Annotated in this window: 88 protein-coding genes, 1 tRNA gene and 1 other RNA gene (2 of these 90 running past the window's edge); 5 read left to right on the forward strand and 85 right to left on the reverse strand. The window is 44.1% G+C overall.

Annotated features, from left to right (window positions below):
• The 51 genes from G589_RS20780 to G589_RS20805 all read right to left on the reverse strand — a co-directional run.
• A protein-coding gene (locus G589_RS20780) for a flagellar hook-basal body complex protein (RefSeq protein WP_051192095.1) crosses the window boundary here: on the reverse strand, positions 1–1,735 show its 5' portion. The gene continues 1,337 nt to the left of window position 1, outside the view; only the first 1,735 of its 3,072 coding nucleotides appear in the window; its start codon is at positions 1,733–1,735; its stop codon lies beyond the left edge, outside the window.
• A gap of 141 nt (positions 1,736–1,876) precedes the next feature.
• Positions 1,877–2,302 (reverse strand): TIGR02530 family flagellar biosynthesis protein, encoded by a 426-nt coding sequence (locus tag G589_RS0100825; protein ID WP_022767248.1) that lies wholly within the window; start codon positions 2,300–2,302, stop codon positions 1,877–1,879.
• Between the two features lie 27 nt (positions 2,303–2,329).
• Complete coding sequence (locus G589_RS18415) at positions 2,330–3,007, reverse strand: flagellar hook capping FlgD N-terminal domain-containing protein (RefSeq protein ID WP_051192096.1); 678 nt, start codon at positions 3,005–3,007, stop codon at positions 2,330–2,332.
• 26 nt (positions 3,008–3,033) lie between these two features.
• Positions 3,034–4,518 carry a flagellar hook-length control protein FliK gene (locus G589_RS0100835; protein ID WP_026520733.1) on the reverse strand — a complete coding sequence of 495 codons (1,485 nt, stop codon included), beginning with the start codon at positions 4,516–4,518 and terminating at the stop codon, positions 3,034–3,036.
• Positions 4,519–4,673: 155 nt separating this feature from the next.
• Positions 4,674–5,633, reverse strand: a complete 960-nt coding sequence (locus G589_RS0100840) for a methyl-accepting chemotaxis protein (RefSeq protein ID WP_081668885.1) — start codon at positions 5,631–5,633, stop codon at positions 4,674–4,676.
• Positions 5,634–5,650: 17 nt separating this feature from the next.
• Complete coding sequence (locus G589_RS0100845; protein ID WP_026520735.1) at positions 5,651–6,709, reverse strand: FIST signal transduction protein; 1,059 nt, start codon at positions 6,707–6,709, stop codon at positions 5,651–5,653.
• 166 nt (positions 6,710–6,875) lie between these two features.
• Positions 6,876–7,829 (reverse strand): hypothetical protein, encoded by a 954-nt coding sequence (locus tag G589_RS18420; RefSeq protein ID WP_051192097.1) that lies wholly within the window; start codon positions 7,827–7,829, stop codon positions 6,876–6,878.
• Entirely contained in the window at positions 7,830–8,288 is a 459-nt protein-coding gene (locus G589_RS0100855) for a flagellar export protein FliJ (protein WP_026512313.1), read from the reverse strand. It lies immediately after the preceding gene.
• An 11-nt stretch (positions 8,289–8,299) separates the two neighbouring features.
• Entirely contained in the window at positions 8,300–9,658 is a 1,359-nt protein-coding gene (gene fliI / locus G589_RS0100860; protein ID WP_026520736.1) for a flagellar protein export ATPase FliI, read from the reverse strand.
• Between the two features lie 12 nt (positions 9,659–9,670).
• Positions 9,671–10,546 (reverse strand): FliH/SctL family protein, encoded by an 876-nt coding sequence (locus tag G589_RS0100865; RefSeq protein ID WP_026520737.1) that lies wholly within the window; start codon positions 10,544–10,546, stop codon positions 9,671–9,673.
• Complete coding sequence (fliG, locus tag G589_RS0100870) at positions 10,539–11,570, reverse strand: flagellar motor switch protein FliG (RefSeq protein ID WP_022767255.1); 1,032 nt, start codon at positions 11,568–11,570, stop codon at positions 10,539–10,541. The genes G589_RS0100865 and fliG overlap by 8 nt, the downstream gene beginning before the upstream one ends.
• A gap of 27 nt (positions 11,571–11,597) precedes the next feature.
• Positions 11,598–13,217 carry a flagellar basal-body MS-ring/collar protein FliF gene (fliF, locus tag G589_RS0100875; protein WP_026520738.1) on the reverse strand — a complete coding sequence of 540 codons (1,620 nt, stop codon included), beginning with the start codon at positions 13,215–13,217 and terminating at the stop codon, positions 11,598–11,600.
• A 33-nt stretch (positions 13,218–13,250) separates the two neighbouring features.
• Entirely contained in the window at positions 13,251–13,595 is a 345-nt protein-coding gene (gene fliE / locus G589_RS0100880; RefSeq protein ID WP_022767257.1) for a flagellar hook-basal body complex protein FliE, read from the reverse strand.
• Between the two features lie 14 nt (positions 13,596–13,609).
• A complete protein-coding gene (flgC, locus tag G589_RS0100885) occupies positions 13,610–14,056 on the reverse strand; it encodes a flagellar basal body rod protein FlgC (protein ID WP_026518887.1) in 447 nt (148 codons plus the stop codon).
• 15 nt (positions 14,057–14,071) lie between these two features.
• A complete protein-coding gene (gene flgB / locus G589_RS0100890; RefSeq protein ID WP_026520739.1) occupies positions 14,072–14,467 on the reverse strand; it encodes a flagellar basal body rod protein FlgB in 396 nt (131 codons plus the stop codon).
• A gap of 207 nt (positions 14,468–14,674) precedes the next feature.
• Complete coding sequence (gene codY / locus G589_RS0100895) at positions 14,675–15,454, reverse strand: GTP-sensing pleiotropic transcriptional regulator CodY (protein WP_026520740.1); 780 nt, start codon at positions 15,452–15,454, stop codon at positions 14,675–14,677.
• A gap of 183 nt (positions 15,455–15,637) precedes the next feature.
• Positions 15,638–17,335, reverse strand: a complete 1,698-nt coding sequence (locus G589_RS20785) for an HAD family hydrolase (protein WP_051192098.1) — start codon at positions 17,333–17,335, stop codon at positions 15,638–15,640.
• A 96-nt stretch (positions 17,336–17,431) separates the two neighbouring features.
• On the reverse strand, positions 17,432–19,543 hold the full coding sequence (gene topA / locus G589_RS0100905; protein WP_051192099.1) for a type I DNA topoisomerase: 2,112 nt from the start codon (positions 19,541–19,543) through the stop codon (positions 17,432–17,434).
• A gap of 127 nt (positions 19,544–19,670) precedes the next feature.
• Positions 19,671–22,430 carry an FAD-dependent oxidoreductase gene (locus tag G589_RS0100910; protein WP_051192136.1) on the reverse strand — a complete coding sequence of 920 codons (2,760 nt, stop codon included), beginning with the start codon at positions 22,428–22,430 and terminating at the stop codon, positions 19,671–19,673.
• A 142-nt stretch (positions 22,431–22,572) separates the two neighbouring features.
• Positions 22,573–22,917: a hydrogenase maturation nickel metallochaperone HypA gene (locus G589_RS0100915; protein ID WP_022767264.1), complete on the reverse strand. Its 345-nt coding sequence runs from the start codon at positions 22,915–22,917 to the stop codon at positions 22,573–22,575.
• A 114-nt stretch (positions 22,918–23,031) separates the two neighbouring features.
• Positions 23,032–23,700 carry a hydrogenase nickel incorporation protein HypB gene (hypB, locus tag G589_RS0100920; RefSeq protein ID WP_026520743.1) on the reverse strand — a complete coding sequence of 223 codons (669 nt, stop codon included), beginning with the start codon at positions 23,698–23,700 and terminating at the stop codon, positions 23,032–23,034.
• Positions 23,700–24,821, reverse strand: coding sequence for a DUF5692 family protein (locus tag G589_RS0100925; protein ID WP_026520744.1), 1,122 nt, complete (start codon positions 24,819–24,821; stop codon positions 23,700–23,702). Before G589_RS0100925 ends, hypB begins: the two co-directional genes overlap by 1 nt.
• Positions 24,822–24,984: 163 nt before the next feature.
• The gene (locus G589_RS0100930) at positions 24,985–27,675 is read right to left on the reverse strand and encodes a 6-pyruvoyl-tetrahydropterin synthase-related protein (RefSeq protein WP_026520745.1); all 2,691 of its coding nucleotides are present in this window, start codon (positions 27,673–27,675) and stop codon (positions 24,985–24,987) included.
• Positions 27,665–28,132 carry a 6-carboxytetrahydropterin synthase gene (locus tag G589_RS0100935; RefSeq protein ID WP_026520746.1) on the reverse strand — a complete coding sequence of 156 codons (468 nt, stop codon included), beginning with the start codon at positions 28,130–28,132 and terminating at the stop codon, positions 27,665–27,667. The genes G589_RS0100930 and G589_RS0100935 overlap by 11 nt, the downstream gene beginning before the upstream one ends.
• A complete protein-coding gene (locus tag G589_RS0100940) occupies positions 28,125–29,303 on the reverse strand; it encodes a hypothetical protein (protein WP_026520747.1) in 1,179 nt (392 codons plus the stop codon). Before G589_RS0100940 ends, G589_RS0100935 begins: the two co-directional genes overlap by 8 nt.
• Entirely contained in the window at positions 29,300–30,661 is a 1,362-nt protein-coding gene (locus G589_RS18430) for a TIGR03111 family XrtG-associated glycosyltransferase (protein ID WP_051192100.1), read from the reverse strand. The genes G589_RS0100940 and G589_RS18430 overlap by 4 nt, the downstream gene beginning before the upstream one ends.
• Positions 30,648–31,352 (reverse strand): exosortase family protein XrtG, encoded by a 705-nt coding sequence (gene xrtG / locus G589_RS18435; RefSeq protein ID WP_081668886.1) that lies wholly within the window; start codon positions 31,350–31,352, stop codon positions 30,648–30,650. Before xrtG ends, G589_RS18430 begins: the two co-directional genes overlap by 14 nt.
• Positions 31,353–31,462: 110 nt before the next feature.
• Complete coding sequence (locus G589_RS0100955) at positions 31,463–33,409, reverse strand: Firmicu-CTERM sorting domain-containing protein (protein WP_026520748.1); 1,947 nt, start codon at positions 33,407–33,409, stop codon at positions 31,463–31,465.
• Between the two features lie 20 nt (positions 33,410–33,429).
• Positions 33,430–33,801 (reverse strand): 6-carboxytetrahydropterin synthase, encoded by a 372-nt coding sequence (locus tag G589_RS20790; RefSeq protein ID WP_051192101.1) that lies wholly within the window; start codon positions 33,799–33,801, stop codon positions 33,430–33,432.
• A gap of 166 nt (positions 33,802–33,967) precedes the next feature.
• Positions 33,968–34,978 carry a hypothetical protein gene (locus G589_RS0100965; RefSeq protein ID WP_026520749.1) on the reverse strand — a complete coding sequence of 337 codons (1,011 nt, stop codon included), beginning with the start codon at positions 34,976–34,978 and terminating at the stop codon, positions 33,968–33,970.
• Complete coding sequence (gene hemZ, locus G589_RS0100970) at positions 34,965–36,392, reverse strand: coproporphyrinogen dehydrogenase HemZ (protein WP_242826396.1); 1,428 nt, start codon at positions 36,390–36,392, stop codon at positions 34,965–34,967. Before hemZ ends, G589_RS0100965 begins: the two co-directional genes overlap by 14 nt.
• Positions 36,361–37,017, reverse strand: coding sequence for an MBL fold metallo-hydrolase (locus G589_RS0100975; protein ID WP_026520751.1), 657 nt, complete (start codon positions 37,015–37,017; stop codon positions 36,361–36,363). Before G589_RS0100975 ends, hemZ begins: the two co-directional genes overlap by 32 nt.
• Positions 37,017–39,299: a RelA/SpoT family protein gene (locus G589_RS0100980; RefSeq protein WP_026520752.1), complete on the reverse strand. Its 2,283-nt coding sequence runs from the start codon at positions 39,297–39,299 to the stop codon at positions 37,017–37,019. Before G589_RS0100980 ends, G589_RS0100975 begins: the two co-directional genes overlap by 1 nt.
• 5 nt (positions 39,300–39,304) lie before the next feature.
• Entirely contained in the window at positions 39,305–39,829 is a 525-nt protein-coding gene (locus tag G589_RS0100985; protein ID WP_022767271.1) for an adenine phosphoribosyltransferase, read from the reverse strand.
• Positions 39,830–39,962: 133 nt separating this feature from the next.
• Positions 39,963–40,035: transfer RNA gene (locus G589_RS0100990), tRNA-Thr, on the reverse strand.
• Between the two features lie 68 nt (positions 40,036–40,103).
• The gene (glgB, locus tag G589_RS0100995; protein ID WP_026520753.1) at positions 40,104–42,581 is read right to left on the reverse strand and encodes a 1,4-alpha-glucan branching protein GlgB; all 2,478 of its coding nucleotides are present in this window, start codon (positions 42,579–42,581) and stop codon (positions 40,104–40,106) included.
• 27 nt (positions 42,582–42,608) lie between these two features.
• Positions 42,609–43,859 carry a DUF1015 domain-containing protein gene (locus G589_RS0101000; protein ID WP_026520754.1) on the reverse strand — a complete coding sequence of 417 codons (1,251 nt, stop codon included), beginning with the start codon at positions 43,857–43,859 and terminating at the stop codon, positions 42,609–42,611.
• An 81-nt stretch (positions 43,860–43,940) separates the two neighbouring features.
• The gene (locus G589_RS0101005) at positions 43,941–45,110 is read right to left on the reverse strand and encodes a phosphoglycerate dehydrogenase (RefSeq protein WP_026520755.1); all 1,170 of its coding nucleotides are present in this window, start codon (positions 45,108–45,110) and stop codon (positions 43,941–43,943) included.
• A gap of 10 nt (positions 45,111–45,120) precedes the next feature.
• Positions 45,121–46,203 (reverse strand): 3-phosphoserine/phosphohydroxythreonine transaminase, encoded by a 1,083-nt coding sequence (serC, locus tag G589_RS0101010; protein WP_022763793.1) that lies wholly within the window; start codon positions 46,201–46,203, stop codon positions 45,121–45,123.
• Positions 46,204–46,320: 117 nt separating this feature from the next.
• Positions 46,321–47,733 (reverse strand): HD domain-containing phosphohydrolase, encoded by a 1,413-nt coding sequence (locus G589_RS0101015; protein ID WP_026520756.1) that lies wholly within the window; start codon positions 47,731–47,733, stop codon positions 46,321–46,323.
• An 11-nt stretch (positions 47,734–47,744) separates the two neighbouring features.
• Positions 47,745–48,104 (reverse strand): response regulator, encoded by a 360-nt coding sequence (locus G589_RS0101020; protein WP_026520757.1) that lies wholly within the window; start codon positions 48,102–48,104, stop codon positions 47,745–47,747.
• Between the two features lie 26 nt (positions 48,105–48,130).
• Positions 48,131–51,829 carry a response regulator gene (locus G589_RS20795; RefSeq protein ID WP_051192102.1) on the reverse strand — a complete coding sequence of 1,233 codons (3,699 nt, stop codon included), beginning with the start codon at positions 51,827–51,829 and terminating at the stop codon, positions 48,131–48,133.
• 16 nt (positions 51,830–51,845) lie between these two features.
• Positions 51,846–55,010 (reverse strand): ATP-binding protein, encoded by a 3,165-nt coding sequence (locus tag G589_RS20800; protein ID WP_081668887.1) that lies wholly within the window; start codon positions 55,008–55,010, stop codon positions 51,846–51,848.
• Positions 55,011–55,128: 118 nt separating this feature from the next.
• A complete protein-coding gene (locus tag G589_RS0101035) occupies positions 55,129–56,649 on the reverse strand; it encodes a L,D-transpeptidase (protein WP_026520759.1) in 1,521 nt (506 codons plus the stop codon).
• Positions 56,650–56,666: 17 nt separating this feature from the next.
• Positions 56,667–58,346: a biosynthetic-type acetolactate synthase large subunit gene (ilvB, locus tag G589_RS0101040; protein WP_026520760.1), complete on the reverse strand. Its 1,680-nt coding sequence runs from the start codon at positions 58,344–58,346 to the stop codon at positions 56,667–56,669.
• A gap of 42 nt (positions 58,347–58,388) precedes the next feature.
• Positions 58,389–60,059 (reverse strand): dihydroxy-acid dehydratase, encoded by a 1,671-nt coding sequence (ilvD, locus tag G589_RS0101045; protein ID WP_026520761.1) that lies wholly within the window; start codon positions 60,057–60,059, stop codon positions 58,389–58,391.
• Between the two features lie 20 nt (positions 60,060–60,079).
• Positions 60,080–61,780 (reverse strand): glycosyltransferase family 39 protein, encoded by a 1,701-nt coding sequence (locus tag G589_RS0101050; RefSeq protein ID WP_026520762.1) that lies wholly within the window; start codon positions 61,778–61,780, stop codon positions 60,080–60,082.
• Positions 61,758–62,861, reverse strand: a complete 1,104-nt coding sequence (gene leuB / locus G589_RS0101055; protein WP_026520763.1) for a 3-isopropylmalate dehydrogenase — start codon at positions 62,859–62,861, stop codon at positions 61,758–61,760. Before leuB ends, G589_RS0101050 begins: the two co-directional genes overlap by 23 nt.
• Positions 62,862–62,934: 73 nt before the next feature.
• On the reverse strand, positions 62,935–63,288 hold the full coding sequence (yajC, locus tag G589_RS0101060; protein ID WP_022767284.1) for a preprotein translocase subunit YajC: 354 nt from the start codon (positions 63,286–63,288) through the stop codon (positions 62,935–62,937).
• 74 nt (positions 63,289–63,362) lie between these two features.
• On the reverse strand, positions 63,363–64,544 hold the full coding sequence (gene tgt / locus G589_RS0101065; protein WP_026520764.1) for a tRNA guanosine(34) transglycosylase Tgt: 1,182 nt from the start codon (positions 64,542–64,544) through the stop codon (positions 63,363–63,365).
• A gap of 13 nt (positions 64,545–64,557) precedes the next feature.
• A complete protein-coding gene (locus tag G589_RS20805; protein ID WP_051192103.1) occupies positions 64,558–65,655 on the reverse strand; it encodes a M15 family metallopeptidase in 1,098 nt (365 codons plus the stop codon).
• Positions 65,656–65,807: 152 nt separating this feature from the next.
• Between G589_RS20805 and aroC the strand changes: the two genes are divergently transcribed.
• Positions 65,808–66,911, forward strand: a complete 1,104-nt coding sequence (gene aroC / locus G589_RS0101075; protein WP_026520765.1) for a chorismate synthase — start codon at positions 65,808–65,810, stop codon at positions 66,909–66,911.
• Positions 66,912–66,964: 53 nt separating this feature from the next.
• Here the strand turns inward: aroC and G589_RS0101080 are convergent, their stop codons facing one another.
• The 24 genes from G589_RS0101080 to G589_RS18475 form a co-directional block, all read right to left on the reverse strand.
• Positions 66,965–68,032, reverse strand: a complete 1,068-nt coding sequence (locus tag G589_RS0101080; protein WP_026520766.1) for a lactonase family protein — start codon at positions 68,030–68,032, stop codon at positions 66,965–66,967.
• 114 nt (positions 68,033–68,146) lie between these two features.
• A complete protein-coding gene (locus G589_RS0101085; protein WP_026520767.1) occupies positions 68,147–68,833 on the reverse strand; it encodes a hypothetical protein in 687 nt (228 codons plus the stop codon).
• Between the two features lie 114 nt (positions 68,834–68,947).
• Positions 68,948–70,009 carry a S66 family peptidase gene (locus G589_RS0101090; protein ID WP_051192104.1) on the reverse strand — a complete coding sequence of 354 codons (1,062 nt, stop codon included), beginning with the start codon at positions 70,007–70,009 and terminating at the stop codon, positions 68,948–68,950.
• 12 nt (positions 70,010–70,021) lie between these two features.
• Complete coding sequence (locus G589_RS20810) at positions 70,022–71,104, reverse strand: class II aldolase/adducin family protein (RefSeq protein ID WP_051192105.1); 1,083 nt, start codon at positions 71,102–71,104, stop codon at positions 70,022–70,024.
• 2 nt (positions 71,105–71,106) lie between these two features.
• On the reverse strand, positions 71,107–72,351 hold the full coding sequence (locus G589_RS0101100; RefSeq protein WP_026520769.1) for a glutamate-5-semialdehyde dehydrogenase: 1,245 nt from the start codon (positions 72,349–72,351) through the stop codon (positions 71,107–71,109).
• 566 nt (positions 72,352–72,917) lie between these two features.
• Positions 72,918–75,665 (reverse strand): type I pullulanase, encoded by a 2,748-nt coding sequence (gene pulA, locus G589_RS0101105; protein WP_026520770.1) that lies wholly within the window; start codon positions 75,663–75,665, stop codon positions 72,918–72,920.
• 232 nt (positions 75,666–75,897) lie between these two features.
• Positions 75,898–76,695, reverse strand: coding sequence for a response regulator (locus G589_RS0101110; RefSeq protein WP_026520771.1), 798 nt, complete (start codon positions 76,693–76,695; stop codon positions 75,898–75,900).
• Positions 76,696–76,697: 2 nt separating this feature from the next.
• Positions 76,698–77,990, reverse strand: coding sequence for a sensor histidine kinase (locus G589_RS20815; protein ID WP_026520772.1), 1,293 nt, complete (start codon positions 77,988–77,990; stop codon positions 76,698–76,700).
• Positions 77,991–77,992: 2 nt separating this feature from the next.
• A complete protein-coding gene (locus G589_RS0101120) occupies positions 77,993–81,067 on the reverse strand; it encodes a glycoside hydrolase family 2 TIM barrel-domain containing protein (RefSeq protein WP_026520773.1) in 3,075 nt (1,024 codons plus the stop codon).
• Between the two features lie 8 nt (positions 81,068–81,075).
• The gene (locus G589_RS0101125) at positions 81,076–81,711 is read right to left on the reverse strand and encodes a 5-formyltetrahydrofolate cyclo-ligase (protein WP_081668888.1); all 636 of its coding nucleotides are present in this window, start codon (positions 81,709–81,711) and stop codon (positions 81,076–81,078) included.
• Complete coding sequence (locus G589_RS0101130; protein WP_026520775.1) at positions 81,665–83,347, reverse strand: NAD(P)/FAD-dependent oxidoreductase; 1,683 nt, start codon at positions 83,345–83,347, stop codon at positions 81,665–81,667. The genes G589_RS0101125 and G589_RS0101130 overlap by 47 nt, the downstream gene beginning before the upstream one ends.
• 263 nt (positions 83,348–83,610) lie before the next feature.
• A complete protein-coding gene (locus G589_RS0101135) occupies positions 83,611–84,834 on the reverse strand; it encodes an aminoacetone oxidase family FAD-binding enzyme (protein WP_026520776.1) in 1,224 nt (407 codons plus the stop codon).
• Positions 84,835–84,836: 2 nt separating this feature from the next.
• Complete coding sequence (locus tag G589_RS0101140; protein ID WP_026520777.1) at positions 84,837–86,477, reverse strand: polysaccharide biosynthesis C-terminal domain-containing protein; 1,641 nt, start codon at positions 86,475–86,477, stop codon at positions 84,837–84,839.
• Between the two features lie 22 nt (positions 86,478–86,499).
• Positions 86,500–87,003: an rRNA maturation RNase YbeY gene (ybeY, locus tag G589_RS0101145; RefSeq protein ID WP_026520778.1), complete on the reverse strand. Its 504-nt coding sequence runs from the start codon at positions 87,001–87,003 to the stop codon at positions 86,500–86,502.
• Complete coding sequence (locus G589_RS0101150; protein WP_026520779.1) at positions 86,987–88,198, reverse strand: hypothetical protein; 1,212 nt, start codon at positions 88,196–88,198, stop codon at positions 86,987–86,989. The genes ybeY and G589_RS0101150 overlap by 17 nt, the downstream gene beginning before the upstream one ends.
• The gene (locus G589_RS0101155) at positions 88,188–89,234 is read right to left on the reverse strand and encodes a PhoH family protein (protein ID WP_026520780.1); all 1,047 of its coding nucleotides are present in this window, start codon (positions 89,232–89,234) and stop codon (positions 88,188–88,190) included. Before G589_RS0101155 ends, G589_RS0101150 begins: the two co-directional genes overlap by 11 nt.
• A 17-nt stretch (positions 89,235–89,251) precedes the next feature.
• Complete coding sequence (gene rlmH / locus G589_RS0101160) at positions 89,252–89,731, reverse strand: 23S rRNA (pseudouridine(1915)-N(3))-methyltransferase RlmH (RefSeq protein WP_026520781.1); 480 nt, start codon at positions 89,729–89,731, stop codon at positions 89,252–89,254.
• Positions 89,732–89,743: 12 nt separating this feature from the next.
• Positions 89,744–90,778, reverse strand: a complete 1,035-nt coding sequence (locus G589_RS0101165; protein ID WP_026520782.1) for a hypothetical protein — start codon at positions 90,776–90,778, stop codon at positions 89,744–89,746.
• A 156-nt stretch (positions 90,779–90,934) separates the two neighbouring features.
• Positions 90,935–92,317: an NADPH-dependent glutamate synthase gene (gene gltA, locus G589_RS0101170; RefSeq protein WP_022767305.1), complete on the reverse strand. Its 1,383-nt coding sequence runs from the start codon at positions 92,315–92,317 to the stop codon at positions 90,935–90,937.
• 23 nt (positions 92,318–92,340) lie between these two features.
• On the reverse strand, positions 92,341–93,216 hold the full coding sequence (locus G589_RS0101175) for a sulfide/dihydroorotate dehydrogenase-like FAD/NAD-binding protein (RefSeq protein ID WP_022767306.1): 876 nt from the start codon (positions 93,214–93,216) through the stop codon (positions 92,341–92,343).
• A 13-nt stretch (positions 93,217–93,229) separates the two neighbouring features.
• A complete protein-coding gene (locus G589_RS0101180) occupies positions 93,230–94,675 on the reverse strand; it encodes an FN3 associated domain-containing protein (RefSeq protein ID WP_081668889.1) in 1,446 nt (481 codons plus the stop codon).
• A gap of 11 nt (positions 94,676–94,686) precedes the next feature.
• Entirely contained in the window at positions 94,687–95,547 is an 861-nt protein-coding gene (gene folD / locus G589_RS0101185; RefSeq protein WP_026520784.1) for a bifunctional methylenetetrahydrofolate dehydrogenase/methenyltetrahydrofolate cyclohydrolase FolD, read from the reverse strand.
• A gap of 12 nt (positions 95,548–95,559) precedes the next feature.
• Positions 95,560–97,236, reverse strand: a complete 1,677-nt coding sequence (locus tag G589_RS0101190) for a formate--tetrahydrofolate ligase (RefSeq protein ID WP_022767309.1) — start codon at positions 97,234–97,236, stop codon at positions 95,560–95,562.
• A gap of 4 nt (positions 97,237–97,240) precedes the next feature.
• Complete coding sequence (locus G589_RS18475; RefSeq protein WP_035775054.1) at positions 97,241–100,054, reverse strand: DNA translocase FtsK; 2,814 nt, start codon at positions 100,052–100,054, stop codon at positions 97,241–97,243.
• A 147-nt stretch (positions 100,055–100,201) separates the two neighbouring features.
• Here G589_RS18475 and G589_RS0101200 point away from each other — a divergent pair, with 147 nt between their 5' ends.
• Positions 100,202–100,771, forward strand: coding sequence for a hypothetical protein (locus G589_RS0101200; RefSeq protein ID WP_026520785.1), 570 nt, complete (start codon positions 100,202–100,204; stop codon positions 100,769–100,771).
• Between the two features lie 62 nt (positions 100,772–100,833).
• Here the strand turns inward: G589_RS0101200 and proB are convergent, their stop codons facing one another.
• A complete protein-coding gene (gene proB / locus G589_RS0101205; protein WP_022767312.1) occupies positions 100,834–101,634 on the reverse strand; it encodes a glutamate 5-kinase in 801 nt (266 codons plus the stop codon).
• 171 nt (positions 101,635–101,805) lie between these two features.
• Here proB and ssrA point away from each other — a divergent pair.
• Together ssrA and G589_RS0101210 are read left to right on the forward strand one after the other, a co-directional pair.
• Positions 101,806–102,161, forward strand: a transfer-messenger RNA (tmRNA) gene (ssrA, locus tag G589_RS21560).
• A 158-nt stretch (positions 102,162–102,319) separates the two neighbouring features.
• Positions 102,320–103,216, forward strand: a complete 897-nt coding sequence (locus G589_RS0101210; RefSeq protein WP_026520786.1) for a hypothetical protein — start codon at positions 102,320–102,322, stop codon at positions 103,214–103,216.
• A gap of 102 nt (positions 103,217–103,318) precedes the next feature.
• Here G589_RS0101210 and smpB read toward each other — a convergent pair whose 3' ends face one another.
• The 7 genes from smpB to G589_RS0101245 form a co-directional block, all read right to left on the reverse strand.
• On the reverse strand, positions 103,319–103,789 hold the full coding sequence (gene smpB / locus G589_RS0101215; RefSeq protein WP_026518858.1) for an SsrA-binding protein SmpB: 471 nt from the start codon (positions 103,787–103,789) through the stop codon (positions 103,319–103,321).
• A gap of 20 nt (positions 103,790–103,809) precedes the next feature.
• Positions 103,810–106,176, reverse strand: coding sequence for a ribonuclease R (gene rnr, locus G589_RS0101220; protein WP_026520787.1), 2,367 nt, complete (start codon positions 106,174–106,176; stop codon positions 103,810–103,812).
• A gap of 77 nt (positions 106,177–106,253) precedes the next feature.
• The gene (gene secG / locus G589_RS0101225; protein WP_026520788.1) at positions 106,254–106,496 is read right to left on the reverse strand and encodes a preprotein translocase subunit SecG; all 243 of its coding nucleotides are present in this window, start codon (positions 106,494–106,496) and stop codon (positions 106,254–106,256) included.
• An 88-nt stretch (positions 106,497–106,584) separates the two neighbouring features.
• On the reverse strand, positions 106,585–108,132 hold the full coding sequence (gpmI, locus tag G589_RS0101230) for a 2,3-bisphosphoglycerate-independent phosphoglycerate mutase (protein ID WP_026520789.1): 1,548 nt from the start codon (positions 108,130–108,132) through the stop codon (positions 106,585–106,587).
• 102 nt (positions 108,133–108,234) lie between these two features.
• Positions 108,235–109,986 carry a DUF4153 domain-containing protein gene (locus G589_RS0101235; RefSeq protein WP_026520790.1) on the reverse strand — a complete coding sequence of 584 codons (1,752 nt, stop codon included), beginning with the start codon at positions 109,984–109,986 and terminating at the stop codon, positions 108,235–108,237.
• A gap of 30 nt (positions 109,987–110,016) precedes the next feature.
• The gene (locus G589_RS0101240; RefSeq protein WP_026520791.1) at positions 110,017–110,694 is read right to left on the reverse strand and encodes a thiamine diphosphokinase; all 678 of its coding nucleotides are present in this window, start codon (positions 110,692–110,694) and stop codon (positions 110,017–110,019) included.
• Between the two features lies 1 nt (position 110,695).
• Entirely contained in the window at positions 110,696–112,114 is a 1,419-nt protein-coding gene (locus G589_RS0101245; protein ID WP_155832480.1) for a tetratricopeptide repeat protein, read from the reverse strand.
• A gap of 293 nt (positions 112,115–112,407) precedes the next feature.
• Between G589_RS0101245 and G589_RS0101250 the strand changes: the two genes are divergently transcribed.
• Positions 112,408–113,052 carry an RpiB/LacA/LacB family sugar-phosphate isomerase gene (locus tag G589_RS0101250; RefSeq protein ID WP_022763748.1) on the forward strand — a complete coding sequence of 215 codons (645 nt, stop codon included), beginning with the start codon at positions 112,408–112,410 and terminating at the stop codon, positions 113,050–113,052.
• 44 nt (positions 113,053–113,096) lie between these two features.
• Here G589_RS0101250 and G589_RS18480 read toward each other — a convergent pair whose 3' ends face one another.
• Both G589_RS18480 and G589_RS18485 read right to left on the reverse strand, forming a co-directional pair.
• Positions 113,097–114,290 (reverse strand): BMP family ABC transporter substrate-binding protein, encoded by a 1,194-nt coding sequence (locus G589_RS18480; protein ID WP_051192106.1) that lies wholly within the window; start codon positions 114,288–114,290, stop codon positions 113,097–113,099.
• A gap of 3 nt (positions 114,291–114,293) precedes the next feature.
• Positions 114,294–115,343, reverse strand: partial view of an HD domain-containing phosphohydrolase gene (locus G589_RS18485; RefSeq protein WP_051192107.1) — the final stretch only. It continues 2,592 nt past the right edge of the window; the window shows 1,050 of its 3,642 coding nt (coding positions 2,593–3,642); the start codon falls outside the window, past its right edge; it ends in the stop codon at positions 114,294–114,296.

Here is a 115,343-nt window from a genome sequence, read left to right on the forward strand (position 1 = left end):
TATCATCCAGACTTCCGTCGCCATTTGTATCATAATCAGTTGTAGCGCCGTCAATTGTTATGGTAGTAGTTGTAGTAGCGATCTTAGTCGCAATTCTTCCATCGCCTGTGCCTACAAGCATATCATGAAGAGCTACCTTCTGAGGATTATCGAGCATTGTGTATGTATATACTTCATCTTCATTGAAAGCTGTAACATCTGCGATCTGAGTAGATGTAGTAACTGATGTAGTTCCTGTATCATCAGTCTTTGAGCCGTAAACCTTAAGAGTTCCATCTGCATATGTATAGAAAGGAGTTCCGTCATAGCTGTCTACTGCTGTCTCAAGTCCTTCGAAGTCCTCGTAGAACTTTGAGAGATATCCAACAGATGTTGCAGTCTCTGTTGTTGCCTTTGTAACTGCAGGATCTCTGTAAATCTGAAATGCGTCGTTGTTGCTTCCATCAGCTGTAAATCTATACTGAAACTTTGATGTAAGGTAGCTCTCAAGCTCAGTAGCATCAACACCGAAAACATTTGTAAGTGTTGTTTTGATTCCTGTTCCGACCTTATCCATTGTACCTTCATTTGCGTTAGGTACTACATATGCTTTACCTGAGTTGTCTTTATTTACGTAGTATGAGCTTGCGTTAGTTGATGAGTATGTATATCCTTCAGGCTTACCTGAACCAAGCTCTCTGTCATATGTAATTGTAAGTACGCCGTTCTCTGTGATTGTGTAATCTGATGTCTTTGAATATCCTTGTGTTCCACCTGCGATAGTTGCATCATCAATGCCGTATACAGTCTTAAGGATTCCTGCGTAAGAAGCCTTGCTGCTCTCCATAAGATCTGAAAGTGTTCCGGCTGTAGGAACTCCTTCATATGCTGTTGCGCCTGCAAGAAGCTTAACTGTTGAAGTTGTTGCGCCAACCTCTACTTCGTAAGCTTCATTTACGCCGTAGTCAAAGTTCTCTGTCTTACCGAATGAAACACCCTTAAGAAGATCTGATCCGATGCTGTTTCCGTCAGAATCGATGATATCTGTGAGCTGAAGTGAGAAGATATTGTTGTTCTCAGCATCCTCAAGATCTGTATCCTTAAGTGTGAACTTACCTGTGTAGAGATATCCTCTGTTATCATAGAACTCAAGTGTGATGGTTTTACCATCATCAGATGTTACGTTAGTATCCCTGTTATCAATATTTCCGGAGTAAAGACCTGCTGTTGTTGATGCAGGTGAATATGTGGTGTTGTCAGCGCTCATGATCTGAAGGCTTGAAAGTCCACCGTTTCTGTTGATTGTGATTGCTCCGGTCTCTTTATCTTCCTGAGCCACCCATCCCTGTACCAGGTATCCGTTTGACTGCATAGCAAGGTTTCCTGCGCCGTCAACGTAGAAAGAACCGTCTCTTGTGTAGAGGTTCTCTTTTCCGTTGTTAACAACGAAGAAGCTCTTACCTGTGATCATGATATCAAAAGGATTGTTTGTTGTCTGAGTTGCACCCTGAGACTCGATTGCGGTTGCAATAGCACCACTCTTGGCACCAAGACCGATCTGACGAGCGTTAACACCACCCTTGGTTGCTGTTGCACCGGATGCTGTCTGGGTTGTCTGATACATAAGATCTGAGAATGTAATTGACTGTGACTTGAAAGAAGTTGTATTTACGTTAGCAATGTTGTTACCAAGAACGTCCATCTTGGTCTGATGTGTGCGAAGTCCTGCTACACCAGAATAAAGTGATCTCATCATAAGGCATTGTCCTCCATCAAATTAAAATAGTGATTTCGGACGAAGCTTTAGTTTTGCGGATAAACCCGGCAGTCTGTCCGGATTTAAAAGATTTCCTGGCAGGTCGGGTACGTCCACCCCTATTGACCTGCTTCGGTCCAATCATGCAATAACTGCTCCGTCGATATTTGTGAATACGTTGTTCTTGTTTTCTGTCTGATCCATTGCTGTCACTACTGTGCTGCTGGGTACATTAACGATAAATGCCAGCTGATCAACTAGGATAAGTGAATCCTTGATGCCCTTCTCCATGGCTTCTTCTCTTCCATGTGAAAGTCTCTGCATCTGGTCCTGTGTAAGCTCGATGTTTCTCATGTTTAGTCTGTTCATGGCATGCTTCGAAAACTTAACAGCTCCTTCACTGTTAATATTATCGGCACCTTCTTTAATTTTATTTAGAACAGATGCAAAAGAATTTTCTCCAGTAGGCAAAGAATTATTTTCTTTGCCTACTTTAGGAGTTTTAGGATTTAAAAACTGATCCTGGACCTGTCCTATGGACATATACTGACGATCATCCATTATCATTTTTCTTTCCTCCGATAGTTTTTAGTATCAATCCTTCTCAGTGAAGGTTCTGTGTGTATCTCCTCTGATGTCATCGATACGGTTTACATACTGAAGAAGTGCTGTAACGTAGTTCTTGTCCATCATGTTCTTAGCTCTCTCGTCCATGTTCTCAGTGTAGTACTGATACATAGTGTCAATTGTAAGACCGTGATCTTCTTCCGTAACCATATCAAGGCTTGTAGGAAGCTTGTCGATAGCCTTCTGGAAATCTTTAACAGCTTCCACAGCTGATGTGTAGTTGGGATCAAGAACCTGTGATACATCATCGATACTGTAGTTTGTTCCATTGATGTTAAGGTATGCTTTGTTTCCACTGTAGGTTACGAAATCTACAGTGCCCTCAACTTCAGTTGTCTTTCCTGTATCGGGATTGGTCTGGCTGACAACAACCGTCTTGCCAACCATCTCGGATGCTCTTGAAAGCGACATGGCGTTGGCCATGTTGGAGAGCTGCTCAACCTGTGTAAATGTTGCGTACTGGTTGATGTATTCGGTATTTGAAGTTGGCTCCATAGGATCCTGATATTTCATCTGAGCAACCAGGATCTGCATGAATGCATCCTTGTCATATCCGGTTGGTGCTGTTTTGTTTGTGGTCTCGTTCTTTGCGTTAACCACTTCACCGTTCTTTATAATTGCATTTACTGAACTTACATCTGCCATAATGACCTCTTTTTCTTTGCCTTTAGTTATGCACTAAAGTCAACCATATTGCCATTTGCCGCCATCATCTGAAGCGCTATCTTTTCTGCATCACTCTGTGCTTCTGCTTCTTCGTCAGCTTCGAGCTCCGAAAGGTTTATCCTTCTTAAGGATTTAACCTTTTTCTCAGCTTCTGCTTCACCGGAATGTCTATCATTTCCCTGCTCAAGATTCTGTTCGAATCCGTGGCTTGCAATTGTTACTTCGATTGATGTAACCTTAATGCCCTGCTCATCGAATTTCTGCTGGAGCTGAACCATCTGTGCTTCAACAGCCTCTTTTACAATCTGGTTCTGAGCTGTAAACTTAGCAACGATTCCGTCTTTACCGCTTGTTAAAAGAATATTTACATTGCCAAGGCTTGCCGGATGGAGCGAAAGTTCCATGGAAGTCTCTTCATTCTTTGCTGAAATAGTTATCTTTTCCGTGATCTGTCTGATAATGTTTTCCATCTGCTCTCTGTCTGCGTAAGAAACCATTTCTGAACCTTCTACGCCTGCAGCAGCATCTGCGATATTATTCATTACCTGATTGAAAAGATTTGATGACTCTGCGCCGCTTTGGAGAGAATTTTTGTTGCCACCTTCATTGGAACTGTTTGTGGTGATCTCAACCTTTTTCTCTTCTACCATCGGCTGGTCTGTGAACGCCTCCGACTGTGGTGCATCAGTCTTTGTGTCCTTAACTGCGTTTGCGTTTGGATCAAAAGCTGGTACTGCCTGATCTACTTCGCTTTCGGTTCCTTCAAGTCCCTCCTCAAGCATCTGCCTGAAGTTATCTTTTGCATTTGAAATGCCGGCCTGAAGTTCTTCCTCTGACAGATCGAACTCATTCATAAGTCCGTCCTTCATACTTTCTGCACCCTCCATGAGGTCCTGCAATGAAGTATATATGTCAGTGTCTGTTATGAGATCTATTGTCTCCTCCTGTCCGCTAAGCTGTGTTATCATCTGAGCTATGTTTGCGGGATTCAAAAGATCTACTGCCATGAGGCCAAGTACCTGCATCGCATTTACTACATCATCTTCTGTGATGCCAAGTTCATCTGCGAGCTGAGTCATAAGTTCTTTTCCTGCCTCATTTAAGGATTCCTGCAGCTTTGTATCAGCTTCCGTGCCCTGTGTTTCGTTTGTCACTACTGTATCTTTGCTATCTACCGTGCTCTTAACTTCCTGTGTCTGAGTGTTATCTGTCTGTGCCTTGTCGGCTGAAACAGATGAGGTATCAGCTTTTTCTGTCAGATCAGTACTCTTTGTCTGCTTTGAGTTATCAAGTGATTGATTAACCTGCTTGGAGACATCAGCGGTCTTGTTCTGGATAAGACTTCCCGATACTTTGTTAAGTACCATGTCGAAACTTGCGCCTGCTGCTGTCTTCGTGTCTTTATTTGTGACAGTTGAAACGTTTGTGGCTGCAGTGCCCTGTACAAAGTAAGCTGCCATAGCGCCTACTGCGTTATTTGCACTGCTCATCTAAACCCTCCTTCCATATTTTTTCTTTCGGGCATACATACTCTGCCCATAATCTTTCGTTAAATATATCGGAACATGTATAAATAACTTTAGCTTTATTTGGAAATTTCTTTTAATAAAAAAGGGCGCTGATAAAAGCGCCCTCCGTGGTCTTTTTATTTATCTTTAACTATAGGTGGTATCTGTGAAACCAGATTCTCAATGTGCTCAAACACGCTGCTCTTTGTTGTTCCCAGTGCATTTACCCTGTCAAGCTGCTCAACCAGAGCATCATACTTGTTATTTATTTCAGTGAAGCTGTTTCCGATTCTTCCCAGCTCATCGGAAGCTGTATCTGCAGTATCTGCAATCTCCTTCTGAACAGCATTTGCTCCATTCGCACTTTCAATAATGTCCTTAAAGGTATCCTTTGTCTCGTCAACTTCCTTAAGGCTTCTGTCCATGGCATTTATTGAATTCTCCATGCTGACCGAAAGCTTTTCACTCTCCTGTCCGGCAGCATCGATCGAGGCATTAACCTGGCTGATCATAACCTTGATCTCATCAGCAAGTTCCCTTACCTCAGTTGCAACAACCGCAAAGCCTTTTCCTGCAGCACCTGCTCTTGCTGCTTCGATAGATGCATTAAGGGCAAGAAGATTTGTCTGTGTGGCGATGCCGATGATTTTCTTCATATAATCAGATATCTGATCAACCGCGCTCTTGAAGTTCTCGAATCCCTGAGCCATCTCATCAAAGCTTTCTCTTACTTCATTTGAACTGCTCTTTAATTCTTCAACCTTGTTCTGGGCGGTCTCAACACTGTTTAAGATATTGACCTTAACATCTTCAAATTTGGATGCGCTGTTATTAACAGCATCGAACATCTCATTGAAGGCATCCATCTGTTCGCGCAGCTGGGCGTTACTCTCAATGACAGACTCTACTGCCTCACCCATATCATGGATCTCCGTCAGGGAATTAAGCTCGTTTTGAACAAGCTCCTTCTGGAAGCTCTCGATGGAGTCTGCAATGTAGATCAGGGATTTTAATCTGTCACTGTCATCTCTTGCTGTCTCTTTGACCTGGCTTGCTGCTACCTCTTCGTTCTTTTTCTTGAAAATATCTGTAAGCATACTATCGTCTCTCCTTATTATTCAAATACAACACATGTCATTGTCTGATTAACAAATTGCGAATTGTAATGCTCACCAAATCCAATGAGCCCACAGGAAGTACCAAGAGTAGCAATCTTGCCAAGATATTGGTTAAGCTCTCCTCTTTCCTTTAAAACCAGATATCTGAAAATGCAGTTTACAGAGTATATTCCGGAAATCTTTTTAAAGTCATTTTTGATCTTATTTACAGTTGTCTCAGCGACCTCCATCGGATCTCTCATCTCAAGAAGTGTTAAGATATCTGAGTCATTTATCTGTCTGTAACAGATAAGTCCTGAACCTGCTACATCCTTGATGGAAACGATGCAAACATCATTACCAACCATCTTTCCAAGAGGATTCTTGAAGGTCTGGTTTACAATTTCTTTATCCGTTGAAGTATTGGTAAGCTCCATATAAACCTGTTTTGCGGAGCGTCCGTTAAGTTCACCGAGATAGTATTTTGCTCTGTCCGTCTTTGAAGCAATAAGCTGAGTCTTATCCTTGGGTACGTAGATGTTCTCTTTATAGGTCTTAACCTTACCGCCTTCATTTCTTACAACAGCATAGGTCATTCCGTCAGTATAGATTTTTCCATTGCAGGAAACCTTGCCTGCATCTCCGGTCGCGCCCATAACATGGAGTCCGTATCTGTCGATAAGTCCTCTTATTGTCGTAAGAACCGCAGCATCATTTCCGGTACAGAAATCAATGATCGCAGTGTTATCGCTTCCGGGCCTTACCTTCTTTATATCTTCCTCAAGTCTTGCAATGTCTCTTGCAGGCATGGTGGATACTTTTTCCAAAATGCCTGTGGATACAGAAACTCCCTCCGAAAATGCCATGACAGAAACACCACTCTCAAGGATGGAAGAATCATATCCCATACCGACACAGCCAATACTCGGAACACCGGGGAAAAGAGCTTCCACATCAGCTACAGCTTTTTCAAACCCATCTGCACTACTGGTGAAAACAATAAGCTGTGGGGAGCGAAGTCCGTTCACAGCTTCCTTAACATTACCTGATGCATTCTTACCGTAAAACATTTTCATGAGGCTTATCTCCTTATTATAAAATTTGACCCTAATAACAGTATAACGACTAAAAACCAATATTTTGCAAACGTAATTCTGAAATTTTTCTAAACCATATTCCGTGTATAATTATGCAAAAAAGAGTCCGCTGTTTTCCTACAGCGGACTCTAAAACGACTTATAATTATCCGGTAACTTTTGTAGATTTTTGCTCAAGTGCATTGGGTTCAAGAAGCTGTGTGAGCTTGGCTGCATTTGCCTCTTCCATGGCAGCAAGTATATCGCCTCTGTTCTCAACAGACATCTGAGCCAGTATCTTTGCAACAAGCTGGATCTGATTCTCAGTTACCATCTCATCAAATATCTTGGCAGCGCTCTTTGCCTTCATGCCGGAATAGGTTGTGGCAAAAGCCTTTATTGCTGCGTCATCAACACCGCCCTGAACAACCTTCTTGTAAATTTCGGCAGCAGATTCAGGATCTATCTCTTCATAATACTGCTTATAGGTTTCTGCATCCGGAGCATTTTCTCCGTAAACCACTTCATTGTAGAACTTCTCTCGCTCTTCATAGAACTCTTTTTGCTGAAGTTCAAATGGTTCGAGCCTTGTTACTTCTGCCTTGAGTTTCTCGTTCTCAGCTGCAAGTGCACTGTTTTGCTCCATCTCGGACTGAAGTGCCTGCTCAAGTCTCTTTATATAAGCCTGGGCATCCTCAATAGTTGTAATTGACCCGGTCTGAGCAGCATCACCTGTCACTTCAACGGATGTCTGTGTATCTGTTGTGCCTACTGTGCTCTTCTCATAGGACCCTTCCGGAAGAATCCAGTTCACATACGGAACATCCTTGAGTATTGGGGCAAGCACATCCGATCCAAAGCCTCCGACATCAAGCTTGACCAAAAGAACCATGATAGCAAGCCAGATAAGGATGATCAGAAAGGTTATGACCAAAGTAGCCAGTCCTCCGGCATTGTCGCCGTTTATTTCGGCAGCTCTGTCGGCAAATTCTCTCTCCTGTTCCCTCTGAGCTTTTGCCTGTTCCTTCAGCTTTTTCTTATATTCTTTTTTATCAGCTTTTAGCTTGGCCTTGGCCGCTTTAGGGTCTTCCGGCGCGCGTAATAAATTATTATCAGCCATTTATTCCTCTTCCTTTTGTCGTTGTCCATAAGTAAAGCTGGTTCGCTGATCGTTCTCTTTTGCTTCTTCCTGCTTCTGTTCCTCAAGATATTCTGCAAATGCTCTATCTCTCAAGGTTTCCTGCATTTTCCTCTCCTGAATGTTTCTGGTCAGCTTGACCCTGACCTTTTCAACCCTGTCCTCGTACTGCTTGATGACTCCGGCCTGGTGTTTTATCATTACATCCATTTGAGCAGTTGCATACTGGTTGTCCAAAATTTCCTGAAGCTTTAAGCTGTCTGCATTCCTTAGCTCCTCAGCTTCTTTTATGTAATTCTCTTTTCTCGTAACATATTCCTCAAGTATATCAATCTGCTTGTTAAGTTCAGCCTGAGCCATGGCAAATTCCATCTTGGTCTGGTTCTCAGTCTGCTGCTTGATATTGAGGACGCTCTGCATTTTGTAGACAAATCTTGCCATAGCATAGCCTTTTAATCTCTGAATATACTAAGTAACTGCTCTCTGATATCTTCAAAAGAGAATTTCTCATCCGTTTCCTGAGTGAGGAATGCATTTACCTGTTCTATCTTAGATACTGCGTAGTCAATGTTCTTGTTGGCTCCGCTTCTGTAAGCACCGATATTGATAAGGTCCTCTGCATCGTTGTAGGTGGCAAGAACAGTCTTAAGCTTACCTGCAGCCTTTTTGTGCTCGGGATCTGCAATAGCTGACATACATCTTGAGATGCTGGCCAAAACATCGATTGCCGGGTAATGGTTCTTTTGCGCCAGCTTTCTGTTTAGAACGATATGTCCATCCAGGATACCACGGGCGGTATCGGTAATAGGCTCATTCATGTCGTCGCCGTCTACAAGAACGGTATAAAGACCTGTTATCGAACCTTTTCTTGATCTTCCTGCCCTCTCAAGGAGCTTGGGCATCTCAGCATATACTGACGGCGGGTATCCTCTTGAAACAGGAGGCTCTCCGCTGGCAAGACCGATTTCTCTCTGAGCCATGGAAAAACGGGTAAGTGAGTCCATCATAAGAAGTACGTCTTTACCTTTGTCTCTGAAGTACTCTGCAATTGATGTCGCAGTCTTAGCGGCCTTTAATCTCTCAAGAGCCGGCTTGTCAGAGGTTGCACAGACGACAATGGATCTCTTCATACCTTCTTCACCCATGTCTCGTTCTATGAACTCGCGGACCTCTCTTCCACGCTCTCCGATAAGAGCTATGACATTGATATCCGCCTGAGTATTTCTTGCAAACATACCAAGAAGTGTGGATTTACCAACACCGGAACCTGCGAATATACCGATACGCTGTCCCTTACCTACGGTAAGAAGTCCATCAACAGCTTTAACTCCAAGCGGAAGAACTTCTGATATCGGATCTCTGGTCATTGGATCCGGTGGCTGGTTCTCAACGGAATAGGCTACTCCCCCCTCGAGCTGTACGCCCTGTCCATAGTTGGTTCCATCGATCCTGCCAAGGCCGTCAAGGGTTTTTCCAAGGAGTCCCTCTCCAACGTTAACTCTAAGAGGCGAATCCGTATTTTCCACAATACTGCCATTTCCGATTCCACTGGTGTTCTCATAGGGCATCAGCTGTACATGTCCGTCCTTAAAGCCGACAACCTCAGCCATTGAGGGCTTGACCACGTGATCTGTCATTGCGTCATCAGTCTTTTTCTTGGGATAGATAAGGCATATATCTCCAAGCTTGGCATCTGGCCCTGCCGATTCTATGGTAAGTCCAATGACATTGACCACTTTCCCTCTTGTTCGGTAAAATGGCGCATTCTGCATTTTTTTGTATTTTGACAAATCAACCGAACTTACAAGCATAATCTTCCGCCTTTATCTTCGCTTTCTGTCAAAAGAAAGGAGCTTGAGCTTTCTTGTTATCTCTGACAGCTCAACACCGAGACTGCAGTCGAACACTCCGCTGTCTGATTCGATCATGCACTCATTCTCCTTAAGGAGCGGATCCTCTATTATCTCCATAGAAGTATTGGGAGATGTTATGCAGGCATCCAGTTCCTCTTTCTGTTCCATGATATCGTCATAATCATCCGACGAAATATGGACGATCAGGTCATTTCCGGGCTCAATCCTCGAAAGTGTAGTTTTTAAAAGATGAAGGATTATTCCCTTATCTTCTCTAAGTTCAATGTTAAATACATGCTCATAGATCTGGGTAAGAATATCAACCATTTCAGGCTCAAGCTCATCAACTATCTGCTGATACTGCTTCTCCAAATCTTCTTTTTGCTGCTCATAGTCAGCCTGAAGAGCCTGGGCTGCTGCTACGCCTTCCTGGTAGCCCGCATCATACCCTTCCTTATGGCCTTGCTGCTGGGCCATCTGCATGATCTCCTGAGCCTGGGCATGGGCATTATTAACTATCATATCCGCCTGTTCCTGGGCCTGTTGGAGTTTAAGATCGATCTCAGCCTGCATCGCCTCCATATCAAATTGAGGATCAGGAACTGATTCTAACATGCTCTGATCCTCTGTAAGTTGCGATAGCTGTTCCATATCTATGCCGGGGATAAAATCATCTCCCTCAGCAGTGTCATAGGAGGGCTCTTCCTGAAGCATCTGAGCCCTTTGCCTCTTCATTTCCTGTTCCTGAAAAGCTTCTATTTTGCGGTTTGCAAGCTCGTTGCTGTCGATGATCCTTGCTTCGGATTGATCGTAGCTAACATAGCCGGCTTTAAAAAGATTAGACAACTAACTCATCACCTCCACCTCTGGAGATTACGATCTCGCCTGAATCCTCAAGCTTCCTGATAACGTTGACGATCTTCTGCTGAGCCTCCTCAACATCCTTCATACGCACAGGTCCCATGAAATCCATATCTTCCTTGATCATAGCAGCAAGACGCTTTGAGAGGTTGTTGAAGATTGCGTTCTGAACCTGCTCAGTAGCACTCTTGCAGGCAAGAGCAAGGTCAGAGTTCTCAACCTCACGCAGCACTCTCTGAATAGATCTGTCGTCCAAAAGAAGTACGTCTTCGAATACGAACATCTTCTTTCTGATCTCGTCTGCCAGCTCCGGCTCTTCGATTTCCAGAGTCTCCATAATATGCTTCTCTGTTGTACGATCGACAGTGTTGAGGATCTCTACTACCGCATCTACACCACCGATGATCGTGTAATCCTGGTTTACAAGTGATGACAGCTTTGATTCCAATACCTTCTCTACCTCTTTGATCGTATCCGGACTTGTTCTGTCCATAGCAGCTATACGTTTTGCAACATCAGCCTGTCTGTCAGGTGCAAGTGCAGACAGGATCATGGCACTCTGAGCGGGCGACATATATGACAGGATAAGAGCAATTGTCTGAGGATGCTCGTCCTGGATGAATGTAAGTATCTGCGAAGGCTCGGTCTTTCTGATAAATTCGAAAGGCTTAACCTGAAGAGATGCAGTGAGCTTACTGATGACGTCAAGAGCCTTGTCTTCACCAAGAGCTTTCTCAAGAAGCTCTTTTGCATAAGAGATACCACCTTCTGCGATATACTGCTGTGCAAGACATACTCCGTAGAATTCCTCTAAAACTGCCTCTTTTATCTGAGAGGTGACACTTCTCGTGTTGGCAATCTCCAGAGTAAGCTCCTCAATTTCTTCTTCCTTGAGATGCTTAAATATGGCGGAGGATTTTTCCGGTCCGAGTGCAATCAGTAAAATCGCCGCTTTTTGTGTCCCCGTAAAGTCCGCGGTTAAGGGATTGCCGCCTTCCATGTCCATCATAGTTTCATTACTCCCCTGTAAAAATAATTAAATAAAGTCCTCGTTGAGCCAGTTCCTAAGAAGCGTAGCTGCTGCTTCAGGATTCTCATCCACAAACTTCTCAATAAGTCTCTTTGTTTCAGACCCCTGATCCATCTCGATATCGGTAAGTACCTCTTCAGGCTGTGACTCCAAAAGCTGTTCAACAGAAAGCTCTTCCGGCTGCTCCGGAACCTCTTCTGTCTTCTTGCTGGTCCACATGCTTCTGATGATGATAAATGCCAGAAGTGCGAGGATAACCAGTATAAGTACGATCTGAAGAATATCGGTTACAGTGACAGCACTTCCTGTTCTGTCAAAGAATACATATTCAGTGTAGGCAGCCATGGCAACATTCTCTGCCTTGATACCTGTGGCCTTTGATACCACGTTGATCATATCTTCAGGAACTTCCATGACGGTTGGCTCAGTATTGCCGGCCTTAAACTCGCTCCAGGTCATGTTCTCATGATCTGCAGCCTTGTAATCCTCTTCCTTCATAATGGAATAGTTGATCGCTGTCACAGAAATTGATGACTCATCATATTTGATGCGACCCGGTGCATCCGTCTCGGTCGTGATCTTTTCATTTGGAAGATAGTCCCTTGACTCCTCTGTAATTGATGATGTGGAGTTGGTGTTATCCTGTGTTACGTATGTTGTCTCATCCTCTGCATTGGTGTCAGTTCCGGGTATTCCGCTGATTCCGCTGACATTCTCTGCATTGTAGGTATCTTCGTGACTAAGAACACCCTGAGTCTGATCCTCAGCAGGTGTATAAGTGTGTGTCGTTGTCTCTTTATTGCTGAAATCCATTACCAGGTTGCTGGCAACTTCTATGTTGTCATAAAGCTTGGTTCCAAGTAAAACCTTTTTAACCTCACCCTTAACAAGCTGCTCCGCCTTAGCCTTGGCAGTAAGCTGAGTTGATGCAAGGCCTGCTGTTGTTGTATCCTCTCCTCCGGAAAAGAGCATGTTGCCTCCGGTATCAAGAATGACAATATTATCGGTATTCTCATTTCCCACAGCTGATGCAACGGCTCTCGCAAGATATGCTGCGTTTTCTTCATCAAACTTGCCATCTTCCTTGAGAGTAAGAAGGATCCAGGCATGAGCCTGTTCCTTGTTTCCTATAAGTGTTCCGTCATCGTCGGGAATGTTCAGCTGAACATTGGCAGCTTCTATGGCATCAAACTTTGCAAGGAAGTCCTGCTCAAGTCTTGATTCAAGATAAAGGACATACTTCTTTTGCTTGTCTGATTCTGTTGTTGAAAAGCTTCCGTTGGTAACATTATCGATGCTGTAGGCATAGGACTGAATGTCGTTTGCTCCCAGCAAAAGATTGGCTGATGCCTGATCCTTTTTAAGTACCTTAAACTCAAGACCGTCATCTGAGATCTTGTAGTTTATGGAATTAGAATCAAGAAGGTCTCTGATCTCAGAAGCCTCCTTAGTAGATTGGGCGTTAGCCAATAGAATATATTGCGGCTGGTTAAGTACGGACACCAAAATAATGATGGTCAATAATACAACCGTGCTGGCCCCTATGATCAAGGTCTTTTGCCTGGCTGTAAATTGGTTCCACCAGTCGAGAATTCTCTGCCAAATAGCTCTTAGTCTCTCAGGCATTTATTCTCCCTCCCCTCTATAAAACAAAAAAGCTTAGATCTGCATCTGCGTTAACTCCCTATACGCAGACATCGCACGGTCTCTGATTGCCACTGTGTACTGAAGTGCCATCTGGGCCTTCTGCAGTGCAATTGAAAGATCGTGTGTGTTCTCGGTCTGACCCAGAGCCCACTTTATTTCTTCGTTCTCTGCGTCAGAGAGATATGCATTGGTAGTAGAAATATTATCTACTGCCGCCGAAAAAATACTCTTAAAGGATTCATCATTCCCTGTCTGTGAATCCCCAAGTACGTTATATACCTTGCTGTTTGTCTTCTCAGCATGTCTTATAACATCTGAGGTGACATTGCGAAGCTGAGAAATATCAAGAGATGCCATTTACTTCCCTCCCATTAGCTGTTGCCCAGGTTAAGTCCCTGAGATGCTATGTTCTTGCTGGCATTGAATGCTGTTACATTGGCCTCATAGGATCTGCTGGCATCTATGAGGTTGGTCATCTCTGTAACCGTGTTGACGTTTGGATATGTAACATAGCCATTCTCATCAGCGTCCGGATGTGACGGATCATAGACAATGTTCATCTGTGTCCAGCTGTCATTCTCAACACTCACTACCTTAACGCCTCTTCCCGAGTAGTGGTCGAGCCTCTCGTTAAGGATCCTTGAAAACGGAGTCTGAGTGCCCTTTTCAGCAAACCTTACAACCTTCCTGACATAAGGAGTTCCATCTGCAGTCCTTGTGGTGTTGGCGTTTGCGATATTCTCAGAGATGATATCCATTCGAAATCTCTGAGCCGTCATGCCTGATGAATTGATATTGAAAGAATCAAATATGTTCATGCTGCGCCCTCCTTATCATGAAGACTTGGTAACAGTGTTAATGGTCTGGAACTCATGCTTAAGTCCCTCCATCAGTCCCTGATACTTGAGCTGATTGGCTGCCAAAAGAACGTTCTCTGTATCAACGTCCACGTTATTTCTGTCTGTTCTGTAGGAGAAGCCGGAGTAATCATTGACAACTCTTGCCTCAAGGTGCTTGTCCTTTATGTCGGCAACCTTTTTGTCCATGGTTTTATATCTGGAGTGCCCCAAAGCCCTCTCCAGCTCGCTCTCAAAGTTAAGGTCCTGCCTCTTGTAACCCGGAGTATCGATATTTGCTATATTGTTAGCAATTATCTCATTCCTGGTCCAGGATGCATCGGCCGCTTTATCCATGACATTAATGTAATCAAAGACATTACTGTTTATCAAAAGCCACTCCTCCTTTTTACTCTATTTAATAATAAAATTTTTTTGTGTAAAATACAAGTAAAATATACTTTATATTGTATATCGCAAGTTATTTATCTACAAAATGTATGAAATAAACAAAAAAGGATTTATCGTTTCTGATAAATCCTTTCATCATAATTTCCATCCATGTCGCTGATACTGTTTTACACAATATTCATCGGCAAATTATATTTCCTGCTTTAGCTTTTTGATCTCACCAAAGACCACATCGTTGGTAACCTTAATGTATGTGCCCTTCATTCCCGAGCTTCTGGATTCGATGACCCCTGCACTCTCGAATTTTCTGAGGGCATTTACAATTACGCTTCTTGTTATCCCAACTCTGTCAGCTATCTTGCTGGCTACCAGCACTCCTTCCATTCCGTCAAGCTCATCGAATATATGGATGATAGCCTGCATCTCTGAGAAGGAAAGGGTTCCTATTGCCGATTTAACAACCGCTAGCTTCCTGCTTTCTTCTGCATTCTCCTCATTTACTGCCCTAAGCATTTCAAGCCCGACAACCGTGGTTCCGTATTCACAAAGAATAATATCATCGATGTCGTATGGCTTGTCGGTCTTGTATATGAAAAGAGTTCCCAGCCTCTCTCCGGCTATTTCAATAGGTGTGATTATCGCCTGGAATTTGGAAAAGTCTATGCCTTCAAAACCAAGAGTTTCAAGATTGACATTCTCCTTGGTCGAAAGTATTGTAAGCAGTCTCTCGTTAAGCATCGGATCAATAAAAGACCCAACGTTGTCAACCAAAAGATCACTTAGAGAATCTACATTTTCACTCTCACCAATACCAAGAACCTTGCCCTTTTTACTGATGACAAACATGTTTGATGCTAAAATATCACACAACACTCTGCAGATGTCATTAAATACGACCTTTCCTGAATTACTGTTGTGCAAAAGCTTGCCAATCTTACGTGTCTTGTCCAGTAGCTGCACACTACTCATCAGTTTTCTCCTTTACCAGGTATTTTCCCCACCTTTCATAGTGATTGTTTTTATGTACGTAATAACGTATATAATCTCACTACGCTATTTGTATCATAGCATAAAAAAATAGGCGCTTCAAATAATAAAGCGCCTACAATTATGAAAAAACGTTAAAGTTTTCAGAAAATAAATATATATGAATTAGTTCGGAATTACGTAATCATAATAGAAGTCAAGTCCGTTTGCGGGATTCTTAGTAACATCCTCTCCATATATGGTTGTCCAGTCATTCTTCATTGATACGGGAATCCAGCCATGTTCATTACATAGGTCATACATCTTCTGTGCCTTTGCTTCATTTCCGTATTCTCTGTCAAGATCATCGCAGCAAAGCATGAATGCAAGGCTCTTGTACGGATTGTTATTAACTACATAATCACACATACTGGAGTCTCCGGTACTGTTTCCAAAAGCCAGAACAGGCTGCTCTCCGATTTCCTGCGCAATCACAGACACCTTGTTCATCTTAAGATCCTTAACAACAAATTGTCCTCCGGTGATGATTTTATCATCTTTCTGAAGCTGATATTCAAGACCGTCTTCACCGCCCTGTCCACTGGCAACTATAGTCTCATCAGAACCGATCACCTGACTCATAGGGATGTTCAGATTATCTTTTACAATTCCCCTTGATATTATCCTGTCTGTTCCGCTAACAACATATACAGTAAATCCGTTATCCTGCAAATAGTCTACAACTTCAACCATTGGATTATAGAAGGAATCACTCCTTGTCATACCTTCATATCCGGGAGCAGCTTCTTCTCTGAACTTCAATACGTAATTTAGAAATTCATCAACAGTCATTCCCGCAAATGCAGATGCAACAGCCTGTCCGTGAATCTGCATCATATCCTCCGGAAACTCTCCTGTCTGTATTCCTTTAAGGATTGTATAAGCAGCCTCTTTTTCCGCCTCACTTGCTTTATCCTTGTAATCAGGATCCTGCAAAACTCTGTAGATCAAAAGACAATGATCAAAGTAATAAGGGTTTGTCTCTGCTATAAGAGTTCCGTCCATATCAAATACTGCTATTCTCTTATCTACAGGAATATAATTCGCACTATCCTTGTTAGTAATATCATCAATATAAGAGGTGAGCTGAGCTTTTAATGGTGCTTCATCTGTCCACAAAGAGAGCACTTCTCCACTTTCTGCTCCGCCTTCTGCTCCCATTGTCCATGTGCTTGAAAGAGATACTACCGTAAGAATTATCGAGAGAATTAGTCCTACTATAGGAGCCCATACCGGAATTGCTTTGTTACCACTTTCTTCTACTCCGAGCTGCAAGTTCTTTACCTTTGTGAAAAGAGCTATCGAACCTGCGATGAGTACTCCGGTAAGAGGGATGAATCTGTTGATTCTTCCGTACATAACGCCGGGATATCCAAGAAGAAATACCAGATAAAGAGCAAGTTCCAAAACTACAATTGAGATAGACATTATCTCAGATTCCTTCTTGCCAAGTCTCTCCGAAAGAATCATCAGGCAGCAGGCAATCGTAACCAGTATCAGTCTTGTGATACCGGCGACTACCGGCGCAATGCCTGTTGTTATAATAAGAACTGCTCTTACTACTTCCAGAAGCGCATAGCAGTAAATAATTACTGATAAAAACTTTCTGCTATCTTCTTTAAACTTCACTGTGCCAAAGATGATAATGAGAACACTTACTATGATCTGTCCTGCGTAAACTATGGTTCTCCTAAGTTCGTGAGAACGGAATCCTGCATAGCAGGAAAGAATGATCGCCACAGCAACAAGAACAGTCTGGATTATCATTCCCACCTTAAGTTTTTCCAAAATACCACTTTTTTCATCTTTCACGTTACTACCCATGATGTCTGTTACCTCCAAATTTTATATAAAAACAATTATAAACCCAAAAAAAGACCCGGAACTTCAAAAGTCCGAGTCTTAATAGTTTTTTAATGTTTAGTTATTTTCTTTATTGTCTTTGTCCTCTACCCATCCGCACTCAGGATTGCCACAGGCAAGCTTGTTGTTCTTGGCGTACATTACACCTCCGCACTTAGGGCACTTCTTGGCAGCAGGTCTTTGCCATGACATGAAGTCACAGGTTGGATTGTCGATACAGCCGTAGAAGATTCTTCCCTTCTTGGTTCTCTTAAGGACAATGTCTTTTCCGCACTTAGGGCAAGATACGCCAATCTTCTCAAAATAGGGCTTGGTGTTCTTGCACTCAGGGAATCCCGGGCATGCCAGGAATTTGCCGTGAGGGCCGTACTTGATAACAAGATTTCTTCCGCAAACCTCGCAGATCTCATCTGTAACTTCATCCTGAACCTGAACCTTCTCAAGAGCTTCCTCGGCAGCCTTAACCGCCTTATCAAGGTCGGGATAGAAATTCTCGATTACTGTTTTCCACTTAACATCACCTTCTGCGATTCCATCAAGAAGAGCCTCCATATTGGATGTGAAGTTAACGTCCACGATCTGAGGGAAAGCGTCAATCATCATCTTGTTGACAGCCTGTCCAAGCTCTGTGATGAAAAGAGATTTATTCTCTTTGGTGATGTAGTGCCTTGCCATGATTGTTGAGATGGTAGGCGCATAAGTACTTGGTCTTCCTATGCCAAGAGCCTCAAGGTCATGAACCAGTGAAGCCTCGGTGTAATGAGGAGCCGGCTGAGTGAAGTGCTGAGCTGACTCGAAGGTATCAAGTTTAAGCTTAGTGTTGGTATCAAGGTTCTTCATGAGAACATTCTTCTCAATCTGATCCTCGTCGTCTGTGTAGACATTAAGGAAACCGTCAAATACTGTCTTGGAGGCAGCTACTGTAAATCTGTGCTCTCCTGCATCGATCTTGACAGATGTTGTCTCATACTTGGCTGCAGCCATCCTGCTGGCCATAAATCTTCTCCAGATAAGCTGGTAAAGTCTGAACTGATCCCTTGAAAGGAAGTCCTTGACCATTACAGGAGTGTGATCTATATATGTAGGACGGATAGCTTCGTGAGCATCCTGTATCTTGCCCTCATTCTTCTTGACCCCTGCGCCGTCTGCCAGGTACTTGTCTCCGAAGTTCTTAACTATATATTCATTTGCAGCAGCTACTGCTTCATCGGATACACGAGTAGAATCGGTACGAAGGTAAGTGATAAGACCTACTGTACCCTCTTTTCCAAGTTCGATTCCTTCATAGAGCTGCTGAGCTACTCTCATGGTCTTCTGTGTCGAGAAGTTGAGAGCCTTGGAAGCTTCCTGCTGAAGTGTTGATGTGGTAAAAGGAAGTGGAGCCTTCTTGGTTCTCTCGCCCTTCTTTACATCATTTACTACGAATTTCTTGCCTTCTATAGCCTTACAGATCTCATCAAGCTCTTTCTTGGAAGAGATCTCCTTTTTCTCATTGCCTACACCATAGTAGTGTGCAATAAGCGGCTTCTTCTCACCTTCTGCCATGAGCTTGGCATCCAGTGTCCAGTATTCTGTAGGAATAAATGAATCTATCTCTTCTTCTCTGTCTGCAATGATCCTGAGCGCCACGGACTGAACACGTCCTGCTGAAAGTCCGCGCTTGATCTTAGACCAAAGAATCGGAGAAATCTCATAACCAACCATTCTGTCAAGAACACGTCTTGCCTGCTGGGCATCAACAAGATTCATATCGATATCTCTTGGATGCTTCATAGCTTCCTTGACTGCGTTCTTGGTGATCTCGTTAAATGTAACTCTCTGCACCTTGGCATCTGCTTCATCCAGCTTAAGTGCCGAGCAGAGATGCCAGCTTATAGCTTCACCCTCACGGTCCGGGTCGGTTGCGAGATAAACTTTGTCAGCTTTCTTGACCTGACGTCTCAGTTCAGCAAGAACATCTCCCTTTCCTCTGATGGTAATATACTTGGGTTCATAGTCATGCTCGATATCGATTCCCATGGTACTTCTTGGAAGGTCACGAACATGTCCGTTACTGGCTGCTACTTCATAGCCGCTGCCCAAAAACTTCTTGATAGCCTTAACCTTAGTGGGTGACTCAACAATAAGAAGTGAATTCTTTTTAGTGGTAGTAGTTTTCTTAGTCGCCATTAGCTGTAATAATGCCCCTTTTTATAATTTAGCCCGAAAGCTTGCTTTCTTATTAATAAACATTTTTAAAGATTAAGTCAAGTGCCCGTTTTCGAAACACTTGACTTAATCTTAAATGAAATATCGATTATTTATTGTTTTCGGGAAGCCATGCTGTCTCTTTTGGTGTCTTTTTAATGAATGGTCTTGCGACAGCCTGCTTGAGTCCGTTAGGAAGGATGTACTTGAGCTTATCCTCAGCCTTCCTCATTGTAGAAGCTCCCGGGTTATCTCTTGTGAGCTTGATGGCATCAAATTCACATCTTGTTGTGCAAAGTCCGCAGCCTACGCACTTGTTAGGATCAACGATTGATGCTCCGCAGCCAAGACAACGAGATGTTTCTTTCTTGATCTGCTCCTCTGTAAGAAGAGGCTTGGTATCACGGAATGTAAGCTTTCCGTCTGATGTCTTTCCATCGCCCGGATGCTGTCTTCCAACGTGGTCATAATCCTTAATTGAAATGTCATCCTTATCCAGCTCGATAAAGAAGTTAGGATCACGTCCGATTGTAAGTGAAGAATGAGGCTGTACGAATCTGTGGATTGACTCAGCTCCCTCTTTTCCGCATGCAATGGCATCAATTGCAAATCTTGGTCCGTAGAACATATCTCCGCCTACGAAGATGTCTTTTACTGTGGTCTGGAATGTTACGCTGTCGGCAACAGGAGCCGGTCCTCTAAACTCAACATTCTCATCCTTAAGAAGGTCGCCCCATACAGTTGCCTGTCCTACTGCAAGGATAACATTTGAGCATGCAATCTCCATGGTCTGGCTCTCATCATACTTAGGATCAAATCTTCCCTCAGCGTTCTTAACCTGAGTACATTTCTTGAATACGATACCCTTAACCTTGCCGTTCTCTGTAAGGATCTCCTTAGGTCCCCAGCCGCCCTGAAGGATAATGCCTTCAGACTCTGCAACCTCGATCTCCTCAGGAAGAGCAGGCATGATATCTCTTGTCTCAAGAGAGACCTGAGTAACCTTTGATGATCCACAGCGTATAGCTGTACGGCTTACATCGATAGCAACGTTACCGCCACCGATAACAACTGTATCGCCGTCAAGCTTGTAGTTCTCATCATCGATAACATCGTGAAGGATATCTACACCCTTGATAACGCCCTCAGCGTCTTCACCGGGAACATTTACACCGCGTCCGCCCTGGCAGCCGATAGCAATATAGAATGCCTTGTAGCCTTCTTCTCTGAGCTGCTTAAGAGTGATGTCCTTACCAACCTCAACTCCGAGACGGATATCTACACCGAGGTCTCTTAAAACATCAACCTCAGCCTCGATTACATCCTTCTCCATTACGAAGGAAGGAATACCGTAGGTAACCATTCCGCCGGGCTTTTTGTTCTTATCGAAAAGAGTTGGCTTGTAGCCCTTAAGTGCAAGGTAGTATGCACAGGAAATACCTGCAGGACCTGCACCTATGATAGCAACCTTCTCGTCAAAGCCTCCGCCGATTCTTGGAATTACCTTCTCAGGAACAAAGCGTGTCTCTGACTTAAGGTCACGCATTGCAACGAATTTCTTGATCTCATCGATTGCAAGAGCCTCGTCGATGGTTCCTCTTGTGCAGGCGTCCTCACAACGTCTGTTACATACATGTCCGCAGACAGCAGGAAGTGGATTGTACTTCTTTATAAGAGCAAGAGCCTCATCATATCTGCCCTGTGAAGCCATCTTGATATATCCCTGAACAGGAAGATGTGCAGGACATGCTGTCTTACAAGGTGCTGTACCACTCTTGTGAGTATTGATACGGTTAATGTCACGATAGTCCTCTGTCCACATATCTGTAGACCACTTCTTCTCTGTAGGAAGAGGCATCTTAGGATAGATAACTTCGCTTCCGTCCTTCTTGCAGAGCTTCTGTCCAAGAGTAGCTGCACCTGCAGGACAAACCTCTACGCAGCGTCCGCATGCAACACAGTTATTCTTGTCAACGTGAGCCACATAAGCAGAACGTGACATATTAGGTGTATTAAAGAGCTGTGATGTACGAAGCGCATAGCATACGTTTACATTACAGTTACAAATAGCAAAGATCTTCTCAGCTCCGTCAATGTTTGTGATCTGATGAACAAAGCCGTTGTCCTCAGCCTGTTTAAAGATTTTAAGAGCTTCTTCCTTGGTGATATAACGGCCGTCCTTCTGAGTCTCTACAACATAATCGGCCATATCACCTACTGCGATGCACCATCCTTCAGGATCGTCAGCACAGCCTTCATCAAAGGTCTTTCTTGATCTTCTACAGGAACAAGGTGATGCAGCGTATTTTCCCTCATAGTAGTCGAGCCAGTATGATATTTTCTCAAGTCCGATTGCTTCACCCTGCATATCTATTGCCTTCTCAACAGGGATTACATGCATTCCGACACCGGCTCCGCCCTGAGGTACCATATGTGTAAGTCCCTCGAGAGGAATACGAGTCATTCTCTCAAAGAAAGGGCCTCCCTCAGGATGAGCTGCCAAAACCTTACCGTTCATGTTGGAGAACTCTGCAGATCCGGGAACGAACATAGGAAGTACATACTGCTTCTCATGCTTGGGGTTCTCATAGTTCCACTCGATGATTCCGTTGTAGGACATTTCATCAAGGTGCTTCTGGAGTTCCTCTTTAGAATATTCAGGGCAAAGAGCTGCAATCTGATCAAAAGTCTTGGGCTTACGCTTCTCCATCTTAAGTGCGATCTCGCACTGTTCATCTGTAACAAGGTTATAAACACCCCAGTATTCAGGGCTTTCTTTTGTTATTTTCTTAATGCCAAGCTTGATTTCTTTTCTGTCGGTGATATGCGTAACGAGCTTTGCCAGTGGCTCTCTGAAAGGCGCATCCATATCGACAGTCTCAGGAATGATTCCTGCTCTTGGGTCTATTTTATTTCTATTGGGATCCAGTGAATAAGGAAGCATCAGATCCTGCATATCAAATTGATTTTTGTCCATCTCTTACCCTCATCTTTCTTAACTGAAAAATAGTTTACGTTGCAGCTATCTCTTTTATCATGAATTCGTTACCCTTAAGGAGATAGGTGTGTTCGCTACCACATTTGGGACATATCTTGCCATATGTAACCGTCTCGTATTCACTCTTACAATCCTCGCAGAAAGTGACGGCAGGCAGAGTCTCTATGATGAGCTCTGAGTCCTTCATGAGTTCTGTCCTGTTTGATGCCCACTTCCAGGCGTCTGTAAGAAGTGATGGAACAACACCGGAAACCTCTCCCAGCTGCAGAGTTACCGAATGAATTTTCTCAAGTTTGTTTTCTTTTCCCACTTCTGTAAGATCGTCTATTATGCGAAAAACAACTCCTAATTCATGCATGTTCAGTTGACCAACCTTTACTAAGTTTTCAGAAAAAATGCCGGGCGATAACGCATAAACGTCCCTTTTGTCTTATCGCCCGGCATCTCCATAATCTCTTTTGCCAATAATTATTTACTTAATGCTCTCATCAATGTTCTCTGAAAGCCACTTAGCCCACTCCTCGATACCTTCGCCGGTCTTGGCGCAGATAGGGATAACCTTTGCCTTGGGATTGCGCATGTGGATGTACTCCTTGCACTTCTCAAGATCAAAGTCAAAGTATGGCATTACGTCTATCTTGTTGATAAGAACAACATCGCAGATAGAAAACATAAGCGGATACTTCAGGGGCTTGTCATGTCCCTCAGGCACTGAGAGTATCATGGCATTCTTGGTGCTGCCGGTATCAAACTCAGCAGGACAAACAAGATTTCCGACATTCTCAAGGATTGCGAAATCCACATCCTCAAGGCCAAGTTCACGAAGTCCCTGTCTTGTCATATCAGCATCAAGATGGCACATTCCGCCTGTATGAAGCTGTATGGACTTAACTCCGGTCTGCGCGATGGTCTTGGCATCAACGTCTGAATCAATGTCCGCTTCCATTACACCAATTCTGTATTTATCCTTGAGGGCCTCAATTGTTCTGGTAAGAGTTGTTGTCTTACCTGACCCCGGGGATGACATAAGGTTTAAAAGAAATGTCTTAGACTCCTTAAGTTCTCCCCTTAGCTTCTCAGCATCCTTGTCATTACTTTCAAAGACGCTTCTCTTAACTTCTATGACTCTTATATTATCCATTAGCCTTCAGCACGCTCCATTGCAAGATCGAAGTCCTTAGTTCCAACGAATACGTTGTTTGAATAAGGGTTCTTGCCCATCTTGATAGATCTTCTGATGATCTCTGTCATGCAGATTACGTTGATTGCGATTGCAAGGATTGCTACAACTCCCTGAGCTGTAGGATTAGCTGTGATTCCAAGTTGAGCAATTGCCTCATTAGCAGCTACTGTCTTGCCCTGACCTGCATTAAAGAGTGCGATAGCCTTGTCGTAAAGCATTGCAGTATTTACGCCTGCCTCAGTTGCTCCGCCGTAAACTGAAGGAAGAGCTGCCTGGAATCTTCCAACAAGCTGGAATGTAGGAACAACCTGTGCCCACATGCACCAGATTGCAAGTGTGTTAGCACGGTTCTGGATCCATGCTCCCTTGTTCCAGAATGCGTTAGCAAATGTAGGAGCAAGAAGAAGTGCAACACCACAGTACCATGAGTGTGTAGGAAGGTTGAGGTATGTGTACTCGAAATTCCATACATCGTATGCAAGGATGAACCAGATTGTCATATCAGGCCAAAGCATATCTGCATGGTTCTTGTCCTTTGATGTGTAAAGGTGAATACATCCTGTCATACAGAAGATGTTGATAAGACCTGCGATAGCGTTAACAACGTTCCACCATCCACCGTAGATGAATACACCCTCGTTAGATGCCCACCAAGCACCTGAAAGGTTGCCGGCGATCTTGTAAGATGCAATAGCTGACTCCATATCAGATACGTTAGCGATCATAATGTTAGCAGCAACGATGAACCAAGGGAACCACTTGAACCATTTCTCCTTGCCGATGCCCCATTTGTACTTGATCATCATGAAGCCTACGCAGCCGATATCAGCAGCATAAAGCTTGAAGTAATGGAACCATCCGTCCATGTATGCAACTGTTGGGTTAGCCTTTCCGCCAAACATGCCAACGTGTGCAAGAATAAAGTAAATTGTTAAAATAGTTGGAATGATAACAAATACTAACATTCCGCCGGCCTTTGTTCTACGACCGATCTCGTTCATGAGAATAAGACCCACAAACACCAGTACCCAGCCTATGAGCTGCATAGAAGCAGCGTCGCTATAGAGTTGGAATAACATAATTAAATCCTCCTTTGATATCGCATTGTATTTTTGTGCGCAATATCACTAATATATTATACTATAGCATATTGCACAATGAAGCACAACCTTTTTATGGAACATTTTGTTCAATATGGGGCACTGCAACGCGCTAAAGCAGTTTCCTTTTTCGTATATTAATTCACCGATTTCCAAACGGAATATCAAAGTCGTCACCTGACTTCATAGGAATATCAAAATCTTTGTCAAATTTCTTTGCACTCGTCTCAGTTTCCACAGGCTTAGAATTCTGTTTGATTTCTTCTTTTGTTTCTTCTTTCTTCTCTTCTTCCTTCACTTTCTGAAGTTCCGGATAGAAATATTCTTTCTCCTCTTTCTCCTTTTCAGGGTCCTTTTCTTCTGCCTTCTTCTCTTTCTTACTGATAAGTCCCTTATCCCTAAGGTCAGACCTTCTTACATACCACAGAAGAAGCACCAGTAATAAAAGACCTGCCACTGTGACCAGGATCCCTTCTATAAAGTATGGAGGAGTGATCTTTATCTGTGTATGCCCTTTCCTTACAATAAGAAGATTGTTGTCGGTAAATATCTCCTGATCAGACCTGAAACAGTCATGATAAGAAAGACCTGTATTTAAATAATCTGCTTCAGAATCAATTACTATCTCATTATTCCCATAGCTTATGGCTATAGGATATATCTCTCTTTGCGGAAGCACTCCCGGATCCATTCCCATGACCCACTGCATAAGCTTCTCAGCGTTGATATCCTGAGTCAGGTAGTAATAGAACGGAATATTCAGTCCTATATAGCATAGATTTTCATTTAGTCCGGTGCCAAAGAAAGCCAGTTCAACATTGTTGTCGGAGATGGTTCCGCCCACATTATGAAGGCCGTTCAGATAATAGGTAACCCACTTTGAATATCCTCTCGGGAACAGATCGCAGTCCATCTCACCAAAGTCTTTTGTATATAAGATCGGATAGCCGTTCTCAAACTGCACAACATTACAGGTTACGCCCAGGAAGGTCTTTGATCTCGTCTCTCTGTCTTCTGGCATTCCGTCTGCAAGAATAACGATCCTGACTCCGTTCTTTGAAAGGGTTTCAACCATGTCCTCCGCCCTGTTTCTGTCTTCGTACATAAATCCGCTGAGATATATGGTCTTAAACTGCTTCAGATATTCATAGGAATAGTGATCAATGTAATAATCTCCGGTTTCCTTTATGTTAGGAAATGCCAGGGACAGACTATACGCACTGTATCCGATTCCAATGGCATCATACTTTGCCTTCGTACCAAAGGTCCCATCCACATTCAGATGGTAGAGCATATAATTTTCATTCTCGTCAATAATATCGTAGCCAAGCACTTCAGCTGCTTTATCAAGCTTTACAAGAGTTCTCTCCCCATAGGTTGCCTGATCCTTCTGAATAATGATGGTATCTGCTCCGAGCTCAATGCACCTGTCAAACATGTAAGCAAAATACTCATCACTCATTGCGCTGTTAAGGCGCTTGGTGTTTCCATTTGTAACGGAATACTGCCATCCGCTGCCGAATACGCTCATGTTTTCGCCTATAAAATCACTGATGAGGAACGCACCTTCCGCGCCCATACTTGATAAGTCGAAAAGAGCTATTCTCTGAACACACAGCTCTTTTGCCTCGGTAATTAGAGCATCATCGCTCTCTTCAATGTATCTTACCTGAGGCGCTGCATTGTTCTGGTGACCGATTATCCAGTAAAAAGAAGGAACACAGTCCGCGCAGATAATGATCACAAATAAAACCAGCACCCACTTCCTTAGTTTTTCCCAATAGAGAACTCCAACCAGAACAAATGCAAGTGCTATTGACAAAAACCTCAGCATCAGCAAAAGCTCAGATCCGGGGACTATGCTTATCACCGAATAAGCCGATGCAGCAGTCAAAACGACAATAAGGATTGCTGTAATAAATCCGGGCGCAGCTTTCCTGTTGCTTGCCAGCGCGCCAAGTATGGCAATTATAAATAATGAAAGTCCGAAGTATATAACCTCGGGAGACCTGGTCATCCTGAGGATTGGATTTAATGTAATAAGTATATTCTGGAAAAATCCGGCCGCATATTCTTCTCCTTCAGCAGCCACTTCACCTTTATAGTACGGAACCAGGAAAAATCCACAGATCAGAAAAGCTGTAACAATCGACGCAATGATCTTGGCAATACGTCTTCTCTTTTTCCAAAAGAGCCTGTAGATGACAAGGAACACCAAAAGGCTCACGGTGGTCATCTTCGCAAACTCATAGTTTGTCAAAAGCATCAGCAAAATAGATAAACAAAGCCCTAAAATATGAAGATAGTAGCCATTATCCAGAAACTGATACAAAAAGTAGAAAATCAGCGGAAGAAAAGCATACGCAAGCGTCCTTGAAAGCTCTCCCTCCACAAAGAGTGTATGCATATTGTTCGGAAGGAAGAACCACAATACACCCAGTATCAGTCCGAGAACGGGTCTTTTCTTAAGGATTCCGACCATCGTCCAGGTAATAAGCCCCAGGCAAAAGACACATTCCACATAGTAAAGGTATGCAGCGAAAACGTTGCCCCCTGCTGCAAGTTCGCATAAAGCAAAAGCCATCGGAGAAAGCGGAGGCTGATATCTGAAGGGTTCCACACCGTTATACATAAGCCTTGAATAAATAGGAACATTCCCGTCACGAAATAGCGACTTATACAGAATATCGCCCCTAAAAACATGGTACATGGTGTCAGACCCTGAAGGGTAGAGTCCTCCCGATGCCAAAAGGTCCGTAAGTACAACAGAAATCCCTGCCCCGATTATGAACATAAATATTATTACAATAAAATTTGTAACCTTATTCTTCATTTATGCTCTCTTCAACAATTGAATGTATGATATTTCCAAGAGCGTTTCTCGTATGCTCCTGGAGATCGTTTAAATACTCGTCCCTTCCTCTGAAGGAATATATATATGTTCTTGATGGAGTCTCGCTGGCTTCTATCTTGATGAGAAGCCCTCCTATCTTCTTTACTTCTTCATAGAAATGCGGTGCAAAATAATCCATCATATTTTCAAGGGTCGGAATAACATGGTCAAAGGGTTCAATATCGTTGATAAGCTTGTCCTGATAGGGTTCAAGGTATTCATCGATAGCCTTCTCAAAGTCCAGGAACTTGATGAATTTGTCCTTATCTACAAGCACCTCAATTACAAACTCCCAGGTGTGGGGGTGCGACTCGCCCTTTTCGCCATTGAAAATAACGAAGTGATTGGCATTAAGATAAAGTTTGAACTTATACTCTCTAAGCGCGTCATTACGCATTCTTTTTATCCTCTGAGTTTTCCTTTGCTCTGTATCTGGACTCGGTCCTGCTGTCAGGCCTTTCTATCTTTGGACCGTTTGCAGAAACAAGAGGCGGATTTCCCATAATTTCCATGATCTTTTTAAACTTATCATCAAGAGATGAAGAGCTTACTGCTGTCTCACTTCCAAGGAACTCGCAGTCGCCCTTTATCATCTTCGAAAGCTCTTTTGCCTTGGTGGCATTGCACTTGACGCATAGAATAAGCGCCAGATGAAGCCTTCCGTCATAAAACTTAATATCGTGCTTTCCCAGTGTCACGCAGTTTTTGCCAAAGAACCTTGAAACAGTTTCATTCCCGCCATACTTAAAGGCAACAAATGAAATCGGAAAGGCAGCTCTTTTATCCTTATACTCATCAAGGAAGAGTTTTATTGTAGGCAGGGAAAAGAGATTTTTCCTGTTGTCATAGATCTCATCAGTAGTGAGTTTCTCGTTGAGCCTCTCTACAGCATTGTTGACTTCCACAAGCTCCTGCCCTGTCACAAAGATCTTTTTCTGCATGATGTTGTAGAGGATCGTGATCAGTATGGGCATTATGAATATCAGCGAATAAACCACGATGAAGATAATGATAAGTTCCATCTTAGAGCCCAGGAACTTGTTGTTATCAAGAAGGACTGTGGTATTTGTCAAAAGACATATCCTGTATTCTTCTCCGCCGTACTCAAAGAGCGCACCTGACGCGATATAGTCTTTTCCGTCAAGCTCTATCCTCTCATGGTTTACCTTATTGACGATGAGGTTGTCGATAAAGCTTGTTGCCGAATCGGACCTGTAATAGGAATTAGCCGTCAGAGACTGGTATCTGTTGGTCTCAAGGGCATCCTTTACATAGAGCATTGTCTGCTCCTTTGAAAAAGTCCAGTAACGGTTTGATGAGGAGTCCAGAGTGCTCAGGATATTCTCAATGATCTCCTGGTCAGTTCTGTTCTCTTTGAGGTTTATCTGATCGATAACCAGCTGAACGTACGAGTCCTGCTGAGTTGCGCACACGTCAATAATACCGTCCTCATATCTTTTCATCTCAAAGAACGTGAGGGCAGCAAGTCCGGAGGCGATGATTGCCATAAGGATCAGAACCAGCGTAACGCTTATGTACTTTTTCTTTTTCTTATTGCTCTTACTCATGGCTCATTTAAGAAGGAATAGAGCTTTCCGCTAAGGCTTGTCAGCTTTATTGCTTCTCTCTTAACTTCCTCTTTGTACTCTTCTATCTCTTCCGTCAGTGTCTTGGTCTTCCATGCGCTGGTGGTGTTCATGCTGTTAAAGATTCCGGTAAGTCTGATAAAGAATGTCAAAACGTTAAACAGAGGAAGAATCGGTACTACCCACCAGAGCGTCCTGTAATACTCCCTGATTTCGGGAAATTCCTCCAGAAAAATACTTATCGATACAAAATACAGATATGCGATGAGAATGTAACAGACCATTACCAGTATCGTTGAATACATGATCATGGTTGTTGAAAATCCCATCAGGAAAAGACATAGCAGCGCAATGCACCATACAACTCTCGGGAACGCAAAGGTGTGGTCGTATATAAGTGTCCTTACGTTAACATCTTTCAGGATTCTTATGGGTCTGAAGCTCCTTGAATCAAAGAGCTTTGCAACTTCCAGAGAGCCCCTCTGCCATCTCTGCCTCTGGGTGTATAGCTTGTTCATGCCCTCGATAGGGCCTACAAAGTAGATCGCGTTGTCACAGAGCTTAACCTTCTGCCCCATGAGATATCTCATCTGGAATGTGATCTGCGTATCTTCGGCAATGGTATTGGTGTTGTACATTCTGGACTTGAGCACCGTAGACTTTCTGAAAGCCGAGAAAGCTCCGGACAAGGTATATACGTTGTTTTTCTCTGAAGCATAGCTTCTTCCTGCCAGGAACGCCTCAGCATACTCTACAAACTCGATCTGCCTAAGGAGTCTTGAAAAGAAATGCTTGTACTCGTTGATCTGTTCAGGAATGGTCAGGATTGCTCCTGTCATACAGCCGATGGTGTGATCCGATTCGAACTGATCCACCATGTTCTGCAGCGCATGCTTTTCCAGCACTCCGTCTGAATCTATGTTGATGATGTATTTACCCGTGCTGTTATAAAGAGCCATATTAAGAGCTCTTGATTTTCCCTGCCTGGCATTTAGCCACTGCATTCTGATGGTCGGAAACTCCTTCTGCGCCTCAGTGTATACGTGGAAGGAATCATCCTTTGTCCTGTTGTTTACAAGATAAACTCTTATTTTGTTGTCATCATAGGTCGATTCGTGTATGGACTTAATACAGTCGTGAAGCGAATCGCAGGAATTATATACCGGGACGATAAGGGATATCTCAGGATAAGCCACCGGCTTTGGAGGCCTTGCGTTTTTTATCCTCTTCTTAATGAGGACTATAGCGCTTCCAATTGACGGGATGATCTCCATTATGAAAGGGATGATTATCCATGCGCCCCAGAATATAAAGGAGTTTAGAAGATTATTTATTCTCATCCGCCTTCTCCTTGGAACTATCATCAGCAGCATCCGTCTTCGTTGGCGCCTTTTCCTTGTCATAGGAGAAGCTTCCGACCTTCATCCTGACAACCTGCGACTTAGTGAAGACGTAGAAGTACAGCACGATCGTTGCAGCATAAAAGAAAATTCGGCCGACATACGTGTGTGCTATATAATACATATCCTCGCCGCCGAAATGGATCATGGTGGCGATAATTATAATTCTCAGGGCATTGGCAACAATGATATAGATAAAACCAACTGCAGAAAGGATTGCTCTCTCAGAGACGGAATAAACTCTGTAGAACGTCAGGATAGAGAGATAGACCATGATCTCGATGATACCCGAGCACTCAAAATCTATCTGCAGAGTAATGGAGCCGTTTCTTGTTCCAACAAACAATATTCCATATTTAAAGAAGGGAGTGAAAGTGCCGGTGAGTCTTCCCACAAATCCTGCAAGAGCTGCTACAATCCTGGCAAGGGGCTGAGTCGCCCAGGGACGAACAAAGATCATCATAAGTACAAACATTCCAAGCATGCCTACAGTTATAAAGGCCGCCTGGTTCTTTATCCGGTAAAAGATCCTTAGGTTAACCAGCCAGATAATTGTAAGCACAACAAATAGGATTATCTTTGTTGTCGTAGAAAAATTGATAGTCGAAAAAAAGGTAGAAAGTCTCTGCATAAAAAAGCCTCCCTCGTTATAAATTTTATCACCCGGGAGGCTTTACTTTAAGCGGTTTTGTGCATTTTATAGATATTTAATAATCGCTATATCAATTATTTTTAATTATTTCAAAAAACAAATTTCTTTTTTATAACAAACGGTACAAGAGCTGTAAGTACACACATACCTGCTCCTGCCCAAGGTCCTGTGGATGTTCCTGCACTGGTAACTACCTCTGGACCGATCCTGCCGTACTGAGAAGATACTGTCTTCATGTCGGTTTCCAGGATTCCGTATCTTGCTGCGAGCTTATTGGAGTCAACGTACCACTCCATGTCATGTCTTCCCTCTGTAAGGGTAACTGTCGCTTTTCCGTAGCAGACATCTGCTTCAAAGAGATTGTTGATATTAGTGGATGAGCCCCAGCAGCCTACATCGAAGATGTAGTACTCATAGGAACCGTTTTCGAGGTTCTGCTTTGCCGGATTCCAGTTGATGTTTCCTGCTGAATCAACGGTTGCAAGTCTCATCTGAAGCGCATGACTCCAGTCGTTGTTTACGATGATCGAAACGCCCTGTGTATACTCTCCGCCTTTTTCATCAAGATGCGACTGCATTCTGGTCTCGCAGTGTCCGTAAACATTGTTGTCTACGTAAATTGCTGCTTCTCCGTCAGGAACATTCTCATGAGTTCCGGCATTTGCATACTGGATCTCCTTGTGAGGATAGTTGTCCCAGTCGCCGTAGAGTCCGTCATACTTGATATCTGTGGTCGACTCATGTGAAAGGGTATCTCCGTATCCATCCAAAGTTGTATCCGAGAGATAAAGTCCAAAGCTAAGTCCGCCGTTATTGTTTGGAAGCGAGCTTGTAGGAATGGCAATCTCCCACTGACTTCCGACATGTGTAGCAGAAGCTCCCTTTGCACCGACTACCGCTCCGTCTTCTGTGAGCTGGAATACCAGTGTTCTTCCAAGGTCAGTTGTAATAGCATATTTTCCGTTATGATTAGGGCCTGCCCAGGTTGCTGAGTTTGATCCGTCGTCCTTTAAGTAAATATATACATAATCGTTCTCAATCACCCATGCAACTTCTTCTACACAGTGATCACCGTTTGGCTCATTGAGTGTTGATTTCTGAACAGCATTCCAGTCGTTGAAAGTGCCGTCCATATTGATGCCTGTATATACAGCTGCGCTGTTGTCCTGTGCGATCGGAGTTCCGTCAATCTCTGCCTTATATTCTCCGCTGGAGAGTGTGAAGTCCATGGAGTTAAAGTAAGAAGCAGGAATTGTTATAGTCGCGATTTCTGTATCATTCTGATCCGAAGATTTTGTTACAGTTGCGCCGTCAATATTGGTCCATCCGTCGCCGTGAATTCCATTTCCGTCCCAGTCAAAAGTGATCGTCCTTGTAGTTCCGTCAGGATAAGTGATGGTGATGGGATTTCCCTTATATGTATATTCCCAAGGATTAGAGTGCTTTGTCTTGTAGGATATTACAACGCTGTCACCCTGGTTTGAGACCTTAAGTCCCATGACATCAGTGATCTCAGCTGCGTTTGACCACATTCCGGACTCGCCTGATCCTGATGAGCCGGAAGATTCTGATTCTGAAGATGAGCTGGATGAAGTATCCTGAGTCTGCCCCTCCTGCTGCTTCTGAGCAGTTCTTCTGGTTTCTTCCTCTGTGTTTTCAGTATTTGTGCTATCGGGATTTGTACCCTCAGTGTTCTGCTGCTGAGGTTCTGAGCCACTCTGGGAGTCTCCCGAAGCAGAAGGAGTTGTTCCTTCGCCTTCGCTTCCACTAGAAGGTGCACCCTGATCTGAACTTCCCTGGTCATTACCGGCATTCCCCTGATCTGCACTACCCTGGTCAGTACCGGCATTTCCCTGATCTGCACTTGTCTGATCGCCACTTTGCTGATCAGTTCCTGTACTGCCCTGATCTGTAGCTGCCGGCTGCTCAGCAGGTGTCTCCTGCGTAAGTGCTGCATCCTCAGCGGCAAATACCGTGGCACTCATCATATTCATTGCAATGAAAATTGCTACGATTCGATAGAATTTGTTTCTCATCCTTGATCTCCTCATTCTCATTAGTCACGAAGTTCGTTTGTTATAACATAAACACGAAGTGGTGTCTCACCTATTTCAAAGCGGTCCATTTCGTAGCCAATCTCTTTGATTGCGTCGTCTATCTCAAAGCACAAAACTTCTCCGAGTCTCTCGATAGTTGCATTGTCTTTGAACTCTTCCAGGTCATTGAGGTATTTGTTTTCGTATTTCTCAATACACGAGTGAATGATCTTCTCAACCTTTTTATAGTCGATGATATCTTCCGTCTCAGTCTTTATGCTGCAGTTTATGGCTATTGTATGGGCGTGTAAATTATCCCTGTTGCCGTCATAGCTGTGCTGTATTGCCAAAAACTGTTTTAACTTGTACCTCTTTTCCTCGATAACCTGCATTAGTTTTCTGCCTTTCAGTATAGTTCTGCACAGTCTTCTACAATTTTATGATAGTCAATAGGCTGCTTAAATTCTATTAAAAAAAGTTAAAATCTTATCCATTTAACAATTAAATTTCACATAAAAAGACCCGGAAAAGAATTAAAATTTCTTTTCCGGGCCTTGCTTACTCTTTTAAACTCAGCACTCTGAGATATTCCAATGTGTGATATGCAATTGCTATGTTGTGGTCAGGATAGGCCTTCATCAGCTCAGCATAATTTTCTGTGACTGCTTCAATACCGTCTTTGTAATAAGTGATGGTATTGTTGGTCTGGGACAGAAGCCCCGGCTGAAGCTCATAGACATTGACCATGCGCTTTGAGTAGTATCTTGCAAGCGCTGCTTCTCTCTTAATGTTCTCAATCTCCATACCCTTTAGGTAATTAAGGACAAATACCTGATCCGACTCCTTAAGAAGCTTTCTCATAGCCATGTCATGCCCCATGTTGTCGTAGGAGTATGGGATACATACACAAATATCAAGATGATCCTCATCAGCCTCGCATTCCTGCTTTATGCTGATGATGTTGTTTGTATATTCTTCCAGAAGCTGATCCGGTATATTGTGCCACTTATCAAGAACATAGGGCTCAACATCATAGACAATACCCTTGATCCTCGCATCCGGCTCAACCGAACTGTTGAGGTTTCTTACTCTCTCCAGCACCCTTCTCATTCCGGGATACTCAGCTTCATAGGACCACTCAGGCTCTCCGTCCAGGATATAGACATCAATATCAACATCATTCATGGCACTCAGGAAATCAGTCATCTCCTGATCTGTGTATTCAGGTCTTAAATACTGATACACTTCTGTAATGTTATTGTCCTGCATACACTGAACATCTTTTATGTTCGGAAGATGATCCCAGGAAAAAACGCCTGCTCCAAGACCAAAGAGCTTCTCTATATCTATCTCTTCCACCTGTTCTTCCTCCAAAGGTTCCTCAGCCTCTGTAGTCTCCACCACATCTGCTTCCTCTGCTTCAGGAACAAAGCCATCGTTAATGGACACTGTCTGATACTGATCGCTATCGTAGAGAGTGATCCCTTCTGATGAAGAGCAGCCTGCCATCACAAATGACGATAACGACATACATATTATGCAGTTTATAATCCCCTTAACTCTTTTCAAAAAGCTCCCTCTTCCTCTGGATCATTTCATCAATGTTGTCCATGTATAGTTTAACATCCTTGACGTTGTCACACCTCTCTATTCGTCCGCCTTCACCGAACACTCTCTTTGTGACAGTTCCTGCTCCGAGCGCGACAATAGACTGTACTTCCTCATTTATCAGAATGTTGTAGATACCGGCTTTTCCCTCTTTTGCATAACCGGTATTTTCAAAATTGCCACTGATATTCTTTTGCCTGTAGAGATAATAGGGCTTAAGAGAAAGAGCTTCTGCTCCCTTCCTTGCTATCTCCATCATCTCTTCAGTATTCTTCATGGAATAATCTACGCCCTTTTCCCTCATGACTTCAGCGAGTTTTGATCCCCTCTTGATTGCAAGGGAATGCACTGTAAGTTCATCAGGTGATAGTTTAATTATCTCATCTATAGTATGCTGAACATCTCTGTCAGTCTCCCCCGGGAGTCCTAAGATGATATCCATGTTGATATTGTCAAACCCTTCTTCTCTTGCCATGTTAAAAGAGTCTATGAGCTGAGCTACAGTGTGCTGCCTTCCGATGAGCTTAAGCGTCTCATCACTCATAGTCTGGGGATTAACAGAAATTCTGGTTACTCCCATTTCCTTCATGGCAATGAGCTTATCTCTGGTTATTGAATCAGGTCTTCCCGATTCCACCGTGAACTCTTTTACATGGGACAGATCAAGTTTATCCTGAAGATACCCTATAAGTCTTCTTATCTGATCCGGCAAAAGAGTTGTCGGCGTACCACCACCGATATAGATGGTATCAAGAGTCTTCCCTTTAAAAGCCTCTGCCACGTAATCAATCTCTTTTTCAAGGCAGGAAATGTAATCATCTACAATTCCCTTAAATGCTCCGATCGGGTATGAAGTAAAGGAACAGTAAAGACATGTTGTAGGACAAAAAGGAATTCCTATATAGAGGCTATAACCGTTCTCATAGTCTATGCCTTCGAGTATCCTCTTTTCCCTTCTTGCGATATCAATGGCAAGATTAGTCTTTTCCTCACTTACAAGATATGTCTCCATCATGTAGGTTCGGATCTCGTCATCACTCATCCCCTCATCTATGAGATTCATGGCAATCCTGGTCGGCCTTATGCCTGTAAGGTCTCCCCAGGGAAGAAGCTTGCCGGTCTTTATAGAGAGGTCTTTATAGATACTTCTCTTTAAATCATTTTTATCTCTGTTTACATCAATAAAGGATATCTCATCATCAGGTGAAATATCCATTTCCTTATCGGGAACACATCCCCTCTGCCCTACAATGACCCTTATATCCTGCTCGGGATAAAAGGCCTTGTAAAGAGAGTGTATATCATATTGAAATTTATCTTCTTTAATGTAAATTACTTGCATCTCAATAAATAAATGGATTGTAGAGCTTCTCATGCCCTATGGTTGTTACTCCGCCATGTCCGGGATAAACAATTGTCTCTTCCGGAAGTATGAAGAGTCTCTCCTTGACGCTTCGTATAAGCTCTGATGTGGAACTTGTCGGAAAATCCGTTCTTCCGACAGACTCCTCAAACAGAGTATCACCTGCGATAAGGATATTGTCTTCTTCAAAATAATAACAGCATCCTCCGGAGGTATGTCCCGGAGTTGCAATAAGTTTGCACTTAAGTCCTGCAGCCTCTATCTCTGCGTTATCTTCGTACAAAATATCCGGAGTTACAGAAAATCTAAGGCCATAGTCATTGGACAGATTGAGGTACATATCTTTGCACATAGCCTGCTCTTTGGTATAGCAGCCGATCTTGGCACCTGTGAGCTTTCTTAGCTCCTCTGCGCCACCGATATGATCAAAGTGTCCATGGGTTAAAAGAATCAGATCAACAACAAGGTCATTCTCAGAGAGGGCTTCAAAAATCTTGGCACCCTTATCAGCAGGATCAAAGAAGATGCAATGTCTCTTTCCATTGTCATCCGTCCTGTTCTCATCAAAGACAAAGTAACAGTTTGTTCCCACCATTCCGAGGGTAAACATTCCAACTGAGGTTTTCTTATCTGCCATCAGCCTGTTGTCCTTTCGATATCAATTACGCTGTCGATCTGTCTGATCTTATCAACGATCTCACGAAGCTGGTCTCTGGATGAAACCTGGAAGGAAGTCTCCATGGTTGCCAGGCCCTGCTTGCTGGTTCTGGTGTTCATTGAAATAATGTCGATGTCCTTCTCTGTGAGAGCTCTTGATACATCCGCAAGAAGGCCGCTTCTGTTGTTGGCAAATATCTTGATGGTTGCTGCATATTTGCCGCCGCCCTCGGCGCTTTCTGCCTGCCACTTGGCTTCTATGAGCCTTGTTCTGTCTTCTTCCTGCATCTTGATAACGTTGACGCAGTCTCTTCTGTGGATGGATACGCCTCTTCCTCTTGTGACAAATCCGCAAATATCATCACCAGGAACAGGGTTACAGCACTTGGAGAATCTGACTGCCACATCGTGAACACCTTTTACGATGATGGCATTATCGGTTCCTGATACCTGAGGTGTTACATTGGACTCAGCAACAGCTGCAAGCACTTCTTCATCGGTGATGTTGCGCTTGTGCTCAGTTTCTGAGAGCTCAAGTATCTTATTTATTATCTGGCCTTCCTTAAGTCCGCCGTGGCCTACTGCAGCAAGCACAGCATCCCATTCATGGAAGCCATATTTTCTTGTGACCATTGCCTGAAATTCAGGTTTGGCAATGCTAAAGTAATCAAGGCCTTTACTCTTACAGTACTCAATAAGAAGTTCCTTCCCCTTACTGATGTTCTCTTCCTTGAGCTCGTGCCTGAACCACTGGTTGATCTTGTTCTTGGTAGATGTGGACTTGGCAATTGAGAGCCAGTCACGGCTTGGTCCCTTGGAATTCTGGCTGGTTACAACCTCAATTCTGTCACCGTTCTGGATCTTGTAGTCAATGGGAACAAGCTTGCCGTTAACCTTGGCACCGATCATCTTGTTACCTACTGCACTGTGGATGCTGTAGGCAAAATCAATAGGTGTGGATCCGGCAGGAAGGTTCTTAACTTCACCTGTAGGCGTGAAGCAGTAAACATCCTCTGAGAACAGGTTGAGGTCGCTCTTTAACAGGCTCATGAACTCCTGGTTGTCAGAGAGATCCTGTTGCCATTCAAGGATCTGGCGAAGCCAGATGAGCTTCTCTTCCTCACCGTTTTCTGCCTTCTTGCCATCGGAAGCCTCTTTGTACTTCCAATGGGCAGCGATACCGTATTCAGCAGCCCTGTGCATGTCACGGGTTCTGATCTGTATCTCAAAAGGCTGTCCTGTCGGCCCAATAAGAGTCGTGTGAAGTGACTGGTACATATTGGGCTTGGGCATTGCTATGTAGTCTTTGAATCTGCCGGGAATAGGCTTGTACATCTCATGGATGACACCCAGGGCAGCATAACAGTCTTTTACCGTATCAACGATAATTCTGATGGCGAAGAGATCGTAGATCTGGTCCAGAGTCTTGTTCTGGTTGCGCATCTTCTTGTAGATACTGAAGAAATGCTTAACACGTCCGTTGACATCGCCCTTGATTCCGGCTTCGGAAATACTCTGACGTACCTTCTCACAGATATCCTCTACGTATTTCTCTCGCTCGCTCTTTCTTGCAGCAACCTTCTCTGCAAGGTCTCTGTAAACGTCAGGCTTAAGGTATTTCAGGGACAGATCGTCCAGTTCTACCTTGATCCTGCTGATACCAAGTCTTCCGGCGATAGGTGAATAGATGTCCAGGGTTTCCTGGGCAATCCTCTGCTGCTTCTCCGGAGGCATATGCGCAAGTGTACGCATATTGTGCAGACGGTCGGCAAGCTTGATCAGAATGACTCTGATATCCTTGGCCATAGCCAGGAACATCTTACGCAGGTTCTGAGCCTGCATATCTGCCTGCTCGGGAGTCTTGCTTCCGGTATCTGATGTAAGCTGCAGCGCAGTCAGTTTGGTAACACCGTCAACAAGAAGGGCTACGTCACTTCCAAAGCTTTCTTCTATCTCTTCTTTGGTGCAAATAGTGTCTTCAACGACATCATGAAGAAGCCCTGCTGCTATGGTCTCTTTATCCATCTCCAAATCAGCAAGGATGATACCTACGCAAAGCGGGTGAATAATGTATGGTTCACCTGACTTGCGCAGCTGTCCCTCATGAGCTTCACGAGCCTGGTTATAGGCCTTCTCGATAAGAGTGATATCATCGGATGGGTGATATCTGCGAACTCTGCGGATCAGTTCTTCGTAGAGTTTATCGGGGGTCTGGAACTCAGGCGTCGCTTCGATTTTTCCGTCGTCGAACTTTTGCGCCATTAAGCTTACTTCCCTTCGTAGCTAAGTGCTGCATCTAATCTGTATTTAGAAAGTCTCTCGCGACCTTTAAGTCCCTTGAGCTCCATAAGTACCAAAATACCTGCTACTTCTCCGCCAAGCATCTCTACGAGCTTGATCATAGCTTCGATTGTTCCGCCTGTAGCCATAAGGTCGTCTACAAGAAGGACCTTCTGTCCGGGCTTGATTGCATCCTTGTGAAGCTCAAGTGTAGCTGAGCCGTACTCTAGGTCATAAGTTACCTCAACAGTCTCGCAAGGAAGCTTACCTTTCTTACGAACAGGAACAAGAGCCTTACCTCTGTTATAAGCGATAGGTGCACTGAAGATGAATCCTCTTGACTCAGCTCCTAGTACAACATCAAAGTCGAGGTCACTTACAAGGTCCTGCATCTTATCGATTGCAAGCTTGAATCCATCTGCATCCTGAAGAACAGATGTGATATCCCTGAACATGATGCCTTTCTCCGGGAAATCCGGTATTGTACGTACATAATCTTGAAGTTCTTTCATTTTATAACCCTCTCTGCACTATATTTAAATTGGCTGTGCGTTTTATCAATAATACGACATTTTATTATAACACAATTATGCGCAATTAGCATATATTCCAATAAAAAAGATGGCGAAGTTCGCCATCTTAAAGAGCTGGAAAAGGGACTTGAACCCTCGACCTACTGATTACGAATCAGTTGCGCTACCGACTGCGCTATTCCAGCGTGGTTCACCAAAGGGCACATCACTCATTATAATGTGCCCTTTGGTAGTTTTCAAGAATTAATCTTTCTTATTTCTTTTTGGGAGCAGTCTTCTTGGCAGGCGCCTTCTTAGCCGTGGTCTTCTTAGCTGGAGCCTTCTTAGCCGGAGCCTTGGCACTTACGCTCTTAATGGCTTCCTCGGAGACGATGGAGAAGATTCTCTCTTCTTCGATCTTCTCATATTTCTCCTCGATAGCCTTCTCCTGCTCAAGGAGCTCTTTCTCATATTTGATCTTGAGTTCCTGAAGGAGTCTTTCTTCTTCCTCGCTCTGCTTCTGCTTAAGAGCTGCGATCCTCTCTTCTTTCTCCTTCTCCTTCTTTATCTCTTCCTCTTCCTTGATAGCACGGATCTTCTTCTCCTGCTCTGTGTAAGGAGTGTATGAGAAGATTGAAAGGGATGCAGGAGCCAGGGATAAGGAAATTGAGTAAAGACGTCCGTCGATCTCTTTTCTTCTTGCTTCCTTTCGTCCTGTATTAAGGATTCCGGTTCCGCCATAGCTTACATCATCTGAGTTGAATACCTCGGTGTATCTTCCGTCGGCAGGAACTCCGATCTCAAAGCTTCTCTCAATGCCGGCCATGTTGGCTACAACTACCTGCATCTCATTGTCATTCTCTGTCTTTCTGACAAAAGCAAGCATACACTCGTCAGCTGCAAGAACGTTTATCCACTCAAAGCCGCCATCGTTGTCATCAAGTGTATGGAAGGCAGGCTTATTGAAATAGAGTTCGTTGAGCTTCTTGACCATATTCTCAACAAATACAGCCTGATCAACAGTCAGCGCATCCGGCTCCATATAAACGTGCTTTCTTCCGGGATGAACCATCATAAAGCTAAGAGCCAGTCTGAGATTGGCCATCTTCTGAGCTGAATCACCGGGCATCAGGTAGTAGAGACCCTCAAGACCCTTCTCCATATCTTCATGAGTAAATGCAAGAATAAATCTCTCTGTGTAGCTGTAGATAAGGCTGAATGTCAGCTCATCGTGATGGCCTGCCCTGAAGAGCGGATCATTTTGCATGTATGAAAGGAAGTCTCTCGACCATCCGTTGTTCCACTTATAGTCAAAACCAAGTCCGCCGTTCTCTACGGAATCTGTCACATGTGGCCAGCAAGCTGTCTCTTTTGTTATAAGAACAGTTCCCGGATTGTCCTTGTGGATCACAGTTGTGAGCTGCTTAAGGAACTCAAGTGCCTCAAGGTTCTCATTGCCTCCATAGATGTTAGGAAGCCACTCACCGGGCTTTCTGTCATAGTCAAGGTAAAGAATCCTTGAAATATCGGAAGTCCTGATGCCATCTATGTGGAAGTTCTCAATCCAGTAAAGGGCATTTGAAATAAGGAAGTTAGTAACCTCCTTGCGTCCGTAGTCGAATATCATATCTCCGGACCTTGGGTGAACACCGATCCTCGGATCTGCATACTCATAAAGAGTTCTTCCGTCGAAATCACTAAGTCCGCAGGAAGCCTTGGGGAAGAATGTGGGAACCCAGTCAAGGAGTACCCTTATTCCGGCCTCGTGGCAGGCATCAACAAACTTCATGAAATCGCTGGTATCGCCGTATGTATCGTCCAGTGAAAAGAAATTCAAAATATGATAGAAATGTCCCGGAACATGCTTCATTACAGGCATGAGCTCGATGGCGTTAAAGCCATGGTTTTTCACAAACTCAAGGACATCTGCAGTGATCTCTTCCATGGTGCTCTTGCCCTCGTGTCTTCCGGCAAAAGACTCAAGGCAGATCTCAGCGATAGAAAGAGGACTCTCGGAGACATTAAACTTCGTTCTCTCCTTCATCCACTTATCATCTGTCCACTTTATTGATTTAAGAGGTGTGATGACGGATATGATTCCGTTCTCTCCTCTTGATTTTATTGCATAAGGGTCAGGACGCTTTAAGATAAGACCGCTCCTTGTCTTGATCTCAAACTGGTAGCCGTCATTCTCCAAAGCTCCGGGAACAAATATCTCAAATACGCCGATGGGGTCAAGTCTATGCATCTGGCATACTCTTCCGTCCCAGTTGTTGAAGTCTCCGATAACACTGACTCTGGCAGCTGTGGGAGCCCAAACAGCAAAGTTTGTACCACTGATGCCGTTTCTGGTCATGGGATGTGCACCGAGCTTCTCGTAGATGTGGTAATGAATTCCACTTCCAAGCTTGATGAAATCCTCTCTGTCCATAAGAGGTCCAAAAGCATAGGGATCAAACAACTTGGTCTCATGTCCTTCTGCATCCGTAATTATGAAGTAGTATTTGAGCTTATCAACATAGGGAACTAATATGGCATAGAATCCTGCCTCATCAGCAAGCTCCATCTCATAGCTCTTTTTGCTGTTCTCAACATATACCTTTATCGACTGAGCGTCCGGGTAAAAGGCCTGGATAAGATAGCTGTTACCTACCTTGTGAGCACCTAAAATTCTGTGTGGGTTGTCACCATCGGAGTAAATAATCTCTTCTATCTCGGGCCAATTCATCATTTTGTAAAGTTTATTATTCACGATACTGCCTCCCTTATGGATTTGTAATTAAATCATACCATTAATTTCATGTATAAATAACCCACTTAAGAGTTTTGGTTCAAACCAGGTAGACTTAGGTGGCATAAGCTTTCCTGCATCCGCAACATCAAATAGTTCCGAGATTGATGTTGGGTACATGGAAAACGCCAGGCACATGTCATCGTTTGCTCTTCTTTCAAGCTCGGAAAGCCCTCTTATGCCTCCGACAAAGTCAATTCTCTTGTCAGTCCTTGGATCACCGATACCAAGAACAGGTGAGAGAAGCTCATTCTGAAGAACGGATACATCAAGACCCTCTACCGCGTCATCCTTCATAATATCCTTATGAGCCTTTAATCTATACCACTTCTTATCAAGGTACATTCCAAATTCGCCCTTGCAGGAAGGATGAACAGCTTCCGCCTCCTCTGTGACATCGAACTTCTCAGAAACTGCGTCCATGAACTGCGAAGTGCTAAGGCCGTTCAGGTCCTTAACCACTCTGTTGTAATCCATTATCATGAGCTGAGAATCAGGGAAAAGAACTGACAGGAAGTAGTCAGACTCCTGCTTTCCTTTGAGTTTTCCCGCATTTTCCTCTCTCATCTTAAGTCCGACCTTCACAGCTGATGCACATCTGTGGTGTCCGTCGGCAATATATATCTCATTTATAGAGGTAAATATCCTGCAGATCATGTTGTTTTCTTCTTCGTCAGTCATAACCCAGACTCTGTGAGTCACGCCGTCATCAGAAGTAAAATCGTAAACCGGCTCATCAACCTCTTTTACCTTGTCGATGATCTGGCTTATGATCTCGTTTTCTCTGTAGCACAAAAAGATCGGACCGGTCTGAGCCTTGCATGTATAAACATGGTTGATCCTGTCCTGCTCCTTCTCTTCTCTGGTGTTCTCGTGCTTTTTGATCACGTTGTTCATGTAATCATCTATGGAAGCAACAGCAACGATTCCGGTCTGACTTCTTCCGTTCATTGTGAGCTCATAGATGTAGTAACACTTCTCCTCATCCTGGACGAAATCACCTTTTTCTATCCTTGCCCATAGCTCATCTGATGCCTTCTTATATACTTCAGGCGCATACATATCGTGCCCTACTTCAAAAAAGGTCTCAGGCCTGTCGATCGAAAGGAAGGAATCCGGGTTTTTCTCAACAATTGCACGTGCTTCTGCGCTGTTATAAACATCATAGGGAAGAGCTGCAATCTTTGACACCTTATCGGTATTTGGTCTGTATGCCTTAAAAGGCTTAATGTCTGCCATGTTCTAACCTCCAACAAAAATTTAAGGAGAGATCCTGAACCTTCAAAATCTCTCCTGTTATCATACCACTTTAATATAGATTTAGACGTCTTTTCTTACTACTCTTACTCTGATTACGCCGTCAACCTTTGAAAGCTTCTTAACGATCTCATCTGTAACTGTATCCTCAAGGTCGATGAGGGTATAAGCATAATCACCCTTTGACTTGTTGGTCATGTCAGAGATGTTCATGCCTGCAGTTCCAAGAACAGTTGTGAACTGGCTGATCATGTTAGCTACATTCTTGTGGAAGATAGCTACACGAGGCTTGCTGCAGATTCCCATATCGCAGTTAGGGAAGTTAACTGAGTTATTGATGTTACCATTCTCAAGATAGTCTTTGAGCTCGAGAACAGCCTTAACAGCACAGTTATCTTCAGATTCCTCAGTTGATGCTCCAAGGTGAGGGATAACAATGCATCCGTCATGGCCTGCGATTACAGGGTTCGGGAAGTCTGTTACGTACTTTCTGATCTTGCCGGCATTGATTCCTGAAAGAACATCTGCCTCGTTGCAGAGGATATCTCTTGCTAGGTTGATGAGGATAACGCCCTTCTTCATCTTGGCAATGGCATCCTTGTTGATCATGCCCTTTGTTGAATCAAGAGCAGGAACATGGATTGTGATGATATCGCACTTTGAATAGATGTCATCTACATTTGTAACGTGCTTAACATCTGATGAAAGTCTCCATGCAGCGTCGATTGAAAGATATGGATCATATCCGTAAACTTCCATACCGAGCTGTCTTGCAGCATTAGCTACGCGGACACCGATTGCACCAAGACCGATGATACCAAGCTTTTTGCCAAATATCTCGGTTCCTGCGAATTTCTTTTTTGACTTCTCTGTGAGCTTGGCGATCTCAGGGTCTCCGGCATTTGCCTTAACCCACTCTGTTCCACCGATGATGTCACGGCTTGCGATGAGCATTGCAGCAAGGACCATCTCTTTTACACCGTTAGCGTTTGCTCCGGGTGTGTTGAATACAACGATACCCTGCTCAGCACACTTATCACAAGGAATGTTGTTGACACCGGCACCTGCTCTTGCGATTGCAAGAAGGTTCTTGGAAAACTCCATTTCAAGCATGTTGGCACTTCTTACGAGAATACCGTCTGCATCATCAACGTTGTCTACTGCGTTGTAATTCTCATTGAAATTATTAAGACCAATCTTAGCGATTGGATTTAAGCACTTATATTTGAACATCTCTTCCTCCTTATGCGTTCTCTTTCTCAAACTTATCCATGAACTCTACGAGCTTCTTAACACCCTCGATAGGCATTGCATTGTAGATGCTGGCTCTCATACCGCCTACTGTTCTGTGACCCTTAAGGCTTACAAATCCTGCCTTTGTTGCCTCAGCGATGAACTTGGCGTTGAGTTCGTCTGAATCTGTAACGAAAGGAACATTCATAAGTGAACGGTCTTCCTTTCTAACTGTTCCCTTGAACATCTTGCTCTGATCAAGATAATCATAAAGAACTGCAGCCTTCTCTTCGTTTCTCTTCTTCATCTCTGCAAGACCGCCCTGCTCTTTAAGCCACTTGAATACAAGACCGCACATGTAGATGCTCCAGCAGTTAGGAGTGTTGTATAAAGAGCCGTTGTCAGCCTGAGTCTTCCACTTGAGCATTGTAGGTGTGTAGGAAGGAACATCGTCTGTGATGAGGTCTTCTCTGATGATGCTGATAACAAGACCAGCAGGTCCTACGTTCTTCTGAACACCACCGTAGATAACTCCGTACTTGGATACATCTACAGGCTCTGATAAGAAGCATGAAGAAACGTCAGATACAAGGATCTTGCCCTTTGTATTTGGAAGAGTTTTGAACTTGGTTCCGTAGATTGTGTTGTTCTCGCAGATGTATACGTAGTCAAGGTCATCTGCGATATCAAGATCTGAACAATCAGGAATGTATGAGAAGGTCTTGTCTGCACTTGATGCAAGCTCTACAGCCTCACCGTACTTCTGAGCTTCCTGGTAAGCTTTCTTAGCCCACTGTCCTGTGATGATATAGCCGGCCTTCTTGTTCTTCATAAGGTTAAGGGGAACAGCTGCGAACTGTTGGCTTGCTCCGCCCTGTAAAAAGAGAACCTTGTAATTGTCAGGAATATTCATAAGATCTCTTATGTCCTGCTCGGCAGTCTGAATAACGTTGTCAAAGGTCTTTGATCTGTGGCTCATCTCGTTGATGGACATTCCACATCCGTTGTAATCAAGCATTTCTGCTGCAGCCTGTTTCAAAACTTCTTCCGGAAGTACTGCCGGACCAGCTGAAAAATTATAAACTCGTGACAATTTAAATCTCCTCCTAATCAAAAAAATCTTTTTGCGTTTGCAACTATAAACTTCATTGTAAACGCAAAAAGATTTTTGTCAATATTGTCATTCCATAATGTGTGTTATTTAATTATTTCAGAGGTGATTTTTTAACTCTCTGTACATCTCCAAAAGCATCGGAGTCTTTTTTTCTATAATATCAATTTCGCCGTTTTTACCTGCACTTTCAAGGTTTTTGGCAAGATCAGAAATCTCTGTTGCACCGATTGTTCTTGCCGAACTTTTCAGTGAATGAACCAAAGTTGTGTAAGTATCATAGGCTTCATTTTTCCATGAATTTTCAATTTTTTCAGATTTGGAATCTATGGAATCTTTAAAAGCAGAAAGTACCTCGAGGTAATCTTCAATTCCTCCGCAAAGATAAATTCCAAGATCTGTATTTAGCTGCTCAAGCCCCAAAAGTTTTTCAGGAAGAACATACTGATTATCCATGTGAAGTATTGCTTCTTCAGAAGAAGTTTCACGAAGGACAGCCTCTTTTTGAGTCCCTTCTCTCATCTCATACTGCGCATCTTCGTCGATCATTTCAAGCATTATATCAGCAAATATGGGATCGAACTGAGCACCTTTTCCCTTTTCAATTTCGCCTCTGACCCTTTCCTGTGGCATGGGTTCACGATAGCTACGGTTGCTGGTCATGGCATCATATGCATCAGCAACTGCGATGATCCTTGCTTCTTCAGGAATCTCATTGCCTCTAAGTCCGTCAGGATATCCTCTGCCATCCACTCTCTCATGGTGCCATCTGGCTCCAAAGGCAAGCTGTGGCATTTCCTTGATTCTCTTAAGGATATTATTTCCTGTTACGGGATGCTTCTTGATCTCAGCAAACTCTTCATCCGTAAGACGGGATGTCTTATTGATGATCCAGTCCGGGACTCCGATCTTACCTACATCATGCAAGAGCCCCATCATATAGATCTCATCCTGCTGATTGTCATCATATCCATATCTCCTCGCGATCTCTTTTGAATATGCAGCAACTCTGCCGGAATGACCGTTGGTATAGGCGTCCTTTGCATCAATTGCCTCAGCAAGAGTCTGAACCACATGGAGCGTAAGTCTTATATTCTCCTGGGTCTTTTTCTCAACTTCCCTGGCAAGTTCTTTTTTCAGGCGTTCAAATTCGATGGTCTTCGTGACGCGCATGGAAAGAATGTCCGGAACTACAGGCTTTCTTATAAAATCCACGGCTCCAAGATGAAGGCCATCTGCCTCAGTCTTAAGATCCTCATCGCCCGTCAGAAAGATTACAGGAATTTCCCCCTCAGGCTTTTCCTTAAATGCCTTCAAGGTCTCAAAACCGTCCATCTCATCCATATAGACATCCAAAAGAATCAGATCCGGTAGCGGAACCATTCCCTCTACATAGTTAAGAAGCTCTTTTCCGGATGAGAGTTTTGTAACCTTCATGTTTTTCTTTGTAAGAATGGAAGAAATATGCTCAAGGCTCTCCACATCATCATCTACAACAACTACCCAAAACATAAAGTATCCTCCTACCCAAGAATCGCCTCAACAGCCTTCATAAGTGACGGCCTGCCTTCTGACTTAGATACAATTCCGTCAGGCTTAACATCACCGCTACCCTCGCAGTCGCTATCATCCATACCGGTTCTGTAAACCACGGGGATATCTTTTATCTCAGGATTTGATCTGATTGCTGCAAGCACAGCAGGTCCATCCATTTCGGGCATTGCATAATCAAGGAGCACAAGATCCGGCTTATCTGAAGTCATCATAGAAAGAGCTTCCTTGCCAGAGGCAGCCTTCATTACCTCGTAGCCGCCCTTTTCAAGCCACCTTCCGGTCATAGCCAGCATATCCTCATCATCATCAATAAGTAAAATACGACTCATATCTTCCCTCCATTTGTGATGTATTTTTACAAAAGACTCTTAAGCACGGAGAACAGTTCATCCGGCTCTATTGGCTTTGCAAGGTGCGCATTCATACCTGCATCAAACGACCGGCGAACGTCCTCAGCCAGTGCATTGGCAGTAAGTGCAATGATCGGAATGCTTCCGGCATCAGGCCTTGAAAGTCTTCTTATCGCCTTTGTAGCATCAAGTCCGTTCATCTTCGGCATCCTGATATCCATAAGGATTGCATCATAGGTCCCGGGTGCGCTTCTTTCAAAGAGCTTTAGTGCCTCTTCTCCGTCATGGGCGACATCCACCTCGATGTCGTTTAACCTAAGGAGCTGTTCCATGATCCTTACGTTTAGTTCATGGTCCTCCGCAAGCATGACCTTCTTTCCTGTCAGAGCCGATGCTTTGCTGGATTTCTTTTGATCCTTCTTATGTTCCGACAGTATCTTGGAGAGCTCTTCTTTGATATTCCCTGCAAACATTGGCTTTGCCAAAAAGCCGTTTACACCTGCACTAAAGGCATCCTCCATAACCTCATACCAGTTGTAGGTTGTAAGAATTATCGCAACTTCATCCTTGCTGTAAATCTCCCTCATGCGTCTTGTAAGCTCAATACCATCCATGCCCGGCATCTTCCAGTCCACCAGCATCAGGTTAAACGCAGGCTTAAGCCCCGGAATATTCTTGCTCATAGCAAGTGCTTCTTCGCCGCTTAAGACATACTCAGACTCAATTCCAACTCTGTGAAGTATCATCTTCGCATGCTCGCAGGCTGTCACATCATCATCCACAATAAGAGCACGAACACTTGCAGGGTCGAAAGAGTCTTTTTCGTTTTCGCTATCGCTGCTTATTCCAAGCGGAATTGAAACAGTAAATGTTGACCCTTTTCCTTTTTCGGAAACAGCACTTATGGTGCCTCCCATCATTTCAACAATGTTCCTGGTTATGGCAAGTCCAAGCCCCGTTCTTCCCGGAACTCCTTCGCCTTCCACAGCAAAAGGTTCAAACAGATGAGGCATGAACTCTTTACCGATTCCGGTGCCTGTATCTGTAACTTCCATACAGATCTGCGCTTTTCCATCGCCGCGTTTTTCTTCTTTTACGGCAAAAGAGATTTTTCCGCCCTCCGGAGTGAAATTGATTGCATTCTCGATAATATTGAAAAGAACCTGTTTTATCTTTAAATCATCACCGACATAATGCTCATCTATATTTCCGCTTACGCTGCAGTCAAAGATTATTCCCTTATCGTCGCACTTTGACTCCGTGATGGTATTTATCTGCTCAAGAAGGTCGCCAAAGGAGAACGCTTCATTTTTGAGCTTCATGTTGCCGGACTCTATAAGGCTCATCTCTAAAATATCGTTGATCAGCGAGATGGTATGCCTTACGCTGACGCCAATTTGTGAGATTATATCCCTGGTCTCATCATCGAGATCCTTCTTTTGCAGTGCAATATTGTAAAGACCAACAATATCATTAAGAGGCGTCCTTATCTCATGACTGACATTGGACAAAAACATAGTCTTGGCAAGATTGGCCTTCTCTGCCTCCTTAAGAGCTCTTGCAAGAAAGAGCTGTCTTTCCTCCTCGACAACCTTAAGGGCAACTCTGCTGCTCTCATCCTTTACCTCGTAGTCCTTTAATACCTTGCCAAGTATATCTTTCAGTGCCCTGTAATCGCGTAGCAGCTCCGGGATATTTTTCTCCACCAACGCCATGTCTCCCGCCTTGGCGCCAAGCTCTATTTCCTTGGCCTTGTCAGAAAGCTTGCAGGCTCCGATGGCTGCTGATGTACTCTTAAGCGAATGAACATTGAGCGCAAGGGCATCAAGATCTTTATTCTTAAGATTATCCTCTATCTGCTCTGCCTTAGTGTCGATGGACATGGAGTAGGTCTCGATGGCAAAGATATAATCCTCAACATCTCCGCAGTATTCAACGCCTTTTTCAGGATCAAGCTCTTTATACTCAAAGATCACTTTCGGAAGCTTTGAAAGCTCATCATCCTCAGGCTCTTCTTCCGTGCCGTCATATAAAATGACAGAATCCTGAGGCAGATACCTCATCATCATGCGTTCCATTTCATCGATGTTAACAGGCTTTGAGAGATAGTCCGTAAATCCAGCTCTCATCATCTTCTCTTTATCGCCGGCTACAGCGCTGGCTGTAAGAGAGATAATAGGCGTACTTTCAAACTTTTCTGGGTATTTCTCCCTAAGGGCCTCCAGGGTCTCAATACCATTCATCTGTGGCATTCGATAGTCAAGAAATACCAGGTCGTAATGCTCTTTTCCGAATTTCTCGATACACTCAGCTCCGCTGGTGGCTACATCAATATGAATCTTGGTGCGCTTAAGGAGCCCTGCAATAACCTGAAGATTCATGGGCGTATCGTCAACAACGAGTATTCCCAGTCCCGGTGCAGTAAACAGTGTATGTTTGCCCTTTACCGCTCCTGTATCCTGGCCATGAGGCTCTAAGTTAAATTCTCCTATCTCCGTCCAGTCCGATACTTTCTGAGTCAGGGTAAAAGAGAATTTGGAGCCCTTCTCATACTTACTCTCCACATGAAGTTCACTGCCCATAAGGGAGAGGAGCTGTCTGGTAATAGCAAGGCCAAGTCCGGTTCCTTCTATGGTTCTTGTCTTTTTAAGGTCTAAGCGGTCAAAAGGTTCAAAGAGCCTTTCCATGTCTTCTGGTCTGATACCTATTCCGGTATCCACTACTGCCACCTCAAATTTAATCGCATCATTAAGCTTCTCAAGAAGCTTTATCTCAAAATCAACACCGCCCTTTTCCGTGTATTTGACTGCGTTTGTAAGGATATTGGTTATTATCTGTTTGATTCTTATCTCATCGCCAAAAAGATGCACAGGGAGCTTAGGATCAACCAAAAAGTTAAGCTCAAGTCCCTTTGCCTCTGCCCTGAACTGCACAAGATTATATAGATCCACCAACAGTGATGAGAGGGAATACTCTTCATTTTCAAGGCTGAGTTTTCCGTTCTCGATCTTTGAAAAGTCCAGAATGTCACTGATGATTCCAAGAAGACTTACTCCTGCCTTACGGATATTCTCTGAGTAATCAAGTATTGTAGAATTCTCTGTCTCTCTCTGGATCATCTCATTCATTCCAAGAATAGCAGTTATGGGCGTTCTGATCTCATGGCTCATGTTGGATAGGAATGCACTCTTGGAATTATTTGCTGCTTCTGCCTGTTCAAGTGCAGTTGCAAGAGACTCAGCCCTCTCTTTTTCTCTCTCAGCTATCTTGTACTCGGTAATATCCTCTATGAATACATAATAAACAGCACCATGACCGGGCAGGGATGCGTAATGCCCATAGTCATCAACCCATCTGATGGTCCCGTCTTTTTGTATGATTCTGTAAACAACATAGTCAATACTTCTTCTGTTTGACGGCTGTGAAATCTGTTCATCTATGGAACTTTGAATTTTTTCAAAGTCATCCGGATGTACCATGCCACGAAAACTGTTTCCGGTATACTCCCTGAATTCATCCACGGTTTCACACCCGTAGATCTCGCAGGTTGACTGGTTGACGTACAAGAGCTCCATGCTCTCATCCGCACGATAGATAAAGAAACCGCCCGGCATCTGCTCAGCGATCCATTCTACCGCAGTCATTCCTTCCTTTGACTGTATTGTTGTCATGATCTCGTCACTGATAACTCTGTTTTTCTGCATAGCGCTTTCCTCATCTTCATCGCATGCTGCCAAGTGCACTGTCTATCTTGTTTCCCAAATCTTCGTATTCTGTAAGGAACTCAGAAACCTTATCGTTTCTTTCCTCTTCACTTAGGCCCTCAGCCTTCTTCTCTATTTCTTCTGCAAGGGCCGAAAGCTCTTTTGCCCCAATAGCACGTGAAGTGCTCTTGATAGAGTGGGCAGTCATAGTCAGATTCTTTAAATCTCCGCTCTGGACAAAGCCCCTTATCTTAGACGCCTTATCAGTCACCGAAGCAGCATAGACCTTAAGAGCTTCCATATACTCTTCTTCATCTCCGCAGTACTCTATGCCACTCTCGATATCAAGTTCGCATATAGCCTTTACCTGCGTCGGGATCTCATCTGAAGTAACCTCTTCATTGCAGGGATCTACCCCTGTTTTATTTATCTTGGATTCCGGCAGATACTTAAGGAGCATATTCTCCATTTCAAACAAGGTCACAGGCTTGGTCAGATAATCCGTAAATCCGCTTGCGATCATCTGCTCTCTGCCTCCTGCAAGAACATTGGCCGTAAGACAGATGATAGGAGTCTTCTTAGCTTTTTCCGGATACTTATCCTTTAGTATTTCCAGCGTCTGAGTTCCGCTAAGGTTCGGCATTCGCTGATCCAGAAATACGCAGTCGTAGTCTTTGTCTGCAAAAAGCTTAATGCACTCATCTCCGCTTATCGCCGTTTCAATATTCATTTCATTTCCCTTTAGTAGTCCGCATATTACCTGCAGATTCATAGGGGTATCATCAACAATGAGGATCTTTGCCTCCGGAGCAGTAAAGGTCGCTGCCCTCTTCTTTTTATGCTCACTCTTATCATCAAGATACAGCGGCTTGTATGGACCTATAGGTGTCTTATCCGATATCTCCTGCTCGATGGTAAAGGAAAACTTAGAGCCCTTTCCATACTCACTTTCAACCTTTATTTCACTCCCCATAAGTTCCAGAAAGCTCCGCGAAATGGCAAGTCCAAGCCCGGATCCTTCAATGTTTTTCGTCCTCTCAAGGTCGAGTCTGTCAAATGCGGAAAAGAGCTTGTCCATCTCCTCTTCTTTAATTCCAATGCCGGTATCAGTGACTGAAACTTCCATGGTAAAAGACTTCTCGGTCTGCTCAAGAACTTTTGCAGAAAGCTTCACTTCGCCCTCTTTTGTATACTTAACGGCATTGGTCAGAAGATTTGCACAGATCTGGCGAAGCTTCTGTACATCGCCAATAGCTTCACAAACAAGCCTTTCATCAATATCCATGATAAGGTTTAAATTCTTTTCCTCGGTGCGATTTAAAACCATCATGTGAAGGCTGCTGAAAAACTCAAGCAGCGAATATTTCTGCTTGTGCAGTTCCATACGGCCTGCTTCTATCTTGGAAAAATCAAGAATTTCATTGATGATACCAAGAAGGCTCTCCCCGGCTTTTTCTATATTCTCAGCATAGTGAAGCACATTACCATCATTTGACTCCATCTGTATCATTTCGTTCATGCCAAGAATTGCAGTGATAGGCGTTCTGATCTCATGGGACATATTGGAGACAAAGTCAGTCTTCATGCGATTAGCCTGCTGTGCATGCATAAGAGTCCTTACGATAAGTGCGATCACCAAAAGAGCGATGATAAGAAGCATCGTAAGGAATATCCACATATTGTCTTTTAATCTGTCGGTGAGTGTATATGTGTAAAGCTGATTTGAATATTTGTTTGCTATATCACTGGGATAATCCGTGCCTATTACTTTTACGCCATGATTAAGGAGCTTTAAAAGGCCTTCATTTCCGATCTTCACACCAAAACACCTGTCATCCAAATGACTTAAAGTTCTGGATGAGAGTCCTTTGTACTTACTGTTTCTAAGTATCTCATTCGCACGAAGACCGTTAAGAGTGGTTACTCCCGCTTCTCCCTTAAGTACTGCCTGCAGGCATTCATCAAATCCATGGTAAAGTATGATTTCAGAATCCGGATAGTAAGTGCGTACATAGTAATACTGCATTCGATTGTTTTCATTTACAGCGATTTTAGAAAGACTCTCTTCATGGAATTCATCCTTGTATACCAGCTCCATGGTCGAGTACACAACTGAAGTCGACTGATAAATGCCGTTTACTTCCGAGTAGTAAAGGCCTCCGCCCACAGGGAATCCTGCATCAATTTCTTCATCACGAAGAGCAGCAACCATCTCATCATAGCTCTCGTACCCAACGTAGGACACTTCAATATCCCTGATATCAAGGTCTTCAAGCATCTTTGGGATTATGTCTTTTATAATGCCGTTTACATTTCCGTCTTTATCTGTGGCACTATAGGGCAGATAGTCATTTAAATAGCCTATTTCCAGAGTCTTGTTTTCAGATAGCCACTGTCTCTCAGCAGTAGAAAATGTGTGACTTGAAACGCTTGAAGAATAATATTTGCTCTGCAGATTTGCCACATAATTGGGTTCTTCCATGGCAAGCATATTCTGGGCTTCTTCCAGTTCCGAAAGAATATCCGGACGACTCTTCGTTACACACAGATAATAGTCCGATGTGCCAAAGGTACATATAACCTCCGCATGTTCACGGCCATAGGCTCCATCACCTTCAGCAGCCATAACATCAACAGCCTTGGTATCAAAGGCTGTAAAAAGAGATCCATAATCATCAAAAGTAACTATCTCTGCATTAATTGAGTTTTCATTAAGGTAGTTTTCAAGGATATCAACGATGGCACTTTGAAGTACGCCAATTTTCTTCCCTGAAACAGAATTTGGAGAGAATGTGACTGATTCGTCATCATCATGTTTGACAAGGGTATAAACCTCGTTCCCCATAGGGGCCGATGGATACCCAATAATACTAAGCCTGTCATCTCGCTTTGCAAGACCGGCAAGAAGATCTATGTCACCGGACAGCAACATATCATACAGATCTCCAAAGCTGCCATAGACATACTCATAGTTCCAACCGGTATATTCCGAGAGCTTTCTGTAATACTCATACGCATAGCCGGTCTTAACTGCATCCGGAGAAGCGCCCTCTTCGAAGACCTCATTCTCGTAATAACCAATCTTTACGGTCTCTGCAGTCTCACTATCAGCATAGACAGGAATACTAAATCCTGCCGCTAAAAAGCATAAAATTAATAAGGAAAAAAGCATTCTTCTCATACTACTAATATATCACTATAAGCGCACATTCATCCACTTTTTCCCGAAGTTTTTATTACTGCCATCCGTAAATTTTACATAAATAATCCGGCAGCGTTTGCTGCCGGATCAAAGTTCATCAATAGTACAATATTACCGGAGTTCCTATATCTACAACATCCCAGAGGACTTCTACGGAATCATAGGGGCAGTTTATGCAGCCGTGGGATCCGTCGGATTTATAGATTTCTTCCCCGAACTTACTGCGCCAGTTTGCATCATGAATGCCAACTCCTTTGTTTACTCCAAGCCAGTAATTAACGTATGAGACATAATCTACGCCACGCAGATAAGTATGGTATCTCTTGTTATAGACAGGATAGATTCCGGTTGGAGTACCTCTCGAACGATTAACATTACCTGTAACAACAGGCATGTCCATGTTGAGCTCGCCGTCCACGTAGTAGTACAGCATCTGCTTACCCATATCGACTTCGATATAGGTCTTACCAAGCTTCTCATTTGCATCGTAGACAACTGCATTCTCAGATAGCGCAAGGCTCTTTTCCTGTGGCATGCCAAGTGTCCCGGCCATCATCTGGTCTCTGAGATATTCAAACTCAGATTTTATATCAAAGATTGAACCATCACCCTTAGAGCTTGAGTTTACAATGATCGTGTTGCTGACGCCCTTTCTGTACTCATCCATCATCCAGGATGTGTCGTGGGAGTCTGCAATGTTCTTAAGGAAGTCATAAATCTTACTCTCGGACACGATTGGATTGTATTCCGCATCAGTAACGATTCCTTCAACAATCTTGATATCTTCCTCGGCCGGTAGCTCTTTTTCCTCACCTGCAATAATAAAATGGCCAAGACCGGGATTATTCTTACTTGTCTTTTCCTCAAGAGCTGCATCATAGTCTCTCTGAGTTAAGATAAAGCCGCTTGCCTTACCCTTATCAAGAGACACCTTAACGCCCTCAAGGTCATAAGTTATATTGAAGTTCTGAAGTCCATCAAGCTTAGTAAAGACCTCCACCTTGTCTCGGTCAGAACTTCTTACATCAAGCTCTTTATAGCAGTCCTCACACTCCGCAAGATCCAGAACGCTCTGCCTTTTAAGCATTGACTCATAAACCTTATCAACGATTTTTTCTTTCTCAGGCAGAGAAATAAAAGCATTCTCGAGAACATAGCCATCGGCTGTCTTCTCAATTGAGCACTTAAGGTCAGAGGGGTCAATAAATATCTCCCAGTCGGAAACCAGCTCTGCCACCTTATCTTTACTAAGTGCTACGTCAGGCTCATACTCACAGGTAAGGTTCTTAAACACATAAATTCCCCATTTAAGAGGATCCATGTTTTCAAATACCTCTGTGAGCGCGCCTCTGTAGTCCATGGTAAGGTCGGTGTCCCTGGCGCTCACAAAAAGCCTTGCACCTGACTTGTCCATGACGGCAATCCCATCGTAAGGTGAGCTCTCAAGGAGCTCTGCATTGACCTCACTTACTGATTTTCCGGTACAGTAAATACCATTTATCCAGGTAAAGCATGGGAAACCTCCCATGTAATACAGCCCAAGCGCAAAATACAGCGCTGCAAGGAGCACGATAATTGCTGTCACTCCTATAAAGGCTCTCTTAAATACCTTTTTCATAATCTCCTCAGTTTAGATCACTTCTTGTTTTTCAGGTCTTTCTCATCAAAGACTTCACTGATTGAAGCTCCCGGAGGCACCATAGGGAATACTTTGTCATCCTCTTCTATGATGCAATCGAGAAGAACGGGTTTGCCCATCTTAAGAGCTTTCTTAAGAGCAGGAGCAACTTCGTTCTTCTTGGTGATCCTGATAGCTTCGCAGCCAAGTCCCTCAGCAACCTTACAGTAATCAACCTTATCCTCGAATATGGTCTGTGAGTAATGCTGCTGATAGAAAAGAGTCTGCCACTGTCTTACCATTCCAAGAACATGGTTGTTGATTACAACCTCGATGATAGGAAGGTTGTATCTTGAAGCAGTAGCCATCTCATTCATGTTCATTCTAAAGCATCCGTCACCTGCGATGTTGATGCAGACTTTATCAGGGTTACCGACCTTGGCACCGATACATGCTCCAAGACCGTAACCCATGGTTCCAAGACCACCTGATGTAAGGAAGGTCCTTGGTTTTCTGTATTTGTAGTACTGAGCAGCCCACATCTGGTGCTGTCCAACATCAGTTGTAATAATTGCATCGCCCTTTGTTAACTTATCAATCTCTTCGATGATATATGGGCAGGTGAGCTTGTCTGTATCATAGCCAAGAGGGAATTTCTTCTTGTAATCTGCTATCTTCCCCAGCCACTCGCTGTGATCAAGCTGCTCAAGTTTCTCGTTAATTGCTGTAAGAACCCTCTTAAGGTCTCCTACAATAGCGAAATCAACTCTTACATTCTTGTTGATCTCGGCAGCATCTACATCGATCTGCAGGATCTTAGCTTTAGAAGCAAAGGTCTTGGCATTTCCTGTAACACGGTCTGAGAATCGCGCTCCCAGTGTGATAAGAAGGTCACATTCACTTACTCCAAGGTTAGAAGCCTTTGTTCCGTGCATACCGATCATTCCGGTATAGAGCTTATCTGTTCCGTCAAAAGCGCCTTTTCCCATAAGGGTGTCGCATACAGGTGCATCAACCTTTTTTGCAAATTCTAAAAGCTCTTTGGATGCATTGGAGATGATAGCTCCGCCGCCCACATAGATGAAGGGACGCTTTGAAGCCTTTATCATCTTAACTGCCTGATTGATGTCATCGGTGTGGTACTTCTTGACAGGCTCTTCCTCAGAGATTGTAACAGGTCTGAAGTCACAAGTCTTAGCTGTAACATCCTTGGTAATATCAACAATTACAGGTCCGGGACGACCACTTCTTGCGATTTTAAAGGCCTTTCTGATGGTATCAGCGAGGTTCTTAACATCCTTGACGATATAGCCGTGCTTGGTGATAGGCATTGTGATTCCGGCGATATCTACCTCCTGGAAAGTGTCTTTTCCCAAAAGAGGGAGATTTACGTTGCAGGTAATAGCCACCATTGGAACAGAATCCATATAGGCTGTTGCAATTCCCGTTACCAGGTTCGTTGAGCCCGGTCCACTGGTTGCAAAGCACACACCAACCTTGCCTGTAGATCTTGCATAGCCGTCAGCTGCGTGAGCTGCGCCCTGCTCATGGCTGGTCAAGATGTGAAGGAAGTTATCACTCTGCTTGTAGAGTTCGTCGTAAATGTTAAGGATTGTTCCTCCCGGGTATCCAAAGATTGTGTCTACCCCCTGTTCCTTAAGACACTCAAGAACAATCTGTGATCCTGTAAGTTGCATTTCAATACTCCTTTGGCTTCTATATTATTCGCCCGAAATTATTCAGGCTCTTGGAATTTCTAAAACAGCTCCTCTGTTTCCGCTGGTTACAAGCTCTCTGTATCTTGCAAGGTAACCTGTAGTAACCTTGGGCTCTCTTGGCTGCCATTTCTCTCTTCTCTTTGCAAGCTCTTCATCTGATACCTTTACATTAAGAGCGTTGTTAGGGATGTCGATGGAAATGATGTCGCCCTCTTCGATGAGTGCGATAGGTCCGCCAACAGCTGCCTCAGGTGAAACGTGCCCGATGGAAGCACCACGGCTTGCGCCAGAGAATCTTCCGTCAGTGATAAGAGCAACGCTTGAGCCAAGGCCACGGCCTGCGATAGCTGATGTAGGATTGAGCATCTCTCTCATTCCCGGGCCACCCTTAGGTCCTTCGTATCTGATAACAACAACGTCTCCTGCAACGATCTTGCCACTAAGGATTGCCTCGATAGCATCCTCCTCACAATCAAATACTCTTGCAGGTCCTTCATGAACCATCATCTCAGGAACAACAGCGCTCTTCTTAACAATACCTGTATCAGGAGCGATGTTACCCTTAAGTACTGCGATTCCGCCTGACTGCATGTAAGGATTCTCGATAGGTCTTATTACCTCAGGGTTCTTGTTATATACGCCCTCAAGGTTCTCTTTAATTGTCTTACCTGTTGCTGTGATAAGATCAGTATTTATCAGGTTCTTCTTAACAAGCTCTGACATAACGGCAAGAACTCCGCCGGCTTCGTTGAGGTCTTCCATGTAGGTAGGGCCTGCAGGTGCCAGGTGGCAGAGGTTTGGAGTCTTGGCAGATACTTCGTTTGCGATCTCCATGTTGATATCAACTCCTGCCTCATGAGCAATTGCAGGAAGATGAAGCATTGTATTGGTTGAGCATCCAAGTGCCATATCCATAGCCATGGCGTTCATGAAAGCCTCTTTTGTCATGATATCTCTTGGGCGGATATTCTTCTCAACAAGGTTCATTACTGCGTATCCGGCCTTCTTGGCAAGTCTGATACGAGCTGAATATACAGCAGGGATAGTTCCGTTTCCGGGAAGTCCCATTCCGATTGCCTCTGTCAGGCAGTTCATGGAGTTGGCTGTGTACATACCTGAGCATGATCCACATGTAGGACAAGCCTTCTCTTCGAGCTCGCAGAGCTGCTCATCTGTCATCTTGCCGGCTGATACGGATCCTACAGCCTCAAACATTGATGAAAGTGAAGTCTTGTGTCCTTCAAATCTTCCGGCCATCATAGGTCCGCCGGATACAAATACTGTAGGTATATTAACTCTGGCAGCTGCCATAAGAAGTCCGGGAACGTTCTTGTCACAGTTAGGGATGCAAACCATTCCGTCAAAAGCATGTGCCTTGGCAAGACACTCTGTGCTGTCTGCAATGAGGTCTCTTGTAACCAGTGAGTACTTCATTCCGATGTGTCCCATGGCGATACCGTCACAAACTGCTATAGCAGGAACTACTACAGGCATTCCGCCTGCCTCTGCAACAGCAAGCTTAACAGCCTCTGTGATCTTATCCAGATTCATATGTCCGGGAACAATCTCATTGTAGGAGCTCACAATACCGATAAGGGGTTTGTTTCTCTCCTCCTCTGTAAAACCAAGTGCATTGAACAGACTTCTGTGTGGTGCCTGCTGAAGTCCTTTCATAACTCTGTCGCTATTCATTGCCATAATCCTTTCTCCTCCTACTTGATATATAGAATAAAGTTCTCATTCTCGTAAATATTACGCATTGTATCTATGTAGTCCCAGTCGATAGTCTCATAGGTCTGATAAAATTTCCAGAAATCAGGTCCGCTGTAACCGGGCTCTAAAAGATTTTTATCTATAATAACACAATCTGCGCCATCTACATCAGTCTTTTGACAATCAATGTCCCAACCGAACTTGAGAAGATACTGCTGGTCGCAGTCCAAAACGGCTATATTGTGGCGCCTTGTGACATCTGCAATGTAGAGCGTGTTGAAGACGTCATTTTCTCTTGTTCCCAGCTGGCAGCTGTAATCATAGCTCGTTACTCTGAACACAAACAAAACTATGCAGAAAATAAGAGGCAGATATATGCCTTTACCGTTGTACCAGTTCTCTCCCTTTAGAGTTGTCTCACTCTCCTTGTGTGCAATGTTCTCTGTTGCTGCGCCGGCCTTTTTCCTGAGCATATTGTTGTAAATTCTGATGAACACGTTGATAAGACGCTCAAAGCATGCACAAAAGCATATGGTCAGGATAAATCCTCCGTAGCTAAAGACCCTTAGATAAGGGAGCTTCCTCTGAAGGATCAGCATCAGCATGGTCACGATAATATTGGATATTATCATGAGGTTTATGATGGTTCTGCTGTATGCAAAATGTCTGATGCACTCATATCCCGCAACTATGATACTGGCCAGTACAATAACAGGAATGATGTACATAAAGCCGGGTATCATGTAGTTGTATAAGCGAAGTACCCAGCCCACGCACTCTGCTCTGAAATCCTCTGCTGAAAGGCTCTGGATATAGGGCTGACCAAGCATATATTCCATGCCCTTAAGGAGCGAGCTTACAGGAGCCCTTACAAGTACTGTTGCATGACTAAGTCCGTAATACTCTGAGCCTTCTGTCTTAACCAAAAGGTTTGAGCCAATTGCAAGCCATATCAGCGCATATAAAGCAGCGGTAATGGATGCTGCTATCAGGCCGTATACAAAGAACTTCATGAACTTTCTGTAATAGACATTATCCTTAGGGCTGTCATGAAGCTGTCTGCTCTTGTAGGCATTTACCAAAAGATATACCGAGATGGCAACACTCACTGGAATAACCCAATAAACACTGCTGGGCACCGTGTAGAGTCCCATGACAAAAGCAAAAGCAATGCATACGTAGTAACTTGGCTTGGTGTCCTCGAGACTGCAGATAAATCCTGCTATATAAACCGAGAGCAAAAAGCATGTTGTTGCAAGGGTATATCCTCTTCCCTGAACGCTGTACTCAACAACTACCTGCATGGCTGAGTACAACAGGAGTGCTCCGAATGCAAGGCCATGGGAATAATATCTTTTACAAATCCTGTAAACCAATATCAGGTTAGATATTGCACAGATAAAAGACACTCCGCGTAGTGCGATAAACGGATTCCCAAGGTAATATAAAAATGCTGACAAAACAGAGTATCCAACGTGGTTGTTGGGAAGTGGCCAGTGGATAGCCGAGTAGATGACTCCTCTGCTTATAAACGTATAGTAGGTATAAAGCTCATCGTACTGAGGCGTTATGGCGAACATTCGCCACAGATAATATGACGACATGGCTATTATGAAAAGAGTCGTCGCCATGGCCTCGGGCTCATGAGGCAGCAGATTATATATTCTTTTTTCGGTTTTATAGGTTAACGATTCGTTCAACTATGGCGTCTCCCATCGCTTTGCAGCCGACCTGAGTAAAGCCTTCACCTCTTGATGTCTGCATAAGATCAACGGTTCTGTAGCCGTCCTCAAGTACTTTTCTTACTGCGTTTTCAATAGAATCTGCTTCTTTATCAAGATTAAATGAATATCTGAGCATCATCGCAGCTGAAAGAATAGTTGCGATGGGGTTAGCAATGTCTTTTCCTGCGATATCGGGTGCACTTCCGTGGCTGGGCTCGTAAAGGCCAAAGCTTGTGTCGTTAAGGGAAGCACTTGGAAGCATTCCGATGGATCCTGTAATCATGCTGGCTTCATCTGAGAGGATATCACCGAACATGTTCTCTGTAAGAACAACGTCAAACTGAGAAGGGTCTCTTACCAGCTGCATTGCACAGTTATCAACCAGCATGTGCTCTAAGGTTACATCAGGATAGTTCTTTGCAACCTCCTCTACGACCTTTCTCCAAAGTCTTGAGGAATCTAGAACATTGGCCTTATCTACGCTGATAACACTCTTTCTTCTCTTGCGGGCAACTTCGAAAGCCTTTATGGCGATACGTCTTATCTCGCTCTCCTTGTAAACAAGGGTATCTGTAGCTACCATCTCTCCGTCAACTTCCTTGGTGAATCTCTCACCGAAGTAAAGACCGCCGGTAAGCTCTCTCATAATGAGCATATCAAAGCCCTTTGCAGCTGCTTCCTCCTTGAGAGGGCAAGCTTCTGAGAGCTGAGGGTAAAGGTATGCAGGGCGAAGATTGGCAAAGAGATTAAGTGCCTTTCTGATACCGAGAAGTCCTGCCTCAGGTCTCTTTGAGGGTTCAAGTTTATACCATGGTGATGTTGAGGTATTACCTCCGATAGATCCCATAAGAACCGCATCTGCACTCTTTGCAGCATCGATGGTCTCCTGGGTAAGAGGAACGCCGTAAGCGTCAATAGAACATCCCCCCATCAAAACATCTTTATACTCCATCTCGTGGCCGTAAACTTCTGCCACCTTATCAAGTACCTTTTTTGCCTGAGCAACGATCTCAGGACCGATTCCGTCACCCGGAATGCATGTGATGTTAAGTTTCATACTCTCCTCCTCCAATTAGAAATTAAGCCCGATTGGGACACTCCCAACCAGGCTTTAAAAGACATGAAAAATATTACTTCTTTTTCGAATCAGAAGTATCATTTGCTGAAACAACCGCGTCTTCAGGCTTTTCAACCTCAACAATCGCTTCCTTAACCATAGGGATACGACAGTTCTTGTTGTTACCGAACTCAACGATTACCATGTCATCATTGATGTCGATGACTGTTCCGATGAATCCGCCTGTTGTTCTAACGCTGTCCCCAATAGCCAGAGATGAAAGGATCTGTGCTCTCTGCTTCTTTTCCTTGTTCTGCGGACGCATGAACAGGAAATAGAAAACTGCGATTACTGCGGCATAAACCAGAACCATTGAAATGATACTCTGTGTATTAGCTGTTGCTTCACTTGTTAAAAGTAAACCCATAACTTCCTCCATACCTTAAAAAAATAATATACACCCATCAATAATACTAAAAAGAGTAGCCAAGTTCAAGCTTTTTAACCCTTTCTCCAGTTTTTAGCAATATTGTAAGCATCTTTTAACGAATTGCCGTCAAACTCCTGCATTCCTTCAAGTTTGCTTCTCTTGTATTCTGCGAACTTACCGGCATCCAGGGCATCTCTTATCTCTTCCATCATGTGATTGTAGAAGTAGAGATTATGCAGTACGCAAAGTCTCATGCCGAGCATCTCACCAGCCTTAAGAAGGTGTCTGATGTAGGCCTTAGAATACCTTCTGCAGGCAGGACACTGACAGCCTTCCTCGATCGGAGAATCATCCATCTCATACCTTGCATTCATGATATTGATGTGACCTCTGTTTGTATAAAGGTGTCCGTGACGGCCGTTTCTGCTTGGATATACGCAGTCAAAGAAATCTACGCCTCTCTCAACCGCCTCTAAAATGTTGGCCGGTGTTCCAACGCCCATCAGATAAGTAGGCTTATCATCAGGAAGGAAAGGAACCACAGTTTCAAGCACGTGGTACATCTCCTCGTGGCTCTCACCTACAGCAAGGCCTCCTACAGCATATCCATCAAGATCAAGATCTCTAATGACCTTGGCATGTTCTATCCTGATATCATCAAAGATTGCTCCCTGATTGATACCAAAGAGCATCTGATGGGGATTGACTGTGTATGGAAGGCTGTTGAGTCTGTCCATCTCCGCCTTGCATCTCTTAAGCCATCTGGTTGTCCTGTCCACTGACATCTGCACATATTCGTGCTCTGCCTTGGCAGATGGGCACTCATCAAAGGCCATGGCAATGGTGGAACCAAGGTGTGACTGGATCCTCATGCTCTCCTCAGGACCCATGAACAGCTTGTGGCCGTCAATGTGTGAGTGGAAATAGACGCCTTCTTCCTTTATTCTTCTTGTCTTTGCAAGAGAAAAGACCTGAAATCCGCCCGAATCTGTCAGAATAGGCTTGTTGCAGCTCATAAACTTGTGCAATCCACCCATTCGATAGACGAGGTCGTCCCCCGGTCTTAAATGCAAATGGTAAGTATTGGAGAGGACTACCTGAGTTCCGATTCCCTCAAGGTCCTCTGTGGAAACGCCGCCCTTTATTGCTGCAACTGTGGCAACATTCATAAATACGGGAGTCTGGATCACACCGTGAACAGTTGTAAACTCAGCTCTCTTGGCACTTCCTTCTTTCTTTAAAATCTTGTACATAAATTCCTCTTACTTATTCAACATATAAATTCCAGAACTCTTCAAGGCAGAGGCCGTTATCTGTGATCACACCGGCTGCATCGACACCTACGTATCTGAAGTGCCATGGCTCATATTCTATACTTGTGATCTCCTCTTTTCCCGAAGGGTATCTTAAGATAAATCCGTATTTTGCACTGTTATCCGCAAGCCACTTGCCGGCAGCCGTCTCTCCGAAGCCCTCATCCAGTGATGAGTAGCCATCAGTGATGATATCAATGGCAAGACCGATCTGGTGCTCAGATGATCCGGGAACGGTTACTGCCTGGGATGCAAGGTTATAAGCATCCATGTAGCTCATTCCGCCGCCCATATATCTGTCGACCTTATTGCCAAAGAGCATTGTCTGTCTGCCTAAGTCCCTGTAAGGTGAGCATACGATAAGATTGACGCCATCCGCCCTAGCAGCCTTGAGCATATCAAGAAGGGGAGAAATCACTCTCTCATCACACTGCATGCTTCCGCTGATAGTTCCAAGATTGAACTCATAGTCATCAGGGATAGGATGCTGCTTGTTAACAAGAATGAGCTTCCAGTCATCGCTGCTAAATGTCACTTCATCTGCACCCTGTGATAAAAGAGTTCTCGACTCCTCTGCGTCTGTTTCAACCGGTATATCCGCATCGAGAATCTCAGATACGGAAACCATGTTATCAATCTCAGCCGCATCAGGGTTAACTGCTTCGCTGGCCTCCTGAAGGACTTCCAGATCCACATCCTGCGCTGTTACAAGCTCAGCATCTGACTCTGCAACTTCCTCCGTCGAAAGAACTTCCGGAGCCTGTTCTATATTCTCATCTATTTCCGTATTGGCAGCAAAGCTGATGTTTAAAGACATAGCAGGATAAGAAAAGCTACTGCTTGAAACAAAGAAAAGAATGATACATGCAAGGCATGTAAACCTCTTGGCATTTCTGTAGAAATAGAACAAAAAGTTGTAAAGCGTTATGGCGATCATTGCATAGGCCAGTCCTAAAAAGGAAAAAGCCTTATGCTTTCTATTAAATTTCTCAACCCTCGAGATTACCTTATTTCTATAGGTAAGCTTCATTTGTAAGTTACTGGCATTCATATCGGAACCCCCACTATTCCGGATATTTATTGCAAATTACGGAAAACTACCATACAATTATATAACTAATTCACACAAAATTCACTAATTTTGGCCTAAAAATTCCTTTATACTCATTTTAGCGAAACAAAATTACTACTAAGGAGAGCTTTATGTCAGGATCAATTACAGGCAAGAACATCAGAGTTTCAACCTGGGGCGAGTCCCATGGAAAGGCCCTTGGATGCGTTATTGACGGTTTCCCTGCAGGCCTTGATATCACCGAGGAGGACATTCAGAAGTTCCTTGACAGGCGCAAGCCCGGAACTTCCACCGCAACCACTTCCCGCAAGGAGGATGATCTTGTGGAGATCTTATCCGGTATATTCGAAGGCAAGACCACAGGAACACCGATATCTCTTTTGGTAAAAAACACTTCTCAGCGCTCAGCGGATTACAGCGAGATTGCTTCCTACTACCGCCCGGGGCATGCTGATTACGGCTATGATCAAAAGTATGGCTTTAGAGACTACCGCGGAGGCGGACGTTCTTCCGGTAGAGAGACCATCGGAAGAGTCGCTGCAGGTGCCATCTGCAGTAAACTCCTTAATATAATGGGCGTTAAGGTCTGCGCTTATACAAGGTCCATCGGCGATGTAGAGATTGACTACGATAAGTTTGATGAAAACACAAGGCTTATCACTCCCACAGCCATGCCCGATGCTGATGCTGATAAAAAGGCCATGGCTCTTATTGAGAAAGCCCGCGAGGAGAAGGATTCCCTCGGCGGAGTTGTCGAATGCAGGATTACAGGTGTTCCTGCCGGTGTAGGTGAACCGGTATTTGATAAGCTAGATGCTCTCCTGTCTCAGGCCATCATGAGCATCGGCGCTGTTAAGGCCGTTGAAATCGGTGATGGTATAAACGCTTCCAAGATAAAAGGCTCAGAAAACAACGATGCTTTTGAAAACAACGGTTCCCATATTACCAAAAAGACCAATCACAGCGGCGGAATCCTCGGCGGAATGTCAGACGGAAGTGAGATCGTTATAAGAGCTTACTTTAAGCCGACTCCCAGCATCGCCTCCACTCAGGAGACAATAAACAACAGCGGTGAGAATATCACCATAAACATAAAAGGCCGCCACGATCCCGTGGTTGTTCCAAGAGCTGTTGTAGTTGTTGAGAGCATGTGCGCTCTGACAATCCTTGATCTTATGATCTCCAACATAACATCTACAGTTGATCCGATCATCAGCTTTTACAAAAACAAATAAGATACAGATATAAAATGAGGGTAGTCAGAATTAAACCGACTACCCTCATGTTTTTATTTCTTATTAAGCTTGTGGAACACAATACAGTTAGGTCTTGATACCGGAAGCTCAGGTCCGTTCATGACCATAGTTCCCTTGTCCATATCAACTGTAAAGAATGTAAGTGAATCTGACTCATGGTTAAGTGATATCAGATGCTTGTTGTCAGGGAAAAGAGCTGCATCCTTAGGATACTCTCCCGCAACAGGGAGCTGTATCTTCTTGGTGAGAAGTCCTGTCTCCTTGTCTACCTTGAATACGATAGCGTTGTTCTCTCCTGCTGTGGAGCTAACAAGGTAGTTGTAATCCTCTGAGAATGAAAGTGCACTGCAGGCAACACCGATGGAATCCGACTCATCGGAGTTTGATACCTCCTGAATCTTGTTGAATTCAGGCATTCCGTTCTCCTCATGATACTCATATACATCTATTGCACACTTCTGCTCAAGGCACACGTAAAGGAACTTACCGTTCTTGGAGAACTGCATATGTCTTGGTGATGATTCCTGATCGCAGTGGATGACATCGACCTCTTTGATTTTGCCGGTCTCATAGTTAAGTGAATAGATATTAACTCTGTCCATTCCAAGATCAGCTGCGAGCACATACTTGTTGTCCTTGGAAACCTTGATGCACTGAACGTGAGGAACGTGGTTGCGTCCTGCTGCTGTTCCAAGGCCCTTGTGATATCTCTCATCGGTGATCTCGCCGATACTTCCGTCCTTGTTGAGCTTAAGGATTGTTACCTTACCGTCGTGATAGCCGGCTGTAACAAGGTAGTTGTCTTTCTGATCCTCATTGAGATAGCATCCGCGCATTCCGTTGATGGAGGCTTCGTTGATGAACTCAAGACTTCCGTCATCAAGTATATGGTACGCCTCAACTCCGTCATCTGTTATTGAATAAAGAGTATTGCCGGAGTGAGATATTCCGATATAAGAAGAGTTGGTGATCTCAACCTTCTGCTTCTCGTACAATCTTCCCTTTTCAAGATCTACATCATAAATTCTGATTCCGTATTTAGTGCCAAGTCCTGATGTATAGCTTGACACGTAGGCTACATACTTATCTTTTGCTGCCACCGTGGTGCCTCCTAAAAAGCATATTTGAAAAGCTCTATTTATCACATTCTATCACAACATTTGCAAATAAAAAAGGTCGCTCATCAAAGAGCGACCCTATTTTATCGTGTTTTCTCAAGGCCAGTTTACATATTTTCCGTTGATGCAGACTCCTGCGTATCCGTTTGCAAGCATAACAGCCTTGTCTGACTCTGAAATAACCGGTGTAGCGTTCTTATCGCTTGTTGATACACCAAAGTAAGAAGCTCCGTTACTTACAACGCCGGTCTGCGCATAGCTTGCCATAACGCCCTTGCCCTTTGTGAGTGAGAATGATGCCATAGCAACACCTTTCTCGTTATAGAGCATGGAAATCTTATCATTCTGTACTAAGCTTCCTGTCTTACCCTTTGCGATTGTTACAGGAAGTGTGGTGCTTGCAGGCTTAATGCCCTGAACATAAACCTCTACGCAATCATGAGCATCTTCTGACTGAAGTCTCTCATCATCAGCGTAGAAGTGGAAAAAGATATTCCCAGCCTGCTCATCTGCTCCAATATGGAAAGTTACGTTCTGAGAGCCGGATTTGTATGAGCACTCGCAGTATGTCCCACTGCTTGTTGCGCCTTCTACATAGTAGGTGTAATTATAGTCGCTTCTAAGCCACATTGTATGCTCAGATCCTGCAGGAATTGACATTGTGGTCTCACCGAAATCCAGCCAGAACTGAGAGCTGGAAGCATATGCCTTGGTTGCAGGAAGCATTGCAATGAGCGCAATTCCAAGGATTACACCTGTTAAACACTTCATTATCTTATTCATTTTAAATTTCCCTCCATGTATACTTAATCATAAATTTCTACCATTTGTAACTTCATTATAAGTATCAGTTATCGATATTGCACATAAAATATTTCTAAACAACCTGCATAACAATTAGATGTAAGAAATATTCAGATTCACATTGTCAGCACTAATTTTTGCCTCTGCACCCATAACGACGGGAAGCATTGGGTCAATGTGTCCGATCTCTGCATCCATTATAATCTCTTTTCCGAGAGGCGCAAGTATATCCGTAACTGCGTTGTACTGATCAACGCCCATCATGTTCTGCTTCCAGGAAGTTTCCGGTCTGCCAAATACAAATCCTGCTGCAGAGTCAAACCATCCGGCTTCTCTGAGATTCCAAAGACTTCTTCTGATGGACATTGGTGTTAAGTCGCAGGCTTCGAGTACCCAGATGATGTCGCCGTTCTCTTTTACAAAATCCTTCATGCGGTCAAACTTTGTTCCGCATAAGTTTACAAGAATATCAAGGCATCCACCGAGGAGTATGCCCTTCATTTCTACCTTTTCTGCTGAGCGAGTAAGTTCACCACCATTATTCTTGTAGATAATTAGCTCTCTGTCATCGTTAAATGCATATGGTGCACGCAGATACTCATCTGTATATACTTCCGGTCCCGGACCTTCAAGCTCCGGATTTACGAAACGCTTATATCCGTCAAAAGAGCTCTTGGTTCCTTCAAGGAGTGCAAAGGAATCAAATTCTGTCTCTTCCCATTTCTTGGCATAGCCGTTTATGCAAGGTCCATAAATTCCCTGTACTCCTGTTATTGTTACAAGCGGGAAAATAAAGTTTGTGTTATCGGAATAACCGATGAACCACTTTGGCTTATAAGCTTTAAGCTCATCAAAGTCCATGTTGCTGATGGTCTCACACATGAGCTCTCCGCCGCCTGCGGAGATAATGGCATTTATGTCTTCTCTCTTATAGAAGTCCATAAGCTCTTTTCCCGTAACCTTAGGATCTGTGCTGATGCCAAGGCCGTCACTCTTAAAGACAGTTTCTCCGGCGATGACTTTGTAACCGCGGCTTTCTATATTCTCTTTTGACAGAGGATACATGAGACTATAGGGCTCGATTGATGGCCCAAAGGAAGGCGCAGTAACGCCTATAGTGTCCCCCGGCTTTATGTACTCAGGCCTTTTTATCATACCTGTTTCTCCTTATTTATCGATATTTGCAAGCTTTGAGTAAGACTTGCGATAGTGCCTGTTCATCTTGATGCACTCAAAGAGCGATAGGTAATGTCCCTCGCCGTTACGCATTACGGCAATGTATGCGATGCAGCCCTTATCAAGGACCATAGCTACTGCCTCTGCGTCATCCTCTGTTGAACCCATGCAGTATGCACCGTCATTGGGGACAAATACAACGTTGACGTTCTTCTTGATGTTGTGATAGATCTCGCCCTCATTGCTTGGTATCTTAACTCCGACACCGATAAGCTGGGCAAAGTCATCAAGAAGAGGCTTCATGTGATTGGCGCGTCTTGAAACCATGAGCGCTGCCTCTGACTTGTTGTGCTTTATGAATTTAACGTCAGGGCGCTTTCCGTAGATCTGCTCGTGGATACGTTTTACTCTCTCCGGTGTATCGGGCTGATCGTAGACAATTGTATCGCCCTCTCTATGGGAGTTATAGCCGTACTCTACGCCGTGAGTCATGTCCATCTTGCAGACATCAATAAGAAAATCATTGCAGGCGGATTCCATCATTTCAGCCTGGAAGACAGCCTCGTTGGAGTTTGAACCAAGGCAGAGTGTCCCGTGATTAGCCATGATGATGCCCTTTGCATCAGAATACTTCTTAAGGGTCCTTGATACGTTCTCTGCAAGCTTGTCCGTGCCCGGCATCGCATAAGGTGCTACAGGTATTGTCACGTCCTCATCATCAAAATATGAGAACACCTTCTTGATTCCAAGAGTTCCTGCGCAGGTAGCAAATACCTGGTGTGTGTGAACGATAAAGCCGCAGTCCTTGCGGATCCTGTAAGCTGCAGCATGAACCTTAAGTTCGCTCGAGGGCTTGTAATCTCCCTCATAAGAAAAATCATTTATATTGACCTGTACGATCATCTCCGGAGTAAGGTCCTCGTATTTGATTCCACTGGGTGTGATGAGCATATGGTCATCGTCTACTCTGCTGCTGATATTCCCCCAGGTTCTTACAAGGAGTCCGATTTCATGGAGATCTCTGGATATTCTTATTATGTGCTTTTTAGCATCCAAAAGTTCATTCTGATTCATGGTTATCCTCTGATCTGCCCCTCTCCGGTTATCTCGTATTTGTAGGAAGTAAGTTCCTTAAGACCCATAGGTCCTCTTGCGTGGAGCTTCTGGGTGCTGATGCCGATCTCTGCACCAAGTCCGAACTCAAATCCATCTGTAAATCTTGTTGAAACATTGACGTATACGCAGGCTGCATCAACTCTGTCAAGGAACCTCTGAGCTGTCTCTTTGTTCTCGGTTACGATGCACTCTGAATGGCCTGTGTTGTATTTGTTGATGTGGGCAATGGCTTCGTCCACGTTCTTTACTGTCTTAACTGAGATTATGTAGTCAAGATACTCTTTTCCAAAGTCCTCTTCTGTGGCGTCTATTGAGCCCTCGATAAGAGGTTTACTGTCAGCATCTGCTCTTACCTCTACGTTATGCTCTTTCATTGCCTTGGAGAACAGAGGAAGGAACTTGTCCTTGATATCATCATGAACAACCAGGGATTCTGCTGCGTTGCAGACTCCGATTCTCTGGGTCTTGGCATTTATAATGATGGGAATCGCCTTCTCAAGGTCAGCGTCCTTATCTACGTAGATGTGGCAGTTTCCTGTACCTGTCTCGATTACAGGGATGTTGGAGTTCTCTGTGACAGCTCTGATAAGTCCTGCGCTGCCTCTTGGGATAAGCACATCCACGTACTGCTTCATGGTCATGAACTCTTTGGTCACAGCCCTGTCAGTATCCTCGATAAGCTGGATTGCTTCCGGAGTTACGCCTGTTGCTTCAAGAGCTTTCTTGATGGCCTTGGTGATAGCAATATTACTGTGGATGCAGTCGCTTCCACCCTTTAAGATAACTGCATTTCCTGACTTAAAAGTAAGCGCAAAGGCATCAGGAGTTACGTTTGGTCTTGACTCGTAGATTATTCCCACTACTCCCATAGGAACTCTAACCTTCTTTATCTTCATTCCGTTAGGACGGGTAAACTCCTCCATAACTTCCCCGATAGGATCAGGAAGGTCAGCTACCTGCCTTAGTCCCTCAGCAATAGCCTCAATTCTCTTATCATTTAATGTAAGCCTGTCGATCATACCCGGATGCATTCCGTTTTCTTTTGCATGCGCAAGGTCAATCTCATTGGCTGCTATAATGCTGTCTGCGTCGGCAACGATCTCCTCAGCAACTGATCTAAGAGCCTTATTCTTAATTTCAGTGGAAAGATTCTGGACTTCATACTTAGCCTCAAAGGCCTTCTGACAAATAGATGTAAGCGTCATAGGTTCCCCTCCCCGATACTTCTCTTTTTGAAAAAATTCCTCTAAATTATCCCATAAACCTCCCAAAAAGTCTACGCCATTAAAAATGAGTCAGTGGGGACGTTTCAGTTTGACTCAAAATGAGTCAGTGGGTGAGTCAGTGGGGACGTTTCAATTTGACTCAAAATGACATCACATAGTGCCATATTTTGTACGTTAGTTGGAAACGTGATTTCGACCACCACACAACTCTTCTCTATATAAAAAATAGTTGGAATTCGCAAATTAGATTTTCAATTCTGGTGGTGTGAGTGCATCACAAGACATCCGTGAGCAAGGTGCTGTGATGTAGGAAAAACGTTAGACATCAAATATTTAGAAATTATCCAAGCCTAAAGTTTTGTAATTTCCAACCATTTTTCCATAGGAAAATTTTTGTGATGCATTTCAAAAACAAGCTCCAACCAACTTTACTCTATTGGTGGATTTGTGATGCACTTTCAGCCATGCCAGTCTTCAAGCGTTTAAAAAGGAGTCAATGAGAACCGTCCCCATTGACTCCCCATGACTCCGTTCCCGGGGTTCATTTATTTTTTCTTTTTATATTTATAAAAGATAGCGCCGGCGATGGCTACTACTCCGGCAATTGCTGCAACGATTGGAACAACTGCCTTACTCTTCACACCGGCCTTATCGGCTCCGACCTTATCAACGCCTGCTTTACCTGCGTCGCCTTTAACAAGCACAACTGAAGATATAGGCTCTACAGTAACACTTCCCGACACCATCTCTATAACCTCAGTACCGGCCTGTTCTCCCTTAACATACACATTCCAGTTTCCTTCAGGAAGAGCCACAACAGTCTCAGCTTCATTCGGATTAAACGCCAGGAATATCTGCTCTGCGCTCTCGCCGGGAAGAGACTTATCTGAGTTATCCATCACAAATGCCAGTACATTCTTATCAAGTCCTTCGACAGCCTTAACTCTGGCTGAAACATCTTCCGCTGAAGAAAGCCTAAGCAGCGCATGCTCTTTTCTAAATGCTATCAGCCCCTTATAGAATTCCAGGTTCTTCTCATACCCCGGATCATCAAGGTTCTCCCACTTAATGCAGTTCACCTCATCCCCCGAGCTGTAGCTGTTTGAGTCAAAAGAGCCGTCCTCTTTAACCTTGGTTCTCAGAATCTCCTCACCTGCCTGCATGAAAGGCACACCCTCAGCAGTCAGATAAAAGCTTGCTGCAAGGTTGCTCATCTTTATCCAGGACTCTTCATCCAAATCAGTTCTTGATCCTGCAATCCTGTCAAAGAGAGTATTGTTGTCATGGCAGGATGCATACTGAATGATCTGTGACGGATTCTTGGACCAGGTCTCGTTTGCAAGGAAAGATGCTGTCATTGCTCTCTCAGCATTTCTTGCTCCTGATGCCCATCCTACCTCTGAGGTACTGAATACGCTTCCCTTTAAGCCGTCACGGATATTGTCATTGAAATAAGCAAAGCCCGGTGTCTTCTCTGAAGACTGCTGAGTTGCCATCACAACATTTTCCTTGGTCACATCAGTATTCATGCTCCATCCTTCGCCGTAGAAAATCACATCAGGATGTGTCCCATGAACCTTCTCAACGATCTCATTTATAGTGTCCACATCAAGAAGTCCCACAAGGTCAAATCTAAATCCGTCAATGTGATACTCATCAGCCCAGTAGCATACCGAGTCAACAATGTATTTCCTTACCATGCTTCTCTCTGAAGCAGTGTCATTTCCGCAGCCGGAGCCGTTTGAATATGTTCCGTCTGCATTTATTCTTGAGAAATATCCCGGCACAAGACGGTTTATGCAGAAGTCTTTTCCACTGTAAACATGATTGTAAACAACGTCCATAACAACAGAAAGCCCATTGTCATGAAGAGCCTTAACCATCTCCTTAGCCTCTTTTACCCTGACATTTCCATCGTGGGCATCGGTCGAATATGAGCCTTCCGGAACATTGTAGTTAACAGGATCATATCCCCAGTTAAAGCGCTCTGAGCTCTCATCGTTCTCATCAACAGAACCAAAATCATAGAAAGGAAGAAGGTGAATGTGAGTAACGCCAAGGCTCTTGATGTAATCAATACCCGTAGCATTTCCTCCCTCAGTCTTGGTTCCTGTCTCAGTAAATGCAGTATACTTGCCTGCATTAGCCATGTTGCCCTTCTCATCCACGGAAAAATCGCGAATATGAAGTTCGTAGATCACTGCATCAGTCATACTCTCTGATGCGTGTGGATTCTTGTCATCCGCCCAGCCTTCCGGATCAGTTGAATCAAGATCAATGACCATAGCTCTTTTTCCATTGACACCTGTAGTTCTGGCATAAGGATCGCAGGCTTCTACATTCAGTCCGTCAAGAACCGCAGTATATGTGTAATAAGTTCCCGCGAGATTCTCAGAAACTTCTGCCACCCATGTACCCTTCTCGCCAGCCGTCATCTCGACGGTTTCAACCAGGTCTTTTTTCCAAGGATCCCCGGACTCGTATAAATTCACTGATACACTCTCAGCAGTCGGTGCCCATACGCGGAACACAGTTTTATCTGCCGAAACTGTCGCGCCAAGGTCATCACCCTCGTAAGTGTACTGATCTTCAAATTCCTTCGTAGAATATACAATAGGCATGTTTACAGGAAACTCCTGTCCATCGAAGCCAAGTCTGTAATTTCTGTTAGGATCCAGTACCTCACCGATTGTCAGATCATAGAAATACTGCGTATCGGAAGCCTTCTCTGAAAGCTCAGCCTTTGTCACTTCTACATCTCCAAGTCGTCCGCTGACATAGAAAGTATCGAGCAGAGACTCATCAATTTCGCCCGTAAGTTCAATCTTTATTGTCTTATCGCCGTCATAAACAGCGCTTTTAAGCTTAGTTCCGGTCATTACATCCTCCCCGTATTCTTTTTCGCAGCCTTCAACTCCCGATTCCACATAGGCGTGAACCGTGCCTGAGACAACCTCGGAAAGATCAATGAACTGATCCATATCAACGTCCTTGTCCCAGTCCTGCGTCCTTACGATATAGCCAACCTTGGTCTTACCTGCAGGAACGCTATATGTTGCAACCATCTCTCCGTTTTCATCTTTAAACGGAATTCCCTCGCCTTCTCCGCCGTCAGGCCACATCCATACATCCCAGCCGTCGTACTGTTCATCATCCCTGTGATAGTGAAGCTTGAGTGTAACTCCCTCATCTGCTCTTACTGTTACTGACAAGCCCAGCTCTGATAACAGGGCAAAAGACATTACTACTGCCGCCAAAAGAGCTAACGACCGCCTAAATACAACATTTTTCACTTCAAAATTCCTCCCCCGATATTTTATGGAAAACGTTTTCCTATGTATTGTACCGCACGCCAACCTTTCGGTCAACAATAAATACCCCCGGCCCGTATCTCTACAAGCCGAGGGTATTTCTTCTGTAGATGATATAGCTGAGCAAGAAAAAATCATCGCTGCTCTACAAGCAGAATACAAAGAATTTAAAGCAGATAAATAAACAAAACGCGGCCGTCATTGGCCGCGTTTCTTATTCACTATCAAATTGTATATAACCGTTCCTCATCTCTGCCCAGCTATAGTCTGACATATACTTGCCCTTATACTCATTAAGGGCATCCACATCCCCCTCAAGTAAGCGATAGTAATCGCAGTCTATAAGGTCTTTTCTTATGGCAATCTCACGGTGCTCCCTGATAAGAACCTGCTCCATTCCTATCTCTTTGAGAGTATTTTTCAGATCATTAATTATTACTCTGATCCTGTTCTGCTCCGCCTTGTTGTCACTTCCGCCTTCCTGCCACAGGGCCAGAGCAATTTCGCCCGTGTTACAGGCTGCGCCTTCTCTGTCTATAAGGTACGCAAAAAGCTCTTTTGACTGCTTTCTTGAGAAGATAACAGGCTCGCCTTTCCAGTAAACATCGAAATGTCCAAAGCACCTTACTTCAAGTTTATCCTGATCTGCCACAGTAGCTTTCGGAATATAATCCAGTTCTCTCTGAATGTCCTGTACGGTAAGTGGCTTGAGAAGATATCCATGGGCCTTTATCTTGAAGGCTTCGATTGCATATTCACTGTAACCTGTTACAAATATGATCTTGGTTGAAGGTGAAAGCTCTTTTGTCTTAATAGCAAGCTCAAGTCCTGTTATTCCCGGCATCTCGATGTCTGAAAAAACAACGTCCGGCTTTTGCCCCTCTTTTATAGCATCAAGTGCTGCTTTAGCTCTGTTAAAAGCCACAACTTCCGCATCCGGAACAGCTTTTTTGATTTCCTTCCCGGAAGCTTCCAGAACTAATTCTTCGTCGTCTATAGCGAAAATCAGCATTCCTACTCTCCTATTGGTAATTTAATAATTGCTTTTGTTCCTTTGCCGATCTCGGAATCGATTATAAGCTCTCCGCCGGCAATATTCTCGACACGCTCCCTGACGTTTATGATTCCGATGTGTGCTTTGTTCTTAGTATTTCTGACATCTTCCGGCACAAAGCCCGGGCCATCGTCCTCAACTATAACCTCTACTGTATCTCCTGTCTTTTTGGTTCGTATTATAACGGTTCCCTGTCCGTTCTCACTCTTTCTGACGCCATAGGTAACAGCATTTTCAACAATAGGCTGAAGCGTAAGTGTTGAAATCTTGAAATTCGTATACTCAAGGTCATACTTAACACAGAGGTCATCTCCGAAACGAAGTTTCTGAAGTTCAAGATATCCCTTTACATGCTCAAGTTCCCTTGAAAAATCTATCGGTTTTTCCGCAGTCAGAGAGTCCATATTGTGACGCAGATACACTATGAATGTATCGATAGCCTCTGATGCTTTCTCAGGGTCTTTAACACACAATTGTTTGATGGTTGTCAGTGAATTGAACAAAAAGTGAGGCTGAATCTGCGCCTGAAGAATGTCGAGTTTAAGCTTGGCATTTTCAGCTTCTTTCCTGTAATAGAGCTCTGTCTGGTCATTTATAATATAGCTTAGCATAAAAATCGCAGCTATAACTGAACTAAGCGCTATAAAATGAATTCCAAACACTCTGGCCTGAATTAACATGGCAAATATCGGGGCAACGTTAAAAACGATAAAAGCATGTTTCTCTTTGGGCGTAAGCTTATCTTTCAAATCCCAAACTGCAAAAAGGTTTACTCCGGCTATCAGTACCGTTGGAATAAGCAGTATAGGATACAGCGGTCCTCTTTGATAAACATTATCAAGATTGACATAGTAAACTCTTCCGTCAAAGAGATTGTAGATCAAAATAAGAGTATAGACTGCCCATAATCCTGCGGAAATCATAAATATCCAGTGTTTCCACCATTTGTCTATACCACTGATATACAAAGTGAGTGCTGTTATGAGCACTGTAAGGATTGACGCAAAAATAGCCTGTGCAAAGAACACAATACGGCTTAACAGCACCCATCCATAACCTTGATACTCATAGGTAATGCCTCGTATAATAAGGCTCAGAATATATAAGTTTAGCACCGAAAACAGCCATGTCATAAAGCCTCTGGTTTTGCCTTCAATATTTCTGTTTATGCGCACCTGTAACAGTCCCACTATTGCTATAGCAAGACCCACCACAACCAATATTAGGTTTACAACCCTGATCTCATAAGTCATTTTCAGATTCCTCTAAAGAAGAACTCGAAACTATATTTTCCTTCCTTTGGCAGCAGGTATTCAGGATGAGGTCTTGATCCCCAGCTGTCATCGCCTGCGATACCCATTTGTCCCATTGCTGCTCTTACATAAGTGTAATGTACCTGTGGAAGCTCAAACGGATGAGCTGCATTTTCCACCTCATGCGGCGAATAAGGAAGTGCACTGAAGTAGAAAGGTTTGCCGAAGAACATCATTCCTCTTCCTCTCTTATCAGTAACCTTGGCGTATCTCACATCGCACTTGTTGCCACACTCCTGTGGAACCAGGTACTTGGCGAAATTATCCTTAACTTCGTTCCTATAGATACCAAGCTTACCTCCGCGCTTTCTGTCGACGTAGGTCTCATCAGGTCCAAGACCGTACCAGGTAAGCTGGTCATAGTCGGCATTTAACTTGAACATCATGCCAAACTCCGGCGCATCACCAAGCTCTTTTACAAGATCCATATCCATCGCGCATCTTATGGTTCCGTCCCCGAATACCTCGTAGGTAACAAAGCACTCAGACTTTGGTGTTGTTGGCAGGAAGTACTTGTACTTAATGCTGATTGAGTTTTGACCCGGCACAACATCAGGCATCTTCATGTCTGCCAAAGAATAGCCCTTAAGTGTGGAGTAAAGACTTGCAATCTTCCACTGAGCATAGTCATTGGTCATGGTATAGCCATTGTCATTGTCAACCGGTGCTCTCCAGAAGTTGGGAGCCGGAGCCTTCTCGATCATTTCCTTGCCGCAGTACACATAGGAAACCAGCGCAGCTGACGGGTATGTGAAAAGAGCTGAGAAATCATCACCATATATTCCAAGGTTGCTATTGCCCAAAACCACCTTAAGCGGCTTATCGCACTTATACGCACTAAAGAACTCTCCCACAGTGGTCTGGCCGAAGGCGACCTCGTGTCCTTTCTTAGCCCACACCTTATCTTCTTTAAGCGCAAAAGACACTGTCAGAGTAAATTCAACATCGCTTCCTTTAAGTGACTCTGCTTTTCTGTAAGCAGCCACTGCATCCAAAATCTGTTCCGGAACTGCAAAGCTCTTTGAAGTAAGCGCCTCAACACTTATATCCATACTGCATGCACAGATCATTTTTCCATTGGCAGAAAGAGTAATGCCTGCATCAAAAATATCTGTATTAACAAAGAGGTTCTTGTTTATTACCTTGAACTCTTCACCGCTCTTATCAAACTCAACGGAAATATTCTGGTAGTTGAATTTAACTTCCTGCATCTTGGGTGAAGGAGTTCTGTCGCCGTAAGCAATTCCGTTTCCGGAGAAGTTACCGTCAGTTGGCCTGTCGTAAAAGTCTCCGCCATAGGCCTCAAACTCTTTTCCGTATCTGTCCTTTTTCGTGATCGACTGGTCGATATAATCCCAAATAAATCCGCCCTGGTATCTTGGCTCAGTATCTGTCAGATCAGTGTAATAGTGCATTCCACCGCAGGAATTACCCATTGCATGAGTATACTCACAGCAGATAAACGGTTTATCCTTGTTCTTATCAAGGAATGCCTTGATGTCTGCAGCGTGAGGATACATCTGGCTCTCCATGTCAGAGGTATCGTTGTAGGTTCTGTCGTGGAAGACGCCCTCGTAGTGCACAAGCCTTGTGTCATCTAGCTTTTTGAAAAAAGCTGACATCTCTTTTATAACTTTTCCGCCATGGGACTCGTTTCCACAGGACCAGATAAGGATTGAAGGGTGGTTCTTATCCCTCTGGTAGCAGGAATTGACCCTGTCCAAAAGAAGGTCTTCCCAGATTTCATGATTGCCTGGAACCACGTACTCTTTTGGCTGAGCGCCTCTCTCAAAAGGCTCCCAGGTTCCGTGGGTCTCCATGTTATTCTCAGCAATAAGGTAGAGTCCATATATATCACAGAGCTCATAAAGAGCTGAATCATCCGGATAATGGCTGGTCCTTATCGCGTTGATATTGTTCCTCTTCATAGTTGTAAGGTCAGTTATGAGCTCATCCCTGCTGGGAACACGGCCGTTCTTGTTGCTGAACTCATGTCTGTTGACACCCTTAAAGACAATGCGCTTGCCGTTAAGCATCATCAGACCATCTTTCATCTCAAAACGTCTAAAGCCAACGAGCTGTCTGATAACTTCAGTCTCCTTGCCCTCAGCATCCTTAACGGTAATGAAAAGCTCGTAAAGATTTGGCTCTTCTGCACTCCAAAGTACAGGATTATCTACATGAAACTTGCCTGTATTCTCACCTGAATCTGAAAGAGTCAAAGTCTCTTCAATTACTCTTTCACCATCTCTGCTAAGAAGAAGCTCAATGGTTCCAGCACCTTTAGTAAGTGCCTTAAACTCAATATCTGCACTCTGTAAGTCATCAGCAACATAAGGCTTGATAGAAAGGTCCAAGACATGAGTCTTCGGAACACTATAAAGGTATACAGATCTGTAGATTCCGGAGAATCTGAAGAAGTCCTGATCCTCACACCAGCTTCCGGCCGTCCACTTAAATACTCTTACGCAGAGCCTGTTCTGTCCCTCTACAAGGTAATCTGTCAGGTCGAATTCAGCCGGATCAAAGGTGTTCTCAGAATATCCGACAAACTTACCGTTAAGCCAGAGCGCAAATCCGCTCTCAACGCCCTGGAAGGAAATGCATACCTTATCCTGCTCAAAGCCTTCAGCCAGGGTAAAAAGCTTGACATAATCCGCAACCGGATTAAACTCCTGCGGAATCTCAGGAGGAGTGAGTCTCTCTCTTCCATCCCACGGATACTGTACATTCACATACTGAGGTTTATCATAACCTTCCATCTGAATGTGAGCAGGAACTCTTATCCTGTCCCAACCTGTCGTATCAAAATCATCAGCCCAAAAGCCTTCAGCCGCGCCTTTTATATTCTTCGCATAATGGAAATGCCATACTCCATCAAGGCTCATTCTAAAGCTGCTATTACCTGTTAAAAGCTCCTCTTCCGATTTATAGGCCACATGGTCAGAGTGGGCCGGGAGTCTGTTTATGGCAAACACCTTAGGGTCTTTTACTACTTCATAATCAAAAGCGTTCATTTCATACCTCATCTTATAGTTTCATTTTCATTTATCAACATCATTGGCTTAACGTCATTGATGTCCGTATCTATGATCTCATCAGCAATCTGGCACGCAAAACAAAGCGCCACTGTTTTGTAGTAGGGGTACTTCTTGAGGTATCTGTCATAAAATCCAGCCCCATAACCGATTCTGTTAAGCTCTCTGTCAAACACAGCACCCGGCACTATTACAAGTGTCTTCTCAGGATCAAGCTCTTTTGCCACATCAGAAGAATCATTGATCTCAGGCTCTCTGATGCCGAAGGCTCCCTCGCTCATCTCCTCCAGAGAATCTATCCTGACAAATTCCATCTCTGACTTTTCTACGTCAGTTACTTTTGGGCAAAAGACATTTTTCCCCATTGAAAGTGCATCCAGGATTATCTCGTCTGTGATAACCTCGCCTTTTCTTGATGCATAAGCCAGGATATTCTCGGCATTTTTGTACTCAGGAAGTTCAACTATCCTCTCAAGTATCTGTCTGCTCTTTTCCTGCTTGATCTCTGTAGGAATGGTCTGCCTTTTTGCTATGTATTTGGTTCTAAGTTCTCTCTTATCCATATCGTCCCTGTCTTTATTTAAGTAGTTTAGCTGCAATCCACTCAGCACTTCTGATGCCATCCATGGCTGCTGACATTATGCCACCGGCATATCCTGCTCCCTCTCCGCAGGGGAAAAGGCCCGCAATGCTTGTGGACTCTCCGGTATCTCCTCTGTTAATGCGTACCGGTGATGAGGTTCTGCTCTCAACTCCAAGCACCAGCGCATGAGAGTCATTGTAGCCCTTTATCATTCTGCCAAAGTTCTCCATTCCTTCCACGAAAGCTTTGTTCAGCTCGTCCGGAAGGATCTTGTGAACCTCAGCAAACTCGTATTTTCCCTTGGTCTGGGGAGAAAAACTCTCGACATCAATGTAGTCTTTATCAGGCCCCTTTTCTACACTACCGCAGGCCTTCTTAAAGTTTCCATAGTACTCGGCAGGGATCCTTCCTCCTGCGAGATTATAGGCTTTCTCTTCAAGTCCTCTTTGGAACTCTACTCCTGAAAGAGTGTCACCTCCTCCAAAGTCACTGGGGTCGACAGTGATGATAATTGCAGAATTCGCATTTCTGCCGTCTCTTCCGCTATAGCTCATACCATTAACAGCAAGTCGCCCCTTCTCGGAAGATGCATTAACAACATATCCTCCGGGACACATGCAGAAAGAGTACACGCCTCTTCCACTTTCTGTTGTGGTAACCAGCTTATAAGGCGCTGCTCCAAGCCCCTTAACCTTTGTAGCTCCGTACTGACTAAGGTTTATAAGGCTCTGCGGATGCTCAACCCTAAAGCCAACAGCAAAGGGCTTAGGCTGCATCTCAACCTGCCTGTTCTTTAGCATATAGAAAGTGTCTCTTGCGCTGTGACCGATTGCCAGAACTGCAGCATCGCACGGAATTTCACGCTCTACGCTATCCGGCCCTTCTGCCTTCACACCCTTTAATACACCCTTATCATCTATAATCAGCTCAGTTACCTTGGTCTCGAAATATACCTCACCACCAAGGCTCTTTATATCTTCTCTGATATTCTTGACAACACTCTTTAATATATCCGTTCCAATATGAGGCTTAGCTTCATACTTGATCCGCTCCGGAGCTCCGTGATTTACAAATATATCAAGAGCTTCTGCTCCACGGCATTCTTTGTCCTTGACCATGGTGTTGAGCTTACCGTCAGAGAAAGTTCCTGCTCCTCCCTCGCCAAACTGAACATTGGTCTTCTCGTCCAATTCACCTCCGGCCCAGAACTTATCTACGATCTCGCTCCTCTTATCAACATCCGCTCCACGCTCTAATATCACAGGCTTAAATCCCTGCCTTGCCAGCTCATATCCACAAAAAAGTCCCGCCGGCCCACAGCCTATGATAACAATACGCTTCTCTTCAAGATCTTTTCTCTTTCCCTCTTCTCCACCTACATGACTCCAAAAATCATAGGTCTTCTCCGAAACCACCGATACATTCTTATCCCTACACGCCTTAACTATTTTCTCCTCAGGCTTTCCATTCACCTTAAGATCAATAGTATAAATATGGTATAACTCCGGCTTCTTCCTGGCATCCAAAGAATGCTTAACTATACTCAAAGATTCAATATTGCTCTCTTGAATCTTTAGTATTTTACAAGCCTTTTTCTTAAGAAAACTAACCATAGCCTTCGTGCCATAGTCCATATTCTCATCATGTTTTAATTTTATCTGACCAATTCTAATCATATATCAACTTTCTGTTACCATTCAGAATTTTACTGATTATCGGTTGTCAATAGCCAGGGCAACTGTCCGAATCTGTGGGTTTAAGCGGCAAAATGCATCCAATTTTGCGAGTTTAAACCACGTAGACGAGACCAACCAATCTTAAGTGCCTATGCACGCAGAGATTGGTGCCCTGGGCTCGCCGGAGTGCTCGGTTTAACCGAGTAAAAGTAGATGCAATATGCCGCTTACCCCCGCAGATTCGGACAGTTGCCCGTCCCATTTCACAATGATGCAGCACAACCTGCAATGCTTCCACTGGTCCAGGCGAATTGGAGGTTGTATCCTCCGCAGCGGCCGTCGACATCGAGGAGCTCACCGACGCAGTAGATGCCGGGGGCGGTTTTGCAGGAGAAATCGCTTCCGATGTCGCCGAGGCTTATGCCACCGGTTGTTACCTGTGATGCCTGATAGCCGTAGCTGGAGTCAATTGCAATCTTCACATTTCTATAGGTATCCAATATGCACTCTGCCATGCTGACTGAGATATTCTTCATTTTCATTTTTCTGCCCACCTTCATCCTGCCAAGGACCATGTCCGTGATCCCACTGTTGGCAAAGCCCTGCAGAAACTCTTCAAGTGTTCTCTCATCCTTAAGGCGCAGCATATCTGCCTTAAGAGCATTAAAATCGCTCTCGTCGTAGTCCGGGAAGAAATCAAGAACAGCATAAACGGGCTTTTTCTCTTCGACAAATTTTATGACTTCTCTTGAGGCCTGCATAACGGGTATTCCCGAAATTCCATCACTGCTAAGCTGCACTTCACCGTATTCGCCTGCGAGTACCTCGCCTCCCAAAATAAAAGAAACCTCTGCAGTAGCTCTTACTCCGGCAGAAGGCATAATCTCACCCTCCGCCACCTTAAAGCCCACCAGTGCCGGATGAGTGTCTTTTACAGTCATTCCTATGTTCTTGCAAATGTAGTAGCCATCACCTGTGGACATGGTACTCTTTGCGCCTGAGAGTGCGCCCATGGACAGGATAACGGCGTCTGCTTCGTACTCTGCCTTGTTGGTATTAAGAAGCACTCTACTGCCCTCAAGGCACTTAACTCCCTTGACCTGTTCGCCAAGGTTAACAGATATTCCAAGCCTGTTTATCTCATTTATAAGAGCATTAACCACGCTCATGGCCTGTCCGGAAACCGGGTAAATATAACCGTCCTCGCTCTTTACCACAACTCCCATAGACTTAAAGAAGGATATGACATCCTCTACGCCGTAGGTGGACAGCCACTCCTTCATCCTTGCTCTGGCAGGTGGGTTAAAGCACTCTTCTCTCATATCAAGATTGGTCAGATTACATCTGCCGTTTCCTGTCATTGAGAGCTTTTTTCCCAGCACAGAATTCTTTTCTATTATGGTGACACTTGCACCATTTCTTGCTGCGTAAATAGCTGCACACATTCCGGCAGCTCCTCCGCCTGCAACAATTATCGATTTACCCAAGATCAGCCCTCTTCATATCGATCGCGCCTTATAGCAGTGGAAATGCCATAGAACAGATTACCGAAAGGCACCCTTTTAAGCTCGTGAGCAAGGAATCCTCCTGTAATTACCATTACAAGCATATATACCACCCAGAAAATTAAAGCGCAAAGAATCAACGTAAGTATATCGCCGATAACATTAATAAGCAGTTTATTCAAAAGAAATACTACAAGCCCTGCAGCTGCTGCAGAAGCTAAAGGAAGCAAAAAGCTCTTCATCCACTCATGGTGATGATGGAGCACCTTAGAGAGCATGAAATAGCAAGAAGCATCGTAGATTCCTACAGCCAGAATTCCCGACAGCAGAACTCCCATAACTCCCATATTTACCGGCCATACAAGCAGTACCAGAAGAATAATATGGAAAGCCCAGCCGATTCCAAGATTAACCAGTGCAGCCACTGACTTACCCATATGATTCAAAAGCCAGGATGACATGATAGCATGGCTGGCGCACATGATCATAAGTCCCCCAAGGCTCATCAGTGAATTAGCCAGAGCGTTACTTTTTCCATAAAGAGCGATTAGTATGGTCTCAGCAGTTGCAAACACAAATACCGATACCGGTATGAAAAATGCATTTGAAAATCTGATAAGGCGTCTGTATCTGTCTCTTGCACCTTCAAGCTCATCTCTTTCAATCCTTGCCATAACCCTGTTCATGGATTTGATATAAGGCAAAGTGCAGATAATTGTAAAAAGAACTATGGTGCAGATGACATAGCCCGCATAGATACCGAAACTTGCCATGTAATCCACATCTTTATGCACCTTTCTGGTAAAGATGCAGTAAAAGCAAAGATCAACCAAAACTGCCAGTGCAGGTGTAGCGTAAAGTGGCATTAAAGGTCTGATTCCTGCCAGCACATCATTTTTGTTATCGAGGTATCTGGGGGCTCCGTTCTTTACAAATTCCTGTATCTCACCCTTTCTAAGGTGATAACTTATCACTGTCTGAATAAGTCCAACAAGGCTTCCAAGAAGTATTCCTGCCATAAGTCCTGTCGATCCGTAGACTGCGGAAAACTCGTCAGCGTGAAGAAGCCCGTTAACCTTAAGTCCATAGTTATATAAAATCCCAACTGCGATGGTTCCTGATACTATTGATACAAGAGCAATCAGAATATCTGATAAAGCTATTGGTTTGGTATAACCGATTCCCTGCAAATATCCCCTCAGAACTCCCTGAATTCCCAAAAAGATGACTGAAGCTCCTGCCAGAATAAGCTGGATAAAACCTCTGTCTGTTCCAAGTACAACGCTGCAAAGAGTGTAGCTAAGCGCAATCAAAAGACCTCCAAGCACCAGCGAAGCGATACTGAAAATCCTCATGGATCTCTGCATATTGGTCTCTGCGTTATGGAACTGCGATCTTCTGGCACGAAGCCTTACCATGATATAAACAGCCTTCTGCACTGCAAGTACCAGGCTGCAATATAGACAGCCATATAGGAAAAAAGGTCCAACTGCAAAAAAAGCTCCCTTTTCACCGCATATTCTAATAGCCACAATCCAGTAAACCATCATTACCAGCACTGCCAGGTAAACGGCAGCGGTCAGGATGTGCGGCCTTATTCTCTTCTCTTCTGAGTAGGTCTTCATATTTTATTCCCCATTAAAGGAGTCAGTCTCTGGTAATACCAAGTTTACCCAGAACATCCTCCTGCTTTTTTTCCATAACCTTTGCCTCTTCCTCTTCCATGTGGTCATATCCGCACAGATGAAGCATGCTGTGTGCAACCAGAAAGGCAAACTCCCTCTTAACACTGTGGCCATAATCTTCAGCCTGAGAACGTACTCTGTCCTCGTTGATTACTATATCCCCAAACATGATCTTACCGGTATCGGGATCAAGAAGATCCACCAGCTGCTCCCCTAAAAGCACTGAAAAATCCCCTGCATTCTCATAGCTCACATTTGGGAAAGACAGTACATCTGTCGGTGAATCGATTCCACGAAACTCCTTGTTAAGCTCATGTATTCCCTTGCTGTCTGTAATGGTAAGGCCAACCTCGATATCAGCAGCACAGCCCTCCATATCAAGCACAGTATCTGCAACGCTCTTTGCCAGTTCTTCTATATCAAAGCCAAAGTCAGCATCTACTTCATTCTCAACGTAAAAAGTCATAGTATAATTTCTCTTTCTTAAGAAGTGCCCGCATCTTGTCAAAGTCCCTGAAGGTTACATCGTAGTCCTTTAAATCTCCGTCACTATACTTCTTATCCAAGATGCCATCTATCAGTTTGTCATAATCTATTTTAGCATCTTTGTTCTTTTTTATCAGATACATTATTGATGCTATTACCGTTTCACTCAGCTGGACTGCCAAAGCCTCTTTTGACTTGATGGCACCCTTTGCAGGCTCTATGTACTCATGAAGAAACTCAATGGCTTCCAACGGGAAATTATTCTCTTCATAATAGTGGCTCACGTCAGCCCATTTAAGCCCGTCACCAAGTAGCCCAATCCTGTGATAGTAAGCACAGGCCTTGACAGCTCTTGCATTAAGACCAAGTCCAAGAGCAATTCTCTCCGCAAGATACCCTGTGTGGATAGCCCTGAAATACTCATCCTTGTCTTTTTCCTTGAGTGCTGCCAGAAGCGGATACTCAACATCGTTGATCTCCATGTACATGTCGTTGGACTTCCTGATAACATAAACACCGAACATATTGAGGAATATCAAAAGGATAATGAGATTCAGCATCAGGTTCAGGATTGGCAGTATCAGAATGTTGATAGAAAACGTCCTGTTCTGGAAGAGTACATTGAAGGCTATCAGCAGAACAGCCTGCATCAAAAGAGATATAAATACCGGAAGCGCAACCTGTGTTTCCTCTCCAAGGTCTTTAAACAGAGCAAGTGCAACTGTGCCGGCAAGCACATACATAAACAGCTCGCTGACACTTCCTGTATCCTCAAGCAATACAGACAGCGTAACGAAGAACACTCCGGACATCATACCTATCTCTGTATTTGAAAGCAGCGCCATCACCACGATAAGTGACATATATGGCCAGAATTCACTGGGAACAAGGGAAAAGAGACATGACAAAACCACCATGAGCATATATACGATAAAATACCTGTTCCTTTTATAAAAGTTATCGTAGGAGAATCCTTCCTTGCCCTTACCTGCTGCATCCATCAGCATAAAGATAATGGTTCCCGCTCCAACTAGTGAAACTATGGTATTCCTGAGTATAGCCTCATGGCTCTTTCCCAATATAAATGACATGCCAAAGACAAATGCTCCGGTAAAAAAGAACATTATGGCATAAAGAATCTTTATCCTGTTAAGTGACCCCTTCTCACTTTCCATTTAGTGAACTTCTCTCCAACTTCTGAACTCTTTTCCTGGTCTGCTTGTTAGCAGCCTTTTTCTCATAGTCCTCGTAGGCCTTAACAATCTTCTGAACCAGCGGATGTCTTACTACATCAGCGCTTGTAAGGTTGCAGAAAGCAATATCATCAATCCCCTTAAGTACTGCACTTGCTATATCAAGTCCTGACTTAGTTCCCGGTGCAAGGTCCTTCTGAGAAGCATCACCTGTGATGATAACCTTGGAACCAAAGCCGATTCTGGTCAGGAACATCTTCATCTGAGCAGGAGTTGTATTCTGTGCCTCATCAAGAATGATAAAGGCATTGTCCAGAGTTCTTCCCCTCATATAGGCAAGAGGAGCAACCTCAATAAGTCCCTTCTCCATGTTCTTGATAAAGTTCTCTGTACCCATGATCTGATACAGCGCATCGTATAGAGGTCTTAAATACGGGTCTACCTTACTCTGAAGGTCACCGGGCAAAAAGCCCAGCTTCTCTCCCGCCTCGATGGCAGGTCTTGTAAGGATGATACGGCTTACTTCATCCCTCTGAAAGGCTGTGATGGCCATTGCCATTGCAAGGTAAGTCTTACCTGTTCCGGCAGGTCCCAGGCCAAATACTATCATCTTATTTCTGATGGCGTCTATATATCTCTTTTGACCAAGGGTCTTGGGCTTGATTGGCTTACCGGAAACAGTATGGCAGATAACGTCCATATCAATACCGGCAAGGACATTGTCTTTTTCCTTGACCTCTTTCTCCATTGTATCATCATTCTTGAGGGAAATGGCATATTCTACGCTCTGTTCCTCAACAAGTGACCCTCTTCTTGAAAGAGTCACCAGCTCCCTGATGATCTGTGAAGCTCTGTTTGCCCCTTCTTTGTCCCCTATTATGTGAAGCTGACCGTTTCTGTCGATGATCTCAACGGAAAGGCTCTTCTCAATTTTCCTGATGTAGCTGTCATTTCCGCCAAAGATATTTCTCTCATCCTCAGCTGTAAGTGACAGTGTCAGTTCTGTGATCTCACTCATACATATCCCCAAATCTTTTATTTATGATAGGGCTCATTGTTAATGATCCTGTAGCCCCTGTAAATCTGCTCCAGCAGTATAACCCTCATCATCTGGTGAGGGAACGTCATGTCAGAAAAGCTTATTGCCTGGTCCGACCTCTTAAGTACGCTCTCGTGAAGTCCCAAAGATCCCCCTATTACAAACTGAATGTGGCTGACTCCCGAAAGAGCCTTTTTATCGAGAAATTCCGCAAAAGCTTCCGAAGTAAATCGCTTACCTGCTATCTCAAGCGTGCAAACAAAGGCGTGGTCATCGATATTTTTAAGGATTCTCTCCGCCTCTTTTTTCTTGATCTGATCGCAGATGGCAGGAGGGGCATCATCAGGAGTCTTCTCATCCTGCACCTCACAGATGTCAAGCTTGCAATAGCGCGATAGTCTCTTGGAATACTCAGAAATAGCGTCATTCCAATACTTTTCTTTAATTTTGCCGACAACAATGAGAGTTATCTTTATCACAAATGCTCCTTATTTCCTAACATTTCCGCCGGTTATGATACCGGATACACCATTGTTCTTGGCGCCCTCTTCAGTCATGTATATATGGCGCTCTGTATCCTTCTGAAGGCTAAGGACAGGAATCTTGCCGTTGGTACCAAGTGCAGCATGCAAAACCTGTTCCCAGGTACCGTTATTGCATTTTCCGTCCCACTCATAAGCATCGCCGTTTTTATCGACGGTAATTATGTACATATCACCATTATAGTAGCCATCCTTGAAACCGCCAATGGCATTCTGCATATAGATATCGACATTATTCATATAGTCGGATACATAGTCATAGTGCTCCTGACCCTGTCCGTTTGGAAGGTCGCCGGACCATTCTCCGGTGTACATATGCTCTTTTACCACATACTGACTGTAGTTTGGATAGAAAGAGATCCAGGTTCCGTTTCCGCTCCTGACGCCCTCGGACCATTCTCCGAAGTAATACTGGTTATTGGCATATACTGCAAGGCCTGTTCCGTTTGGAACTCCATCCCCTGTTGTATCCCCGTAGTAATAGAAATCTTTGCTGCCTGTAAGGCTATAAGACATAACTTCAAATCTCTCAAGGTGTGCAAGATCTCTTACAGCCTCTGTATTACCGTCTGCCCAGTAGGTATACATTTCCTTCAACTGAGCATTTAATTCGTACTTTATGCCCTTATATACATCCTTTAAAACGGCTGTGTTTGTTGCATAGAAGCTGTTTCCTGAAACTGAATTCTTAGCTGTGTCCTTGTATTCGGAAGTAGCTGTAACTGCAACTGTTGCTGCAGTAGAGCTGTCTGCTGCACTTTCGGAAGAACTCTCCGATGAAGCGGTGCTTCCGGTCAGAGCGCCGGCACTTGCATCTGTAGATGCCTGATTGCTGCTGGCATAATCCGTGATGTTCTCGTTCATCCTCTCCTCATCGTTGCTTTTTTTCCCTGTAAGAGCCAGGAATAAAACCAGGATAAGAAGTATTACCGATGCGACTCCTGCTGTGATCGCGATCTTAATTTTTTCCTCTTTATTCATGATACAATCTCCATTTCACTAACTTTGTTATTATACCATGGTATCAGGTAATTCTTAAGATTTACCGTCGAAAATTCTTAAGATTTCTTAAGAATTAGACTTTATTTCAATAAAAAACTGCCACAGAAAATTCTGTGGCAGTCTTCACTGACTAAATTACTTTGAAAGATACTCGTCAATACCCTTTGCAGCAGCTTTTCCTGCACCCATGGCAAGGATAACTGTAGCAGCTCCGGTAACAGCATCTCCGCCGGCAAATACGCCCTTCTTTGATGTCTGTCCGTTTGCTTCCTCTGCAACGATACACTTTCTTCTGTTAACTTCAAGTCCCTCGGTTGTAGAAGAGATAAGAGGATTAGGTGATGTACCAAGTGACATGATAACTGCATCGCACTCAATCTCAAACTCTGATCCGGGGATCTCAACAGGGCTTCTTCTTCCTGACTCATCAGGCTCGCCGAGCTCCATGCGGATACATGTGATGCTCTTAACCCAGCCGTTCTCGTCAGCATGGATCTCTACAGGGTTTGTGAGAAGATCAAAGATGATTCCCTCTTCCTTAGCGTGATGTACTTCTTCCTTACGTGCAGGAAGCTCTTCCTCACCACGTCTGTATACTACGTGAACCTCTGCTCCGAGACGGAGAGCTGTTCTTGCTGCGTCCATAGCAACGTTTCCGCCGCCGACAACTACGCACTTCTTAGCCTTCATGATAGGAGTTGTTGAATTCTCATCAAAAGCCTTCATGAGGTTACTTCTTGTGAGGTACTCATTAGCTGAGAATACACCCATAGCCTGCTCGCCGGGGATATTCATGAATCTTGGAAGACCTGCACCTGATCCGATGAATACAGCTTCGAAGCCTTCCTTCTCCATGAGCTCATCAATAGTAACGCTCTTTCCGATAACAACGTCTGTCTCAAGCTTAACGCCAAGTGACTTAACGTTCTCGATCTCTTTCTTAACTACCGCATCCTTAGGAAGACGGAACTCAGGAATACCGTAAACAAGTACTCCGCCGGCCTCATGAAGAGCCTCAAAAATAGTTACGTCATATCCCATCTTAGCAAGATCGCCTGCGCAGGTAAGACCTGAAGGGCCGGAACCGATAACAGCAACCTTCTTGCCCTTCTTCTCCTTAGCACCTTCAGGCATGATGCCCATCTCACGTGCTGTATCTGCAACGTATCTTTCAAGCTTACCGATTGAAACAGGATCGCCCTTGATACCTCTTACGCACTTGCCCTCGCACTGGCTCTCCTGAGGGCATACACGTCCGCATACTGCAGGAAGTGCACTTGACTTACTGATAACCTGGTAAGCCTCCTCAACGTTTCCTTCCTTAACCTTCTGGATGAAGCCGGGAATGTCGATAGATACAGGACATCCTGCTACACACTTAGGATTAGGGCAGTTAAGGCATCTTGTTGCCTCGCTCTCTGCTTCTTCTTTATTGTATCCAAGGCATACTTCCTTGAAGTTCTTTGCTCTCTCTTTTGCTTCCTGCTCACGAACAGGAACTCTTACAAAACCATCCATTTGTTTGCCTCCTTATTCATGAATTAATCGCAGTTGCCGCATCCGCCGTGGTGAGTGTCGCCCTCCTGAGCTTTGAGCATGAGTCTGCCCTCCTCAGTCTTATAGAGCTTCATTCTGTTCATAGCCTGATCGAAGTCAACCTTGTGACCGTCAAACTCAGGTCCGTCTACACAAGCGAACTTTACTTCTCCGCCAACAGTAAGTCTGCAGGCGCCGCACATACCTGTTCCGTCAACCATGATTGGATTCATGCTTACGATTGTAGGAATTCCCAGCTCTTTTGTGAGCTTGCAAACGAATTTCATCATGATCATTGGTCCGATAGCTACGCAGTGATCATACTTATGGCCTTCATTCCAAAGATCCTGAAGGGCTACTGTTACCATACCGCTTCTTCCGTAGGATCCGTCATCTGTTGTAATATGAAGGTTACATACTTCCTTGAATCTGTCCTCAAGGATTACCAGGTCTTTGTTCTTGGCACCAATGATTACGTCGCACTCTACACCGTGCTCCTTGAGCCACTTAGCCTGTGGATAAACAGGTGCTGTTCCAACACCTCCGGCAATGAAAACAATCTTTTTCTTCTTGAGTTCTTCGATGTCTTCCTCAACAAGGTCAGATGGCTTTCCAAGTGGTCCTACAACATCAGCAAGCTCATCCCCAGCTTTAAGCTTGGAAAGTTTGTAGGTCTCTGCACCGATAGCCTGAACAACGATTTCGACAGTCCCCTTCTCTCTGTCGTAGTCGCAGATTGTAAGCGGGATTCTCTCTCCATCCTCGTTAACGCGGATGATCAGAAACTGTCCCGGCAAACAAGAGCCTGCAACACGGGGAGCTTCAACAATCATCTGGAAAATGTTTGTTGTAAGCTCACGGGCTTCCAAAATTTTGAACATAAAAATTCTCCTCCTATCTGTTAGATATTGTTATCAGTGTATACTTGCCACTGGAATCGTAACCTAGCCTGTTAACGGTTCCGTCGTGAGTATTTACGGCGTACATAAGTCCCGTTGGTGCACTGGTTCCGTCATTGAGCACATGGTTCTCAACAACAACATAGTACTCACCTGCACCCTCAATCTCGATGACTGAGTTGTAAATATACTCATTATGACCTTCTATTCCTCTGACTTTGCCGGTATTATCCAGAAGAATATCAAGCCTGACCAGCGTACTCACAAGATTGTTGACTGCCTGTTCCGGTGCTACCAGTCTTGAATAGACAAGGTGATAGTCCCTCTCAACAATCTCGCTGAAATTTCCGTCATTGTCATAGGCAATGAACTTATAATGGCTTGTGCCCACAGGCATTGTGATGGGCGATATATACTGCTTGGACTCTGTTGTCGGATCAGATCCGTCTGTTGTATAGAATATCGAATACTCAGACTTTGTAACGGCAACAATCATAGTGTTCTGATTGTACTCACCGCTTGGCTCCATGATCTCCGGAGGAGGTACGGCGCCTGCCTCGATGACGTATTCACATTCCGTAACATCAGAACTTATGCCATACTCATTGACAGTTACAGCCTTGATGTCATAGACGCCCTCATTTTCCAGAACGATCTCATTCTCATAGAGAATACTCTCGCTGGTAGGATCACCATCATTAACGGTATAATATATGGCTCTGCCTGTCCCGTCAACCATTCGGATAGAAACATTTACAATGTCATAGGTTCCTGCTTCCGGAGTCATGACCGGCGGGTTGGGAACATATTTCTTTCGAAGGTCTGAAACAACCTCTGAGTCATCTTCCGAGAATAGCTCTGCAACCTTGCTGTAATCTCCAACCTGGTTATAGATGGACATGATACTCTCGTAAGCAGATTTTACCTTATCCTCAGAAAAGAGCCCTGAATCAACTATAAGCATTAAAGACTCTACAGCACCTTCATAGTCGCCTTCTTCCAGGTAATAATCAGACATTCTGAAGATGATATCAGAGTTGTCCGGATGCTGCTTGTTGCCCTCTTTAAGCTGCCTTATAGCTCCGGCAGTATCACCGGATGACCTGGTGGACTCAGCAAGACTTAAGTAGTACAAAGAAGTCTTGTTGTGATAAGCAATGAAAAGAGTAGTGAAAACAATAATCAGTACGAGAGCTATAACAACTCCTGCAATAAGCTTCCATCTCTTCGCAATAGCCCTGAGAAAAGCCTTTCTCTTTTGCCTTTTTTCTTCCTTGTCCTTCTCGTCTTTATTTAGTTCATCCGCCACTCCCGAGAGAGTGGCGTTTATTTCATTTTCAACTTCCGGTTCAAAATCCGGGACGAAATTTATCTCTGTACCGCAGTTATCGCAGTACATATGTCCTTCCGGAATTTCAAACCCGCAATTAGGACACTTCATTAGCACTCCGTTTAATTGGCATTATGCAAAAGAGCTGCTTCATAGCAATTGTTCATAAGCATTGCGATGGTCATAGGTCCTACGCCACCGGGTACAGGTGTGATGTATCCGGCGATTTCTGAAACCTCATCATACTTAACATCTCCGCAAAGCTTGCCGTCTTCATTTCTGTTGATGCCAACGTCTATTACCACTGCTCCCTCTTTTACATGGTCAGCAGTTATAACCCCCGCTTTACCAACAGCTGCAATTATTATATCAGCTCGTCTGCAAACTTCAGCAAGATTTTTTGTCTTTGAGTGTGCAACGGTCACAGTTGCGTTTTCTCTCAGCATTAAAAGAGACATGGGCTTGCCGACAATGTTGCTTCTTCCGATGATGACACATTCCTTGCCGGTAATGTCATATCCGTCTGTGCCTCTCTTAAGGAGCTGTATAACTCCTGCGGGAGTACAAGATACAAATCCCTTCTCTCCTATCATAAGAGCTCCGACATTCATAGGATGGAAGCCGTCTACATCCTTAGAAGGGTCAATAGCGTTGATGACAGTCTTTTCATCTATGTGCTTAGGGAGTGGCATCTGTACCAGAATACCATCTACATCCCCTCGTCCGTTAAGCTCATCAATAAGCTTAAGGAGCTCTTCCTGACTGGTCTCAGCCGGAAGCTCATAGGAAAGTGAGTTATAACCTATATATTCACAGGCTCTTTTCTTATTGCGAACATAAACCTGTGAAGCAGGATCTTCACCCACAAGGATAACTGCCAGGGTAACTTCTATTCCTTTTTCCTTAAGGGCAGCTGTCTTTTCCTTAAGCTCGTCCTTGATCTGCTGGGATATTGCTTTTCCGTCAATGATCTTAGCGCTCATAAAATCTCCTTCTTAGAACAGTCCTACAATATTGCCTTCTGCATTTACATCGATGTCGAAGGCTGCAGGTCTCTTTGGAAGTCCGGGCATTGTAACGATAGCGCCTGTAAGTGCTACTACAAAGCCTGCTCCTGCTGAAACGTAAGCTTCACGAACGGTGATGTTGTAATCTCTGGGTCTTCCAAGCATGTTAGGATCGTCAGAGAGTGAATACTGTGTCTTAGCCATACATACAGGGAGCTTACCAAAGCCCATCTCCTCGATCTTAGCAAGCTGCTTGGCTGCTGCAGGAAGGAAGTTAACTCCGTCTGCTCCGTAGATCTCGGTAGCAACCTTGGTGATCTTCTCTGTAAGTGATAAGTCGTCTGAATAGATAGGTGCGTAGTTTGAAGGCTTGTTCTCGATGGTGCTTATTACTTCCTTAGCGAGAGCTTCTCCGCCTTCTCCGCCTTTTGCCCAAACTTCTGAAAGAGCGAACTTGCATCCTCTCTCTTCGCAGAACTCTTTTACATAAGCCATCTCAGCATCTGTATCTGTGAGGAATGCATTTAAGGTTACAACAACAGGAACACCGTATTTCTGGATGTTCTCGATGTGCTTCTCGAGGTTTACGATACCCTTCTTAAGAGCCTCAAGGTTCTCTTCTCCGAGATCCTTTTTAGCAACTCCGCCGTTGTACTTAAGGGCTCTTATTGTTGCTACAAGAACAACCGCATCAGGCTTAAGGCCTGCGATTCTGCACTTGATATCAAGGAACTTCTCAGCTCCAAGGTCAGCACCGAAGCCTGCCTCAGTTACTGTGTAATCAGAGATACCAAGAGCTGTCTTGGTTGCTCTTACTGAGTTACATCCGTGAGCGATATTTGCGAAAGGTCCGCCGTGTACGATTACAGGTGTGTGCTCCAATGTCTGAACAAGGTTAGGCTTAATAGCATCCTTTAAAAGAGCTGCCATTGAGCCGACTGCATTGAGGTCCTTGGCAGTTACAGGCTCGCCGTCTCTTGTGTAGGCAACGATGATTCTTGAAAGTCTTGCCTTTAGATCATCCATATCGCTGGCAAGACAAAGGATAGCCATGATCTCTGATGCTACAGTGATAACGAAGTGATCCTCTCTGGGAACACCGTCAGCCTTGGCTCCAAGACCTACTACTATATTTCTGAGGGCTCTGTCGTTCATGTCCTCTGCTCTTTTCCATATGATCTGGCGGGTATCGATGCCGAGTTCGTTACCCTGCTGAATATGGTTATCAATAAGTGCTGCAAGAAGATTGTTTGCTGAAGTGATGGCGTGGAAATCGCCCGTGAAGTGTAAGTTCAAATCTTCCATAGGAACAACCTGGGCATATCCGCCACCGGCTGCTCCGCCCTTGATACCAAAGCATGGTCCAAGAGAAGGTTCCCTGAGGGCGATAACAGTCTTGTAACCAAGTCTGTTAAGCGCATCGCCAAGACCTACGCTGGTAGTTGTCTTGCCTTCGCCTGCGGGGGTTGGGTTGATAGCAGTTACAAGGATGAGTTTGCCTTTCTTATTTCCCTCGACCTTTCTTAAGTACTCCTCTGAAAGTTTTGCCTTGTACTTTCCGTAGTACTCAAGGTCGTCCTCGGTGATTCCGAGTTTGTCAGCAACCTCTCTGATGTGAAGCATTTTAGCTTCCTGTGCGATTTCGATGTCACTCTTTACAGCCATTGTTTCAATCTCCTCCATTCACATACGCGTCAAACTCTTGTTTACTCATTAGCACTTTCCTAGGCTTGGTGCCCTCCTCGTCTCCTACAACGCCTGCCTCGCAGAGCTGATCCATGATCCTGGCAGCCCTGTTAAATCCAATCTTAAACACGCGCTGAAGCATACCGATTGAAGCTTTTTCTTTTTCTATGATAATGTTCCCTGCCTGAACAAAGTACTCGTCTCTATCTGACCCGCCATCTGATGAAGATGATCCTCCGGGACCTCCGCCGACAGACATATTGTCAATGGAATTCATGGCTTCTTCGTTGTAAGAAGCTTCTGACCCCTGATTTCTTAAGAAATCAGTAACTGCCTGAACTTCCTTGTCTGAAACGAAGGCGCCCTGGACTCTGGCCGGCTTGGTGTAGCCTTGTGGGTAAAAGAGCATGTCGCCCTTTCCAAGGAGCTTCTCAGCACCGTTGATATCAAGGATTGTTCTGGAATCAACACCGCTGGAAACGGCAAATGCTACACGGCTTGGCATATTGGCCTTGATAAGTCCCGTGATAACGTCTACGGATGGTCTCTGTGTTGCTATTATCAGATGAATGCCTGCTGCTCTTGCCAGCTGTGTAAGACGACAGATGGCATCCTCAACCTCATTGGCTGAAACCATCATGAGGTCTGCAAGCTCATCAACTATGACAACTATCTGCGGAAGAACGGTCATATCAGGGTCATTAGAGTCAGCTGCAAGCTTGTTGTAGCCCTTTAAATCCCTTACTCCTGTATCCGCAAACTTCTTGTATCTGTTGGTCATCTCTGCAACAGCCCAGTTGAGCGCAGCTGCAGCCTTCTTGGGATCTGTTACTACCGGGATCATAAGATGTGGGATTCCGTTATAAACAGAAAGCTCAACGATCTTAGGATCGATCATGATCATCTGTACCTCTTCAGGCTTAGCCTTATAGATAAGGGACATGATGATGGTGTTGATACATACCGATTTACCTGAACCTGTAGCACCTGCGATAAGAAGGTGAGGCATCTTGGCTATGTCGGTTACAACCACCTTGCCCGCTATGTCTTTTCCGACTGCAAAGGCAAGCTTGGATGAAAAGTTCTGATATTCTGAGGATTCAAAGAGGTCTCTTAAAGCAACAGCCTGATTCTCTTTGTTTGGTACCTCGATTCCCACAGCAGCCTTGCCCGGGATAGGTGCCTCAATCCTTATGTCGCTGGCTGCAAGATTCATCTTGATATCATCTGCAAGACCGACGATCTTGTTAACTCTGACTCCGGCCTCAGGCTGAAGCTCGAATCTTGTTACCGCAGGGCCCTGGCTGATGTCGGTTACTGTAACCTTAACTCCGAATGTGGCCAGTGTCTCCTGGAGCTTAACCGCTGTCTCTTTTAGAGCTCTTGCGGAATCTGTATTCTTGTTCTTGACACCCTTTTCGAGAAGGCTAAGAGGTGGGAATACGTACTTCTTGGGAACACTCCTCTTGTGTCTTTCAATCTCTTTTTCCATGCCGGGGCTCGTTGTGTGAGGACCGGGGCCGAGATTAACTGATGAAGGCTTAGAACCGTTTATTGTACTGTCGGCACCAGCACTTCTTGAAATGTGGTCCTGAGCATGGATCACATAGTCGCCGTTCATTCCGTTTCCGAGGTGCTCGGCGTGAACAGGCACATCGGGAAGGATATCTTCCTCTGACTCAAACTCATTTGTAGCTCTTGCAACGAGCTTCTTCATTGATGGAGAAAGCTCTTTTACCGGTTCAGGCTCAGGCTCATAAGGCTCTTCATCCCGATAATCAGGCTCATAAGAAGGTTCGGGCTCGTAATCAGGCTCATAAGCATCCTTCTGTCTTCCTGCAGACTCAATCTCTTCTATGGCATCGCTCTCATTCTTAAGAATGATCTCGTGGATATCGTCGTGGAATTCATCTTCATCAGGGATAAAGAGATTTTCGCTCTTTACCTTCTCCTCGTTGTGGAGCTTTATCTCGCCCAGATCATCACCGTCTTCTTCCTCTTTATCAAGGGCGGTATCGATCATTACGCCGCTGACCTTCTTTTCCATACGAAGGATCTTCTCATCTTCCTTCTGCTCGATGGCAAGGCGTCTCTCTTCCTCTATCTCGGCGCGTCTTGCTTCCATCTTCTCTCTGCGCCTCTCGGCGTACTCTCGGTAGTTGTCAGCTTCCTGTCTGGTCTTGTCGATGAGCTTTCTTCCGCCCTTCTTAAGACCGCCCACAAAGGACTGCTGGGTAACCACAACTATAGAAGCAATGCCAATAAGCAGCAGCAAAAGAGCTGTTCCGGCAAGCGAAAGATACTTGTAGGAAAGATAAGCAAGAGAACCGGCAAAAACACCTCCACCGTTCTTATGCTCACTGGCTTGTCCATATATTTCTTTTATCAAATAGGAATCTGAAGACTGTGGTCTGCCGGTGAGAAGTTCGGCCAGCATACCGATCACAAAGAATAAAACTACGCCTGCAACTATCTTACGAATAGCAGCACTTGAGCCAAAGTTGGCTACTCCTATCACAACGGCTGCAAGCACTACAATTGGCGCAATATAGGCAGTGATGCCGAACAAACCAAATAAGACACCGCTTACTGCGCTGCCAAGTGCTCCGCATACACCGAAATTACATAGGAAAAGAAAAATGGTAAGAAAAGCCATACCGATGACGATCAGTTCGCTCTTTAAAGAATAATCCAGCTCTTCCTCCCGTACATTCTTCTTTCTTGATGATGTACTCTTAGACCCGGATGATCTTCCTGTAGATCTCCTGGTAGAATTTCCCCTCGTATTTGTTGCCATATCCTACCCGTCACAAAACTTTCTTTAAAATATCGATCTGTTAATATTACGCAAACAGACCTTAGTTAGTATACCATTTTTAAATCCTTTATGCTATACTAACTACTGATTTAAGTTTAGCTTAGATAAATAGTGAAGGAGAACACAATGGAATTTACACAGGAATTGGAAACCGGTACTTTTAAGATGATCGGGAACACCGAAACTTCTCTTAAGATCAGGGAAGTTGCTGATAAATGCCGTCTTGTCAGGACAGATAACGGTGTAAAGGTTGAACTTGCTTATACAGGCCCTAACGCCAGCAAATATATGCAGTACGTTGAGAAGCATAAAGAGGAACTGACAAAATATCTCATGAACCCGGACGAGGCTGACCTCTTTGAGTGGATGGAGACATCACATCAGAATCCCACCTCTCTTAAGAAGCATGAGAAGGAGCATCTCATCCTCTATGTAAACTTCGATCCTGAGACCCGTATAGTTCTTACAGGAATCGCAGATGAGAACGTTACAATGAAGCTCGGCTCACCTCTTATGGAGATCAATGTAGACCAGCTCACACGTGACGAGTTCAAGCTCAAGATCTACAACATGCTGCTTCTTGCAGATGAGATTTCAGTGCTTATGGGCAATGCAGATCTTCGCAAGATGTCAAACATTCAGATCGTTAAGACTTATCTGACCGAGATTTATGATAAGTATCATGAGAACGTATAATCAGTTTTGATGAAAATAAAACGCTATCAGCACTTATGGGTACTGATAGCGTTATTTTTTACTTATTTTTCTTTTGCAACGAACAAAGTTCCGACTTTCTTCTTCTCGATAACGTCGTAGAGTTTCTCCGGATTCTTACCATTTGTAACTAAAACATCGATTCCATGGGAAGTTGCAAGTTCTGCAGCCTCAAGCTTGGTGATCATTCCGCCGGTTCCGCGATTTGAGCCCGAACCCGAAGCAACATTTTTAAGTTCCTCCGTGATCTCTTCTACCCTGCTGATGACCTTGGCATTTGGATCGGTCTTGGGATTGCCGTCATAGAGGCCATCAATATCCGAGAAGATAATGAGTTTACTTGCCTTACAGAATACTGCTACCACAGCCGATAACATGTCGTTGTCGGAAAAGAGCTTTTTCTCTGATTCAATCTCTGCATGGCTGACTGAGTCGTTCTCATTAACGATAGGGATAATGTGGTTCTCCAAAAGCGCATCGAAGGTGTTCTTAAGATTCTCACTTCTAACAGGATCAGTGATATCTCCGTTATCAAGAAGTATCTGACCTACCATTCTTCCATATTCGGAAAAGAACTTGTCATACAGGTGCATGAGTTCTGTCTGGCCGACAGCTGCTGCAGCCTGCTTCATTCTGATCTCCTTGGGTTTCTGGGCAAGTCTCATCTTGTTGGCTCCAACGGCAATAGCTCCGGAAGATACCAGCACCAGGTCGTATCCAAGATTCTCTACGCCTGCAAGTGCTCTGCAGAGATGATCAAGTGCCCTTATATCAACATTGCCATCATCATTTGTAATTGTGGAAGTTCCGACCTTCACCACAATTCTCTTTTTACTAAGTGTCATGGCTCTCCTCATAAATAATTTCACACTTTAATTTGTTAAAAACACATATCCCTATTATATAACTGAAGAAAAAGAAATCAAGAACTTGTTTCACTTTGACTCAAAAACTAAACTAACAGGTTATTGATTTTATAATCAAAAGCCGATATACTGATTAAGCAAATTGAATAAGGGTTAGTAAAGGTTTCGACAGGGATTTTGAAGCTGGAGAAGCTATCCGAAGGACGGTTGCGTTAAACCTCAAATTAAAATTAAACGCTAACGATAATTTAGCACTCGCTGCCTAAGTGCGGCGCGTCGGCTCTGATGCACCTACACATCAGATAACCGGCGTCAAACTTTGTAGGAAACGACATGGAAGATGCCTCGATTCCATGGACGTATCAGGGGCTACCGATTATCTGTAGTTGCCAGTTACCGCAGGTATGAGGGAACAGGAATGCAGAATTCCGAAATAACCGGCTATGATAGTAGAAGGACAGGGGATGAATTTTTGGACGCGGGTTCGACTCCCGCCTAATCCATTAAAAAGAACGGCTCAGTTGAGCCGTTTTTTGCTGTTTATAAAAAATCTATGTAATTAATCGTCGTATTTTTTATCAATATTTCATTAGAACTTATCACATCTGCGCGTTAGAATTTACATGTAACATCAAAACAAGAGTATTGAAAGGATGGACGTGTAATGAAAAGTATTTTGAAAAGAATAATGGCTGCACTTTTATTAGCTGCAGTATTATCAGGCGCAATGATCTCATCACTTGCTTCATGCTCAATCAAAGTTGAAGCTGCGGACAAGACAACCACTGCAGCACTTAAGAAGGAGTTTGATGCAGACTTCTACGCAACCAAGTATCCGGATATCAAAGCTGCTTTTGGAACCAACAAAGAGGCGATGTTCAATCACTTCCTCACCTTCGGCATGAAGGAAGGCAGAATGATGAATGCGAACTTTGACCCTGTTGCTTATGTTACTGCTTATCCCGATGTAAAAGCTACTTTAAAGAAGAATGACTACTCAAAAGCTTATGAGCACTATGTAATATTTGGTAAGAAAGAAGGCAGAACCCTTACAACCAATGCTCAGGTAAGCAAGAAAGCAGCTGCTTCAAAGAAGGTAGTTCAGTCTACCACTTATCAGGTAAACTTAAATCACGGCCTCACAGTATATCTGAACGACAGTCAGTACAGAAGCTGCACTATTAAGGTTTATAAGAGTGATAACGGATACGGCGCATATATTGACGGAAGTCTCTATGATACAAGCGGAAGCTTCAACAGCGGAAGCTGCTATCAGTATTCAACAGTTAACGTAAATAACGGAAATTGGTCTGAAACCGTTCATTCACAGCCTCAGCAGCAAGTACAGCCTGCACCGGCTCCCGCTCCTACTCCGGCTCCTACACCAACTCCGACTCCTGATCCGGAGCCCGAAGATGACGATGATGATGAAGAAATGTCTGATGAAGATGCTGCTATTTTATGGATTCTTGTTATCGTTGGAGAACTTCAGCAAAAGCTTGAAAACGGCGAGATTTCTCAGAAAGAATATGATGAAGCAATGGCAGATCTTGGACTTTGATGATCTAAACCTTATCATATAACAAAAAAGCTGCACACCGACAAAATGGTGTGCAGCTTTTTTGAGTCAAACTGAAACGTCCCCGGTGACTCATTTTTTACTTTACTTAAAGCTCTGCCTGAAGTCCCTCATAGCTTCTCTCTGCTGGTCCTTCTTGGCCATGTCGGCTCTCTTGTCGTAGAGCTTTTTACCTCTGGCAAGACCAATCTCAACCTTGACTCTTCCATTCTTGAAATAAACTTCAAGGGGCACTAAAGTGTAGCCGGCAGTCATCTTCTGCTGGTCAAGCTTTCTGATCTCTGCCTTGTGAAGAAGAAGTCTCTTTACACGAAGAGGATCCTTATTGAAGATGTTGCCTTTCTCGTAAGGGCTGATATTCATACCATTGATGAAGGCTTCTCCCTTATCAATGGTGACCCAGGCTTCCTTGATGGAGCACTTTCCCTGACGGATAGACTTAACCTCAGTACCAAAGAGCTCAATTCCTGCCTCGTACTTCTCTTCTATGAAATAGTCGTGATATGCTTTTTTATTGTTTGCGACAAGCTTCCTTGCCTTGTTATCTTCTGCCATTGTTTATCACCTGTAATCTGTCATCTCTTCTTTTTTCTGCCCTTGCCCTGGGAGCTTCTGGCTGCCTTGCTGGTAGCAGACTTCTTGTACTTATGTACCTTGTACACTTTCCTTCCTGCAGGCTTCTTGAGTTTAGGCTTACCTGTTCTTGGATCAGGTTCCACATCCCTAAGATCCACCATTTCTCCACGAACATTTACCTTTTTTCTGCTCTTTTTTGGCTCTGATTTCTTCCTTGGAGCCTCGTCATAGAGCTCGTCTCCCTCTTCATCTGCTTCTTCATCAGCTGCTTCCTGCGCGATTCCCATGAGCTTTCTGACCTTGCTGGCCCTAAACTCTGCAGCCTTTCTTGCCTCGGAATACTCTACGAAATCATCTCCGTCATCCTCGGCATCAGGGTCAATTATCTTAAAATCAATAGCCTTGGTGAGTCTGTCAGCGCCAACAACCTTGATCCAGACCTTCTGTCCAAGATTATACTCCTTGTGATAGCGCTCTCCAACAAGCTTCATGTTGTTCTCATCATATACATAGAAGTCATCTTCCATGGATGCTGCTCTTATCATTCCCTCACAGGAATTCTCAAGCTCCACAAAAAGTCCCCAGGCTGTAACACCAGAAATAACTCCCTCGAAGCGCTCTCCGAGGTGATTTTCCATATACTGAGCTTTCTTTAGCTTGTCAGTTTCTCTCTCGGCCTCCTCAGCTCTTCTCTCGGTCTCGGATGAGTGCTTGGCAACTTCATCCAGGATCTCAGTGTAATGATGAGCCTTAGCTTCAGTCATCCTTCCGCGTAAATGATCCTTGATGATCCTGTGGATCTGAAGGTCAGGATAACGCCTGATGGGCGATGTGAAGTGACAATAAAAATCAAAGGCAAGTCCAAAGTGACCTGTACATTCTGTGCTGTACTTGGCCTGCATCATGCTGCGCAGCGCCATTCTGCTGATAACGGCTTCTTCCTTGCTGCCCTCGATATTCTTAAGGAGCTTCTGCAGCTCTTTTGGCCTAACCTCACCGTCGTTTCTTATCTTCATGTGATGGCCCAGATGTCCTACGAATGTGGCCAGTGTAGCCATCTTCTCAGGATCGGGCTGTTCATGGATACGATATACGAAGGGACTTTGCAGGTAAAAGAAATGTTCTGCAACCGTCTGGTTTGCAGCCAGCATAAAGTCCTCGATGAGCTTGGTAGCAGTATTTCTCTCGTGAGGAACGATATCAACAGGATTTCCGTCCTTATCAAGGATGATCTTGGACTCAGGGAAATCAAAGTCGATGGCGCCCTTCTTCTCCCTCTTTTTGCGAAGGATTGACGAAAGCTCTGCCATTTCCTTAAACATCGGAACCAGCTCTTTATATCTCTCTATGGTTTCAGGATCTTCATCCTCTAATATCCTGGCTACGTCTGAGTAATTCATTCTCTCGTTGACGTTGATAACAGTCTCTGCAATCTCGTGATCAACAAGTCCGCCGTTCTTATCAAAAGTCATAAGGCAGCTAAGAGCGAGTCTGTCCTCACCGTGATTGAGTGAACAGATTCCGTTTGAAAGCCTGTGGGGAAGCATGGGGATAACCCTGTCCACCAGATATACACTGGTGCCCCTTTTAAGAGCTTCTCTGTCCAGCGCAGAACTCTCCTGAACATAGTTGGTTACATCCGCAATATGAACACCAAGATGATAAAGACCTTCCTCATCGATATGAAGGCTTACTGCATCATCAAGGTCTTTTGCATCCTCACCGTCAATGGTGACCATAACAACATCACGCAGATCCTTGCGACCATACATATCAGCCTCACTGATCTGATCGGGACATCTGTTTGCCTGATTGATGACCTTCTCGGGGAACTCGTAGGGAATATCATATCCCATAACAATGGATAAAATATCAACTCCGGGGTCGTTTATATTGCCAATGACCTCTTTAACCTTGCCCTCGGGCTTTTTGCGCTTTAGGGGATCGCCGTAATCAGTGATGGTGACTACAACCTTATCTCCCGTCACAGCTGCTCCGTGGTGCTCTATAGGAATAAAGATATCGTTTGTGATCTTGCCGTTATCCGGAACAACAAATCCAAAGTTCTTCTCGCCCTGGTAGGTTCCAACGATTTCCTCTATTCCTCTTACCAGTATATTCCTGATACGTCCCTCTTGTCTCTTACCCTGCGAGTCAGGTAAAAGCTCAACTTCAACGGTATCTGTATGGAGGGCTCCGTGAACATAGTCCTCCGGGATAAAGATATCTTCCTCCATCCCTTCTACTTCCACAAAGCCAAAACCTCTGGCATTGCTGATAAACTGGCCTACCACATAGTTCTTATTATTCTTTTTTGTGCCAAAAAGGCTGTCATCCATGCGCTTTATGCGCTTTCCTTTACTCATAAACTCTACCTATAAAACAAGGCACCCTAATTAAAATTAGAGTGCCTTAAAACAATTCATCAAAAGAAATTAGGGAATTAAAGGATTCCCATATTAAGAACAATAGCAAAAACAATGAAAAGAACTGAAAGAGCAATTGTTATCTTCTTAAGAACGCCCTCTCTTGAACGGCCTTTGTTCTTGCCCCAATATGTATTCTCAACTGTTCCCTGAATTGCACCAAGTCCCTGGTTCTTGCCTTCCTGAGCAAGCACGAGAACTACAAGTGCGACACATACTATGATAAATAATACTCCGAAAACATAACCTAAAACGTTCACGATCAAACCTCCAAAGGTAAAACTATCATTAAAAACACGCAACAGTTAATATAACATATTAGTAGCGTAGAGTCAATTCTTTCTTAAATCATTTCTTAATAAGAAGAGACTTTCCTGTCATCTCAGCAGGCTTCTCCTCGCCCATGCACTCAATAAGCGTAGGAACGATATCTGCAAGACATCCGCCCTCTGCAAGTGTGTATGCAGGATCATAATTAACAAGGATGAAAGGAACAGGATTTGTTGTGTGAGCTGTCCAAGGCTCTCCTGTCTCATAGTCAACCATCATATCTGCATTACCGTGGTCAGCGCAGATGAACAGTGTTCCGTTTGTTGCCTTAATTGCATCAACGATCTTGCCAACGCACTCATCAACAACCTCGATGGCCTTAACAGCTGCAGGAATAACTCCTGTGTGTCCAACCATGTCAGGGTTAGCGAAGTTTGCTACAACTACGTCATACTTCTGAGAATTGATGGCATCAAGGATCTTCTCGCAAACCTCGGGAGCACTCATCTGAGGCTTGAGGTCATAAGTAGGAACGTCCTTAGGGCTGTTTACAAGTACTCTGTCCTCACCCTCGTTAGGCTGCTCAACACCGCCGTTGAAGAAGAATGTAACATGAGCATACTTCTCTGTCTCAGCAATACGAGCCTGCTTCATTCCCTTGTTTGCAAGCCACTCACCAAAGGTATTTGTAAGCTGAACCTTCTTGAAAGCAACTTCCTTGTTAGGAATAAGTGGATCGTAATCTGTAAAGCAAACGTAAGTTACGTCCTTACGAGGTCCTCTGTTAAACTTATCAAACTCATCATCGCAGAAGCAGTGTGTGATCTCTCTTGCTCTGTCAGGACGGAAGTTGAAGAAAATGATTGAATCTCCATCCTTGATAGTAGCTACAGGAGCACCGTTCTTCATGATGACTGTAGGAATTACAAACTCGTCTGTCTTGCCGTTCTTGTAAGAGTTAACCATGCACTCGTGAGCTGAATCAGCCTTGTTGCCCTCGCCCTTTGTAAGTGCATTGTATGCGATCTCGACTCTGTCGTAGTTGTTATCTCTGTCCATAGCGTAGTAACGGCCTGAGATTGAAGCGATGGCACCAACGCCGAGCTCCTTCATCTTGTCCTCAAGCTGCTGTACGAAATCAATTCCGCTCTCCGGAGGAGTATCTCTTCCGTCGAGGAAGCAGTGAACATATACCTTATCAAGGCCGTTCTTCTTAGCAAGCTCTAAAAGGCCATAGATATGTGTGATGTGACTGTGTACACCACCGTCTGAAACAAGGCCGTACATATGGAGAGCTGAATTCTTCTCCTTGCAGTTGTAGATTGCCTGCATAAGGCCTTCATTTGTAAAGAAATCGCCGTCCTCAATAGACTTTGTGATTCTTGTGAGCTCCTGGTAAACGATTCTGCCGGCGCCCATGTTCATGTGACCAACCTCTGAATTACCCATCTGTCCGTCAGGAAGACCAACAGCAAGGCCTGAAGCGTAGCCCTTTACGAAGGGATAATCCTTCATAAGGCCATCCATTACAGGAGTGTTTGCCATTGCAATGGCATTATACTCAGGATTGTCATTAAGACCATATCCATCAAGAACTAAAAGAACTGTAGGTTTAGAACCTCTCATATTTATATCCTCCATTTTTACAATAGATCAAAACATATTTGTCCTTGCATAGTATATCTCATTGAGGTCACCTATGACAAGCATTTAACAATACTTTTATAATTAGTGATAAGCGTAGTACCCGTCAATATCAAGATACTCAACATCTCCGTCTTCTCCAATACGCAGATATACCCTGGTCAGATATAAAAGGCCGCCGTCCGGTGTGACAATAGGTGTGCTTATGGCATGCGTAAAATCATACTCTATTCCATCATTGTCATAAGCTGCCTCAAGCTCTTTTACCATAAAAGACAGGTCCGCATATCCGACAACTGAGGTTTCCTGACCGTTTGAAGCCTTAAGCTCAAACCTTGAGATATCAATCTCTCCGGTGTCATCATCTGCATGAGTGCTGATCACAGCAAGATTCTTGTATCTTGAGACATCTATCACATCCACATCGTTATAGGCATAGATTTCCTTATCATTCGTAAATGTATCTTCATAATAGTAGGAATCACTTGTGCCAAGCTCATCACCAAAATCAATATCAGGATATTTCTCCTCGAGCTCTTTTAAAAAGCGCAATCCTTCCGCATTACCGTTGTTCTCGATCTGTCTGTACGCAGACTTTGCCTTGGCTTTTTCCTGAGAATTTATCTCATTACCGCTCGCAGTTTCCACGACATATTTCATTACCACTCCCTTCTGTGAGCCGGTAATTGCCGCATAGACGTTGATCCCGGGCACAAGGTAGTAGATAACTACGAGGATCAGCGCAACGGGGAAAAGAAATCCACCAATCCCCTCCTGCCTTCGAAGCCTGTAAACATAATATATCAGGTATATAACCTCGAAAACGATAAACATGATTCCGAGATATCTTCTGGTTGTGATTCCGTACTGACCAATTCTCATGGAAAGACACATGATCTGCACCACGATAAAAGGCACAAAGAAAAGCGGCGAAATTTTAAGCACCTTTAAGAGCCCGCCTTCAGTGCAGCCCTGAGCCATTGTTATAACAACAAGCCCTGTGGCAAATAAAGACGTGGTAATGGTGTAGGCTTCGTTAGAAGGGAATGTCCAGGTAAATATTATCTTTAGAAGATAGACATATACAATAACCGCAGCAACTGCCAAAAGTCCGGTGAATACGTAGCCCACCATGACCTTTGAAAAGCGCGCCATATTCTCGCCCATTTTGGAAAGGCCCACAAGCAGCGCAGGATATCCGACAAGAGCAGCAATTAAGAGCTCAACGGTCGCAGCATAATCAAAGCTTACGATAAGTGAATCAAATACCCAGATAATGCATAGAAATCCTATCGCTACAACAGCGTAGACTGCCAGCGCCTTAAGGCTTCCAAGAAAAGCCTTTACGCTGTAACTTTCAAAAGACTCTCCGCTCTTTTTGTACATGAAGTACCATGCGCTGATCAAGCACACAGCAATGTAAACCCAGAAAAAGCGATAGAATATATCAAACCTGATGCCAAGGTCAGTTGAATCAGAAAAATCACTTGCAGTGACATATGCCTGTCTATAGGCATGAACCATGCTAAGTAAAAGAGATATCACCATCACGATGATATAAACCAAAGACCCTCTTCCATCAAAGAGCTTCTGCAATTTTCCAATTTGTTTTTTGTAATTGTAATTGGATTCACACAGGACAAAGCCGAAAATAAGGCCTAAGGATAAAGTCTGGATAAAGGTAAGAATCTTCCAGATGCTGCTATGATCCTTAACATTCAAAATATCCTCAAGAAGCGCAGTACACACTGCAAAAATAAAGACACTGATAATAGAAGCAGGATGCTCTTTGAAAATCCCCCTGGCATCCTCCTTAAGCTTTTTAAACCACAACATACTCTTTTCATTCCTCTCTCATTTGATTAGTTAATCCCAGATGACGCTAATGAGCAAAGTCCCCTCTTTGACTGTAACTTCCGCTTCCTCATCAATGATAAACTCATTGCTCACACCCAGCGGAAAGTCTCTCTTTAGTTCACCGTCCTCCATGCCGTACAAAAGACCTTTAAGACTCACGCCACGGGATACCTCCGATAAAGAAAATACCGAGAGGATTCCTGTGTTTCCCCTGTGAAACTTGATAGTCTCATTCTCTGCTATAAAGAGCATGGAATCCTTATCCATTATATAACCTCTGCCACCCTGATGCTTTATAAATTCCAGAGTCTGGATATTGGCAAAGCTGTGATCAAAGCGCTTTCCTCCCATAGCACCGTAGAGATAGAACTTTCGATACCCCTTCGATAGTCCTATCTTCACTGCGCGCATGGTGTCCGTATCATCCTTCATAACTTCCAGCTGCACGACGCGCTCCGGATCATTTTCTGCAATTTCCCTAATACCACGAAGGACCTCAGGTGGGGCGTCTTTTGCTGAATCAAAATCTCCCACAATGAGGTCCGGTAGAATACCGAGCCTTTGTGCGTAACCAAATCCCGCGTCCGCCGCGATACAAAGATCGCCCTCCCGAAGGTCTATCTGCACCTCCGGAAAGCTTCCTGCTGATATGATCACACACTTTGGCTCACTATCAATATTATTCATATTATGCTCTAATCCTGGATTCGATGGTATCGATATCCATTTCCCATTCGTTTTCTCCACCCCAGTCGCCGATGATGGAATTGATGGTACTTCCATCTTCAGAAGTGATGGTGGTCTCAAGCCTGTAATTCATCTTGATGGTCTTGGTTGACTTACCTGAAGTAATGTAGCTCTTAAGGTAAGTTACGTCGTACTTGGTATGAGGATAAAGCTGTCCGTCTATAGCGCCGGGCTCATAAGAAATCGAATCTCTCTGTACACCGTCATCCTCAAAGAAATTGGCCCAAAGTGTTATAACACCTGTTGTCTCAGGATTCTCTTCAAAATCCAGGAACCTGTAGGACCATTTTCCGTCATTGCGGTTAAGAATCATTGCCTCACGGCTTATTGGCACGTAGGTTGTATTCTCCTGAGGTGTATACTCATCATTTAAAAAGATATCTCTAAGAGCCAGATACTCATCTGATACAACAAAACTTCTAAGCTCATCTACATTTCCAACATCAAGCTGTGTGAAGATGTCGGCAAAAACAGCCTGAACCTCCTGAGCATTTGAAAGACATGCCTTAAATGAATCCAGGTTCTCATCTGTACCTGCTACAGCCTCAACCTGAGATAAAAGCTCCTGATAAGCCTCCACATCTGAGTAGTTCATGGTAAAAGAGCTAACTCCGGGTGTAGCGTACTCGAGAATAACTTTCTTTAGCTCGTCTGTTGGATTGGCCTCATATATAGCCAAAAGTTCTTTTTCAAAGTTCAGATACTCTTCGAATGAGAAGGTATCACTTCCACCCTCGCTTGAATATGTTGAAGCATCCGATCTAAAGAGTGCATCTGCATTGTAGCTGTATGCATCATCAAAAACTCTTGAATATGCTGCATCTAAAAGCTCAACTGCATCCTTGTTGGTGTTGTCATCCTTAAGTACTGATTCTATGGAAAGAACTGTCTCCATGTCAGCACTCTTGGTGTTCATGGAATCTACCGCTTCGTTTAGGATAACTGTGTGGTAGTTGTCCAAAAGACCTGTGTTCTCAGTGTTCTGCCATCCATCATAGAGGATCTTCTTGGCAGATTCGGAATCGTCTATGCTAAGGAATGCTCCTGCCATATTGCTGTAGGCTGTGACTGAGTGCTTGTCGATCTTGATTGCCTCTGAATAGGAATCGATTGCTGCCTCGTAATCAGCATCCTCAGTATATCTGTTTCCTGCTGCTATCGCTTTATTTACTTTTACAAAAGGAAGGTGATTGTAAACTGTGTATCCGCCAACCACTGCCAAAACTGATGCTGCAGCTATTACTGCGATCTTTCTCATATCGTAGTGGCGCTTCTTCCTTCTTTTCGTTTTTCTGACAGTTACGTTTCTGCTGTAACTCTTGTCCGAATTTCTGTAACTATGTACTCTTGCCGTGCTCAAAACTAAATCCCTTACTTCCCCTCATATTTAAAAATTAATGCAACAAAAGAAGCCATATGCTTCCCCACATACAGTTTCTCTCCTCAAAAATCATACACACTTTTGATAGTATAGCACAAACCTTCCCGGGCGAAAAGACAAATATTAATTTTTTCTTAACAAATATCTTTTGACTAAAATCTTGAAAATATGACACATTGACCTAAAAGGCGTAGACACGGAACTCCTCGAAAAATAAAATATACTTATCATATATACATATTTAAACTATTGTTGTTTTGGAGGGTTTTAAAATGAAAATTGCTCTTATCAATGAAAATTCTCAGGCAGCCAAAAACGCAATGATCTACGGCGCACTGAAGAAGGTCGCTGACAAGCACGGCTTTGAAGTATTCAACTACGGAATGTATTCAGCTGAGGACGAGGCACAGCTTACTTATGTACAGAATGGTATCCTTGCCTGCGTACTCCTTAATTCCGGTGCTGCCGATTATGTTGTTACAGGTTGCGGAACAGGTGAAGGTGCTATGCTGGCATGCAACAGCTTCCCCGGAGTTATCTGCGGACATGTAACAGATCCTCTTGATGCCTATACTTTTGCACAGGTTAATGACGGAAATGCAATCGCTATGAACTTCGCACTTAAGTCAGGCTGGGGTGCCGAGCTTAACCTTGAGTACAGCTTCGAGAAGCTCTTTTCTGAGCCAAGCGGACAGGGATATCCCAGAGAAAGAGCTGTTCCTGAGCAGCGCAACAAGAAGATCCTCGATGAGGTAAGAAAGGTTACCGTAGTTCAGGATGTTCCTGCTATCTTAAAGAGCCTTGATCAGGATCTTGTTAAGGGTGCATTCTCAGGCGAGCACTTCCTTGAGTACTTCGATGCCAATGCTAAGGATGAGAGCATCAAAGCTGCTGTTCATGAAATTCTTGGCAAATAATGATTTAAAGAAAACCGTCCCTGGGTCACCGGGGACGGTTCTTTTTATTTAAGTATTGTTATCACATCATCAAGGATATAATGGAACGTCGGATACGACGTAGTCTGATTCTCAATATATCCATTCTTTAAGTTGATCTTATCTGACGGGTTCTTTGGATCAGTTCCTATATAATCTCCCCAGAAAACAAAGTCATTGTGTCCTCTTTTGAATTTATCTATTGCGACATTCATGGCTTTTTGTGTTCCGGGAGCACAGACCTGAAGATTTAAGTCCACAATCTCAACCCATCCGAACTCATAACCTGCAGCAATATCCGTCCCGTGAACACTTCCCTGAACAACACTTTCTATCTCACTGCTATTCATCACAGCGTCAACTGCTCCAAGCACGTAAGGTTCCCAGCAAATCCTGGATGTTACCAGTGATGAACCGGGCGCAACCTCTGACATACTCTGGTTGTAACCCACAAAGTATACTTCCTTTTTCTGTGACGACTCCTCACAGGCGATGGCAGGTCCAATGGTGTCGGTGTGCTGCGACAGAACAACGCATCCGTCTTGGATAAGTTGCATCGCTGCACTCTTTTCATGAGCATAGCTGCTCCAGGTATTGGTGTAGCAGACCTTCATCTTAGCTTCGGGAACAATACTTCTTACTCCCAGCAAAAATGCCGTGTAGCCCGAGATTACTTCAGAAGTCGGAAAAGCTGCAACAAAGCCGACCAAAGCCTCATCAGAACTTATTATTCCTTCGCTTATCATCTGCTTTATCTTCATGCCGGCAGCAATTCCGCTTACATATCTTCCCTGATAAGCTTCCCCTTTAAATGTGTGGTAATTCTCCGGAACGGGAACTCCGTTCATATCCATATACGAAGTCTGGCAGAACTGCGTATTCGGATATTCAGGAGCAAGGTCTTTTACCATCTCACTATAACCGTTGAAAAAGATGATATCGCACCCCTTGTCTGCAAGCTCTCTTAGAGGCTCTTCCATCTCATCGTCAAGGACGTTACTGCAGGTAAATATCTCTACATGATCACCGTATTTCTTCTCCAGTGCATCCTTAGCCAGTGAAAAGTTGTAGGTGTACGGGGTACTCTCGTCATTGTCATAAATAAAACCAACTTTAAGTGTATCTCTGCCCACCGAAGGATTGAGGATTTTGAACACAATACAGAATGCAGCGAGCGTCACAAGGCATGTTATAAAAGTTATAATATGAGTTTTCTTCATACCTTATCCTTTCTCCGCTTTATCCTGAGCCGGTTCGTTTTTCTTCATTTCAGCTTCCTGGATCTGTTTATCTTCCTTCTGCCTTCTCTCAAGTTCTTCCTGTGACTTTTCATCAACCTTCTGAACCTCTGACTGTTTCTGGCTATAAATAGCTTCCAAGTCGATAACTCCTTTGTCCACTAGACGAAGGAACGCATCAAGGGCATCGGGATCAAACTGTGTTCCTCTTCCCCTCTTCATCTCATTCATAACATAATCGTTATCCATGTGATTACGGTATACACGGTTTGAAGTCATGGCATCGAAAGCATCCGCCACACCGATTATTCTTGCAAAAAGAGGTATCTCCTCTCCTTTTAGTCCATCCGGATATCCACGGCCGTCGTATCTCTCGTGATGATATCTTGTTCCGTCCAGAACATGGTCAACCAGCGTAAAGTCTTTAAGGATCTCGGCTCCGCTTACTACGTGGGATTTCATCTTTGCATACTCTTCATCCGTAAGACGACCTACTTTATTAAGTACACTGTCAGGAATTCCGATCTTACCGATATCATGCATCTGCGCAGCCTTACGAAGGTTTGAAAGAGCCTTTTCCCTCTGCAACCATGGGAAGCAGTTCATCTCTTCCGCTATAAGCACTGCATAGTCCGCTACACGTGATGAGTGCTGGCTCGTACGCACATCCTTGGCATCGACGGAATTAGCTATTGCCATGACCGTCTCATTTGCCATATTGATCTTAACCTGCTGCTGACGGAGCTGTCTTTGAACCACAAGCCAGGTAGTCCAAACGATCAGTGCTATCAGTACCAGAAGCATGTACAGAAGGAACCCTGACTGTTCGTAGAACTCACCTTCCTTTATAACCGTGAACTTGCGCTCCTCAAGCACACGCTCTCCTGCACTGTCAAGAATTGCCAGGTGGAAAGTGAATTTACCCGAAGGCAGGTTTACGTAGATAATATTGCTTAAATTATTCTGCGCAACTTTGGTCCACTGATTATCATAGCCCTCGAGATAATAACCCACATTGGGGTCCTGAATAGTGTA

This window comes from Butyrivibrio sp. VCB2001, assembly GCF_000423965.1.
Taxonomy (GTDB): domain Bacteria; phylum Bacillota; class Clostridia; order Lachnospirales; family Lachnospiraceae; genus Butyrivibrio.

Bases quoted from the DNA above. Each gene is read 5' to 3' on its own strand.
- G589_RS18420 (WP_051192097.1), bottom strand. From the start codon at position 7,829: ATGGCTGATAATAATTTATTACGCGCGCCGGAAGACCCTAAAGCGGCC.
- G589_RS0101240 (WP_026520791.1), bottom strand. From the start codon at position 110,694: ATGAATAATATTGATAGTGAGCCAAAGTGTGTGATCATATCAGCAGGA.
- G589_RS0100910 (WP_051192136.1), bottom strand. From the start codon at position 22,430: ATGGATGCGCCTTTCAGAGAGCCACTGGCAAAGCTCGTTACGCATATC.
- G589_RS0101120 (WP_026520773.1), bottom strand. From the start codon at position 81,067: ATGAACGCTTTTGATTATGAAGTAGTAAAAGACCCTAAGGTGTTTGCC.
- G589_RS0100935 (WP_026520746.1), bottom strand. From the start codon at position 28,132: ATGCGTAATGACGCGCTTAGAGAGTATAAGTTCAAACTTTATCTTAAT.
- G589_RS0100915 (WP_022767264.1), bottom strand. From the start codon at position 22,917: ATGCATGAATTAGGAGTTGTTTTTCGCATAATAGACGATCTTACAGAA.
- G589_RS0100930 (WP_026520745.1), bottom strand. From the start codon at position 27,675: ATGAAGAATAAGGTTACAAATTTTATTGTAATAATATTTATGTTCATA.
- G589_RS0101005 (WP_026520755.1), bottom strand. From the start codon at position 45,110: ATGTTCAAATATAAGTGCTTAAATCCAATCGCTAAGATTGGTCTTAAT.
- G589_RS0101140 (WP_026520777.1), bottom strand. From the start codon at position 86,477: ATGAAGACCTACTCAGAAGAGAAGAGAATAAGGCCGCACATCCTGACC.
- G589_RS0101020 (WP_026520757.1), bottom strand. From the start codon at position 48,104: ATGAGTCGTATTTTACTTATTGATGATGATGAGGATATGCTGGCTATG.
- G589_RS0100955 (WP_026520748.1), bottom strand. From the start codon at position 33,409: ATGAGAAACAAATTCTATCGAATCGTAGCAATTTTCATTGCAATGAAT.
- G589_RS20810 (WP_051192105.1), bottom strand. From the start codon at position 71,104: ATGAATCAGAATGAACTTTTGGATGCTAAAAAGCACATAATAAGAATA.
- G589_RS18475 (WP_035775054.1), bottom strand. From the start codon at position 100,054: ATGGCAACAAATACGAGGGGAAATTCTACCAGGAGATCTACAGGAAGA.
- rnr (WP_026520787.1), bottom strand. From the start codon at position 106,176: ATGAGTAAAGGAAAGCGCATAAAGCGCATGGATGACAGCCTTTTTGGC.
- flgC (WP_026518887.1), bottom strand. From the start codon at position 14,056: ATGAACATATTTGATTCTTTCAATATCAATTCATCAGGCATGACGGCT.
- G589_RS20805 (WP_051192103.1), bottom strand. From the start codon at position 65,655: ATGAATGCCAGTAACTTACAAATGAAGCTTACCTATAGAAATAAGGTA.
- G589_RS0100825 (WP_022767248.1), bottom strand. From the start codon at position 2,302: ATGATAATGGATGATCGTCAGTATATGTCCATAGGACAGGTCCAGGAT.
- proB (WP_022767312.1), bottom strand. From the start codon at position 101,634: ATGACACTTAGTAAAAAGAGAATTGTGGTGAAGGTCGGAACTTCCACA.
- ilvD (WP_026520761.1), bottom strand. From the start codon at position 60,059: ATGAATAGCGACAGAGTTATGAAAGGACTTCAGCAGGCACCACACAGA.
- G589_RS0100925 (WP_026520744.1), bottom strand. From the start codon at position 24,821: ATGTTATTCCAACTCTATAGCGACGCTGCTTCTATGCAGCTCATAGGC.
- fliG (WP_022767255.1), bottom strand. From the start codon at position 11,570: ATGATGGACATGGAAGGCGGCAATCCCTTAACCGCGGACTTTACGGGG.
- smpB (WP_026518858.1), bottom strand. From the start codon at position 103,789: ATGGCAGAAGATAACAAGGCAAGGAAGCTTGTCGCAAACAATAAAAAA.
- G589_RS0101085 (WP_026520767.1), bottom strand. From the start codon at position 68,833: ATGAATAAGATAATGAAGTGTTTAACAGGTGTAATCCTTGGAATTGCG.
- G589_RS0100980 (WP_026520752.1), bottom strand. From the start codon at position 39,299: ATGGCGCAAAAGTTCGACGACGGAAAAATCGAAGCGACGCCTGAGTTC.
- G589_RS0101235 (WP_026520790.1), bottom strand. From the start codon at position 109,986: ATGTTGTGGTTTAAAAAGCTTAAGGAGGATGCCAGGGGGATTTTCAAA.
- folD (WP_026520784.1), bottom strand. From the start codon at position 95,547: ATGAGCGCTAAGATCATTGACGGAAAAGCAATATCCCAGCAGATCAAG.
- G589_RS0101250 (WP_022763748.1), top strand. From the start codon at position 112,408: ATGAAAATTGCTCTTATCAATGAAAATTCTCAGGCAGCCAAAAACGCA.
- ilvB (WP_026520760.1), bottom strand. From the start codon at position 58,346: ATGCAACTTACAGGATCACAGATTGTTCTTGAGTGTCTTAAGGAACAG.
- G589_RS20800 (WP_081668887.1), bottom strand. From the start codon at position 55,010: ATGAGAAGAATGCTTTTTTCCTTATTAATTTTATGCTTTTTAGCGGCA.
- fliE (WP_022767257.1), bottom strand. From the start codon at position 13,595: ATGGCATCTCTTGATATTTCTCAGCTTCGCAATGTCACCTCAGATGTT.
- G589_RS0101110 (WP_026520771.1), bottom strand. From the start codon at position 76,695: ATGCTGATTTTCGCTATAGACGACGAAGAATTAGTTCTGGAAGCTTCC.
- G589_RS20790 (WP_051192101.1), bottom strand. From the start codon at position 33,801: ATGCAGGTTATCGAGGAAAAGAGGTACAAGTTAAAACAGTTTTTGGCA.
- yajC (WP_022767284.1), bottom strand. From the start codon at position 63,288: ATGGGTTTACTTTTAACAAGTGAAGCAACAGCTAATACACAGAGTATC.
- G589_RS0101090 (WP_051192104.1), bottom strand. From the start codon at position 70,009: ATGATAAAAAGGCCTGAGTACATAAAGCCGGGGGACACTATAGGCGTT.
- G589_RS0101190 (WP_022767309.1), bottom strand. From the start codon at position 97,236: ATGGCTGTAAAGAGTGACATCGAAATCGCACAGGAAGCTAAAATGCTT.
- G589_RS0101130 (WP_026520775.1), bottom strand. From the start codon at position 83,347: ATGATTAGAATTGGTCAGATAAAATTAAAACATGATGAGAATATGGAC.
- G589_RS0101100 (WP_026520769.1), bottom strand. From the start codon at position 72,351: ATGACGCTTACATCTATTTGTCAGAAGGCCTTTGAGGCTAAGTATGAA.
- topA (WP_051192099.1), bottom strand. From the start codon at position 19,543: ATGGCGACTAAGAAAACTACTACCACTAAAAAGAATTCACTTCTTATT.
- G589_RS0101210 (WP_026520786.1), top strand. From the start codon at position 102,320: ATGAAAAGTATTTTGAAAAGAATAATGGCTGCACTTTTATTAGCTGCA.
- G589_RS0101125 (WP_081668888.1), bottom strand. From the start codon at position 81,711: ATGGCATCAGAAGTGCTGAGTGGATTGCAGCTAAACTACTTAAATAAA.
- gltA (WP_022767305.1), bottom strand. From the start codon at position 92,317: ATGGATGGTTTTGTAAGAGTTCCTGTTCGTGAGCAGGAAGCAAAAGAG.
- G589_RS0100940 (WP_026520747.1), bottom strand. From the start codon at position 29,303: ATGAGTAAGAGCAATAAGAAAAAGAAAAAGTACATAAGCGTTACGCTG.
- G589_RS18430 (WP_051192100.1), bottom strand. From the start codon at position 30,661: ATGAGAATAAATAATCTTCTAAACTCCTTTATATTCTGGGGCGCATGG.
- G589_RS0100845 (WP_026520735.1), bottom strand. From the start codon at position 6,709: ATGAAAATGTTTTACGGTAAGAATGCATCAGGTAATGTTAAGGAAGCT.
- fliI (WP_026520736.1), bottom strand. From the start codon at position 9,658: ATGCTTGTAAGTTCGGTTGATTTGTCAAAATACAAAAAAATGCAGAAT.
- gpmI (WP_026520789.1), bottom strand. From the start codon at position 108,132: ATGAGAGGTTCTAAACCTACAGTTCTTTTAGTTCTTGATGGATATGGT.
- leuB (WP_026520763.1), bottom strand. From the start codon at position 62,861: ATGAAACTTAACATCACATGCATTCCGGGTGACGGAATCGGTCCTGAG.
- tgt (WP_026520764.1), bottom strand. From the start codon at position 64,544: ATGTACAAGATTTTAAAGAAAGAAGGAAGTGCCAAGAGAGCTGAGTTT.
- xrtG (WP_081668886.1), bottom strand. From the start codon at position 31,352: ATGCAGAGACTTTCTACCTTTTTTTCGACTATCAATTTTTCTACGACA.
- G589_RS0101200 (WP_026520785.1), top strand. From the start codon at position 100,202: ATGGAATTTACACAGGAATTGGAAACCGGTACTTTTAAGATGATCGGG.
- G589_RS0100985 (WP_022767271.1), bottom strand. From the start codon at position 39,829: ATGAAAGAACTTCAAGATTATGTACGTACAATACCGGATTTCCCGGAG.
- G589_RS0100840 (WP_081668885.1), bottom strand. From the start codon at position 5,633: ATGCTTACAGATATTTTCAAGAAAAAGAACGAAGAGGTAGCAGCAAGC.
- G589_RS0101175 (WP_022767306.1), bottom strand. From the start codon at position 93,216: ATGTTCAAAATTTTGGAAGCCCGTGAGCTTACAACAAACATTTTCCAG.
- G589_RS20795 (WP_051192102.1), bottom strand. From the start codon at position 51,829: ATGCAGAAAAACAGAGTTATCAGTGACGAGATCATGACAACAATACAG.
- codY (WP_026520740.1), bottom strand. From the start codon at position 15,454: ATGAGTAGTGTGCAGCTACTGGACAAGACACGTAAGATTGGCAAGCTT.
- hemZ (WP_242826396.1), bottom strand. From the start codon at position 36,392: ATGAGAAGCTCTACAATCCATTTATTTATTGAGATGCAAGTAATTTAC.
- G589_RS20785 (WP_051192098.1), bottom strand. From the start codon at position 17,335: ATGGGTAGTAACGTGAAAGATGAAAAAAGTGGTATTTTGGAAAAACTT.
- G589_RS0100835 (WP_026520733.1), bottom strand. From the start codon at position 4,518: ATGAGCAGTGCAAATAACGCAGTAGGCGCTATGGCAGCTTACTTTGTA.
- G589_RS18480 (WP_051192106.1), bottom strand. From the start codon at position 114,290: ATGAAGAAAACTCATATTATAACTTTTATAACATGCCTTGTGACGCTC.
- hypB (WP_026520743.1), bottom strand. From the start codon at position 23,700: ATGGATAATATAAGAGTCATAGAAGTTAAGAGAAGCGTCTTTGAAAGT.
- G589_RS0101180 (WP_081668889.1), bottom strand. From the start codon at position 94,675: ATGAAGTGTCCTAATTGCGGGTTTGAAATTCCGGAAGGACATATGTAC.
- G589_RS20815 (WP_026520772.1), bottom strand. From the start codon at position 77,990: ATGACTTATGAGATCAGGGTTGTAAACCTAATATTGGTTGTGGTGGGT.
- G589_RS0101035 (WP_026520759.1), bottom strand. From the start codon at position 56,649: ATGAAAAAGGTATTTAAGAGAGCCTTTATAGGAGTGACAGCAATTATC.
- G589_RS0101155 (WP_026520780.1), bottom strand. From the start codon at position 89,234: ATGAGTGAGATCACAGAACTGACACTGTCACTTACAGCTGAGGATGAG.
- G589_RS0101000 (WP_026520754.1), bottom strand. From the start codon at position 43,859: ATGGCAGACATTAAGCCTTTTAAGGCATACAGACCAAATACCGATAAG.
- aroC (WP_026520765.1), top strand. From the start codon at position 65,808: ATGTCAGGATCAATTACAGGCAAGAACATCAGAGTTTCAACCTGGGGC.
- ybeY (WP_026520778.1), bottom strand. From the start codon at position 87,003: ATGACTTTTTACGTTGAGAATGAAGTAGATGCTGACTTTGGCTTTGAT.
- G589_RS0100855 (WP_026512313.1), bottom strand. From the start codon at position 8,288: ATGGCAAGATTTGTCTACAAAATGCAGAGCGTCCTCAATATCAAGCAG.
- G589_RS0101165 (WP_026520782.1), bottom strand. From the start codon at position 90,778: ATGAATAAAGAGGAAAAAATTAAGATCGCGATCACAGCAGGAGTCGCA.
- fliF (WP_026520738.1), bottom strand. From the start codon at position 13,217: ATGCCTGAGAGACTAAGAGCTATTTGGCAGAGAATTCTCGACTGGTGG.
- G589_RS18415 (WP_051192096.1), bottom strand. From the start codon at position 3,007: ATGGCAGATGTAAGTTCAGTAAATGCAATTATAAAGAACGGTGAAGTG.
- G589_RS0100975 (WP_026520751.1), bottom strand. From the start codon at position 37,017: ATGGCAGATAAGAAAACCTCAGTTGGAATGTTTACCCTCGGAATGGTG.
- G589_RS0101015 (WP_026520756.1), bottom strand. From the start codon at position 47,733: ATGTTTTGGGTAGTTGTTGTAGATGATGATGTGGAGAGCCTTGAGCAT.
- G589_RS0101150 (WP_026520779.1), bottom strand. From the start codon at position 88,198: ATGGAAAGTGAGAAGGGGTCACTTAACAGGATAAAGATTCTTTATGCC.